Here is a 114,211-nt window from a genome sequence, read left to right as displayed (position 1 = left end):
TTGCGGCCACGCAGTGCTGCGACGAAATCGAAGATCTCCAGATTATTTCGTGCCTCGAAGACGGGTTCGCGGAACTTGCGGACCTTCTGGACGCGCCCCTCATTGTTGGTGAATGTGCCCGGCTCCTCGCCGTATCCCGCCGCGGGCAAAACGACCTCGGCCAGTGCGGCTGTCTCTGTCAGGAAACTGTCCTGCACGATCAGGAGATCGCAGGCGCCAAGGGCTTCGGCCACGAACTCCCGGTCCGGATAAGCGATCAACGGGTCGCTTCCGATGAGGTAAAGCGCGCCCATCTTTCCAGAGACGCAAAGATCCAGCATCTCGTCGAGGTCAGCGCCGGGCTCATTTGGGATTTCAGTAGCCCAGTCTCGGCCAAAGGCGTTGCGCACAGCACCGTCACTGATGACCCGCATCCCAGGCAAAGCTCCCGCCAGAACGCCCATATCCCAGCTACCCAATTGATTGGCGCGGTCAAAAAGGACCTGGAACGACGCATCCTTGCCAAGGATCTCAAGTAACTGCAGGAGGTTGCTCAGTTGCTGGAATGTCGCGCGCGCTTCGGGCAACCGCAGCAGGTCGACGCTGACAAAGAGCGAAATCGTCTTTCGATCCTTGAGCGCAGCAACCAGGCGATCGACGTCTTCGTCGGCCACCACGCTGCCGATTGTCGGCCCCAGCGCCGCGCGTGTCTCGCTATCGAGGTTTTTCTCGGCCACTGCGGCAAGGCCGGCAACAATTGCGTGAAGTTTCATTGCTTCCGCACCGGGCGCAACGCGAACCACCGCTTCCGCATCGTCGTCGAGACGGGACGGCCGGGTTGTAAGCATGAAAAGCCCGGTCTTGCGTCGCCTTGCGGCATCACGCAGCAGATATTCTGTGACCGGGTTCTCCTCTGTCACGTTGCCGCCGATGACAAGCACACATTCTTTGCCAAGCACCTCATTAAGAGGGGCGCGGGTATAGCGCGCCAAGATGGGGGCAAGCGCATCGAAACGCGTGGACCAGCGCGACGAGCAGTCAATGTTGTTGGTGAGGAAGACGGTCCGCAGCAGCTTCTGGAATTGGTAGAGCACTTCGTTGGGCAAGCGTGCCGATATAACTCCACCGACCGCCTTGCCGTGGACCTCCTCCAGCCGCCGGCGCAGATGACTTCCTGCCTCGTCCCAGGAGACTGGAACAAGGACGCCATCGCGGCGGATCATCGGCCGCTTGACCCGATCATGCCCTTCGATGAAGTCAAGGCCAAAGCGGCCGCGCGCACAGAGGGTTTCTCGGTTGACGCCGTGCTCCTCCTTGGAGCGGACCCGCATAAACTCCCCTTTGCGTGCCCCAACAGTCACCTGACAACCCGTACCGCAATGCGGGCAGACAGTGTCGGTTTCGGCAAGATCCCAGGGCCGTGCCTTGTATCGATAGGGAAAGCTCATCAACGCACCGACCGGGCAGACCTCGATGCAGTTACCGCATTGGTCGCAACTGGCAAGGCTCCCCTCAAACCCGGTTACAGCCGTATCCATGCCTTTTTCAACCGTTCCGAGCGCAACGGCGCCGACGACCTCCTCGCACATCCGCACGCAGCGCTGACACTGGATACAGCGATTGACGTTCATGATGACGACTGGGCTCAAGCGAATGTCACGCGAATGGAACACGCGTTTGGGATCGCGAAACCGGCTTTTGTCGGGACCGTAGGCCATTACCATGTCCTGAAGCTCGCACTCGCCGCCCTTATCGCAGATCGGACAGTCGAGAGGATGATTGGCGAGCAGCATGTCGAGCATGGAAGAACGCGTTTCGTCGATCAAAGAGGTGTCCGTACGGACGACCATGCCGTCGGTGACAGCCGTGGCGCAGGACGGCTGCAAACGGCGCAGCCCCTCGATCTCCACGAGACACATGCGGCAAGAGGCAAGCGGCGGCAGGCGCTTCAGGTAGCAAAAGGTTGGAATATCGATGCCCAATCGGCGGGCGACCTGCAAAATGGTTGAGCCGGGCTCGACCTCAACTGTTTGTCCATTGATCGTAACGCTAACCATGACCTACACGCCCTTTTGGCTAGGGTGCTCTCAGTGGAACGGACAGCGCCGTTCTTCGATATGGGCGACGAACTCATCCCGGAAGTTCGCAAGCGAGGCGCGCAAGCCCATCGCCGCTCCGTCCCCCAGGGCACAAAAGGTATTGCCGAAAATGCCTTTGCAAAGCATGTCCAGTTGCTCCATGTCGCCGGGCGCACCCTCACCGGCTTCGATCCGGCGCAGCACTTTCACCGCCCAGTTCAACCCTTCGCGGCAAGGGGTGCACTTGCCGCAGGATTCGTGGTGGAAGAACTCCACGATCCGGGTCGCGACCTTGACCATGCATGTGGTGTCGTCGACGACGATGACGCCTGCCGAGCCAAGCATCGAACCGACGGCTGCGAGCGAGTCGAAATCCATCCCGACATCCAGGCCGTGTTCCGGGATCACCGGTGCTGAAACGCCGCCGGGGATGACCGCCTTGATCTTGCGTCCGGCAGGCACCCCGCCGGCATGATCCTCGACCAGTTCGCGAAGCGGAATTCCCATCGGAAGCTCATAGAGCCCCGGTTTGCGCACCTGCCCGCTGACGCAGTAGAGTTTCGGGCCCGGGCTCTTTGCCGGGCCGATCGAGCGAAACCAATCGGCGCCGCGCGCAACGATATGTGGCACGCACACCAGGGTCTCGACATTATTGATGACGGTCGGGCTGGCATAGAGCCCCGCGACTGCCGGGAATGGCGGCTTCAGGCGCGGCTGCGCCCTTTTGCCTTCGAGTGAATCAAGCATCGCCGTCTCTTCGCCGCAGATATAGGCACCCGCGCCGCAATGGACATGCACGATGAAATTGAAGTCCGAACCCAGGATCCGCGACCCCAGGTAACCTTTGGCCTTGGCCTCGGCGATCGCCCGTTCAAGTCGCCGCATCGCAAGCACATATTCCCCGCGGATATAGACATAGGCCACTTCTGCCCCGATCGCGTAGGCGGCGATCGCCATGCCCTCGATCAGCTGGTGCGGGTCACGCTCCATGATAATGCGGTCCTTGAAGGTGCCTGGCTCGCCTTCATCGGCATTGCAGCAGAGATATTTCTGTCTGTTCCCCTTCGGCACGAAACTCCACTTCATGCCCGTCGGAAATCCGGCACCGCCGCGACCGCGCAGGTTCGATGTCTTGACGAGGTTGATGATCTCTTCAGGGGTATGTTCCTTGAGCGCCTTGTTGAGGGCCCGGTAACCCCCGCCGGCTTCATAGGTCGCCAGGAGATGGGCGTCTGCAACATCGAGGTTTTTCAGAAGGACCGGCTCGTACATGGCGCTATCCCGGTTGCGTTTCGGTCAGATCGGCGCCCATCGTGCGCAACCTGTCCAAGAGCCCGTCGATGCCCGCGACGTCGAGGTTTCCGTGATAGTCGTCACCGACCTGCATGACCGGAGCCATCTCGCAGGCGCCGAGGCATTCGACGGTCGAAAGCGTGAACATGCCATCCGGGGTCGTCCCGCCCCGTTCGATCCCCAGCACTTGCTCCAGATGCCGCAACAGGTCCTCGCAGTGGCACAGCATGCAGGAGACGTTGTTGCAGAGCTGCAGATGGAACCTGCCAATGGGCTCGGTTTGGAAGAGCGTGTAGAACGTCGCCAGCTCGTAGACCCAGATCCGCTCGACACCCAGGATTTCGGCGACCTCTTCCAGCACTACGCCCGGCAGATAGCCATGTTCGCGCTGGGCAATGAGAAGCGCGGGCATGATCGCCGAGCGCTGGTCGGGATACCGCGTTGCAGCCTCTTTTATCTTTTCGCGCATCGTCATTGCAGCCCAATTCCTGGTTACTTGTCCACCTCCGCCATCACCGGATCGAGGCTACCAAGCACTGCGATCATATCTGCGAGGTAACGGGCGTTCGTGACCCCGAAGATCCCCTGGAGATTGACGAACGAAGGCGCCCGGACCTTCATCCGGAACGGTTTCGGCGACCCGTCGCTGATGATGTAGAACCCGAGTTCCCCCTTGGGTGCCTCGATCGCGGAATAGACTTCGCCTGCCGGCACGTCAAAGCCGTAGGCAGAGAGGTCGAAATGCTGGATCAGGGCCTCCATCGAGCAATGCACCCTTTGCTTGTCGACCGGGAAGGCGATCGTCGGGACGTCGATCTGGAATGGCCCCTCGGGCATCTGTTCGATGCATTGTTCGATGATCCGAAGGCTTTCGCGCATCTCGTCGACGCGGCAACGCCAGCGCGCATAACAATCGCCCTCAGTTCGGGTGATGACGTCGAACTTGAGCCGATCATAAATCTCGTAGGGTTCGTCGCGACGGATGTCCCAGTCGACACCGGATGCGCGAAGGTTCGGGCCGCTCAAGCCGAGGTCGATTGCATCTTCTGCGGCGATGACGCCGATGCCCCGCGTACGGTTCAGGAATACCCGGTTGTCTTCAAGCAGGCGCTCATAGTCCCGGATCCGGCTTGGGAAGATGTCGCAGAATTCCCGGATCTTGGGGAAAAAGCCTTCAGGCAGGTCCTCGCGCACCCCTCCGACGCGGCAAAAGGACGTGTGCATGCGTGCGCCGGTGATCATTTCAAGAAGATCCATGATCATTTCACGCTCCCGCATGACGTAAAGCAGAGCGGTCATCGCACCGAGATCCATTGGCAGCGCGCCGGTGATCAGGAGGTGGCCGGAGATCCGTGCGAGTTCCGCCATCATGACGCGGATATATTGCGCCCGGATCGGGGCCTGAATGCCAAGAAGCTTCTCGACGGCCAGCGCGAAGCCCAAGTTATTCGATGGCGGGCAGAGATAGTCGAGCCGATCCGTCAGCGGAAAGATCTGGGTATAGGTGAAGCTTTCCGCCAGCTTCTCGGTACCGCGGTGGAGATAGCCGATATGAGGGTCCACCCGCTCGACAATCTCGCCATCGAGTTTAAGGACCAGCCGAAGAACCCCATGGGTGCTGGGGTGCTGTGGACCGAGGTTGAGAAGCACTTCCTTGCTGTTGAGCGCTTCGCCCTCTAGCCTCGTGAGCTCGGTGACTTCGGTCATCTCAACTCTCCGGCGTTAAACGGCCTCCTTGGGTTACAATGTCTCTGGGTCGCGCCGACCTGAGCTTTGTATGATCAGTTGCTCTTCCCGCTCTGTGGAATGTCCCGGGTGGTCAAATCAGGCTGTGTCGGCGGCGGACCTTCGGCACCAAACGGATTGAGCTTGTCCTTGTAGCCCTTGAGCGGAAAGTCCTTGCGCTGGGGGAACCCCTCGAAGCCTTCCCACATGTAGATCCGCCTGAGGTCGGGATGCCCTTCGAACCGGATGCCATACATGTCCCAGGCCTCGCGTTCGTGCCAGTTGGCCGTTCGCCAGACGCCGGTTACCGTGGGGACCTGTGGCGGATCGCCAAGAAAGCACTTGATGCGAACACGCCACCGGTTGGGCAACGAATAGAGGTGGTACACCGTCTCGAAGCGAGGGGCTTGTGGGTAGTGATCGACCCCGCAGATATCCGAGAGGAAATTGAATTGCAGCCCCGGGTCCTCCTTCAGGAACCGGCAGAATTCGATGAGCCTATCTGGCAGAACGGTAAAGACATCGACGCCATGCGCCGTCCCCAGGTCTTCGATAGTCGTTCCGAAGCGGGCGAGGATCAAAGCATGATTGAGAGACGGCTCGACGCTCATGACGCTTCAGCCCGATCAAGCCTGGTCCCGGCCAGCGCACGGGACTTCTTGATCTTTTCTTGAAGCAGAAGGAAACCATGCATCAGCGCTTCGGGCCTTGGCGGGCAGCCGGGCACATGCACGTCGACGGGCACGAAGGTTTCCGACCCTTGCACAACCGCATAGGTGTTATAGACCCCTCCCGATATCGCGCAGGTGCCCATCGCGATCACCCAGCGCGGCTCCGGCATCTGGTCGTAAAGCCTTCGCACGACGGGGGCGAACTTCCGTGTAACGGTGCCGGCGATAATCATGACGTCGGATTGCCGCGGCGAAGGGCGAAACACCACTCCGAACCGGTCGAGATCATAGCGCGCGCACCCGGCTGAGATCATCTCGATGGCGCAGCAGGCGATGCCGAAGGTCTCTGGCCAAAGGGCTGAGCTTCGGCTCCAGTTGATGACGCTTTCGGCCGAGGTGAAAAGGACACTGTCCTGGATCGCGTTTCCTATTCCTCCCATTCCAGCGCTCCCTTCAGCCAGGCGTAGGCGAAGCCCACGAGAAGCAGCACCATGAAGACAAACATCTCAAGATAGCCGACGATCCCGATTTCTTTGAGGACGACGGCCCAAGGAAAGAGGAACATCGCTTCGACATCAAAGATGACGAGCAGGATCGCAAGGATGAAGAACTGGACCCTGAACCGGCCACCGGCGGCTTCGCCAGCCGGATCCACGCCGCACTCATAGGGCATGTTCTTTTCTCGGTAGGGATTGGAGGGGCGCAGCAGCGAGGAGATAAAAAGCGTCGCACCTGCCACCAGAACAATTCCGGCGATCATGAAAAGAACCGGCAGGAATTCCGTTGCAGTCATCTCGCATTGCCCGGTCACCCGTCGGGGCAGTGCTCAAGCCGCGATCAAGGCCTTTTTGGGCCGGTAGCGCGGTCGCCCCGGGAAGCGATTTTGGGCATTCCTTTCTTGAACTTCTAGTTTATTCCGTCGTTTAGACCATTGCAAACACGATCGATCAGCCGCCAAACACCGATTGTTGAGCAAGCCTTAGAAACCATGCCGGAAACAGGCCAATGCCGATTGTGCCGACGGCGGTGAGCGCGAGCGTGGCGCCGACCATGGGCGTCAGCGCCGGCTCGAACGTTCTTGCGGGCTCGCGCATGAAGATGACCATGACGATGCGGATGTAGAAATAGGCGGCAACCGCGCTCAAGAGCACGGCTATCACCGCCAAAATGACGAAGCCTCGCTCGACAAGAGCAACGAGCACGTAGAACTTGGCGAAGAACCCGGCCGTCGGCGGAATGCCGGCAAGCGAAAAAAGATAGATCAGCATCAATAGAGCCAGGCCCGGATGCAGCTTGGCGAAACCTGAATAGTCTTCGATGACTTCGCCCGAAGAGTTGCCATTGCGCATCATGATGACGGCGCCGAAGATGCCGAGATTCATAAAGGTGTAGATCAAAAGGTAGAGCATGACGCTGGCGGTCCCGTCCGTACCGCCAGCCACAATGCCGAAAATTGCAAATCCCGCATGCGCGATGCTGGAATAGGCAAGTAGGCGTTTGAAATTGTCCTGCACCAGCGCCACGAAACTGCCGAGCGCCATCGTCACCACAGCAATGATGGCCACGATGATCCAGACATTGGAGGCAGCAACCAGCGGATTGAGGAACACTCTCAGGATCACGGCAAAACCGGCCGCCTTCGGGCCCACCGACATGAAGGCGGTGATCGGCGTCGGCGCGCCTTCGTAGACATCGGGCACCCACATATGGAACGGCACGGCGCCAACCTTGAAGACCAGCCCCGCGACGACGAACACCACCGCGAGCAGCAATCCCGGGTCGAGCGGCTCGCCGGTTATCGAAGCTGCCATTTTATCCAGTTGCGTGGTGCCGGTGAGGCCATAGACGAGCGAGACCCCGTAGAGGAATATTCCGGTCGAGACAGCGCCCAGGATCACATATTTCAGCGCCGCCTCATTCGAGCGTTGCTCGCGCCTGAGGAAGCCGGTTAGCACATAGGTGCTCAGAACCATCAATTCGAGGCCGACATAGATCGACAGGAGGTCGGTCGCCGAAGCCATGATCATCATGCCGGAAAGCGCAAAGAGCAGCAGCACGTAATATTCGCTGCTGCCGATGTCTTCGATATCGGCATATTTTCGCGAGAGCAGGAATGTGAATACCGTCGCCAGGTAAAACACGAACTTGAAGAAGGCGGCGAAGCGGTCAGCAATGAACATGCCCGCATAGGCCGGCCGCGCCTCGCCCGCCAGCATGAATGTCGCAAGTGCCGCCATGATAACAACCGCGACGGAAGCCCAGACGAGGACGTGTCCCTGGTCCTTGCGCACGAGTTGCCCCACGATCAAGAGGATGCAGGCCCCTGTGACCACCAGGATTTCCGGCAGGCTCGCGACAATCCACGAAAGGAGTGTTGCCGCCGTCATGGGCTTCCCCCCTTGCTGCGCACTTCTTCCAGGAGATGCGTGGCGGAACTGTCGATGACGTTGAGAAACGGCTTGGGATAGAGCCCGACCCAAAGCACGAAAACGGCAAGCGGCAGGATCGCTGTCAGTTCGCGCGCATTGACGTCACGAATCTTGAACCGGTCGACGACATTTACCGGGCCGAGCGCCACCTTTCCGTACATTCCAAGCAGATAGGCCGCGCCCAGCAAGGCACCGAGAACGGCCGCCGCACCGGTGGCGAGGTTGGCTGCAAAGCCGCCGGAGAGCACGAGCAATTCACCGACGAATGAATTGGTGCCTGGCAACGCCATCGACGACAGCACGAACAGGGCGAGGAACCCGGTATAGACGGGCGCCACCTTCATCAGGCCGCCATAATTGGCGATGCTGCGGGTGTGGGTCCGCTCGTAGATCAGGCCGACGAAGAGGAACAAGGCGCCGGTCGTCACGCCATGATTGAACATCTGCAGGATGCTGCCTTCGAGGCCGTGCCGGTTGAGGGCGAATATCCCAAGCGTCACGAAACCCATGTGGCTAATGCTGGAATAGGCCACCAGTTTCTTGAAGTCGTCCTGCGCCAACGCGAGAAAGCCGCCATAAACGATGGCCAAGGCCGACAACGCCATCATCAGCGTCGAATAGTGAACCGATGCTTCCGGCAACATCGGCAAGGAGAAGCGCAGGAAACCGTATGCCCCCATCTTCAATAAAACGCCGGCAAGGATGATGCTGCCGGCGGTCGGCGCCTGGACGTGAGCATCCGGCAACCAGGTATGGAGCGGGACCATCGGTACCTTGACCGCGAAAGCGACGAGGAAGGCAAAGAATAGCCAGGACTGCGTCGTAAAGGGCAGGTCCGTACCCATGAGCGCGAGAATGTCGAATGTCCGGCCGCCCTGAAGATAGAGCACAATCGCGCCGACGAGAAAGAGCAAGCTGCCTGTCAGCGTATAGAGGAAGAACTTGAAGGCGGCATAGACCCGCCCCTCGCCGCCCCAGATACCGATGATCAGGTACATCGGTATGAGCATCGCCTCCCAGCAGACATAGAAGAGGAAGAGGTCGAGAGCCGAAAACACGCCAAGCATAAGGGCTTGCATGGCAAGCAGGCTGATCATGAATTCCTTGACCTTGCGGTCGATGGCGACCCAGGAGGCAAGCACGCAGATCCAGCCCAGGAGTGTGGTCAGGAATACAAAGAGCGCGCTGATGCCGTCGATGCCAAGCGCATAGGTGATGCCGAGTGCGGGCACCCAGGGACGCCTCTCGACGAACTGCATCTCGTGGGTCGTCGGATCGAAGCCTAAGAGCATGAAGAGCGCAAGCGCGCAATCGAGCACGGTGAATGCGAGTGCCGTCCATCTGACCGCATCATCGCTGCGAAGCAGCAACAAAACCACGGCACCTGCGGCGGGCAAAAGGACGATGAGGCTGAGCAGTGGAAAGGTCATGGCACCCCCCCTACTGCCAGACGACGGCAAATATGGCGGTCGCCGCAATCACGCCGGCGATCATTGCCAATGCGTAGTGGGTAACGACGCCGGTCTGCAGCCGCCGCAGCGTCCCGCCTCCGTCCAGGATGGCTCGGGCAAGGCCGTTCACGGCAGCATCCACGCCGCGAAGGTCGATGCGGAGCCCGGCGCGCGCCGCACCATGCAGGAACGGCAGCACGGTGGTCTCGCTGACCTCGCTTGCCGCCTTTTCATACCGGGCGACCGGTTTTTCGGCGAACCACAGGAACGCTCGCGCGCCTCGACGATAGAACCAATCGGTGTCGAGGCTGACGGTGTTTTCCGGATCGAGCGCCCTTAAGAACAAGACGAAGGCCAGAGCCGTGAACATCAGCACGCCGAGGCTCTCGGTGATGTGGGACCCGGTATAGGGTTCAAAGACGACCGGATAGGGAAGAAGTGCGTAGAGCGGCCCCGGGAACACGCCGATCGCGATGCAGAGCACCGCAGCCATCGCCATCGCAACCAGCATGTTGCCCGGCGGTTCGTGAGCCTCGATCTTCCGATCTGTCCCGAAGAACATGAAATACGGGAGCTTGAGACCAGTGTGCAGGAACGTGCCCGACGAGGCCATCGTCAGTGCCAGCATCACCCACGCGCGGTGATCTTCGCCGGCGGCGGCCACTACCATCGACTTGGTGACGAAGCCTGAGAAGAAGGGAAAGGCCGAGATCGCCAAGGCGCCGATCATGTAGAGTGTAACTGTCAGCGGCATCGTCTTGTAGAGCCCGCCAAGCTCGGTGAGCTTGCGGCGCCCGGTGACGTGGATCACCGCCCCTGCCCCCATGAAAAGCAACGCCTTATAGAGGATATGGGCGAAGGCATGGCTGGTGGCGCCGTTTACGGCCAACTCCGTACCGATGCCGATGCCAGCCACCATGTAGCCCACCTGGCTGACGATGTGATAGGCAAGCAACCGCCGACAATCGTTCTCGAGCACTGCGTAGATAACGCCATAGAGCGCCATTACGGTGCCAAGCCAGACGAGAAGTTCCGTTCCCGGGAAGGCGCGTGCGAGCACATAGACGGCCGTCTTTGTCGTAAAAGCACTCATGAACACCGCCCCGGTCACGGTTGCTTCCGGATACGCGTCGGTCAGCCAGGCATTGAGCGGCGGCACTGCGGCATTCAGCAGAAAGCCGACAAGGATCAGATAGGCGCCGGTGTCCATTGAACCCGCAATTGGGCCGAAGAGGAAGGAGCCTGCCGATAGCCCATGGTGCACGATGCCGCCGAGTAGCAAGACGCCGCCGGTAACGTGGACCATGAGATAGCGAAACGCTGCGCGGGTCGACCGTTCGCTTTGCGCGGCAAAGACCAGATAGGCAGATGCAAACGCCATGCCCTCCCAGAAGAGGTAAAGGGTCAGGTAGTCGCCGGCAAAGACCACTCCAAGCGCGCAGCCGACATAGACGAAGGCGGCCACATGCTGACCAGCGCTCTTCAGATGCAGGGCATAGACCGTGCCGATCAGCGCCATGATCGAAAAGACGGTCGCGAAGACGACGCTGAGCTTGTCGACCTTGGCAACCAAAATGTCCTGGCCGACGAAGCGGGCCGCGCCATAGCTGCCAGGTTCGATCGTCAGCACCGAGACGATGGCGAGAACCGGGACCAGAACCAGATAGACCTTGCGGATCGCCCCCTTCAGGACCGGGATCGCTACCGCGCCAAGAATGAACAGCAAGGCGGGGTGGACGAAGTCAGTCATAATAGTCCTCGCGCCGCATGAGCCCAACTTGATGGCCGAGGAACTTTGAAACGAAGATCAAAAGCACGCATGAGCCGAAACCATAGAAGGCTGACCAGCCCGGCAAGCGCTCCCAGAGGTATTCGGAGTGCTCGCGCGGGACCAGGAAGTCGGCAACGACGATGAGCACCAGGACCAGATAGAACAGCCTGCGGCGCGGCACTGCGTATCGGGCGTCCCCGAAGAAGTCGACGAGACGCTTGATCATCGGATCACTCCTTCTGCAAGCGTGACAAAATAGCCGGGGAATATACCCATGAGCACAGACAGGGCGGCCGTCGCGACCAGCGGAATTGTCACCATGGGAATTTCGCGGATGGTGTTTTGACCCTCCGACGCCTCTGTCCTCCCGAAAAAGGCGACGTAGCTGACCGGCAGGAAATAAGCGGCATTGAGGACGGAACTTGCCAGGAGCACCGCGAGGAACGCCATCTCGCCTGCCTCGACCGATCCGAGCGTCAGATACCACTTGCTGATAAAGCCGGCAGTCGGCGGTACGCCAATCATGCTGAGCGAAGCGACGAAAAATGCCCCCATTGTCCATGGCAGCCTGCGCCCGATGCCGGCCATGTCGCTGATGTTGCGTTTGCCTGACGCGCAATAGATCGACCCGGCGCAAAAGAAGAGCGTGATCTTGGAGAATGCGTGCACGGCGATGTGAAGGATGCCGCCGACCATCGCGACCGGCGAAAGCAGAGCCGCTCCAAGCACGACATAGGAGAGTTGGCTGACCGTCGAGTAAGCGAGCCGCGCCTTAAGGTCGTCGCGCGTCAGCGCGTATATGGACGCCATCAATATTGTGAAGGAGACGAGATAGGCTGTCACAATGCCGAGCCCCAGGTTGCCCATCAGGCCCACGCCGAAAATATGGAACACCACTCTGAGCACACAGAAGACGCCCATCTTGACCACGGCAACGGCATGCAGCAGCGCGCTGACCGGTGTCGGCGCCACCATCGCCGCGGGCAACCAGGCATGCATCGGCATCACCGCGGACTTGGCGAAACCGAAGAGATAACAGAAATAGACCACCGTCAGCAGCGACGCCGGAGCATCGACCCTCGCCAACAAGCCGCCGGGCACGAAGTCGAGCGATCCCGCCATCTGGTAGGTCAGCGCGAGTGCTGCCAGAAGCACGCTTTTCGAGGCGCCCATCAGATAGACAAGGTATTTGTGACTGCCCGCCCAGGCCTCGTCGTCCTCGTGGTGGTAGACCAGCGGATAGGTCACGAGGCTTAGCACCTCGTAGAAGATCACCAGCGTAAACAGATTGGCGGAAAAGGCGCCGCCGACGGCGGCCGCCAGACTTGTCGCAAAGCACGCGAAGAAGCGGGTCTGTGCGTGCTCGTGAAGGTGCTTCATATAGCCGATCGAATAGACCGCCGCTGCGATCCACAGGAGCGACGAAACGGTCGCAAACACCATGCCGAGTGCATCGACCCGGAACGCGAAATCAATTCCTGGGAGGATCTCGAACAGGCGCAGTTCGACCGTGCCGCCTGCCAAGACCGTCGGTGCCATCGAGATGACAATCGAAAACATGGCGACCGCCGCCAACGGCGAGACGACGTCGCGGAGTTTCTCATGCTTGTTGAGCAGGAGAATGGAAAGAGCCGCCAACCCTGCAACGGCGACGGCAAGCAGCGGCCGGACTGATATCACCGGTTCCAAGCCGCTATCCTTTCATCAAGGTCACGTCGTCAATCTTGAGGGTGGCGCGGTTCCTCACGAGGGCGACCAAAATGCCAAGGGCGACGGCAACCTCCGCCGCGGTAATGGCGATGACGAAGATCGCGAAGATCTGCCCGCGAAGGTCACCGTAGTAGTGTCCAAAGGCGATGAAATTGATGTTCACCGAGTTCAACAAGAGCTCGAGCGACATCAGCACGATCAGGATGTTGCGCCTGAGCAGCACACCTGCGGCCCCAATCACGAACAGGACGACTGAAAGCAGGACGTACCAGCCAAGTGGAACCATCATCGCCACTCCTTCCGGGCCAGGACTATGGCCCCGACGAGGGCTGCCAGAAGGATCACCGAGGCAACCTCGAATGGCAGCAGGTAGTCAGTGAAAAGAGTGGTGCCGAGTTGCCTGATTTTATCGCCTTCTGGCGCGGCGGCGGGCTCTCCCACCGAAAGGCGGTTGCTCCAGAGCACCAGCACAGCCATCTCGATCCCCAAAAGGACGAGCAGGACCAGGGCCGGAAGATTGCCGCCGGGCAAGAAGCGCTGCAGCACCGCTTCGCGCACGTCGATCATCATGATCACGAACAGGAAGAGGACCATGATCGCGCCGACATAGACGAAGATCTGGACGACCGCGAGCAGCGGCGCCTCAAGCAGGACGAAGATGGCCGAGATTTGCAGGAAACAGGCCATCAGCGCCAATGCGCTATGGACTGGATTGCGCGCCATGACCACTGTCAGGGCTGTGATGACAGCCCCTGCCGCGAACAGAAGGAAGAACCCCTGGCCCATCGACGCAGACCCTCCCGCGCGCACTATCGTTCAGCGCGAGGCGGCCTGAAAAAGATAGTGCCACACTTCAGATGCGTTCTAAAATTGTGCGCCTCTATCGGATTTTTCACAAGATGATTGTCGTCAATACAAATTGTTGTTAACCCTTGAAGCCTGCATCCCCTGGATTAGCCGCGCCAACCCTTGGTATAAAGCATGTCGAGGAAGACCGGGCGCTATACTAACCTTGCACACCTAGTATAACCGGGGACAGTCATGCGCCGGGCTACATGCCCAAAGAGGATACGGCTGCTACGGCCGCCCGTGAAATTTGGCATCAATTTCGAAGTCAAAAAGGATGCGAGAGCGGAATAGCAACGTGTGATCAGGCTCACAGTAGCCGTCTTCTCGGTGAGGAACAGCAGAACACAACGCCACTGTACAAAGAAGCCGGTGATCAGTCGCTTCAATTCGGCGACATCCTGAAAGCGTATGAACTGCGGTCTGACCGCGTCTTGCGTAACCCGAATTGATTAGTCAGAAACCCTAGAAATTCGTTGCGTTCGACCGCCGCAACTGCGACAATATACTTGTAGTTGCGCATCCAAAAAGCACAGGTCAGAGATGAACTTGTGCTGGTTTGCATTGCCGCGCAATTCCTCCATTTCAAAAGTCGTAGCTTGGGCCTCCGTCCCTGCGGAGGCTCAAGCATTTGTGCTCATGGCCTCATGACGAAAGCGGCTTCTACAGGCGTCCTGCTAGCGCCTATTGCCGGGACGTCGTGAAACAGCCAGGAGACGCGTGGGCGCCGCCAAAAATCACGAGCAAAAGGGCAAGTTCCAAGATCCGTCCGCAACGCCACAAGCGGTTGATCCGACCGGATGCAGGCGCTTGCGCCTACCAACGCACCGTCAAACGGGCGCCGATCACCCCGAGCAGGGCCAGGCCGAGGATTGCAATCGTATACCAGGTCGCGACAAAGAGCGGTGAATCGTCCGGGCAGTGCGCCGCATAGAAAGTCGCGGCGATGCCGCCGGCGGCAAGGCCCGCAAGCGCGCCCGAGAGTTCCGGGCGGGATGGCGCCCCGTGACGCAATGCCAACAGGAAGAGTGCCAGCGGCGCCAGGCCGATCAGCGGAATAAAGGTCAGGCAAAGCACACTGTTGGTGCCGATCAACCTTGCACCCCAAGCCTCGGGCGGCACGGAAGCAAGCTCCAGCACAACGCCGACGACCACGAGCAAGGGCGCGATCGACAGATAGCGCAGCAGCCTGCGCGGCTCGGCCTCCGGCCAGCCGGCAAGACGCATGGCTGCAAAGGCCGTCGTCGCCAGCGCAACGGTAACGACGAACTTGAACAGGAAGCGCAGCGTCTCGACAGCGGTAGCGACATCCGGCCGCGGCCCGAGCAACAGGAAGAAGACGACCCCGGCAAGCACGATCGCTCCAGCTGCAGCAGCCCGCCAGACGGTGTTCATGGACAAGCCCGGTCGCCGGTTGTCTGCCGCGAGGGCCTTGATGAGGTCATTTGTATCCATGTCAGTTCCGTCCAAACCGGCGGGCGATCGCAGCCAAGCCGCGATGAAGCGCCACGCGAACCGCCGTCTCGTTCATATCCAGTCTCTTGGCCGCCTCGGCAACCGAACAGCCGTCGATCGAAATCGCGTTGACGACCGAGCGTTGACCCGGTGCGAGGCCCTCCAGCGCCCGGCCGATCTCCCAGTCGCGAAGCTTCTCGGTTTCCGCGCTCGCAAGCGTTTCCTCGATTTCGTCGATACCAACAGTCGGGCGGCGAGCCTGCCGCCGGACGGCGTCGACGAATTTGTGCCGGGTGATTGCATGGAGCCAGGGAACGACCGGCGCATCGTCTCGCCAGGTGTGGCGCTTGACGTGAACCGCCAGAAGCGCCTCCTGGACGATGTCTTCGGCATCGACGCCACCACCGGCCGTCCACCGCCGCGCCCAGCCGCGAATGACCAGGGCTGCTTCGCGCAGGAAATCGCCATAGGCCTTCTCGTCACCAGCCACGGCCTGGCGCAGAAGTCTTGCGAGATGTTCGTCGTCCGCGCCGCTCACCCGCGTCCATCCTCTTCATTCGCCGGTTCCAGGCTTTTGTTACATTGCGATCAAGGAAATCGCATGGGCAATCTCGTCCCGCCCACTGACATCCTCGTGACAGCTCGCGTCGGCATCACGAAAGCGTGTTGCCGACTTTATGTAACGCCACCAGCCTCCGCGACGAAGAACCAGACGTGCGCCTCAGACAGGACGCACGGGAACAGTTCAACACGGAGATACAATGATGTCCATGAAGTCCACGATCAGCAGCGCAATGCTGGCAAGCGCTGTGGCTGCCGCCCTCTCGTCGCTCGCGACCGCGGCACCGCTCACCGAAGCGCAGGTCAAGAGCGCGATGGATGCCGGCAAGGAGAAATGCTTCGGCGTCGCCCTGAAAGGCCACAACGATTGCGCCGCCGGACCGGGAACGACGTGCCAGGCAACCTCCACCGTCGACTATCAGGGCAACGCCTGGAAATTTGTCGATGGCGGTACCTGCACGACGATGAAACTGCCCGACGGCCGCATGGGCTCACCCGAGCCTCTCTCCCGCGACATGCCATCCTGATCCAACGCGCAGCGGAACGGAGCGGTAAACGCGCCCCGTTCCGCATCGGAATTGCGAGATTGGCGGGCCAGGGACGCTCCCTCCCGCCATCACGCATCACACCAATGAAACGGGATTGGCAATGAGCACTTCAACGAAAGATAGCGGACTTGCCCTGGTGAGCCCACGCCTGCCGAAACATAAGATTGCCGGGCTGGCCGGAACGAGCTTCAAGCCCCAGCACCTTCAGGCGATCCTTGCCGATGATGCGCCTGGCGGCTTCTTCGAGGTTCACGCCGAAAACTACATGGGCGCCGGTGGCCCCCCGCACGCCGCACTTGCCCGGATCCGCGAGGAATTCCCGGTCTCGCTACACGGCGTCTGCATGTCGATCGGCGGCCCCCAACCCTTGGACAGAGCGCATCTCAAGCGCTTCAAGGACCTGGTCGAGCGCTACGAACCGGCGCTTGTCTCCGAGCATCTCGCCTGGTCGACCCATGAGACAATCTACTACAATGACCTCTTGCCGCTTCCCTACACAAAGGCGACTGTTGCTCGCGTTGCCGAGCATATCGATGAGGTCCAGGAGACAATCGGCCGCCGGCTTCTGCTTGAGAACCCCTCCACCTATGTCACTTTCCCAGATTCGACGATGAGCGAAACGGCATTCGTCCGAGAGCTGGTGAACCGCACCGGTTGCGGGCTGCTGCTCGACATCAACAACGTCTTCGTCTCGGCCACCAACCAGGGCTACTCTGCGCTCGCATATCTCGCCGATTTTCCGCTGGATCATGTCGGCGAAATCCATCTTGCCGGGCATGCGGAGCAGGAAGACGACGAGGGTGAACTCCTCTTGATCGACAGCCACGATGGACCGGTAGCCGATGCGGTCTGGAGACTCTATGAGCTGGTCATCAACCGCAGCGGTCCCGTGCCGACGCTGATCGAATGGGACAGCGCCATTCCAGACTGGCCGGTGCTCAAGCGCGAAGCGACCGCCGCACAGGCGATCCTTGACCGCCGTGCGCAGGCGCAGCCACGGGAGAAGATCCGTGCAGGCGTCTGACAAAATTGCGATCGCGCTCAACGATACTGGCGGCGGTTACGCGACCGGCTTCGTGCCACCACTTCTCGATCCCGAGTGCCCGACGCCGGCGCTTGTATCGGGTCCGAACGGCAAGGCGGCGGTCATGCGCTTCAACGTCTACCGCAACAATGTCACCGTCAGCCTGATCGAGGCGCTCGCAGCAACCTTCCCGGTGACGAGGCGCATAACGGGCGAGATGTTCTTTCGTGCCATGGCGCGCTTTCATGTGCGGGAAACGCCGCCGACCTCGCCGCTTCTTTTCGAATATGGCCGGGACTTTCCGGGCTTCATAGATCGCTACGAACACGCGCAGTCGATGCCCTGGCTTGCCGACGTGGCGCAGATCGAACGCGCCTGGCTCGACGCATATCACGCGGCCGACGCGGCGGCCCTAAGGCCCGAGTGCCTCACAGCCGTTCCGCCCGGGCGACTTGGGGAAGTGGTCTTCGAGCCGCACCCGGCAACCAGGCTTGTTCGGTCTGACTATCCAGCCGCAACGATCTTTGCCGCCAACCGGGCAAGCGGACCTGTTGGCCGGATCAAGACATCGGCGCCGGAGAGCGCGCTGATTGCCCGGCCCCAGCTGGAAGTCATTGTGCGCCAGCTTTCGCCGGGAGCCGGCATTTTGCTGTTGCGGCTGCTTGAAGGCGTGCCCCTGGCGGCAGCCGCGACAGAAGCAGCAGGCCATGATCCGGTGCTCGACCTTGCCGCCGTCATTGCGACGGCGCTCGAGATCGGCGCTTTTTCAGCCATTCGTCACGGAGGATGAAAACATGATGTCCGCATCCAGCTCCCAAAATGGCGCCGACGCCACGGACCACACCCAATGGATTCGCCGCGCAAGCCTGGCCGTGGGCGCACTCGCCCCTGTCTGGCTCGCCCAGCTTGTCCTGCGGTTTGCGCTCGCCGTTCCGTTTTTCCGTTCGGGCATGAGCAAGTGGGACGGATTCCTGCAACTGAATGATGTTGCAGTCCTCCTGTTCAGCTCGGAGTTCCAGCTGCACCTGCCCGGCGGCCCCTACTCCTATCCGGCGCCGGCCGCTATGGCCTTTGCCGCCGGTTCTGCTGAGATCCTTCTGCCCATCCTGCTGGTTCTCGGCCTGGCAACACGCTTTGGTGCCCTCGGACTGCTGGTGATGACCATAGTCGTCCAGCTGACCGTGCCGGACGGTTGGCCCATCCACATTACCTGGGCGGCGATGGCGCTCGGCATCATGGCCTCCGGCCCCGGCAAACTGTCGCTCGACCACATGCTGTGCGCCTGGAGCGGCGGATCCCGTAAGCACTGAAACCGCCTACGGCGTCTGCCGCCGGGGCGGGCACCACTGCCCTGCGAGCGGTTGGCGAACATCGTCCAGCATTGTCCGCCCGCGTTTCTAGGGATCGGCCCCGGTGTCGCCCCTGTCCAGCGGATTTTGATCCTGATGGGCGGAACGACAATCGCCTCGCAACCTGCGAGTACTGAGGCGCCCTTGCCGGAAGGGATCTGTGCTCGAAAGAGGATCACCGGGGATACCGAGTGTTCGCGACTTGACGTTGCAGCGCAGGCTCATTTAGTCATTGCTGACACAACCGTCGGTGATGCCGTGAGAGTGTTGATAGTCGAAGGCGATGAAGCATTGGGAGAGGAGCTTCGCGATCACGTCGCAGCTGCCGGACATGCCATCGACTGGTTTAAAAGACTTGCCGATGCGGGGGCAGCTACCGAAACGACTGGCTACGACATCGTACTTCTTGAGCTGCTGCTGCCGGATGGTGACGGGCTCACTCTGCTACAAGCGCTGCGAGCCCGGCATACGGGCACTCCGGTCATCATCCTGACCCCACACGATCGGGTGTCAGATCGGATTGACAGCCTGAACGCCGGAGCAGACGATTGCCTCTGCAAGCCGTTCGATCTGGGCGAATTGACAGCGCGTATGTTGGCGGTGACCCGGCGCTATGCGGGCAATTCGCGTTCCCTGGTCCAGTTGCCGGGCATCGTAATCGACCAGACTGTCAGGAGGCTGGTTGTCGACGGTCGGTGCCTGATGCTGAGCGCGCGGGAATGGGCCGTTCTGGACAAGCTGGTCGTCCGACCCGGTTGCCTCGTGTCGAAAGGCCAGATTCTTGACGCGCTTTATGCTTTCGGCTCAGAAATCGAGAGCAACACCGTAGAGGTGTATATCAGCCGCCTGCGCAAGAAGATCGGTCATGACCGGATAGAAACAGTTCGAGGGGTCGGCTACTTCATCAAGTGAGGTTCACCGTTCAATTCCGACGGTTCCATCCGCGTCGTCCCTGACATCGCTCATCCGGTTGAGATCGCCTTCACTTCCACCCATACGGTTCAACGCAGCCTCGGTTTTCTTTGGCGTTCTCGTCCAGGCGCACCTCTTTGCCCAGCGGTTTTCAGCCGCTGTACGTTCGGTCCTCGAACCCCACTTTCTTGCACTGACTTACCGATCTGTATTGTTCGAGCGATCCGCCGGTAAATTGGCTGTCCTACCATTGAGGTGTCGCTTCACATGAAGGGTGGCATCGATGGAAAACACCTCCCCCTGGTCCCGGACCATTCTCGCGGCTGCTCTTGTCTCGGTTGCCAGCCTTGGCCCCATTTTCACATTTGCAGGCGGTTCGGCGGCCGCAGAAAAGGCCGTTCCAGCAGAAAAGAACCCTCCCGGCGACATACCGGATACGCAGGTCTTCATCGACTATGCGTCTCCGGACGGCTTCAGGATAAAAGTTCCTGAGGGCTGGGCGCGTTCCGACCGCCCCGATGGTGCAAGTTTTGTCGACAAACTGGACGGCGTGACCGTCTTGATCTCAAAGGCCGCCTCGGCGCCGACCATCGAAAGCGTCAAGTCGAACGAGGTACCGGCCCTCAAGGCAGCCGAGCGGTCGGTGACCGTCACGACTGTTGAGGCAGTAAAGCTGCCTGCGGGGTCGGCGATCCGCATTGTCTATACCTCGAACTCCGCGCCGAATGCGGTGACCAACAAGCAGGTTCGGCTTGAAAATGAGCGCTACCTCTATTTCAGGCAGGGCAAACTGGCCACGCTCGAACTGTACGCTCCGAAAGGTGCCGACAATGTCGACCAGTGGCAATTGATGTCCAGGTCGTTCCATTGGAACTAGGATGGTCACGCTCATCGCGCACGAACTCTACCGATTTTTCCACACAGGCGAGGACGAGACATTCGCCCTTCGTGGGGTGAGCCTATCTCTGCGGCCCGGTGAGTTCGTTGCCCTGGTCGGACCTTCCGGCAGCGGGAAATCCACGCTGCTATCCTGTCTGACGGGGCTGGACGAGCCGGATGGCGGACATGTCATGATCGACGGCAACCGGCTGACCCGGCGGCCCGAGGCGGCACGGGCACGGATCCGCGCCGCGAATTTCGGTATCCTTCTCCAGTCGGGCAATCTTTTCCCGCATCTCGACGTTGCGCAAAACATCCGCTTTCAGATGCGGCTGGCCGGGAAACCCGACGGCGCGCGCGTTGAGCAGCTTGTCGAAATGGTGGGGTTGCAGCATCGCGCCCATGCCTTCGTCTGGCAACTTTCAGGCGGTGAAACGGCGCGCGCCGGTCTTGCGGTGGCTCTTGCCGCAAACCCACCGATCCTCGTCGCCGACGAGCCCACCGCCGAGGTCGACGCCGATACGGAAGGCGGACTGATCGACTATTTTGCAATCCGGCGCAGCGCCGGCCTCACCACCTTGCTCGCAACGCATAGCACGGCCCTGACCCGAAAAGCCGACAGGATCATCTGGCTGCACGATGGGAAAGTCGAAGATGACTGAAATCCTGGCCGTCTGCAGGCACATCGACCGAGATTTTCCAAGCGGAAGCGACGGTCGCTTTGCAGTGCTGAACGATGTGGGTTGCGAGATCCGTGCACGTGACCGCATCGCCTTGTCCGGTCCGTCCGGATCTGGAAAAACAACCTTGCTGCATATCCTTGGTGGATTGGACCGTCCGACGAACGGAAAGATCGAGTGGCCTTCGCTTGGCAGCATCGAGCAGCTTCGCCCGCGTCGGATCGGCTTTGTGTTTCAGTCCCCGAGCTTGTTTCCGGCTTTGACCGCAGCACAGAATGTCGGTCTACCAGCCGTTCTGGCAGGTGAAGATCCGTCCTTCGACGGCAAAGAAGCGCACACCCTCCTGACCCGTTTCGGTCTCGGCGAACTTGCAGACAAGCTGCCCGAGGAATTGTCGGGCGGCCAGGCGCAAAGGGTTGCGATGGTGCGAGCCCTGGCTCTTCGACCACCGCTTATCCTAGCTGACGAACCGACAGGGCAGTTGGACGCTACAACAGCCCAGCGCCTGATGGACACGGTGCTGCAACACATTGAAGGAACGCCTGCCGCTCTCGTCATTGCGACGCATGACCGGGCGGTCGCAGCCCGAATGTCAACCCACTGGACGATCGAGCATGGCCGGTTGGCCACGCCACGATAGAAGGGGGGCCTGATGCTGGTTCTATGGATCCGCGGCGTTCTTACTCACCGGCTCGTTCGTGTCGCGGGGTCGGCACTAGGCATCGGCCTCACGACCACACTTCTTGCCGTCATCGCACTGTTTTTGGCGGGCGCGGCGGCTTCCATGACCTCCCGCGCGATTTCCGCCGTCCCGATCGACTGGCAGATACAACTCACTTCGGGCGCAGATCCGGACGCGATAAGGAAGATGCTGGATCAAACGACGATTGTCCAATCGGTTCATCAGGTGCGCTATGCGGAGGCTGCCGGCTTCGAGGCGATCACCGGCGGCACGGTGCAGACGACCGGACCTGGAGAGGTGGTCGCGTTCGACGGCGGCTACTTGCGCGATTTTCCGATGGAAATCCGATATCTTGCCGGCGACCGCGACGGCGTCCTGATCGCGCAGCAAACCGCGGCGAACCTGCATGTCGGGCCGGGCGACGAGGTGACGATCAAGCGGATCGACCTGCCGCCTCTGACGGTGAAGGTCGCGGGCGTCGTTGACCTCCCCGACGCCGATGCCATGTTTCAGGCGGTTGGGCTGGCGCCACAGGCGGCCCCGCAGGCCCCCCCGGACAATGTGCTTATCCTTCCGCCGGCAGATTGGATGCTGGCTTTTGATGCACAGGCAAAATCGCGTCCCGACACGGCAAAACTACAATTGCATCTCAGGCTCGTTCACGGTGCCCTGCCTCCAGACCCTGTATCGGCACTTGGTTTTGTCGCAGGCGCCGCGCGAAACCTGGAAGCCAAGTTCTCAGGACAGGCACTGATCGCAGACAACCTGGGCTCTCGCCTCGATGCAGTGCGCGAGGACGCGCTATATGCATCCGTGTTGTTCCTGTTCCTCGGGGTGCCAGGCGTCGTTCTGGCAATCGTTCTCACCTTCGCGGTAACGTCCTCCGGTGCCGCCCGCCGTCGTGTCGAGCAGGCCTTGCTGCGGGTGCGCGGCGCGTCCAACCGGACAATCCTAACCCTGTTTGCTGGCGAAGCGGCGGTCGCTGCTGTCAGCGGTACTGCCCTTGGAATTGCAGCGGCGTGGCGGCTGGGGCCTTTGGTCCCGGGGATGCGCCTTGTTCAGGCAACGGCCGCTCCAATTCTCGGCGTCGTGGCGATTGTCGGACTTACCACTGGCTTTGCAGCTTATCTCCAGCCTGCGTGGCGCGACATGCACCTGACGACCGTTAGCGCGGCGCGGCGTGTGGTCGGTGAGGCTCGTCCGCCACCATGGCAACGTTTGTGGCTGGACGTTCTGGTCCTTGCCGCGGCGGGCTTGTTTTTCTGGCAATCTGCAAGCACGGGCTATCAGATCGTACTGGCGCCGGAGGGCGTCGGGGCAACAACCGTGGACTACAAGGCATTCATCGCGCCGGCCCTGCTCTGGATCGGGCTGGCCCTGCTGGGCTTGCGCTTGTCCAACAGCATCATTGCAGGCAACGGCAGGCTTCTGCGCGCCCTGATAAGGCCGGCCTGCGGCGTCCTTGCGCCGATTGTCGCTGCTGCATTATCCCGGCAGGCCCGGCGGATCACGGCCGGTATTGCGATGACGGCACTGGCCATCTCTTTCGCCGTCTCGATTGCGATTTTCAATGCGACCTACAGCGCACAGGCGCGCGTTGATGCAGAACTTACCAACGGGGCTGACGTCAGTGTCTTCGGTACCTCCGCAAATCCAGCCGATGCACATATGCAAGCGCTCGCAGCATTGCAGGAAACTGCGGCAGCCGAACCGATGCAGCATCGCTTCGCCTATGTCGGCTCCGACCTTCAGGATCTTTATGGCATCGATCCTCAACGCATTGGGCGTGCAACGAGCCTTTCGGACGCCTATTTCAGCAACGGCAGCGCGAAGGCGATGCTCGCCGCGCTTGCCGCAACGCCAGACGGCCTGCTGGTGTCACAGGAAACCGTCCAGGACTTCCAACTTGCGCCAGGCGACACGATCAACTTGCGACTGATGAGCGCTCAAGACCATCAATATCATCCAGTGCCGTTTAAGTTCATCGGCGTCGTGCGCGAGTTCCCAACCGCGCCGAAGGACTCCTTTCTCGTTGCCAATGCCTCCTACATTGCCGAAAAGACCGACTTTGCAGCTTCGGAATATTTGCTGTTACGAGCCAAGCGCGACCCAGCGCTTTTGAAGGCACAAGCTTCCAATCTTCTTTTGTCCGACCCGTCGATGAAGGTCACTGACATAGGCGAGGTTGCTCACCTCATCGGTTCGAGCCTGACGGCGGTTAACCTGGCTGGTTTGACGGCCATAGAGTTGGTCTTCGCCGTGATGATGGCTGCGGCGGCAGGTGGATTGATGCTGGCACTTGGCATGATCGAGCGGCGCAGGAACTTCGCTATTTTGAGCGCCATTGGCGCGACGCGCCGGCAACTGTCTGCCTTTCTCTGGAGTGAGGGGCTTCTCGTTGTGGTCGGCGGCGTTTCCTATGGTCTTATCTCGGGGACAACGACGGCATGGATGCTGGTGAAGCTACTGACCGGCGTCTTCGATCCTCCGCCCGAAACACTGTCTGTCCCTTGGGTCTATCTCGGTATCGTATTGTTGCTGGTGCTGGCGGCGGTCATCGTGGCGGTTGTGGTCGCGCGGCCACAGCGAGCACGCGATACGGAGTATCTGAGGGAGTTCTGAGCGCTCCGTTGAACATGCCCGACGCTACTGCAGCAAGCGCACCTTACTGATCCGTATGGTTCGGGAAACGCCCCCGCAAACATCGGGCTTCAAGCTGGGTTCAGTCCCCCAGATACGGCCGCATGCCTGAAGGCCCGGTATCGAAAGGCAACCCAAATAGGAGTGAGTGACATGAAAAATCCCATCATCGCAATTGGGCTGATATTGGCCGCGACGACGGCGACTGCTGTCGCTGCGGAAATGACCGACACAGTCAAGGCGATCGACAAGAAACACGATTCGATCACGTTGTCGGACGGCAAGACGCTCGCACTACCGGAAGGCATCGAAGCCGAAACGCTTAAAGTGGGCGAGAAAATCGCGGTCGTCTATTCAAGCAAGGGTGGCAAACTATTTGCCACAAGCATTCACGCGGTAAAGTAAACATCATTTTGCGGGCCATAATCGCGCCGGCAACCCGCTTGTCGGCCGCGATGCGGCGTTCGATCAGTTGCCAGTCGAAGTGCGAAATCTTCGCGCCAAGCCGTCATGGTCCGTGGCAAGCACGTAAAAGTGCCGATTGTCACGGCGGGAACGGACGTCGCCGTCGCCATGAAATCGCCGCTAGCACCAACAATCTCCCTGTCGCTCTGATCGGGAAACCATGATCCTGGAAACGGGTCGAACCCCCGAGAAAGCGCAAGGCGACGATGCGGCCGCCGTCAAGCTCCCCTCAAACGCAATCGCGAGTGCGTGGTGCACTTTTCTAAGGACCACCGAATTTTCCGAGCGTGCGCAGCTGAGAGGTTGGTAGCCTCCATTGTCGGAAGTGCGCGCCTAGATAGCGCTGGCCTTAATCAGCAAGACGCCGTCCGGTATCGGCGTCGAAGAGATGCATGCTGCGGGGAGCAAAGCTCAATCCGACCCTGTCGCCTGCTCTTGCCTCCGATCGGCCATTGAAGACCACGGAAAGTTCGGGCGTCGTTGCCATTGTCAGGAAGCATGTCGCCCCCGTCGATTCGACGAGCGCCACCGGTGCCGAGAGAACACCCTTATCCGCCGCCGCAAGTTCGATATGCTCGGGCCGCAATCCGACGCTTAGGGCACGCCCCGGCTGTACGGTCCGGTCAAGCGCGATCGTTTTTTTGACCCCAAGGTCCAGAATGATCGACCGTCCATCCTGACCGCCGACCGCGGGCAGGAAATTCATGGCGGGGGAGCCGATGAAACCAGCGACGAACTTGTTGGCCGGCCGGTCATAAAGCTCAAGTGGGCTACCCTGTTGCTCGATGACGCCGTCACGCATGATGACCACATGGTCGGCCATCGTCATTGCTTCCACCTGATCGTGGGTGACATAGACCGACGTTGCGCCCAGCCGGTCGTGCAGCGCGCGGATCTCCTTACGCATATGAACGCGAAGTGCCGCATCGAGATTGGAGAGCGGCTCGTCGAACAGAAACGCCTTTGGGTGCCGGATAATCGCCCGGCTCATCGCCACGCGCTGCCGCTGGCCGCCGGAAAGCTCACGCGGGTAGCGCCCGAGCAGATGCGTAAGTCCGGTCACAGAGGCAACCTCGTTGGCCGCCTTCTTGCGCTCGGCCTTGGCAACGCCCTTGATGCGCAAGCTGTAGGTCAGGTTTTCCTCGACCGTCATGTGCGGATAGAGCGCGTATGACTGGAACACCATCGCCACATCGCGCTTGCGCGGCGGCACTGCGTTCATCACCTCGCCAGCGATCTTGAGCGTACCTGATGATATGCCCTCAAGGCCGGCCAACGACCGCAGCAGGGTCGACTTCCCGCAACCGGAAGGACCGACGAGAGCGGTAAAGCTGCCCTTGCGGATCGACAGCTCGATGTCCTTCAGCGCGTGATAGGCGCCGTAATACTTGTTGACGTTCGTCAGTTCGATCTGGGCGGTCATTTGAGCGCTCCCGAGGTAAGGCCAGAGACGATGCGGCGTTGCAGGAGGACGAAGATGGCGAGGATCGGCGTCACGTAGATCGCCGCATAGGCCATGATGTTGTTCCATTCATTGGTGTTCGGCCCCATGAAGGAGTTCAGACCCACGCTTGCCGGTTGCAGTTCGACGGCCTGGATCATCGACTTCGAATAGACGAACTCACCGAACGCCTGCATGAAGATCAGGATGGCGCTGACGAGGATGCCGTTTCGTGCCAGAGGCAGGACGATATTGAAGAAAGCGCCGACCCGGGAGTTACCGTCGACGAGCGCTGCTTCCTCCAATTCCTGTGGCACGCTCATGAAGGTCGCGCGGACCAGGACGACGAAGAACGGCATGCTCTTGGCCGCAATCGCAAGGATGACCGCAAGCCGCGGATAGTTGAGCAGCCCAACTTGCGAAAAGCCCACGAAGATCGGCGTGATCATCAGCGACGCCGGAAGGACCTGCAACATGAGAATGAGGAACAGCCCGATATCGATCCAGATGTTGCGGTAGCGCGCCAGCACGTAAGCGCAGCCGACACCGAGCACCGTGATGACACTGACTGCTCCGCAGGCGATAACCAGGGAATTCCAGATATATCGGCCCATGTTCCGGCTCTGCCAGACATTGCCGAAGATTTGCCACTGGGGATCGCTCGGCCAGAAAGTCGGCGGGGTCGCAAACATCTCTGACCCCGATTTGATCGTGGTGATGTACATCCAGTAGAGCGGGAAGAGATAGATGCCGGCGAGGATGATCGCGACGGCGAGAAGCAGGCGATCCCGGGATACATTGCTCATCCGCGCACCTCATGCCGTGTCGAACGCACGTAGACGACCGAAGCGATCATCACGAAGACGATCATGATCACCGAGATCGTCGCGCCCTTGGCGAAATCGTACTGCCGGAAGGACAAATCCCAGGCCCAGTATTGCGTGACGTTGGAGGCATTGTTCGGCCCTCCCGAGGTGATCGAGGCGAAAAGATCGAATTGCTGCAGCGTGAAAATGAGCCCCAGAGCGACAATCGCCCCGATGGACGAACGCATCATCGGCAGGGTGATCGTCCAGAAGCGTTGCCAGACATTGGCGCCATCCAATTCGGACGCCTCATAAAGATCCCGCGGAATGGCCGACAGACCAACGGACAGCAGGATCATGTTGAAGGAGGTACCGAGCCAAATGTTTGCGATTATGACGGCCCAGAGGGAGTAACCGGGGTCCGAGCGCCAGAAGATGTTGCTGTCGATGAGGCCCGTTTCTCGCAGCATGAAGTTGAGCACGCCAAAATCGCCCGACAGGATCCAGTTCCAGATCGCGCCTACCACAAGGCCGGGCATCACCCAGGAAACCAGAAACAGACCCCGCACCCAGGATGCGCCTGGAAAATTCGTCCAAAAGAACAGTGCCAGGCCAAAGCCGACAAGGAACTGACCGGTGATCGAGGCTGTGACGAAGGTCGCGGTATTGACCAGGATCGGCCACGTCTCAGGCTGAGCGAACAGATCCCTATAATTCTTGAGGCCGACGAAGGGGCGCCAGAAGCTGCCGAGGCTGAACATGTCGACCTCCTGAAAGCTCATGGCGATGTTGTAGAGCAACGGCAGGCCGGACAAGGTGATGAGGAATGCGAGCGGCAGGCTGACAAGGCCGACATCGAAGCCGCGGCCGTCAATCAGGCTGGATAGAAGGCGTTTCATGTGTTCCTCCGCCGCCGAGGCGCCAGCACACACGGGCTGGTACTGGTGGCCTGCAAACGAGAACGACCAAGGGCATGCCGACACAGCCAGCATGGGTTACACGTTTTTAGCTCCTGCGCCTAATGGCGATCGAGCAAGCTGAATGGAAGGCGGCTGTCCACTCCGGTTCACATGCCGAAGCGTGCAGGCCGCCTTGCCAAAAGCTTTAGCCAAGGACTGCCTTTATCTTTTCAGCAGCCTGGTCGAGCGCATCCTTTGGCGTCATCTGCCCGGTCAACGCTGCCTGGATCGCATCCTGGATCGCCTTGGAGATCTTCGGCCATTCCGGATGGGGTCCGCGCGGCTTTGCGTATTTGAGCTGCTCATTGAAAACCTTGAGGGCCGCGTCCTTGAGCGGCACGCCAGTCTCCGGAATAGCGATGTCGGAACGGGCGGGAAGCTGGCCAAAGTCCTTGAACATGCGATTGTCCTGCGAGGCGAAGTACTCGAGCACCTTGAACGCTTCGGCAGGGTGTTGCGTATTGGAAAAGATCGCCCAGTTGAAATCGCCCATCGCCGACGAACGCTCCGCACCAAGCTCGGGCACTGGCAACAGCGCGACGCCCCAGTCGAACTTCGCCTCCTTCACCATCCGGTCGAGTTCCCACGGACCTGAAATGGCCATGGCGGCGTTGCCGGAGTTGAAGGTGCCGGTCGAATCCCACTGGCCGCGGGTCAGCGTGTCGGGCGAAGCCAGTTTCTCCGTAATGATGGTTTTCCAGATGTCGAGCGCCTTGACGGCGCCATCCGAATTGATGTGCTCGTAGCCACCGCCGGCCATCTGGGCCCAGGGGAGAAACTGGAAGGTCCCCTCCTCATTCGCCTTGGCCGAGAATGCGATCCCGTAAACATTGGCCGCGGGGTCCGTCAGCTTGCGGGCCGCTTCGACCAGTTCGTCCCATGTCTGCGGCGGCTTGTCAGGATCAAGGCCCTTCGCCTTGAACATGTCCTTGTTGTAGTAGAGCGCAATCGTATTCGTCGCCTTGGGAAGCCCGTAGTTCTTGCCATCCCACATCGTGGAGGCGAGAGGTCCGGGAAAATAGTTCGACGTCTTGACCACCGTCGACTTGGCGATCATGTCGGTGAGATCGAGGAACGCGCCGCGCGACGAAAAAAGTGCATGCTCCGGATTGTCTATGGCGATGATGTCGGGTGCCTGCCCGGTCGAATAGGCACGCATCGCCTCGCTGACGACATCGTCGAACTGGATCTGGCGATACTCGACCTTGATGCCGGTGTTCAACTTGTTGAAGTCCGAAATCAGGTTCGGTGCGGGTTGAATATCGCGATCGAGCGACCAGACGCTGATCGTGACATCTTCCGCCTTGGCAGACAGACCGAATAGAGAGACACCTGCAAGGGCGAACGCGCCCAGGATTGCGGATCCGCGGATAGCCATTTTCTCCTCCTTTGATTATCCCCGTGCCGGCATCCTCCATGCCGGCTGAGCATGCACGTCTCAGACCGGGTCGGCGACGAAGTCGCCGCCCCGGCACGTCTTGAGGTAATTCAGGCCATGGACCTGGCCGGTCATTTCCAGTTCGTCGCGATAGACCGGATCATGCCAGCCTTCGATGTCGATCGAGCCGGACCAGCCAGCCAGCCGAAGTTCGGAAATCACATCGGTCCAGTTGGTGTCGCCAAAGCCGGGTGTACGCATGAAGACGAACTTCTCCTTGCCGAAGATCCCGTGCTCGCGGATGACATCCCAGCGGATGGTCGCGTCCTTGCCGTGCACGTGGAAGATCTTGGCTGCCCATTTGCGGATCTGCGGCAGCGGATCGATCAGATAGACCATCTGATGGCATGGCTCCCATTCGAGCCCGATGTGATCGTCCGGCGTCTCGTTGAAGATCAACTCCCAGGCATCCGGATTATGCGCGATGTTCCAGTCGCCGGTATGCCAGTTGCCGTCCATGGCGCAATTCTCGAATGCGATCCTCACGCCCTTATCGGCTGCACGCTTCGACAGTTCGGACCAGATTTTCCTGTACCGCGGCAGGCTGTCGGTCAAAGGCTTGCCGCGAAGGCGGCCGGTGAAACCGGCAACGCAAGTAGCGCCGAAGTGGTGGGCATTGTCGATGCAGTCTCGCCAACCCTGCAAGGTCTCTTCGTCGATCGCGGTCGTCTCCAACGGATTGCCGAACATGCCAAGCGTTGAGATGGTGATGTCGCGATCACCTATTGCGGCCACGCAACGCTTGCCAAGCTCGGCGAGGTCCTGGCCATTGGTCGTTTGCCAGAAGAAGGGCTCGAAGCTCTCGAAGCCCATGTCGGCGATCTGGCCGATGCGCCTGTCGGCGCCACCCTTCGTGGCGGAGATCATCGTGCCAATTCGGATGGATTTGCTGGGGTTGGTCAAAACAGGCTCCCTAGGCTGCTATGGTGACGCGTTTGCCGTCCCGCGCGCTGTCGATTGCGCCGAAGACCATGGCAAGGCTCTTGATGTTGTCGCTGCCGTCTGTTTCCGGCACAGTTCCCGCATCGATCGCGCGGATGAAACGCTCGAGCACGCTTGCATGTCCGTGCGTGTCGGCGAGGTCTTCGGCATCGGGCACCGCAATCGGCTCGATGGTGCGCAGGAAACCTTCCTGACCCGTGACGACATTTGCATCGAAGCGATCGCCGCCATCCCAAAGCAAAGTGCCCTTCGAGCCGGTGATGCGCCACGCGCTTTCCCAACTGGTGCTGGCTCCCTCCGCGCACCAGGAACCGCGGTAGGTAAACGCGACATTGTCGGAGAACTCGAAGATCGCATTGGCCGCGGCGCCATGGCGATACCAGGAGCCCTCGGGATTATATTCGTGGCAGTAGACCGCGAGCGGATCCTTGCCCGACATGAAGCGCGCGGCATCGAAGGTGTGAATGGCCATGTCGAGCAACAGGACATTGTCCATCTGCTCGCGAAATCCTCCGAAATGCGGACCAAGGAAGAAGTCGCAATGCAACGCCGTCAGCTCACCGAGAGCGCCGGATTGAATGAGGCGGCGTATGCGCCGAACGCCGCTGATGAAGCGACGGTTTTGAATGATCGCATGTGTCCGCGATGCCTCAGCGGCAAGCCGACGCAGTTCGCGCGCCTCTTCGAGCGTGGCAGCCATCGGTTTTTCGCTCAAGACGTGGCAACCGTTCGCAAGGCCGGCAGCCACCACTGCGCGGCGCGCGGCCGGAACGACGATATCGAACAGAAGATCGGCCCGGCTCTCGCGAAGAACCGCCGGCAGGTCCGTTCCGATTATGATGCCACGAAGGCTGAACTCGGCAGCAAGCGCCTCAGCGGTCGCCTGATCGAGATCGACGAGGCCGACAATCTCCACTTTCTCGCGAAGAACATCGCTCTCCGTCAGCGCCCTCAGCCAGCCCTTGGCCATAGCTCCGCACCCGCACAAAACGGCTCTGTATCGCACGTGATTTCCTCCAAGAAACGGAAGCAGCAACTCCTCAATTGGCTTCCGTAAACGTTTACGATACTATGCGGCAAAGGGTTTTTATGTCAAGAGGTGTGAAAATGACCAGTCGCGGGTCTGGGGAGGAACGCGGAAAAATGAAGGGGATTCGCGAGCTTGCCGAACACCTCGATATTTCGATTGGCACGGTTTCCCGAGCGCTGAACGGTAAGCCCGACGTCAACGAAGAGACCAGAAAAAGGGTGCTCGAAGCAGCGGAATCGCTTGGCTACGTCGCCAACCAATCTGGCCGCGCGCTCCGAAAAGGGGCGACCGGCGTCATCGGCTTCATGATGCAGACCGGGTCCGAAATTACCGGCCAGGGCGACACCTTCTTCATGAGCGTCTTCGACGGCGTCCAGACCGTCTTTGCCCGTCACAAGCTCGATCTCGTTGCCCTGCTCTGCTCGTCCGAGGAGGACCCGAACGACTATTTGAAGCGTGTCGTTGCGCGTGGTTTTGCCGACGGCATCATCCTTTCGGCAACCCGGCGCAACGATGCCCGCTTCGAGTTATTGTCCAAGCGCAAGATCCCGTTCATCACACTGGGACGAAGCCTGACCGATGTCGGTCAACCCTGGCTCGATCTGGATTTCGAAGGCATGGCCGAGGCGTCCATCGATCGGCTCGTCGCCCGCGGCCACAAGCACATCGCGATTACACGACCGCATGACGACATGAACCTGGGCTATGTGTTTGAAGATCAGTGCCGGGCGACCCTTGCCCGACATGGGCTGCATCTCGACGAGCGCCACATTTTCCGGTCAACCCCGAACGAGGCAGGCGGATACCAGATCGCCCGAGAATTGAGCGCACTCGAGACACGCCCGACCGCAATCGTGCTGATCAACGAAGCGATCACCGTCGGCCTTTATCGTGGGCTGGTGGAAGCTGGTATCAGACCTGGGCGAGACATGGCGATCATCGGCCGTCAAAGTCCGCATTCGCAATTCCTGTCGCCCCGATTGACGGCTTTCAGTCTGTCGCTGCGCGATCTTGGCATAGCACTTGCCGAATCCCTGCTTGGTACGATGCCTGCTTTTGCAGACATTTACCCGGCGAGATCTGCGCGGCTCCTCTGGCCCATGACGCTCGTCCCGGGCGAGAGCGATTGACCAAGCCTCGATTGCCGCATTGGCGGCGACAGTCGGACCGCGTTCGGCCTCTCCCCCGCAGAGGCGCCGAAACGTCCATGAAGGGAGTTGAACTGTTGGACGCTTGATCTGGCTTGATCGCAGGAGCCAGCGCGCATCATTCGCCCACCCATAAAACATTAAGAAGGATGCCACTATTATTTATCCAGCTGGCGGATTGACCCGAGCCTGCATCTGTTCTCCGTTCGACGGTGCACTCGCCAGTGTCCTCAACATGCCTGTAATTCTGCAAGGAGAAGGGCCATTCAGCGGCTGACAGCTCCATCACGAGCCAGTTCGACAGACAGCCACTGACCGTCGAACGGTCGGTCGAAACATTCGCGCATAAACCGCCGCCAAAATCGCCCTCTACTAAGACCCTGCAGGATCATCCATTTGCATTCGACCATTTAAAGGCCTATCTTTTGGTCTAAGTGGAGACGACGGTTATGAAGCTTTCGCAGCAAGTGAAACCCATCAGCTACCTAAAGGCCCACGCGCCTGAAATCGTCCGGACGCTTGCCGAAAATCGCGAACCGGTGGTGCTCACGGTCCACGGCGAAGCGAAAGCCGTGCTGCAGGATGTTACGGTTTACGAGGAAACGCAGGAGACGATCGCCCTGCTGAAAGTACTTGCGCTTACCAACAAGCAGGTCGAAGCGGGCAACTTGCGTCCGGCAGCCGAGACGTTCAAGCGGATCAGGCAACGCGTATCCAAATCCTGATGGCTTACAGAGTTCTATTCTCCGAAGACGCCGAACAGGATATCGAAGATCTCTATAGCTTCATTGCGGAACGCGATGGTGTCGAGACAGCCGTGCGAATGCTAGGTGAGCTCGAAGCTGCGGCATCGAGCCTTGAAGATATGCCCGCTCGCGGGAATATCCCCAAAGAGCTCGCTCCTGTCGGTATCACCGAATATCGCGAACTACACCACAAGCCTTGGCGGATGATCTACCGCATCTTAGGTACAGATGTGGTCGTCTACTGCGTGTCCGATGGGCGACGTGACATGCAGACATTCTTGGAAAAGCGCCTATTCCGCACGAAACAATCGTGACCTTGCCCGTAAGGAGGCTCGGGCCGCCTCCTCTTCGGCGTTTTCTTCCATGCGCGTCACCTCAATTCCTGCGCGAACCTCGTCGTTCGGCCGCGCTCGTCGCGACGAAGCGCTCGTCCGCCGTCACCTCAAATTCCCGGTCGCGCCAGCGACAAAGACGGCAACCAATTGCCGCGTTACTCCCGCCAATGTGAGGCCCAAGTTCCCGCGGCCGAAGGCGTGGACCCCCCGATTTCAACGCGCTGGAACTGAATTCCCGCCGGCTTGAGCACCAACGGCCTGCCTCGATCGGTGCGTTTGGCGATATCGCACGGCATCTCCAGCTTTACAAAAGTCGTAGTTCAATTATCAAAAGTAAAATTGCATGATTGACATTTGTCGATCTCAATGTGATTTTTGTCGAAATTGACGACGCGTGGAGGAAACCATGCAGCCATTGCTGAAAGTTGAGGGATTGAAGAAGTCGTTCGGAGGCGTCGCCGCCTTGCGCGACGGCCGCCTGGAGCTTCAGGCCGGCTCCGTTCACGCGCTTTGCGGTGGCAACGGCGCCGGCAAGTCCACTTTCCTTTCGATCCTGATGGGCATTCAGCAACGCGACGGCGGCACGATCTGGCGGCGCGGCAAGGAAGTCCGCTACGGCAATCCGGCCGAAGCACTTGCCTCCGGCATCGCCATCATCGAGCAGGAACTGAGCCCCGTCCCGCACATGACGGTGGCCGAAAACATCTATCTCGGCCGCGAACCCTCAGGGCGCTTCGGCGGCATCGATTTCAAGAAGATGAACCGGGATGCCCAGCAATTGCTGGATCGGCTGGAATTCGGCATCCGCGCCACCCAGACGATGATGACCCTTTCGGTCGCGCAGATGCAGCTCGTCGAAATCGCCAAGGCTTTCAGCCACGAAGCCGAGGTGATTTTCATGGACGAACCGACATCAGCGATTGGCGAGAAGGAAGCCCAGCACCTGTTTGCCGCGGTCGCTCGCCTCAAGGCCGAGGGCAAGGGCGTCGTCTACGTCTCGCATCGGCTTTCGGAGATCTTCCAGATCGCCGACAGCTACACGGTCTTTCGCGACGGCGGCTATGTCGGCAGCGGCCTGCTTGCCGATATCGATCGCCCCGGCCTGATCAAGATGATCGTCGGGCGCGAACTCGGCGAGGAATATATCAAGACCAACGCTCCGACCGACAAGATCGGCCTCGAGGTCTCTGGGCTGACATTGCCGGGCAAGATCGAGGATATCTCGTTTTCCGTGCGCAAGGGCGAGATCTTCGGCATCTACGGGCTGATGGGTTCGGGCCGCACGGAGATCTTCAACTGCCTGTTCGGCCTCGACCGTCCGGCACGGGGCGACGTGAGGCTCGAGGGCGAGCAGATCAGTGTCAACAAGCCGGCCGACGCAATGGCGAGCGGTATCGCGCTTGTCACCGAAGACAGGAAAGTCAGCGGCCTCAATCTTGCCGATAGCGTTCGCGGCAACATCTGCCTGGCCAGCCTTCCCGAGATGAGCCCAAGTTTCGTCATGAAGGCGCGGGACGAGGCGGCAGCCAGTGCCGAGATGATCGCTCGCTTCGGCATCAAAGCCGCACGCGACACGATGCCGGTCTCGGGCCTATCGGGCGGCAACCAGCAGAAGGTGGTGTTGGGCAAATGGTTCCTGCGCCAACCGCGACTGCTCCTGCTTGATGAGCCCACCCGCGGCGTCGACGTGGGCGCGAAACGCGAAATCTACCGCATCATCTGTGACTTCACCGCAGCCGGCGGCACCGTCGTCATGATTTCCTCCGAGATCGACGAAGTGCTCGGCATGTCCGACCGTATCCTGGTCATGCGGCAGGGAAAATCGGCCGGCATCTACGACCGCCGGGCGACCGACGCCCAAACCCTCGTCCATCTGTCGACCTGAACCACCCGCGAGATCGACGCCAAAAGCGCTTGTCCGACATCAAAGGGGCCTGAGAACCGTGTCCAACATCGAAAACAACCCGTCCAGAAGCTGGTTCAGCGCCGAACAGCGCGGCACGCTGATCCAGGAATACGGCATCTTTCTCGCCTTCCTGCTGCTGGCAGTCATCCTCTCGTTCTCCAACGAGTACTTCCTGACGCCCGGCAACATCTCGAACGTGCTTTTGCAGACGTCGATCAACGGCGTACTTGCGATCGGCATGACCTTCGTCATCCTGACACGCGGCATAGACCTGTCCGTAGGCTCGGTCGTGGCCCTTGCCGGAATGGTCAGCGCCAGCTTCGCGACCACTTCGGCCACTGCCGGTGTCGCCGGCGCGCCCTACCCCTTCTTTGTGGCACTGGCGATCGGCATTCTCGTCGGCGTCGCCTGCGGCATCATTGTCGGCTTCATCGTTTCGCGCTTCTCGGTCCCGGCCTTCGTCGCCACGCTCGGCATGTTGTCTGCTGCCCGCGGCATGACGCTGATCTATGGCGGCGGCAAGCCCGTGCCGGCGCTGACGCCTGAGTTCCGCTGGATCGGAACGGGCAACATCCTTGGCATCCCGATGCCGGTCATCCTGCTTGCGACCGTCTTTCTCGCATCCTGGTGGATCCTGACCCGCACGCGCTTCGGCCGCTACATCTACGCCGTTGGCGGTAATCCGCATGCTGCCAAGACTTCGGGCATCAACGTCACCCGCATCCGCTTCCTCGTCTACGTCATCTCCGGCGGTCTTTCGGGCCTTGCAGGCATGATGCTCTCGGCTCGCACCGGCTCGGCCCTGCCGCAGGCAGGCATCGCCTATGAACTCGACGCTATCGCCGCGGTCGTCATCGGCGGCACTAGCCTTTCGGGTGGCGTCGGCCGCGTCACGGGAACGCTGATCGGGGCGCTGATCATCGGCGTGATGAACAACGGCCTCGATCTGATGGGCATCCAGTCCTACTACCAGCAAGTCCTCAAGGGCGCGCTGATCGTTGGCGCCGTGATGCTCGACCAGAAACGCAATCAGGGTCTCTGACCCTCAAGACAACGGCCGCTTGACGGCGGCTGTCAACCAATCCGTGCGCCATGAAGGCGGCGGAAACCACAATATGGAGGAGTAGCATGAAGAAACTCGTGATCGCCCTGGCTTCCGCCACGGCCCTCTTGGCGTCGTCAGCCGTCGCGCAGGAAAAGATCAAGATCGGCGCAGCGCCCTACGGCCTCAACGCCGAATTTATGCAGATCTGGTCGGCGGCCCTCGAAGATCATCCCGCCGTCAAGAGCGGTGAAGTCGAACTGACCGTGTTTGACGGCCGCTACGACGCGCTGGTCCAGCAGGAACAGTTCAACACGATGATCACGCAGAAATTCAACGCGATCATCTTCGTGCCAATCGATATCGAGGCTGGCGCAACCGCCGTTCAAGCCGCACACGACGCCGGGATCCCGGTCGTCGGCTCCAACACGCGCGTCAACTCGGATCTCTTGACCGCCTATGTCGGATCGGATGACACGGTCTCGGGCTACATGGAAGCCAAGACCGTGCTCGACAAGATCGGGTGCAAGGGCAACGTCGTGATCATCGAGGGCCCGATCGGCCAGTCGGCGCAGATCTCCCGTCTCGAAGGCAACAAGAAGGCGCTCGCCGAGTGCCCCGACGTCAAGGTCCTGGAACAGCAGACCGCCAACTGGTCGCGTGCCGAAGCCCAGACGCTGATGGAAAACTGGCTCACGGCTCACAAGGGCCAGATCAACGGCGTCATCGGCCAGAACGACGAGATGGCGCTCGGCGCGATCGAGGCGATCAAGTCGGCCGGCCTCAAGGTCGACGACTTCGCCATTGCCGGCATCGACGGCGTGACGGATGCGCTGACGGCCGTCAAGGAAGGCACGATGACTTCGATCCTGCAGGATGCCCGCGCCCAGGCGCAGGGCGCGCTCGACATCGCGATCTTCCAGGCAAAGAAGGGTGACTACAAGCCGCAGTCCGACATCTGGGCGCAGTATCCCGACATGCCGTTCAACGACGGCAAGGACAAGGAATACAACGTTCCGTGGACCCCGGTCACGACCGAGAACGTCGACAAGCTGCTCGAAGCCCGCAAGTAACGCCAATGCTGGCGGGGCGGCTTGCCGGCCCCGCTATCCAACCGCCGAGGGACAACGACATGACCGAGACCACCCCCCAGATCGACCTAAACTTCCCGCTGACCGGCAAGGTCGCCCTCGTCACCGGCGGCGCCTCCGGCATCGGTGCGGCCATCGCCAGCGCCTTTGCCGCCAAGGGCGCCAAAGTGGCCGTGCTCGACATCAATGAGGATGTTGCGCGCGCAAAAGCCGAAGCGCTCGGCGGTGGCGCGAGGCCCTTCGTCTGCGACGTTTCGGATGCAGCCTCGGTCAATGCGGCCGTCTCGAGCGTGGTCGCCGCGTTCGGTGGCATCGACGTCGCCGTCAACAGCGCCGGCGTCGTCTACCTGGCGCCGGCCGAAGATCTGTCGCTCGACCATTGGGACAAGACCATCGCCATCAATCTGAAGGGCAGCTTCCTCGTCACCCAGGCGGTCGGTCGGGCGATGATCGCAGCCGGAAAGGGCGGCAAGATCGTCAATCTCGCCTCCCAGGCCGGCACCGTGGCGATCGAAGACCACGTTGCCTATTGCGCATCGAAGTTCGGCGTCATCGGCATGTCGAAGACCTTTGCGGCCGAATGGGGCAAGCACGGCATCACCGTCAACACGATCTCGCCGACCATCGTTCTGACCGAACTCGGCAAGAAGGCCTGGAGCGGTGAGAAGGGGGAAGCAGCCAAGAAGCGTATCCCGGCGGGCCGTTTCGCCTATCCCGAAGAGATCGCGGCGGCCGCCGTGTTCCTGGCGTCGGCAGGAGCCGACATGATCAACGGCGCCGATCTCCTGATCGACGGCGGCTACACCATTCTCTGACGAAGCACGACCCCATTACAGGAGACACCATGCAAAGGTTCATCAACAATCCCGACGAGGTGGTCGAGGACACCGTCAAGGGCTTCGTCAAGGCTCACTCCGACATCGTTCGCCTGGCTGACAACCCGCGCGTGGTCGTCGCCAAGGGCGCGCCGGTTGCCGGCAAGGTCGGCGTCGTCACCGGCGGCGGCTCCGGCCACGAGCCGGCCTTCATCGGCTACACCGGCCGCAACATGCTGGATGCCGTTGCCGTCGGCGAGCTTTTCTCCTCACCGACCGCCAAGAGCTTCCACGATGCCATCCGCGAAGCCAATGGCGGCAAGGGCGTCGTCTGCCTTTACGGCAACTATGCCGGCGACAACATGAACGTGAAGATGGCGACGAAGCTCGCCGCCAAGGATGGCATCGAGGTGCTGACCGTCGTTGCCAATGACGACGTCTGCTCGGCACCGCCGGAAGAGCGCGAGAAGCGCCGCGGCGTGGCCGGCGAGATCTTCATGTGGAAGATCGGCGGCGCCAAGGCGGCCGAAGGCGCAAGTCTCAAAGAGGTGCGCGCGACCGCGCAGAAGGCGATCGACAACTGCCGCTCGATCGGCGTCGGCCTTGGTCCCTGCACGCTTCCCGCCGTCGGCCATCCGAACTTCCAGATCGAGCCCGGTACGATGGAAGTCGGCATCGGCCATCATGGCGAACCGGGCGTACGGGTCGAAGCGCTGAAGACCGCCGACGAAGTCGCCAAGGACATGTGCCAGATCGTGCTCGACGATCACAACCTGGCGTCAGGAACGGAGGTTGCGGTGCTGGTTTCTGGCCTCGGGGCCACGCCGCTCAACGAGCTCTACATCCTGAACGACACGATCGAGAAGGAAATCACCGCCCGCGGCCTCAGCATCTACCGCACCTATATCGGCAACTACTTCACATCGCTGGAGATGGTCGGCGCGACGCTGACCGTGCTGGCACTCGACGACGAACTCAAGGCGCTCCTCGACGTCGAGGTCCGCTGCACCACCATCCTGTGAGGAAGGAAGCGCATCATGCAGACGTTTAGCAACGCCAATGCCGGCGCGATCGTGCAGTCGCTCGCAGAACGCATTATCGAGAACCGCGCCTATCTGAGCGAGATCGACGGCAAGATCGGCGACGGCGACCACGGCGTCAACATGGCCAAGGGCTTCGGCATGGCAGCCGACCGGCTGAAGGACAGGGAAACCACCCTGTCGGAGGCGCTGGACACGCTCGGCACCGTGCTGATGACCGAGATCGGTGGCTCGATGGGCCCGCTCTATGGGGTGATGTTCACCGAGTTTGCCGAAAAGCTCGACGGCGTGCCGGCCATCGACACGGCAGCCTACAGCCGTATGCTGCACGCGGGGCTCGAGGGCATTCAGTCGATCGGCTCCGCCAAGGTTGGCGACAAGACACTGATCGACACGCTCGTTCCGGCCATTGAGGCCTTCGACGAGTCTGTCTCGTCCGGCAAGAGCTTCTCCGAAGCCCTCGACGCCCTGATTGTCGCGGCCGAAGCCGGCCGCGACTCGACGCGCGACCTCGTTGCCAAGATCGGCCGCGCCAGCCGGCTCGGCGAGCGCTCCCTAGGGGTGCTCGATGCAGGCGCGACATCCTGCGCAATCATCCTCAAGGAACTTTCGCTTGGCGCCCAGGCGCGCCTCGCCTGACACCTGCGCGCCGCGGCGACAAGCTTGTCGCGGCCGATGACCTTCTCCCAGGGCCTGCGCGATCCCGGTGAATAGACTGGGGTCGCGCCCCGCTCCATGCGGTTATGAGGTTGCAAAAGCACGACGTTGCTTCCATCCTCCCGAGCCAAAACAGGGGAAGAAAAAGACCAGATGACGACCAAGACACCCTCTCCACGCAAGGGCGGCGCCAACCGCGGCGGTGCGAGCGATACGTCGGACGCAATCCCGCTGCGCTACGGCGATGACCCCTATGTGTGGGCTTGCTGGCTCTACTACGAAGACGGCATGACCCAAGGCGAGATCGCCGACGCCATGGGGGTCTCACGCGCGACGGTCAACAGCTATCTGGCGGACGCGCGCGAAAAAGGCATCGTCCACATCTCCCTGGAGCCGGCGCGGCTGGCTTCCTTGACGATCGCCCAGGAATTGAAGCGGCATTTCGGGCTGATGGACTGCCTTGTGGTCCCAAGCGATGACAACGCGCGACCGCTCATCGACCGGCTTGGCGTAGCCGCCGCACAGGCGCTTCCGAAGCTCCTGAAGTCCGGGGACACGCTCGCCGTCGCCTGGGGGCGCACCGTGCTTTCCGTCGGCGAACATGCGGATATTGCAGCGCTCCAGGACATGACCGTCGTCCAGGCGACTGGCGGCACCACCGCGACCTTTGCCTACACGCCCGAGCTCTGTGCGGCCGCAATCGCTCAGTCGGTCTCGGCGCGATGCGTCAACATCACCGCCCCGGCCATCGTCAAATCGCCGGCAATGCGCACCATGCTGCTGGACGAACCGCTGCTGCAGGAACAATTCCAAACGCTCGGGCGCGCCAATCGAATGCTCTTTGGCATTTCCTCGCTGCGACCAAACTCGACGATCCATACCAGCGGCTTCTTCGAATCCGTTTCGCTGCAGCACTACCTGGCGGCCGGGGCCGTCGGCGTCGTTGCCGGACGCTTTATCGACGAGCGAGGCCGACCGGTCGCAGGCCCGCTCGACGACCGCACCGTCGGTATCTCGCTCGACATGCTGCGCAAGATCGACACGCGCATTCTCGTTGCAGGCGGCTTCGACAAGGTTCCGGCCCTCCTTGCGGCACTGCGCGGCGGCTACGCCAACGTGCTGATCACCGATGCGGCAACGGGACACGGCATCCTTCGGGCAGACGGCGTTACGAGTCTCGATGCACGGCTATCCCAGAAGCCAAAGGTCGCGCAGGCGCCAAGCTCTTATCGAACCCACGTCAAGAAGTTCCTGAACAACCCGAACCAAGTGGTCGAGGAGATGCTCGACGGCGTCGTTCGCGCACATACCGATTATCTGCAGCAAATCAACGGCTCCAATCGCGCGCTGGTCGCGCGCAACGGCCCAAGGTCTGGGAAAGTCGGACTGGTGATTGGCGGCGGCACGGGCCACGAGCCATGCTTTCTCGGCTATGTCGGCAAGGGGCTCGCCGATGCCGTTGCCGTCGGCAATATCTTCTCCTCGCCGCCACCCGACCCGATCGTACAATGCGCAGCCGCTGCCTCGGGCGGCGAGGGCGTGCTTTTCGTCTACGGCAATTATGCGGGCGACGTGATGAACTTCGAGATGGCCGCGGAGATCGCCGAGGAGAAAGGCATCAAAGTCCGCACGGTGCTCACCACCGATGACATCGCATCGTCGCCGGTCGAAGACCGCGAGGGACGCCGTGGCGTTGCCGGAAACTTCTTCATCTTCAAGATCGCCGGTGCTGCCTGTGATCGCGGCCTGACGCTTGAAGCCTGCGAGGCGGTCACGCGAAAGGCAAACCTGCGCACCTACACCGTCGGCGTGGCGCTCGAGCCCTGCGCGATGCCGCAGACCCGAAGGCACAATTTCGAGATTGGGCCCGATGACATGGAGATCGGGATGGGCATCCATGGCGAACCGGGGGTCACGCGCGAGCGGATCAAATCCGCAGACGAAATCACCGACAGCATCATGGACAACATCTTCAAGGAGATGAAGGCCGCCCCCGGCGACCGCGTTGCCGTGCTCGTCAACTCCTTCGGCGGCACACCGATGATGGAACTCTACATCCTATTCCGGAGAGTCGCCCAAAGACTGGAAGCCAAGAATATTCGGATTGAAGCGAACTGGATTGGGCACTATTGCACCTCACTCGACATGGTTGGAGCTTCCATCTCCATTCTGCATCTCGACCAGGAACTGACCGAACTGTTGCGCCATCCTTGCGAAACGGCTTTCCTGCGTATCAATTGATATTCCGTCACGGGGTGCGGGCTACGAAACGCCACCCCCCGCGACGTTCTGGGAGGATAATCATGTCGGAAAATGCGGTGCGCCGCCTCATCGCTATGTTCGAGGCGATTTCTGCCGCCGTGGAGACCGAGAAGGATCATCTTTCCGAACTGGACGGCGCGATTGGCGACGCCGACCATGGCACAACGATGTCGTTGGGTTTCCTTGCGGTGAAAGCCGAACTCGCAAAGATCGACGTCCACAGTGCGCAGCCCTCCGATGTGATGGCGACGGCGGCTGGTGCCTTCCTCAACGCCGTTGGCGCATCGACGGGTCCGCTTTATGCGACCGCCTTTCGTCGCGCCGCACAGGCGCTTGCGGGCGCCAGTGAACTGAACCTTGCCACCGCAGCGGCCATGATCGACGCCATCGGCTCAGGCATCTGCGAGCGTGGCAAGGGCCAGCGCGGCGACAAGACCATGCTGGATGCCTGGCTGCCAGCAGCCGACGCCGCAGCAGCAGCACTCGCAGACAAGAAGACTAGAGCTGAGTTCTGGAGCGATGTCGTTGCCGCCGCCGACGCCGGAGCCAACGCGACCCGATCGATGGTGGCGGCCAAGGGTCGGGCAGCCCGTGTGCGCGAACGTTCGCTTGGCCATGTCGACCCAGGTGCTGCTTCCGCCGTTGTTGTTATCCGCGCCATGGCGGCAACCCTCGGCAGTTGAGCAACAACAGAGCGGACGCTACGGGGTCTACAAGGCGTGCACCGGTCGCGACGCCATCAAGGGGTGCTTCCTGGCATCGAACGATTGGGTGTCGAAAAGTAGCAAAGACCTTCGCGCAAGCTGCGGCAGACGGGCGAAGGCCACGTTCGCAAGTGCCCCGGCCAATGCAATGGGGGCACGGCTTCAGCTTGCAGTCATTGAATCGGCCAGGGGCGCGCTCCAGCTTTTGAGGAAGTATTCAACCCCGGGATCTATGAGCCTGCTGAGCGCAGCGCTTGAAGTCCGGTCGGTCCGAGCACATCATCACTACGCGTGGAGCGGCGAAAGTTGTCGAAGTAGAGCGTCCATTCGCCCTGGGATGCCGAGCGGTAGGGGCCGAACTTGAAATACTGCCGAGCGCCCAGCCCTTGTTCGTCATGGCCGATATGCCCTCGGACCGTCACGATCCAACGATCGTTGGCGAAGAGTTCGATATGCCCCGTACCATCCGGACCAGGACGGGTCATCACCGCAAAGTCAATCCAGCCACTATGCGGCGTCGGCAGTTCATTTCCTCTGGGGATGACAGTGATACGATCCGTGTAGGCGGTAAACAGGTGCCCGTCTGCTGGCGTCCAACCCGGGTCGGCGGCTACCAGTGCACGCATCTGCCGCTTTCCCGGACGTAGCCAAACCGGCGTGAGAACCGGTGCGCCGGTTGGCAAAAACCGGCCAGGGATCACGGGATAAGTGGTTTCAACGGTCGCAAAGAGCCGACCGCGAACCAAACGAAGTGCCAGGAAGGGACTATAGTCACCCCTGGCGTCCGGACCGATCTCGCGCTTCCATTGAGCGATCAGATGGCGGTGGTCCTGTTGCGGGATTGGGTCGGCAAACTTCACGGAAAAGCCGTACCAGACGGCCGTGTCATAGGGTACGCGCAGGGCCGTGCGTTCCCACACCTCCGCCCGCTCGCTTCGATGGTCTTCGCCGTTAAAGAGCGGTCGGACGCTTAGCTTCAACGCGCCGGCACTGCCAAACGTGACGTCGCGCTGAAACTCGAGTGAGCCTGCCCGTTGCTCGACATTGTCGCGATAGTAGAGCCCACCCATGGGCGAGAAGCGGTCACCTTCGAAACCGTCGACAAGATTGGCCTCCCAAGAGAGTGGAGCCGCGGCCTTGCCGTTCCCATGAGGTGCGCTACCAGCGCTATCCAATACCTTTGCCACATCCTCGACACTTGCAGGAACCGTCGTGAACCTGCGGTCAGAGATGTGATCGTTGCACCGGGTGAGGTATGTGCCGTTGATGGACTTCAATCGTCCGGTGCCACCGCACACGTCACAAGTGTGGTACGACCGGCCCGCTATATCGTGATAGATGCCGCCAAGCGCAGCGGTTGCTTCTGCCGACAGGCGAAAGTCATTCGTCGGCCTGAGGTAGCAGCGTAAACCACCCCATTTCTCCTCTATTTGTCGAATGTAGACCTTGGAAAGCAGCCCGCCTTTGCTGAGGTACATTTCGACGCGCCGTAGATACTCCTCGACCAAGCCGTTCCAGCCCGTGTTGACAGTCAGGAAAAGAGACCACGTCTCCTCGCTCGTGTCTGGATCAAAAAGTCGAGCATAGGTTTGACGAATGTGCGCGACGAACTCTGCATGCTTCATGCAGAGACCCTTTCCCATGAATCCGAGCTGGCTTGGATGTGGTTGCCCTCCCCGATTATTCCCTTCCCGCTGCCAACCCGTCTCAACTTGGCCGTTTCAAACTTCCGAGCCAGGCCGAACTGTGACGGCGTGTAGCTACGGGGCGCCCATTTGCGGCAAGGACAGAGCTGAGCGTGACGGTGCTCGGTGAGGCCTAGCCTACTCAGTGCCGAATTGATCACACGCTGAGGGTAATGAATGGGCGGCGTGAAGCCGCCCATTGCCAGCTTGCAATCAGCTTACATTTCTCACCGGCGGGATCGTCCACGTGCCGTCGATGATGGAGGGATTGGCCTCGTTCGGCCAATACAGGCGCATCATGAGGATGAATTTCCCCTTGGGCGCCGGCAGCCAGTTTGATTCCTTATCCGCTCCCGGAGATTCGTGCTGGATCAACAGGTCGATAGAGCCGTCCGGGTTGGCCTTGAGCGGCTCCCTTGCACTGATCGAATAACGGTTGAGCGGGTTGTCGACAAAGAAATACTCCGCGTCGTACATGGTCAGCGACCAGAAGCCCCCAACCGGCGGTGTCAGACCTTTCTTGAACGTCAGCACATACTTGTCGGACCCATTGTAGGCCCGCTTGATCAGGCTGCCTCCGGACTTCATCGACGTTGGGTAGATCGCATCCTGCGGCCGGTTTGCCCCAAGACCGATCGCGGTGATCAAGGCCCGCTGGACATAGTTGGTGCCGTAGATGCCGGTCTTCATTGTGAAGCCCCAGCCGTCGATGTCCTGAACGTCACCGTCGCTGAATTTGAAATGCAGCATGATGCGGGCAAAACCCAGCTCAGGGACGCGCTTTGCAAATGCGGGGTCGAACTTGGTCTTGTCGAAGTCCTTGCCGGGAACGATGCCCAGCTCGGCGAGCTTGGCGACGATCGGTGCATCGGCTTCGCTCGGCGGATTTCTTTTCAGGAGCTCGGCGAACAGGGTGAAGTATTCGACGGCATCCATCTTGTTGACTTGCGCGCGAACCGCGGTCTTCATGTCGACCGACGGATCGACCTTGCCCTTGGGTGGTGTCCAGTCCTTGCCCCATGCACTCAAGGGATAAAGCTTCACTTCATCCTGCAGCTTGTGAACCTCCGCGTAGTCCTCCGGAGAGCCCGTGCAATAGATGCGCCCAAGCAACCAGACGATGCTTGTCGGCGACTTGTATTCCTTCAGCCCTTCCGGCAGCGTCCCTTCCCAACCGGGGCCGGTCACAACGAAGGTCTGCGCCCCTGTACCGGTCGTCCGCTTTCCGGGAACGTCGAACACCGTCGTCCAGCCGTCCAGCATCGGAAACAGAGCATAACGATCCTTGAGGTCGGGCAGGCTGATCACCCAGGGTTCATCACCCACATCGAAAAATGCGGTCGTATAGAGCGTGTCGGCATTCGGCGCCGTCACGTCGCGGAATTTGGCATCCGGGTACTGGCGCAGCTTGATGACATGCCCCATCGGACCTCGGGTTCCCTTAACCTCGGCGACGTTGGTGATCACGCGCCGGCTGATCTCCATTGTCACAAGCGGATAGGCGTAGATGTAGGCCTCGACGGCCAATGCGAATTCGTCAAGACCTTCCGGCAAATTTGCCACCAGTCCGTCTTCGGCGTTCGCCGCCGACCCCATGGAACCGGCGGCCATCAGCCCAAGACCGGCCACCGTTAACTCACGACGCGTGATATTCATTACTATCCTCCAAAAACATCCTGTAACGAAACGCGGCTAGGGGAAAATCTGCGACCCGCCGCTTTTCCGCCGACGTCGGGTTGGTTGCATCGAGCGGCCACTCCTCACTGCATTATCCAGCATCGACATGCTCAATACGGCGGCCAAAAGGAAAGTAGCTTACAGTATCCAACGCCCCTGTTACGGTCGCGGTGTCGTACTCGCAGGCCGGAGACGACACGATGGCGAGCGCTGCCGACATCTTGTCTTTTGGGGGCTGTTCCACGTTTCCAGCTAAGGTTCGTTGCGCGCGGGGGAAGCCAAGAGTTTTTACATTGATTGCCGGAACATGGGTCGGCGGGACGAAGCTCATGTCACAAATCGCGGAACTCTCATCACGCGGAAAGATGAAACAATCGGCCCCTCATACCTCAGACGTTACATCGCACGAAGGGCCTCACAACCGTTGCCTTACAGAGAACCTACGAGTTGTTACAGGCGCTCGAGGAGGTACGGGCGTAGGCTCGGCGGGTCCCAATCATAGGAGCGACATATGAAGCATATCTTCGCCATGGCTGCCGCACTCACGCTGGCTTCAGGCAACGCCTTCGCAGAAGACCCGATCATCGGTAACTGGAAAACCGAACTGGGCGACACTGCGGCGATTTCCTCTTGCGGTGGAGGTTACTGCATCACGTTGAAATCCGGAAAGCATGCAGGCAAGCAGATCGGTACTTTCCATGGCAAGGACGGCAGCTACTCAGGAAAGATAACAGATCCGGACGCGAACAAGACCTATGACGGTTCCCTTACCGTTTCGGGTAACGCCCTGAAGATGAAGGGATGTGTGCTGAAGGTTGTGTGCGAATCTCAGACCTGGCCACGAATGTGAAAATAGAGGTTTTCCTCCCGCGCTAAACAAGCGGATAGAGCGTCTCCGACCTCTACGTTTGCAGCTGCTGCCTCCCCATCAGAGCTGCAAACGTCTCCATTGCCAGTGTCCACGCCCCCCGCCTGGCCTTGAGCCAACGTCGTTGCCGATCAGGGCTATCCGCGCGGCAGCCGCCTTCCCAAACACGATCGCAAACGGCACGCTCCGTCGGTCGGCGCTCACTGCAACTCGGCGCTTATTACGGCCCAAATTCGGTCTTAGGGTTCACCAGCCGCGACGGGACCCCCGCGCGATCGTTGTCCTCATCGCACGCACTCCCCGCAATCTCTCGCCATTCACTGTGTCGACGGCGAAAGTCCTTCAGGAATTGCCTGCGAACCGGCGTGAAGAATCCAGGCCTCCCTATTTCCGCGCGCGACGTAAAGTGCAGCGGCCACGGGGCTAGACGGTCATTCCTGCTTCAGGACCATCCCCCCACAACGATCACGATGCCATTTAATGCAACAACAAATCTCTGTTGTGGTCCGATGCGGTTTCTGGACGAGCAGAACTTGGCAGCGTAGGTTACATCAAGGAACGCAAACTAAATCTGTGATTGTCGCAGTTGTGTGCGTCGTAGGAGCGATTGATGGACACATTTGTGGCACACGGATCAGCCGGCATGGGGGAACCGCCAGGATCTGTACCAACCGCCGCAGATATTCGTGACCAACTTGCGCGCATCATTTCGAGTGCGGAGTTTCCAAAGGGAGGTCGCGGTCCGGCCTTTCTCAGCTTCGTCGTCGAGGAGTCTCTTGCGGGACGAGGGCAGCGTCTAAAGGGCTACACCATCGCGGTCGAGGTATTCAAGCGCGGCGAAGACTTCACCCAGGACGATCCGGTCGTCCGCATCGAGGCCGGGCGGCTGAGACGTGCGCTCGAGCGCTACTACCTCGTGGCCGGACAGGACGATCCCGTCAGGATAGATATCCCAAAGGGACGTTATGCGCCCTCGTTCGCCTGGAACTGTCCGATATCCCCTGGCTCCGTTTCTACCCCGGTCGACACGGGAAGCAAGCAGGTCGGTCAAGCTTGGCAGCGTCGCGGGTGGCTGATGTTGGGGCTTGTTGGCGTCATCAGTCTTGCCGCGCTGACATACTGGGGGAGCGAGCGAATAGTTGAGGCCGCGAAACGTGCCGGAGCCGCAAGGTCACCAGACGAGCCAAAGCTGGTGATCGCACCCTTTGCCAATCTTGGCGACGGCCCCAAGGCCCAACTGTACACAGCAGGGCTGACCGAAGAATTGCTCACCGCCCTGCCGCGGTTCAAGGAGATCAAGGTTTTCGGCCGCGAGACATCAAAGTCTCTCTCTCCACAGGTTGAGCCTTCCGAGGTTCGAGGCGGGCTCGGTGCCCGCTATCTGCTTGCAGGCGGCGTCAGGGTGGCAGGTTCTAAGGTCCGGGTGACGGCGCGCTTGCTGGACACATCCGACGGCGCAATTCTCTGGTCGCAGACCTATGACGATGACCTGACGAGCCGGGAACTGTTCGTCATCCAATCCGACGTCGCGAGCAAGGTTGCGTCCGCCATAGCTCAGCCTTACGGCGCTATCGCGCAGGCTGCGACAACAAACCCTCCCCCTGACGACCTTGGGGTCTACGACTGTACACTTCGTTTCTATGCGTATCGTTCAGAATTGAGCCCGGAGACCCATCTGAGCGCCAGAGAGTGCCTGGAAAGCGTCATTGCGCGCTACCCAGGCTATGCGACCGCGTGGGCAATGTCTTCCATCTTGTACCTCGATGAGGATCGCTTTCGCTTCAACCCCAGAAGCAGTCAACCGACGCCGCTTGAGCGCGCTTTGCGCTCGGCCCGACGGGCCATTGAACTGGAACCGGGTAACACCCGGGCGCTTCAATCCTTGATGATCGCATTGTTTTTCAACCAACAACTCGCAGAAGCGCTTCAGGTTGGCGAGGAAGCCTTGGCACTAAACCCGAACGACACGGAGCTGTTGGGTGAGTTCGGGACGCGGCTCGCAATCTGTGGCGAATGGCAGCGTGGCGCGGATCTCCTCGACAGAGCACTTGCGCTTAATCCCGGTGGCGCAAGCTTCTATCACGGAGCACGAGCGCTCGCGGCCTATATGCTGAACGATCAAGACAAGGCGGTGAGCCTCATCCGCAAGACGAACCTGCAACAGTTCCCGATGTTTCACCTGGTCGCGACCGCCATCTACGCCGACGCTGGATTGTTGGATGACGCAAGGCGCGAGGGAGAGATCTTCATGAAGATGCGTCCAGACTACGTCCCGAACATCATTGAGGAGCACAGGAAACGCAACATCCAGCCGATGGACAATCTGCGGATGATCGCATCGCTCCGGAAGGCGGGGCTTCCTGTGCCGAACGAAGAGGACGTCGCGGCGGAGATGTTGGCCGCCGCTGCAGCAAAACGCCCCTAGGGCTGTAGGCAGATCCTACAGTCTCCTCGTTCAGAACCTACCAGACGTTACGGGCGTTCATTCGCGGCTGTGTCTACAGTTTGCCGATATTAGCCGCCGGCCGGCGACTGATGCATGCCAGGCACCGAGAGGCAAAGGCCGATGATCCGCTGGAGTAAGAAAACCGCCCCAACCGCTGCACTCGCCTTACTATTAGGGCTGATTGCGCAACAAGGAGCCATGGCGGCAGAAGTCGAGGCAAAAAGCCTCCTCAAGGCGATGTCAGACTGTCTCGCTTCGCAAAAGGCGATTTCGTTCGCCTACGATTCAAACCTGGAATTCGTCACCAGCGACCATCAGAAATTGCTGCTGGCGAGTTCCGGCAAGATCGAACTAGGGCGACCGGACAAAGTGCGCGCCACGCGAACTGGCGGCTTCGCCAATGTTGAAGTGGTTTTCGACGGCAAGACGGTGACGTTGGTCGGAAAGGATATGAACCGCTACACCCAGGTGGAACTCCCCGGCACACTCGAGCATCTGGTCGATGCAATGCGGGATAAGCTCGGCAAACCCGTGCCCGGCGGGGACCTGCTCCTGCCCGATGCCTATGACAAGCTGATGGAGGGCGTAACCAACGTAAAGGACCTCGGCAGCGGCGTGATCGGGGGTGTCGAATGCGATCATCTCGCTTTCCGGGCGAAAGACGTCGACTGGCAGATTTGGATTGCGCAGGGAGAAACGCCTTATCCCTGCCGCTACGTGATTACCGCCAGTCAGATCGAGCAAGGTCCGCAATACAGCATCCAGATTTCGGACTGGAAGACGGGCGTCGATGTCGTGGCGGAAGACTATAGTTTCGTCAACAAGACCGACGCGAGGAAGGTGGAATTGAAGAATCTTGCCGACATCGACGAACTACCAGATCACCTGTCCATTGGAGGCAACAAATGACCGTGCTCGGGAGACTGAAGACCGTTCTGGTTATTGCCGCGCTGTTGCTTCCCGCGATCGATGTCGCTGAGCAAGCGCCAATCCTTGGGCTCTACGGTTTTGCCAAGCACGCCGAGGCTCGTGTCGGTCGCCCCTTGACGCCTGTCAGCGTCGCGGGCGTGGCTCGGCGAACCGTGAGACGCTGTGCCGTCGGCGTCTATTATTGCTAGAGCCAAGATTTCAGGAATCGGAAGCGTTTTGATCAAATCTGAAACCAGCGATGCACGCGTCGCTTCATTCTCAAGTCGCCTGCGCCGGATGATCCTTTGCTTGACGCTCATCACGGTTTCGGGATGCGGCGGCCACCCGAAGGGTGTTTTGACGCCCGTCGCCGAGACGTCAGCCGATGCAAGCCGGGTGGAGATGTTGATCACGACGACGCGTGACCGCTCAAAAGTGCCTGGAGAAATGTTCTCGGGCGAGAGGGCACGTGCGTCAACGTTTGCGGACATTACCGTATCCATCCCCCCTCTACGGAAGGTGGGTGACGTGGCGTGGCCAAAGAAGCTGCCCGCCAACCCGGCGACAGACTTTGCAACCTTGAAGGCGGATGAACTGTCGAAGGACGAGGCTAAGGCCTGGCTGAGTACTTCCGTCAGGAAAAGTCCCGACCGGAGCGTGCTCGTGTTCATCCACGGGTTCAACAATCGCTTCGAAGACTCCGTCTATCGTTTTGCCCAGATTGTCCATGATTCCGGCGTCAAAAGCGCGCCCGTTCTGGTGACCTGGCCATCGCGGGGCAGCCTGTTGGCCTATGGCTATGACCGTGAAAGCACCAACTATACCCGCAATGCGCTGGAATCACTGTTCCAGTATTTGGCTGCGGATAAGGAGGTGAAAGACGTCTCGATCCTTGCTCATTCGATGGGCAACTGGCTGACGCTGGAAGCGCTCCGGCAGATGGCCATCCGCAACGGACGCCTACCGGCAAAGTTCAAAAACGTGATGCTCGCGGCCCCCGACGTCGACGTCGATGTGTTTCGCTCGCAGATCGAGGACATGGGCGACCAGCACCCGCGGTTCACCCTTTTCGTATCGCAGGACGACCGGGCGCTCGCTTTCTCGCGCAGGGTCTGGGGTGATATCCCCCGGCTGGGATCGATCGATCCGGAGCAAGCCCCTTATAGGCAAGAGTTGGCGAACCACGATATCACCGTCATTGATCTGACCAAGGTGAAGGCCGGAGACAGTATGCACCATGGCAAGTTCGCGGAATCACCGCAGGTGGTCCAGCTGATCGGCGCCCGGATTTCTGACGGCCAAACCCTGACGGACAGCAAGATGGGCCTTGGAGATCATCTTATCGCTGGAACGGCCGGAGTTGCGGCAGCAGCAGGCAGTGCTGCGGGCCTGGTCCTCGCTGCCCCGGTCGCCGTTGTCGATCAAGCGACACGCGAAAACTACGTTCACCATTTGAACGGGTTAGCGGGCCCGTCGGGCAGCAAACCGGCGAACGCCTCCAAGGACTGTGTTTCAAATCAGAGCTTAGAACGCGCTCCCACGTGTCGCTCGCACCAAGACTGAGGATCAGCCCATGAATAGCTAGATCAATCTCGGCCTGGCGGCAGCGATCCTGGCATTGGTTGGCGGCAATGCGCTTGCCGCCGACATTTCCCCTCTTCTCACGAAAGATCAGCAGACCGTCGAAGGCCCGAGCGGATAGTCGTTTTCCGTTGCGCCATATGTTTGGATCGCAGGACTATCGGGAGAAACAAAGCAATTCGGACTAACCTTCGGACTGGTCAATTCTGTTCCAGGGCATGGTGGTTCTCGCAGAAGCAGCCACGAGGGACATAGACTCATTTGGAAAGGAGGGAGATTCGGATAGGATAGCATCAAGTGAGCTTGGGAGCATCTCGATGACTGGCCTGCGTACAGACGTGATGAGAATGGCACGGCGCAACAAACTGGTTGGCATTTGGGCCGCGGAAAAACTGGCTCTTACCGGTGACAGCGCGATCGCCTATTCGAACGAGCTTGCGATGAGGGCGCTCGACTTCGAACGCAATGATCTTCTTGCCATTATTCGAAGAGATTTCGAAGTTGCCGGCGTCGTTCAATCCGACGAGCAGATTCTGAACGTAATGAACCAGTCTTGGCTGGAAGCTGGAAAACAAACTCAGCGCGCGGATGCAAGCGACGTCGCACTCGTGCAGATCGCCCGCAATCTCTCGCAGTAACGTGTCTTGAGGCGAAGGCCGCTATCGCGGCCAGAACCCGTTGCTGGAATGGCCTGGGCTGCGATTAAGCACCCGTGCGGTCGGTTACGGCTTCACTCCTTTTTAACCATGAATCGTAAAAATGCGCCCATCCGGAGGCATGATGCCGACGTCGTTTGGGGTAAAAAAATGCATGCGTAAACCGCAAGATCAGAAGCTGCCCTCCGGCGCGACCATTTCGGAAGCCGGCTACGTCGTATCCCGCCGCACCCTGCTTTCAAACTTCGGTGTCATGACCCTGCTTGGTGCCTCCGGCTGCTCGCAGGCCCTCGAACTCCCATCGCTCGAACCGTCCGGTCGCATGTCGCCTTTGGGCGTTGACTACATGTCGACCGGGGCAATCCCACCAATCAGCGTCGACGGCAACATCACCGACAACAGTACGATGTATGCCTCGCTGACCGACAATGGCTTCGTCATCCCGGCAATCCCGTTCCAAAAGGTTAAGCCGGAATTCCGTCGTCAGATCGTTCGCGATCCGACTGGTGAAGCGCCGGGCACGATCGTGGTGCGGCTCAATGAGCGGCATCTCTATTGGGTGCAGGAAGGCGGCGAAGCGGTCCGCTACGGTGTCGGCATTGGCAAGGCGGGCTTCGAATGGAACGGCCGCGCGGAGATCCAGTATACAAAGCAATGGCCGACCTGGACGCCGCCCAAAGAAATGATCGCGCGCAAGCCGGAGCTGGTGAAATGGACGGGCGGCCAGCCGGGTGGCCTCGACAACCCGCTCGGCGCCCGCGCGCACTATATATACAAGGACGGCCGCGATACCGGCTATCGCGTGCACGGCTCACCGGAGTGGTGGACCATCGGCACACAGGCCTCTTCCGGTTGCGTGCGCATGATCAACCAGGACGTTGTCGATCTGTACAACCGGGTCAAGGCGTCGCCGACCAAAGTCCCGATTGTGGTTGCCTAATAGGTGCTGCGCCGAGTGAGCAGGGACCCGAAGAACCACGACGGTCCTTGGCAAAAAGTCAGCCGCTTGATCCTACCGCGGCTGATCGGCAGAGACCGGATGGTGGAATTGGGCCGATATGGACCTGGCCGGATAACTCGAGTCTCCCTCGAAAACTCAGCAGTGCTGCGAATGCAGCAAACAGCGCAGCAGGTCGCCGGCATAGTGGGAGCAATTGGCGCAGCCGACATCGAACCGTTCCACGCCACTACCGGGCATGCGACCCTTGGCGTAGCTCATCACTTGATCGACCGAGGGTCATCGCACTGCACCCGCCCAAACGAACCATCGACCAGCAAATCCGTGTATGTGAAGTTGCTGATTGCACCACCTTTCACAAGGCGACAGGTATACTTTTGTGGCATTGCGGGAGAGTTTCTCCTAATCGAAAGTCCAAACTCGTCAGGCAGTCGCCTGCGAGATCGCCGTTTGCTGATCTGCGGTTATCCTGTGGAGCATTAGAGGAAATCTCCGATCCAATCTTCGTGCCCGTGGCGGACGCGAATCACGAAAATGCTTCCGTCATCGTTGATCCGATAGACTACCAGATGGGCCTTGAAGGGATGGATCCTGACAGACGGAGAAATCTCATGGCGTTCACGTGCCATTCGAGGGTTCGCGGCAATAAGCTCGAGCAGAACAAAAAGCTCTTCGTGATATTGTTCGGCGACCGAAGACCCGAAGGTGCGCACGCCTTGTTCGGCGATTGAGACGATATCCTCTTCCGCTTCGACAGAGAGGCTGAATTGCATTAATCGCGTCCGCGGATGATCTCGGCTCGCGCGATGGCTGCGGCGAACAACTCGTCCTTCGAACGGGTTCCAACGCCACTTTTAATTCCGTCATCGACGAAACGTTGCATCTCGGTAATTTTATCAGTGCGGGCCTGATCTCTGCGGATAAGGTCCCTAACGTAATCACTCGCGTTCGAGTATCGACCGGTCTTGGCTTGCGCTTCAACCCAGTCTTTCATCAAGTCCGGCAGGGACACATTCATCGTCGCCATTCCAGTCTCCTTGGCACTTCAAAATACCCCGTGATGGCAAAGTTTGTCAAACCGAGGAAACGGTGCAGGAAGCTCTAGAACGGAACCGACGATCCAGGCGCTTCGAAAAAGAATGCCTATCCTTCGCCACTTTGAACCGGGCAGATACGCAACCGACGCGCGGTTAAGACAAATTCGTCTGCGGCTCTTCAGAGGGCGGCGAGGATGTGGGACACGGCGCGAAGAGCCTTTTCCTTGATCGCCTTGGGATCGTCGTCGACGAACCGTTGATGTCGTCCGAAGGGGCCAGTCAAGTTCAATCCACAGCGCACCAGTCGACGATGTGCGATATGGCGAACCTCATTTGAAGTCCGCGGTGCTCCACGATCAGCGTGTCTGCTTCCCGCCGCATAAATTTAGCTACGTAGTTGCGCACTGCCCCAGCTTGGTCGACCACTTCGAATACGTATGTCATTGAAACCCCCACGATTTCAGGGGGTTTGCCTGCTTCTGCTTGAGTGAGACTTACGCGCATCCGGCGGCCGCCGTTTCTCGCGGAGTGATTGAAACGGCCGCAACATCTGTTCGCTCCCAGAGCCAGCCAACGTTCCTTTGCATCGGCGAGCGAATGAACCCTTACGATTTGCGGTCTCATGTCATATTGAGGCAATCATGCTGGCTGGTGTTGAGAAATCCACGATTTCGTTGGCTTCTCAGCGACATAGAGAAATCTTGATAGTTTCCCCGCTCCGGCCAATTCCGCGGACGTCTTGAGAAATACCTGCCTGCTTTCGAACCAGCCCGCGCCCTCCTCTTCCAACAGCGCGCCACGGCGCGATTCGCGAGCGTGATAGAGACGCAACGCCAGATTCGAGACGGCTTCCGTCGTATCTCTGCAGACCTTTAGCTCGAAGCCGGCTCTCTCAAGCATGAGCTCATTGAACGTCGCAGGGACGATATGAAACGTTCCCTGTGACGCCCGGATGTCCAATTCTTCCTTCGAGACAACCCCGGTTAGGACGCACGCATCAGTCAGAATGAGCCGACCGCCCGGCCGGAGTAGCCTGAACCAGTCTGCGAACACCTCGCGGCGGGACGCCAGGTGTATGATTGCGTCGATGCAGGAGATGACGTCGAACTCTCCCTGATCGAATGGCAGTTGCTGGCTGCAATCGGCGACAATAAACGTTGCACCGAGCGGCAGGTGCGCGGTCGCAGCCAATGCCTTTGCGTGCTCAATAGCGGCCTCTTCAATATCGACGCCCGTCAGTCTACATCCCGTGGCGGCGGCAATCGCAATCGATGGACCGCCAGACCCGCAAGCGACATCGAGCAGTTTGGCCTGAGGACTCTTTTGAACAAGTCCGATTATTTCGACTTGTTCGCCAAGCGACCGCCATCCTTGCTGGCCGAGGTCCTCGCCATAGGCCTCGAGTCTGACCTCGGCTGCGAGTCGACTGCCGAAGCGCGCATACTGAGCACTATAGAAGGTAAAATTGTCCGCGTTGGTCGACTGTTGCTTCTTGACGGTCATGGTCGAAGCCCTCCCCTAGAAATTATACGCCGTTTCTGGGGGTGGCAAATATCGGGGTAACGACGTAGGCGCCTCTCGATCGCCTTGAAGTCGGATCGAACCTGCGACCTGCAAGAGCTGCGCGAGCTTTGCCGATCGTCAGAGGTTCCATGGAACAAAGTACGGACATGGCCAAGCGCAGGGTGAAGGAGCTCGCGGAAGCCGACCGACGATCTCAAATGCGAGTACATCCCAAGGCTGGAGCGTTCGTTGCGCCTGCTTCAAGCGGGAACCAACGCCTTGGCTGGGTCAGGTTCTTGGTTCGCTATTGCCTCGATCATCTCGTCGTACTGACGCTCAAGGATTGATCCATCGCGAGGCCACCAGTCCGCCGAGATCGCCATATTCGAAAACGGCGCGACGGTTGTCGGCGCGCCGTAGCTCGAACCAGTCCAGGGTATCGGCGCGGAAGCTTATAACGCCGAAGAACGCCTTCCCATCAGCGTCTCCCCTCGCTGCGCCGGGAACCGATCCACCGTTACCAGGCTCATCTCCCGGCGGGCCCCCGGCATAGGTGTTTTTCGTCCAGGCGGAAAGCTCACTCCATGCCCTCTCGGCGAGATCGCTGCCAGGGGAATGAAGTCGGATGGTCCCGGCAAGGCGGAGTTGAACTCGCGTCGATGCGCAAAAGCCGAGAACGGTGGCGAAGGGATTTCGAGATAGTTCGAGCCATTTCGGGCTACGTGTATCGGTATGAATTTCGAGAAGACGAGCCGCCCTGTCGACCCGCCGGAGCACGACTATGCGCGCCTGCGGGCGGCCTGCCGCATCAACAGAACACAGGTTGACGAATCTCAATCCCGACTGCGGATCTTTCGCCGCGGTTTCGAGGCTCGACCACGCGGAAACATCCACTTCTTCAAGGTTCATTGCACCACCTCTTGCTCAAATCCTTTGACAAGCCGCAATTTGCCGCACGCCCGATCCTCTATCCCGTTCGCTTGCGAACAATCGTGCGCAAGCGCGACAGAGACTCTCGCAGATCGCTCATTTCCCCCGAAGAAACCTCTGCCACGCCTTGCTTCTGCGTAAAGGCGACAACGAATTCACCGGTCATGACGACATCGCGCCAACGCGGGTTTTGCGGCAAGGTTTCGAGCAGCAGATACTTGTCGAAGGTGCGCACCTGGAGCGAGGAGCGATCGAGATTGACCCGCCAGATCCCGCTTTGCTCCGCCAGGTCGAACTTGTTTTTGGACGTCGCCTGTCGCCAGACCGACAGTGACAGCGTCATCACATTCACCAGTGCTTCGCGGTAGTGCCGATCGCTGTCGACGTCAGCGGTCTTGGCCAATCGTTCTCCCGCATCTTCGACGAGAATGTCGGCACCGTTGCTTGCCTGCAGCGACTGCCTAAAATCGTCGACCAGTTGCACGCTCTGGCGCATATTACTGCCGACGAGGATAACGACGATGCCGCCTCCGGCCACCGCGTCCAACTCCATCGCATGGAGGGTGACCGCACGTCGTTCGGCCGACAGGATGAGGTCGGGAAGCATAGCCGCACCGTTAAGCTCGATCTGTCGCTCCAACTCGGCGGCAGCGTCGGCGTGGAACAACGCCGAACGCGACAAGGTCACCTGGTTCATCGCGCTTCATTCATGAATCCACAGTATAGGTTCATGCGTGACTTAGCATCTAATCGAATTGCTCCTCCAGCTCTAGATTCAAGCCACGGCGAGTTGATCCCCCCGCGCCCTCTTGGCGAGAGCGCCGGCCGATCCAGGGGCCGCAAGCCCTGCACGCTCGTCGCTATCACGAACGGAGCAAAGACATGAAGAAGCGCATTCTCGGCAGAACGGGCCTGGAAGTCTCGGCACTCGGCTTCGGCTGCATGGGACTGGATTTCGGTTATGCCAGCAAGGTCAGCAAGCAGGATGGCGTCACGCTGATCCGCCAGGCGGTCGAGCGCGGCGTGACCTTCTTCGACACGGCGGAGGTCTACGGGCCCTTCACCAACGAGGAGATGGTCGGCGAAGCCCTGAAGCCTGTGCGCGACCGCGTGGTCATCGCCACCAAGTTCGGCTTCAACATCATCGACGGCAAGCAGTCAGGCTTAAACAGTCGCCCGGAACACATCCGTAAGGTCTGCGAGGCTTCGCTGAAGCGCCTTGGCGTCGATGTCATCGACCTCTTCTATCAGCATCGCGTCGATCCGAACGTGCCGATCGAGGACGTGGCGGGCGCCGTGAAGGATCTGATTGCTGCAGGCAAGGTCAGGCATTTCGGCCTGTCTGAGCCCGGGGCTCAAACCGTGCGGCGGGCGCACGCTGTCCAGCCGGTCACGACGCTTCAAAACGAGTACTCGCTCTGGACGCGGGGTCCGGAGACGAACGGCATCCTTGAAACCTGCGACGAGCTCGGCATTGGCCTCGTGCCTTACAGCCCGCTCGGAAAGGGCTTTCTCACCGGCGCGATGAGCAAGGATACCACGCTCGGCGAAGGCGACTTCCGCAAGATTCTGCCGCGCTTTACGCCGGAGGCCATGGAAAAGAACCAGGCGCTCGTCGATCTCTTGAAGAAGATCGCCAACGACAAGGGCGGCACTCCCGCGCAGATCGCACTCGCCTGGCTGCTGGCGCAGAAGCCATGGATCGTCACGATCCCCGGCACGACCAAGCTTCATCGCCTGGAAGAGAACCTAGCCTCGGCCGATGTCGAACTGACGGCTGCCGACCTGGCCGAAATCGAAACGGCGGCCGCGGCAATCAAGATCGAGGGCGAGCGCTATCCCGAACAGTTGCTGAAGACGACAGGCCTCTAAGGTCACGTCAGACATCCCATAACAATCAGACGGGCGGGAGCGTGATTGCTCCTGCCCACCCACGAAGGCTTTGTCCGCATGCCATCCCAAACCGAGACTGCAGCCCTTAGACCCACAGCAGGCGAAGTGGCGACCACTGCCGCTGCCGGGTGGCGTGTTCTGGCGATCCTCAGCGCACTAATGGGCTTTGCCTCCATCTCCACCGATTTCTACCTGCCGGCAATGCCCGAGATGGCGAGAGACCTTGGCGCCAACACCGGCACTGTCGAATACACCGTGTCCGGCTTCGTTGTCGGCTTCGGCGTTGGACAGCTGATCTGGGGCGCGCTCAGCGACCGTTACGGTCGCCGCCTGCCCGTTGCCGCCGGTCTCGTTCTTTTCATCATCGGTTCCATCGGTTGTGCAATGTCGCAGAGCGTCGGCGCGATCATCGCCTGGCGGATCTTGCAGGCGCTCGGGGCGTGTGCCGGCGTCGTGCTTGCCCGGGCCATGGTGCGAGACCTCTATCAAGGCCCGCGCGCGGCGCAAATGCTCTCGACCCTGATTGCCATCATGGCGATCGCACCCCTGCTGGCCCCCATCATCGGTGGCCAGATCGATGCGGTTGCCGGCTGGCGCGCGATCTTCTGGACGCTTGTCGTCGTAGGACTGGCGACACTTCTCGCCCTGTTCACCCTGCCCGAGACATTGCCGGAGGAAAAGCGCAGCCGGGCGCCGCTGAGCGAGGCATTCCGGCGATATTGGGAGCTGGCGAGACAAAGGCAGATCCTCGGCTATGCCGGCGCCGGCGCGTTTTTCTATTCCGGAGTCTATGCCTACATCGCAGGGACGCCATCGGCCTACATCACCTATCATCACGTGCCGGCGGCCTACTACGGCCTGCTTTTCGGCTCCGGGATCATCGGCATCGTCATCGCCAACATGATCAATGCACGCCTGGTCCATAAATTCAGCGTGAATGGCCTGCTTTTCGCCGGTTCCGTGATCGCGATGCTGGCAGGTGTAGTGGCTTCAATCGCCGCCTACTTCGATTTCGGAGCCATCTGGGGACTGCACCTGCCACTGGTCGTCTTCGTCTCGATGTCGGGCTTCATCATCGCCAACTCGATCGCCGGCGCGCTTTCCGATTTTCCGTCCGAAGCCGGATCCGTATCTGCACTGGTCGGCGCCATCCAATATGGAAGCGGCGTCATTGGTTCAGGGCTCGTCGGGTTTTTTGCAGACGGCACGCCCCGGCCACTCGGCTGGGTGATCGGCGTCATGGGTGTAGGTTGCACGCTGTGTGCCTCCTACGTGATTTTCACCGCCCGCCGGCAAACGCCCCGCGTCAATCAAGGACGAAGCCGAGGCGCCTGAGATGCCGAATGAGATAGCAAGGCGATATCTGTTAAAATCGCTACCGCTGACCGCCGCCAGCCTGGCGCTGACGACTGGCAGGTCGTCAGCACAGCAAGAACCTGCCGGCCCCAACAAGACGCTCGTCGCGTACTTCTCGCGCACAGGAAACACGGCCCTCATCGCGCGGCAGATCAGACGGGCGCGCAGTGCCGCTCTCATTGAGATCACAGCAGCCGTGCCTTATCCTGAGGACTATGAAGAGACTGTCGCTCAGGCGAGCCAGGAGACGAAGTCCGGTTATCTGCCACCGCTTGCAAAGTCCGCGGCTAATATTGCTCAACACGAGACAGTGTACCTCGGGTTTCCCATCTGGAGCATGACTGCTCCGCCAGCGGTTCGCTCGTTCCTGTCGGCTCATGACCTTTCCGGCAAGGTCCTCGTGCCGTTCATCACCCATGGCGGATATGGGTTGGGAAACAGCATCGAAATTCTGCACTCGCTGGCCCCCGGCAGTGACCTCAAAGCTCCATTCTCGATGGAGGCGGATCAGGAGCGGCGAACGCTGGAACAGGTGTCCGGCTGGCTGGTCAACCACTGAGCCTTGCGTCATCGAAAACCAACGCTACCTGTCTTCCTCGGACAATTCGGAACCGTGACATGAAACCCTACATCGTTTGCCTGATGCTGACCTCGCCCGACGGCAGCCTTCATCCGAGCCGTTGGACGAAAAGCCCGGATGGGACCCGCTCGGACTGGTCGAAGCTCTACGAACAGATCCACGCAGGGCACAAGGGCGATGCCTGGATGGTCGGACGCGTGACGATGGCCGAGATTTCAAAGGCCGGGCCGCATGCTCCCCCAGCTCCCCACCATGTCACCCTCCCCCATCATTTCGCGAGGAAGGACGCTTCGACCTACGCAATCGCCATCGATAGGCAAGGCAAGCTGCATTTCAACGCAAGTGACCTCTACGGCGACCATGTCATCGTACTGCTCGGTGGTGACGTGCCGGACAGTCATCTCGCCGAGCTGGCGGCCGACGGCGTCTCGTACCTTGTCTCACCGACCAGCGAGATCGACGTGCGCGCCATGCTGGAAATCTTGAACACGGAGTTCGGGATCGAGCGAATTCTGCTCGAGGGCGGTGCGGCGATCAATGGATCGTTTCTCGCCAACGGCCTGGTTGACGAACTGAGCTTCCTCGTCGCCCCCGCGCTCGAAGCGCGACGGGGAAGCGACCGCGTGGTGGAATTTGGCGAAGAGGGCCTGGCGGGAAAGTCCGAGCTTTCGCTGATCGGCGCCGAGCCGTTGAGCCATGGCGCCGTTCATTTAAGATACAAGGTCGTTCTGCCGGACTGATTGCGGGTCATGGTTCGAACACCAGATGGATCATGCAGCAAAATGTCGTCATCAATCACGATCAGAGCCGCCCGGAAGGAAGACATGCCAGTCCTCGGCACGTTCGGCACGCAGCTGACGGCGCTCCATCACCAATGGGACCCCGAGCGCTTCATCGCGACGGGAGCCGGCACGAAGGCTTCCTATGCTCGATGGCTGCAAAGTCAGCTGGAGGCGCCCGATGTCGTGGTCCTCGCAGCCGAACAGGCAGAAGCGATCGTCGGATATGCCTATGCCTCTCTCGAGGGATATGACTATATGGCGCTTCGAGGACCAGCGGGGGTCATTCACGATCTCTTTGTGGATCCCGAACATCGCAACCAAGGCGTCGGTCGCATGCTGGTGGACGCGGTGATCGCAGAGCTTCGAAGGCGAGGTGCCGACCTGCTCGTACTCTCGACGGCCCACAGGAACGAGCCAGCCCAGCGACTGTTCGCAACGGCAGGCTTTCGTCCGACAATGGTCGAGATGGCGTTGGGCGGGATTGATCCAGCAACGCCCCGGTGACCTGCTGACTGCCGTAGGGCTGGAACAGGTCAGGGCAGACACAGCCTCACGCTGTGTAGCCGACCCGTGCGTGCGCAATGTCGGCAACGACGGAGACAGCGAGAGAGGACGAATCTCTTGCCTTGTCGAAGATCCCGATCGGCGCGTTGATGCGTGCAATGTCGTCGTCGCCATAACCGCAACGGCGAAGAGCCTCGCAACGCTTCGCGTGAGTCCTGCGGCTGCCGAGGGCACCGACGTAAAATGCTTTTGAGGCGAGCGCGGCGTTCAGCACCGGCAGTTCCCGATCGATATCATGGAAGAGCAGCGCGACGGCAGTGTCGGCGTCCAACTGATCCGCTGAGGGCTGCTCACTGCGCGCCAGAACAACAACCTCGTATCCGCAGGAAGCCGCAACCTGCGACACCACCTGGGCCTCCAACGGTGTGCCGGCGATCAGCAGCCGCGGTTTCGGTCGATACGCCCGTAAAAACCACGGGCCATCCCATCCGCTTGGTCCCTCGCCAGGCTCGAAGGAAAGGGTTCGTTTGCCGGGATGATAGCGTAGGCGCATCGGCGTGCGGCGATCAAGGGCCGTCAAGGCGAGGCGCAAGACGGTTGCATCGCGCAGAACATGGATGGTGAGCGTAATTCCGCCGCCGCACGGAAGAACGATGTCGAAGAAGGGAGAGCCTTCACCGAGACGAAGGTTGCGATCCATGTCCTTCCCGATTGCCGTCATGGCCTCAGCCGCCACGGCCGCCTCCGTGCAACCGCCAGACACGAACCCGCAATAAAAACCATCCTCGCGCACGGCCATTTGCGCGCCAAGAGCCCGCGCTGCGCCACCCCGGATTTCGACAAGGGTGACAAGGGCCGCCTTATGGCCGCCTTCCAGACACTCGGCAGCGAAAGCGAGAATGTCGGCGGCATCGTCCGACAAGAATGCGGCACGGGGTTCGGGCGCAAATCCATCCGGATATGTGGCGATGCTCCCTGCCATGTCATTCCTCTCCTCTCGTTCCCTGCCACCGTCGCACGACGCCCGCATCAAGTTCGAAGAGATCGAGCACGCGGCCGACCGTGTGGTCGACCATGTCCTCGATGCTTCGTGGCTTTGCATAAAAGGCCGGCACGGGCGGATAGATGATGCCGCCCATCTCGGTCACTTGCGCCATATTGCGAATGTGGCCGAGATGGAGCGGTGTCTCGCGCAGCATGAGGACGAGGCGGCGACGCTCCTTGAGCACGACGTCGGCGGCACGCGATAGCAGATTGTCCGTTGTGCCCGTTGCAATCTCGGCAAGCGTCTTTACCGAACAGGGAGCGACGATCATGCCAAGCGTCTTGTAGGAGCCGGATGAGCAGGCCGCGCCGATGTCCTTGTTGGAATGTGTGGTTGTCGCCAGTGCTTCGAGATCCTGTTTCGAGAACTCCGCCTCGGCCGCAAGTGTGATGCAGGCAGCGCGTGACATGATCAGGTGTGTCTCGATGTCGAGGTCGCGCAGCACTTCGAGGAGGCGTTTTCCATAGACAACGCCGGATGCCCCCGAAATGCCGACGATCATGCGTCTTGGATGCGCCATGGCCTATCCCACGCTTTTCAGGAGAAATGCGGCACGAGCAGAAGCCTCGTCGCTGATGCGGGCGCGCACGCCGTGAAAATTCGGCCCGCGGGTCGCATCGAGCCCCATGCGCGAGGTCGTGCCAATGCCGCTGGCGGAGGGATCGAGCGCATTGCCCGGAAGGCCCTCGATGATGACGACGTCCTTGTGCGGCTGGAAATGGGTTGCGAGCGCCCAGAGCACTTCACTGTCACGGGCGATGTCGACATCCGCGTCCACCACGACGACGGTTTTCAGATACTGGTCCCAGCCAAGAAGGCCGAGCATCACCTGCCGCGCTTCTCCCTCGCGGGTCTGGTTCATGGCGATATAAGCGTGAAAATGCGTGCCCGACGAGGGGTAGTGCACGGCAGTGATCGAAGGAAAACGCGCCTTCAGTTTTTCCACCACCTCCGCCTCGCGCGGCACGCGACCGAGATTGAGGTGTTCCGCCGAGTTACCGCCAGCCACGCTGACGAGGATGGCATCGCGCCGGCGCATTACGGTTTCGACGGTGAAGAGATTGTTGGTCGAACGATCGGAGGAATAACCGGTGAACTCGCCGAAAGGCCCCTCCTCCACATGGGCCTCGGGATCCAGCACGCCTTCCAGCACGATTTCGGCATGAGCGGGGACGCGGATGCCAAATTTTGGCGTGCGCACGACCTCAAGCGGTTCTCCCATCAAGCCACCGGCGACATCACGCTCGTCTTCACCGAAGGCAAGACGGGCGGAGGCCGCGACCATGAAGAGCGGATGGCCGCCGATGACCATGGCGACGGGCATCGGTTTTCCCTTCTCCTTGGCCATGTTCATCAACCGCCAGAGATGGCCGCGCGAGTGAAGCGAGGTTGCGAGCGAGTTTTTCGAATGGATCATCGCGCGGTGATAGCTGAGATTGCCGGCACCGGTTTGCGGATGCTCCCCGATGATGATGCCGCTGGTGATGTATTTCGCACGATCCGTGTCGAAATGCTTGAGCATCGGCAGATCGTGCAGGTCGACGGCATCGCCGGAGATGATCTCCTCGCTTATCGGGCCGGATTCCAGGAGTTCCGGCGTGAACGGCCGATTGGAGCGCGCCTGGTAGGCCTCGTGCAGATTTTCGGCCGTCGAGCCGAGAAGGCGGGCGATCCGCTCGCGGGAGGCAAAGATGTTGCAAAGAACTTCAGAACCGATGCCGCCAACACTCTTAAGATGCAGCATCGGATGCTGGCCCTTGTCGGCAAGGTTCCAGATCAGCGCTGTCGCGTCCTGATCATCCGACACCGCACGGTCGATGGTGATCACGTCTTCGGGGTGCTCTTGCCTGTAATCCGTCAGGAAGCGTCGGACGTCTTGCTTGTGGTATTGGGTCATTTCTCAGCCTCGGCGCATCTGGAGAGTGACGGCGCCCGGAACGGGCGCCGTCGTCTTCAATCAAGCAAATTCCAGGTGACGGCCCGTCGCGCGGTCGACGCCGGCGTAGGAGTCCTTAAGGCGTGCTTGTGCGTCCCTGAGGTCGCGCGGCGGCGGCGACGGGTCGATGCCGACGAGCTTGGCAATGTTGTTGCCGAGATAGCCCTCCAGATCATCCTCAGAGAGGTTGATGCCATGCGGCGGATCCTTGCACAGCACTTCCAGTTCGCGCAGCCACATGCCCGGATCGTTCGGCGGGCTGTCTGTGCCGAAGACGATCTTGTTCTTCGGCAGTTGCTGGGCGAACTCGACAATGCGCGACTGGAAGCACCAGCCGGACTCGCAGTAGACGTTCGGCGTATCCATCGCCATCCAGAATGACTCGAATGAGTAGTTGCCACCCGTCTGAATGCCGAAATGGCCGATGATGAAGTTGACCATGGGGAATTCACGGATGATCGGGTAGAACATCGTCGGGATGGTGTAAGGGCCGTCGCCTGTGTGGATGAGAACCACCACGCCGAGTTCTGCGCATTTCTTCATCGCAGGACGCAGCCAGTCGAGCGCGCGGTCGGGGCGATAGCCGTGCATGTTGGCGTGCAGCTTCAGCATTTTGAAGCCGTATTCCTTGACGTGGAATTCCAGCTCCGCCGCGCCGTTTTCAGGTCCCCAGCGCGGATTGTAGTTGAAGTTGCCGATAAAGCGGTCCGGGTACTTCTGGCAAAGCTCGGCGCAATAGGCCATGTAGTCGCGAATGCCCTCGCGGCCCTTGCGGTTACCGTCGCGGTAGCCGGTGTTGCCCGGCGGCGGCTGAATGAAGCCCATGTCGATCCGGCGCGGCTTGCCGTTGATCATGTAGGGGCCGTCCATCAGTTTGAGCATGCGCTCGCCGGTGAAGGGCTCGCCGGTGTGGCGCCACGCCTCGTCGACGAGATTGGTCGGGTGAAGATGGGTATCGATGATCATTGTTCACTCCGTTCAAATTTACGCGGCGAGCGCTACGCCGTGCTGGCGCAGATACGCCTCGGCTTCCTCGACCGTGGCCGGGGGCTTGGTTGCCTCAAGGCCGATCATGCGGGCGACGTTGTTGCCGAGGTAATCCTCCAGCGTATCTTCATCGAGGTTCAGTCCCTGCGGCGGCTCATGGCAGAGGACTTCCAGAAGGTTTATCCACATGCCCGGCTCGTTCGGCGGGGTATCGGAACCAAAGAGGATCTTGTGCTTGGGCAGGACCTTTGCGAATTCGACGATGCGCGACTGCAGGCACCAGCCTGATTCCACGTAGACGCTCGGCGTATCGAGCGCCATCTGCATCGGTTCGAACACGTAGACGCCGCCGGTCTGCACGCCGAAGTGCGCCAGGATGAAGTTTACTTCGGGGAACTCGCGGATGATCGGGTAGAACTCCGTCGGGATCGAGTACGGCCCGTCGCCGGTGTGTACTTTCACCATCAGGCCGAGATCGGCGCATTTCTTTAGAGCCGGACGCAGCCAGTCGAGTGCGCGGTCGGGACGATAGGCGTGCATGTTTGCCTGCAGCTGCACCATCTTGAAATCGAACTCCTTGGCGTAGCGTTCGATCTCTTCGGCGCCGTTCTGGGTGCCGTAGCGCGGGTTGTAGACGAAGCAGCCGAGGAACCGGTCGGGATGCTCGGTCACCATCTTTTCGGTGTAGGCCATGTACTGGCGGATGGCCGCCTTGCCTTCGAGATCCATCACCTCGTGGGTGTAGATGGTGTTGCCTTGCGGCGGCTGGATGAAGGCCTTGTCGATCCGGCGCGGCTTGCCGTTCACGTAGTAGGGGCCATCCATCATCTTCAGCAGCTTGTCGCCGGTGAACGGCGGTCCGTCGTGTCGCCAAGCCAGGTCCACCAGGTCGGTGGGATAGCAGCTCAGGTCAATAATCATAGGTTTCTCCTGTCGTAGAGGGTCCGGTCGATGCGGGGCCGCGCGATGAACGCCATGCCGGCCGAAGCCGGGCGTGGATCCGCGATCTAAGGAAATGCCGAAGACGGAGAGAACGGGCCGGCGCATAAGCTCCCTGGGCGGGGCAACCGGGTGTTCCTTGTGTGATCAGCATCGACATCGCAGCCTCATCTTCCAACAGACGGTGAGCAATTGTCGGTGCTTCTACTCGGCTTCAAGCTAACCTCGACGGAAGCGCCGTGTCAACAGATTATTTTTACTAAGCTATTGTTTTTATTTTATATTTTACGCTGAAGCGGCAGCAACCGCCCGCGCTGGAGGTGCGCGGGCGGCTCAGACAGAAAGACTTACGAAGGCACCGTCCGGCGTGGAGAATCGCTGCTATGGCACCAGGCATGCACGCAAGTTTCTGTCGATACCGATACGGTCGAGATTGCGGCCAATGAAAACGAATTTCGATTTCCGCCTGTCTTCGCCCCATGCGTGGTCAGGGCGGAAATCGACGAGCTTGTGCACCGCCTGAAGCACGAAGAAGCGATCGTCATTGGCGACCGAAACGATGCCCTTGGTGCGGAAAATGTCGTTGCCGTGTTTGTCCAGGTAACCTTCAAGGAAGGCGGCGAGTTTCTCAGCGTCGAAAGCCTCCGGGTAGACGAAGGAATGCGACGTTACGGTCGCGTCATGCCGGTGCGGTTTGAGAGCTGACGCGTGGCGATGGCCATGATCATGGGCATGACGGGCGTGATCGTGATCCGGATGTTCGCACGCCGCATCATGGCATTCGTGATGGTGATGACCATGCGCATCGCGATCGTCATCCAGGTCGATATCGAGGATTTCTGCCCGCTCGCGCACATAGGACGGCCGGAAGCCGTTCACGCCGAGAATGTTGGAAAGGTCGACCTTGCCATAGCTGGATCTGAGGATCGGCGCTGTCTGGTTGAGCTTGCGCAACGAACCCTCCAGCGACCCCAGCGCCTCGTCTTCTGCCAGGTCGATCTTGTTGACGATGATACGGTCAGCCGCGACGATCTGGTTGACCGCCTGGTTGTCGCTGCCATCGAGGACGGGATCGTAAAGATGCTGGTCGATATGCTTGGCATCGACCAGCGTGACCACCGCATCGAGCTCCACTTCTTCCGCCACGTTGCGGTCGACGAAGAAGGCCGTGGCCACGGGCGTCGGATCGGCGAGACCGGACGTCTCGACGATGATGTGATCGAACTTGTCCTTGTGGCTCAAGAGCTTCTTCATCACGTCGATCAGATCATTGCGCACGTCGACGAAACAGCAGATGCAGCCGTTCTGCATCTGGAAGATTTCCTCGTCGGAGGCGAGCACCAGATCGCTGTCGACGTCGACCTCGCCGTACTCGTTTTCAATGACGGCGATGCGATGACCGTGGCGTTCAGTCAGGATGTAATTGAGCAGCGTCGTCTTTCCCGACCCAAGGAACCCCGTGAGGATCGTGATCGGGAGCTTCTGCCGGCTCGCAGGTTCGATATGGATGTTCATTCGCCCTTCTCCCTCAAGGCTTTCAGAATATCTTCCGGAGTAATCGGATAGTGGTGGAAGCGCACGCCGACGGCGTCATGGATCGCGTTGGCGATCGAGGGGCCGATGGCGATGATCGGATCCTCACCGACGCCCTTGGCGCCCCAGGGACCACCTGGATCGGGCGCGGCTTCCAGAATGATCGTTTCGATATCCGGCATGTCCATCGAGAGCGGCATCTTGTAGTCGACCAGGCCGGCATTCAGCGACCGGCCGGTCTTCTTGCAGATGACGTAGTCTTCGGTAAGCGTGTGGCCGATGCCCTGCTGGATACCACCCTCAATCTGGCCTTGCGCAGCGATCGGGTGGATGACCCGACCGACATCGTGCACCGGCACGACACGCTTGACCTCGACGATCCCGGTTTCGATGTCGACGTCCACCTCGGTGAAATGTGTGGCGAAGGAGTAGGATTTCGTCGGCTCATAGGTGCCGTTGGCAACGATGTTGGCGGCGGGAATTCCTCGAGAAGGCCCCATTGCCTCGGCAACCGTCATGACGCGATCGGGCTCGGTGAGGACGAAAACCCGACCTTCCGAGAGATCAAGGTCAGAAGGTGCAAGCTGCAGCTTCATCGCAGCGCGCTCGAGCACGGCGGCGCGGACCTTGCCTGCAGCCATCTTCGCCGCGGTGCCGACCAGGTAAGTGGTGTGGCTTGCGAAGGCTCCGATATCCCACGGAACGACATCGGTATCGCCATGAATGACGCCGACGTCTTCGAACCGCACGCCGAGTTCTTCAGCGACGATCTGTGCGAGCGCCGTATGCGCGCCCGTGCCGAGACCCGCCGCGCCGGTGAGCAATGTCACCGTGCCGTCCTCGTTGATCTTAACCGTGGCGTTTCCCTGCTCCTTGATGCCCGGATAGGCCGACGAGCCGTGCATTTCGCAACCGACCCCCCATCCCGTTCGGATGTGCGGACGCTTCGGATCCGGCGTGCGATCGCGGTTGCGCAACGCCTTCCAGTCGAGCACGTCAATGCCGTGCTTCAAGCAGATCTCGAGCCCGTGGCCGATGATGGGGTGGCCGGAGGGCGCGATGTCGCCCTCGCGCACCACGTTCTTCAGCTTGAGCTCGGCGGGGTCCATGCCGAGCCGTTCGGCCGCCTCGTCCATCTGGATGTCGAGGGCATAGTAGCTCTGCACCACGCCATAGCCGCGGAAAGCGCCGTTGATCGGCGTGTTGGTGTAGACACAGCGCCCCTCCAGCCGCACGTTGTCGCAGCGATAGAGCGAGGTCGCCGCCGTCGTGCCGACGATTGTGACGCCTGGACCATGCGAGCCGTAGGCGCCGGAATCGTAGACGAGCTTCATGTCGCGGGCCACCAGCGTGCCGTCGTTCTTGAAACCCTGCTTCAGCCAGATCTTGCAGGGATGGCGCGAGCGCCCGGCGACGAAGGTCTCGCGACGGGTGAATTCCATCTTGACCGGCCGGCGCGTCTCCTTGGCAAGCAAGGCGCAAAGGAACTCGTGCTGGAAGAGATCCTGCTTGGCGCCGAAACCGCCGCCCATGTGGTCGACGAGCACGCGGACCTTCGTGAGCGGCAGGCCGAGCACTTCGGCAAGGATGCCTCGCACCATGAAGGAGGTCTGCGTTGACGTCCAGAAGGTGAGCTTGTTCGAGCCGTCCCAGTCGGCAATGCAGACATTCGGCTCCATATAGGCCGGGTGCGGACGTCCACCGGCAAAGGTGCCCTCGAGCACGAAATCCGCCGCGGCAAAGCCAGCATCGACATCGCCGCGGTTGACGCGTACCGGATCGAGAACCAGGTTGCCGCCGGGACCGACTTCATGGATCAGGGGCGCATCTGGCCGGGTGGCATCCTCAGGTTCGAAGACGGCCGGCAGCGGCTCGTATTCGACCTCGATCAGATCGAGTGCCTCGTCGGCGATCTCCTCGCTGACCGCCGCGACTGCGGCGACGCCCTCGCCCCAGAAACGCACGTGATCATCGAGGATGTACTGGTCCTTGGTGCAGGAAGCCGAACGCGGATGCGGCGAGCCGTAATGCAAGACGCGCGGCACGTTTTCGTGCGTCAGCACCGCTTTGACACCGGGATAGGCGAGCGCCTTGCTGACGTCGATGCTCTTGATGCGGGCATGGGCCAAGGCCGCGCGCTTGATCTTGCCGTGAAGCATGCCGGGCCGCTTGATATCACCGGTATATTGCGCCTCGCCCGTCACCTTTTCGAGCACGTCGTCGCGCTTGACGCTCTTACCGACGATCTTGAAATCGCGTTGTTCGATAGGGGTCGTCATGTTCATGATCTTGCAGCCTCCATCTCGCGCGCGGCGGATTTGATCGCGTCGAAAATCTTGGTGTAGCCGGTGCAGCGGCAGATATTGCCGGAAAGACCGAAGCGGATGTCCTCGTCGGTCGGGCGCGGATTGTCGTCGATCAGCTTCTTGGCCATCATCAAGATGCCCGGTGTGCAGAAGCCGCATTGCGAGGCGCCATGACGCATGAAGGCATCCTGCAGCGGGTGCAGCGTATCGACGCCTGGCTGGAGCCCTTCGACGGTCTCCACCGAACGGCCCTCCACTTCGACCGCGAGTATCAGACAGGCGTTGACGGGCTCGCCATCGACCAGCACCGTGCACGCCCCGCAATCGCCGACATCGCAGCCCTTCTTCGTGCCGGTGAGGCCGACGTCGTCGCGCAGCGCATCGAGCAGCGAGCGGCAGGTCTCGACCGCCATCTCCCGTTCCTCGCCGTTGACGGTGAATTCGACTATCCGTTTCATGCCAAAGCCTCCAATGCCTGGTTGATGGCGCGCCCCGTCAGGACGCCGACCATATCGAGCCGGTAGTCGGCGCTGGCGCGGACGTTGCTGATCGGCGTGCATTCCTCCATCGCCTTTCGGGCAGCGGACCTGATCGTGGCAGCGTCGAGTGTCGATCCAAGCAGAATGCGTTCTGCCTCAGGCGCGCGCAGCACGGTCGCGCCGACAGCACCGAGCGCTATGCGGATGTTGCTGCACACGCTGCCTTCCATGGCGAGGCTGACGGCAACGCCGACGGTGGAAAGCTCCATTGCCTTGCGGCGGCCGTGCTTGAGATAGGCTTTTCCTGCGTTGTCGCTGGCCGGCGGAACCGTAATGCCCGTGACGATTTCGCCTCGCTCGAGCACAGTCCTGCCGGCACCGGTGAAGAATTCCGAAAGCGGCACGACCCGCATGTTGGTACGGCTGTAAATGTGTATGAAAGCGCCATCGGCGATCAGCGGCGGAATGGTATCGGCCGACGGCGAGGCCCGACAGACGTTGCCAACAACGGTCGCACGGTTGCGCACCTGGATGGAGCCGAGCGAAGCGAGCGCAGAGCGAAGGTTCGGATAACGCTCGCGCACAAGAGGCAGGCGCTCAAGGCGGCCGACGCTTACCAGCGCGCCGAAGGTCAACCCGCGCGTCTCGTCATAGGTGATATCGGACAGGCCGGGGATCTGCTTGATGTCGACGACGTTGCGCACACGCCGCAGCCGCTCGCGAATTTCGACCAGCAGATCCGTACCGCCGTTAAACAGAAAGGTGTCGTCGCCAAGTTCGGTAAGAAGACGGGAGGCGTGCTCCAGCGTTTCCGCCCGATGATAGTCGAAGCGTCTCATGGTATTCCTCGCGGGGTTCGGGGCACCGGCGGCACATTGGCCGCCGGACTGGACTGGTGGCTCTCAGGCCGGGTCAGGCGCCGGCGCGCTGTTTTCGACCTCGACCTCGTCCGGGTCTTTCGCCGGCACGCCGTTGAACAGGATGTTAAGCAGGGCTGCCGCAAAGGTTCCGACGAGCACGCCGCTGTGCAGGAACTTTTCCAGCGCTGCGGGAAGCTGGACGAAGATGTTTTCGGCGACAACAGGCACCATGGCGAGGCCGACGCTGACGGCGACGATGTAGAGATTGCGGCGGTTGGCGGCGAAGTCCACCTTGGACAGGATCTTCACGCCGGTCGCTGAAACCATGCCGAACATGACGATCGCAGCACCCCCGACGACATAGCTCGGGATCGACGCACTGACGAAGGCAACCTTCGGCAGCGAACCGAGCAGGATCAGGATGAAACCACCCGCCGCCACCACCCATCGACTGAGCACGCCGGTGATCTGCAGCAGGCCGACATTCTGCGCATAGGTCGTGTAGGTGAAGGTGTTGAGCAGCCCACCGATAATGTTGCCGACACCGTCGGTTCTTAGGCCGCGGGTGAGTTCGGCCTGGGTGATCTTGCGCCCGGCCATATCGCCGACTGCGAGGAACTGGCCGGTCGATTCAATCATCATGACCGTCATGACCGCACAGAGCGAGAAGATTGACCAGAACTCGAAGATCGGCCATCCGAAGGCGAGCGGATGGATAATGCGAACCCAGTCCGCATCCGCGACGCCATGAAAATCCACCTTGCCGGCGGCAATGGCGACGGCGAAACCGATGCCGATGCCGATCAGCACCGCAAGGTTGGACAGGAAGCCCTTGAGAACGCGCGTAAGGAGCAGGATCGACAGAAGCACGATGGCGGCGACGGCAAGCGCGAACGGCGCGCCATAGGCCGGGTTCGGGATCATTCCCTCCGGCCCCTTGATCATCGGCTGGCCACCTGCCGCCCAGTTCACGCCGACCCGCATCAGTGACAGGCCGATCACCAGCATGACCGTGCCGGTGACGACGGGCGGGAAGAAGCGTACCCAGCGCCCGAAGAACGGAGCGGCCAGGATGGTAAACACACCGGAGCCGATGACGGCACCAATGACGCCGGGCATGCCGAGGTCGGGATTGGTACCCGTTGCGATGATGGACGGCACGGCGGTGAACGAAATGCCCATCATGATCGGCAGGCGAATGCCGACATTCCACAGGCCGAGCGACTGTATGATGGTGACGATGCCACAACAGAACAGGTCCGCGCTGACGAGCATCGCAATTTGTTCCTTGGGCAGTTGAAGCGCGCTGCCGACGATCAGCGGCACGGCCACCGCTCCGGCATACATGACGAGTACGTGTTGCAGGCCCAGAGCCATCAGGCTCGGGATCGGGTACATCTTTTCGACAGGATCCGTCGTATCGGGATTAGACATTCGCTTTCCTCCCAGCGAACAGCTTCCGGCGCGGTGGGGGGCATCTTGGCCTCATGGTGTTATCACCGCACGCCGTACATCGCGGATCATGCGGCTGGCCAAATCAGTTAACAATCGGCACAATTATATTTATTCATATAGTAATTGAATGAATGAGCTCCCATGGACATCACGTTAAAGCAGCTTCGGGCCTTCGTTACCGTAGCCAATCTCGGCCAGTTCACGCTTGCAGCCGACAAGCTCGGTTCGTCGCAATCGGCCGTTAGTACGTTGGTCCGCCAACTGGAGCAGAACCTCAATCTGCGTCTCTTCGACCGGCATACCCGGCTGCTGCGCCTCACCCAGGCGGGCATGGACATCCTGCCGGTCGCGGCACGCGCGGTGGCAGACATCGAAGGGATGGTGGAGAGCTCGCGCGAACTGAACGCGCTGCGGCGCGGCAAGGTATCGATCGCGGCTGGAACGGTGCAGGCGGCCCTGATGCTGCCGCAGCTCGTCAATGGCTTCAACAAGCTCTACCCGGAGATTACTGTCGCACTGCACGATGTCGCCGAAAAAGCCGTCCTGGAACAGGTGGCCAACGGCTCGGTCGACATCGGCATCGGGACGGCGCCGGAAGACGATACCGAACTCATGGGCACGCGGATCACCACCGATGAATTCCTCGTGGTCCTGCACCCGGATGATCCGCTGTTGAGACTGGCGGAAATCCGCTGGACGGATCTCGCCGACCGCAAGCTGATCGGTCCACAGCGCGGCAACCCGATCCGCGATCGCCTGGAAAACGAACTGGCGCGCAATGGCATCGTGTTGCCATTCGAAAAGGCAATGCAGGAGGTCGCATTGCCGCTGACGATCATCGGCATGGTCGAAGGCGGTCTCGGGGTCGCGATCATGACGTCGGCCGTCACCCGCCTTGCGACGTCCATGGGCCTTGTGGTGCGCACACCGACCGAGCCGCATATCAAGCGCGAAGTCAGCCTGATCCAGAAGCGCGCACGCTCGCTGTCGCCTGCCGCCCGACGGTTTCGCGACTTTCTTGTAAAATCGGTTCATTGAGGCTTTCAGGCCGATATGGGTTCAGAACTCAGGTCCGGCATCGGCCAGTCGCTCCGATTGACCGCGCTCAAATTCCAGCGTTATCTGGTGGCGCTGCTGGACCGCGCAACCGCGGGCAGGCAGGGCGCAGCGGCTTGACCCTGTGCGCGGATGCCGGCGTCCAAGACGCCTTTGGCCAACCGCCGCCCCCATCCACGCCAGTCCAGGAGCAATAACGATGGCGCACTCCCTGAAAGGCCGTGCCGACGCCGCGCGGACGAACTATCCCGACCTTTCCAGCGATGCCATCCGCACCGCGAAGGAAGACCTCGCCGCCTGTTTCCGCATGGCGGCACGCAACGGTTTCGAGGAAGGGATCTGCAATCACTTCTCCGCGGTCGTCCCCGGCCATGACACGCTCTTCATCGTCAATCCCTATGGCTATGCCTTTCGCGAACTAACGGCTTCAAAGCTGCTCGTGTGCGATTTGAACGGCACCGTTGTCGATGGCGAGGGCGAACCGGAGGCAACGGCCTTCTATATCCACGCCGAGATCCACCGGCTGCTGCCGCGCGCGAAGGTCGCCTTCCACACGCACATGCCCTATGCAACGGCGCTTTCGATGACGGACGGCCCGCCGCTGATCTGGGCAGGCCAGACCGCACTCAAATTCTACGGCCGCACGGCCGTCGACGAACATTACAACGGGCTGGCACTTGATCACCGCGAGGGTGCACGCATTGCCGAGGCGGCAGGCGATGCGGACGTCGTTTTCTTGAAGCACCATGGCGTCTTGGTGCTGGCGCCCACGATCGCCGAGGCGTGGGACGATCTCTACTACCTCGAAAGAGCAGCCGAGGTGCAGGTTCTCGCCATGTCGACGGGCAGGAAAGTTTCGCCGGTCGACCAGGCAATTGCCGAGGCCGCGTACCGGCAGATGCGCGAAGGCGATCCCCAGTCTGCTAAAGCCCATCTTGCCGCCATCCGCCGGCAACTGGATGCCGAAGAGCCTCAATACAGGCACTGACCTCCTGCGGCGTACCATAGCGCGGCGGCGATGCGCACCGACTCTAGTCGACGTATAATCCATTGATTATACTCGCTTTTTACAGCGACGATACATGCCGCAAAGAAAGACAATCGCCGGCAATTATTATGAATAATTTATCAAACAATTGAAATAATGAATTTGTTTGAATTAATCGCCCATGCTTAGTTTCTCGCCATAACAAAGAAGGTGGGGACGAATGGTACGTGACAATCCAGCGGCGTCGCTCAAAAGCCTGACGGCCGGCCAGCCCTTTGCTCTTACCGGCGGAACCGTCGTTCATGACGACGGTTCGCAGTCGCCAAGCGACATTATCGTAGGCGCCGATGGGCGCATCACCATCGCCGAGCCCTTTCTCGACACCAGTTCCTCAAGCGTCCGCGTGGACATCACGGGCATGCTCGTTTCACCGGGCTTCGTCGATGCGCATCAGCATCTCGACAAGACAGGCGTGCTTCGCTTCACGCCCAATCCGTCGGGCACGCTCCAGGGCGCTCGCGAAGCATTCGCGAAATATGCTCGCACCGCCGGCCCTGACGACATTCACAGGCGCGCGACCCGCACGATCGAGCGCTGTCTTTCACGCGGCACGACCGCGGTCCGCAGCCATATCAATGTCGATAAGGATGCAGGCTTCCACGGTATCGAGACCCTGGCGGGCATCCGTAGCGCAAATAGAGACCGCATCACCCTGCAGCTCGTCGCGTTCATGACGCCGCATCCCGGTCAGGATTTCGATTGGCTTGAGAAGAATATAGGCGGCGCCGTGGCGCTCGCCGACGCGGTCGGTGGAACACCCGCCGTCTCGGAGGACCCGCCGCGTTATCTCGACATCTTGTTTTCCGCCGCAGTGGAGGCCGGAAAGCCGGTCGACCTGCACCTTGACGAACACCTCAATGCCGGTGTCCAGCTTCTGGACGCCGCCCTTGAACGGGTCGAGCGCTTCGGCATGCAGGGCCGCACGGTCTTCAGCCATGTTTCGGTGCTGAGCGCCCTGCCCCGTCGTGAATTCCAGCGCATCGCCGAACGGCTGCTCGCCCTTGATGTGGGCGTCGTGACGCTGCCGGCGGCAAATCTCTACCTGCAGGGCCGCGACTACGAAATGCTGCCCCCGCGCGGACTGACGCGCGTGGCCGAATTGCATCGCGCCGGCGTTACCATCGCCACCGCCTCGGACAACATCCAGGACCCGTTCGTTCCGACCGGTTCGGGGGACATGCTGGAAATCGCGCGTTGGACGCTGCTTGCCGGACATCTGCGTGGCGACGAACTCGCCGCCGCGCACAAGATGATCACAACCGCGCCAGCCCGCCTGATGGGCCTTGGCCGGGACTACGGACTCAAGGCCGGTGCCCGCGCCGATTTCGTCATCAGCGACTGCGTCGATACCGACACGCTGGTTGCCGGCGGACCCGACCGTGCCTTCGTCTTTTCGAACGGGCGGCTGGTTTCGCAGAGCATCACAGAAAACATCCGCCTGAAGGAGAACGCATAAAAGGGAACGGCTGCTCCGGGGGGATTGGAACTTCAATCTAATGGGAGGAATGAAATGAACACCGCAATTTCACGTCGTTCGCTGCTTGCATCAACTCTCGGGCTGGCTCTTGCCGGATCGCTCTGCCAGGACTTTGCACGCGCTGAAGATTTCAAGATGGGTCTTCTGGTCCCCGGCAGCGTTTCGGAAGAGGGATGGAACCGGATCGGCTACAATGCGCTGAAAGGCGTCGAGGAACAGCTCGGCGCCAAGGTCAGCTATGTCGAGTTGCAGCAGAACCCGGCATCGTTTGAGAAGGCGTTTCGCGACTATGCGAGCCAGGGCTACAAGGTCATCCTCGGACATGGCTTCGAATTCCAGGATGCAGCACTCGACGTGGCCGAGGACTATCCGGACACCTACTTCCTAATCTCTTCCAGCGCCATCCACGAAGGCAACGTCATCGGCCTCAACACCGATACCAGCCAGCCCTTCTACCTGATGGGCGTCATTGCCGCCAAAATGGGCGGCAAGGCCGGTCTTGTCGGCGGCATGGAGATCCCTCCAATCCAGCAGGCGTTCGCAGGCTTCAAGAATGGTGCAAGAAGCATCAACCCGGATTTCCCGATCAGCGAAGCCTATATCGGCAACTTCACCGACACGACCGCTGCCAAGGAAGCGGCCTTGAGCATGATCGCCCAAGGTGCTGACTTCGTGGTTCCGAACGCCTCGGGTGCGACGGTCGGCGGCTATCAGGCGATCGCAGAATCGGGTCCCAACGTGCGCTCCTTCTCGATCTTCAGCGACTTCACCGAGGTTGCGCCCAACAACATCCTCGGCCTCTACGTCGCCGACTATGCGCAAGGCGTGGTCGAGGTGGTGCGCTCGATCAAGGACGGCAATCCGCCGAAGGAAAACGTGGTCTTCGGCCTGAAGGACCCCAAGGTCATCTCTTTCACCTTCCGAGAGGATGGTCCGGTCTCGGTACCGGCAGATATCCAAGCCGAGGTGACGGCAATCAGCGCCAAGATCGCCGCCGGGCAAATCAAGACCGGCGGGCAATAGCCGATTGCGGTTGCGGCCGGCTTACCGGCCGCAACACATCCTTCCGCATCACAACAACATCCGGACCCCACCCATGGCACAGGTAAACCAGGGAGTGCGTGAGACCGTGAATTCTCAAGCAACCCAAGCATTCTACCGCTCGCTCTCGCAGGCTGCGATCAGCACCGTGACACCTCTGGCAGCGGTCCTCGTCGCGCTTGCCTGCGGCGCTGCCCTGCTCTGGCTGAACGGCTTCAACGGCAGCGATGTCGTCACCGTCATGATCTTCGGCTCCTTCCAGGACATGCGATCGGTCGGAGAGATTCTTCTGAAGGCGACGCCGCTGATCCTGATCGGCGCAGGTCTTTGCGTCGCCTTCCGCTGTTCGATCTGGAATATCGGCGCCGAAGGTCAACTCTATGTCGGAGCGATCGCCGCCACCTTCGTCGGCACCAGCATCGACGGTCTGTCTGTCTGGGTGCACGCGCCGCTCGTGATGCTGGCGGGCGCCCTTGCAGGCGCCGCCTGGGCCGGCATCGCGGGCTATCTCAAGGTGCGCTTTCAGGCGAGCGAGATCGTTACCACGATCATGCTCAACTACATTGCCCTCATCATGACGAGCTACCTCGTCACCGGTCCGATGCGCGATGCAAGTGCCGCCTACCCCCAATCCGCAAAGCTCGTTCGTGAGGCCTGGACGCCCCGCATCGTCACGGACATGCGGCTTCACATCGGCATCCTCGTTGCCGTGGCCCTGGCGATCGCACTATCCATCTTCCTCAAAAGGAGCAGCCGGGGATTTGCGTTGCGCGTCGTCGGCGTCAATCCGCATGCTGCCCGCTATGCCGGCATGAATGTCGCGCGAAACGTCATGATCGCGATTTGCATCAGCGGTGCGCTCGCCGGCCTTGCCGGGGCCTTCGAGGTGGCGGGCGTCACGCGTCGGCTCTATCAGAATATCTCCCCCGGCTATGGTTTCGAAGGCATCGCGGTGGCGCTGCTGGCCAATAACAATCCACTGGCTGCGATCCTGTCGGGGGGTCTCTTCGCGACGCTTCGCTCGGGTTCGGAAATCCTCCAGATCAACTCTCAGGTCCCGCAGATCCTCGTCTTGATCATTCAGGGCATCGTCATTCTATCGGTCGTCGCTTTCGCCAAGTTGCGCGACTTCTTCAGGATAGTGGCTTGAAAGCATGGAAACTCCCCAAGCGTCGCGAACGCTTCGGGACAACAAAACTTTAGCGACATTCCGGAAGGGTCTCATATGGACGACATGATGTTTGGCACATTTCTCGCGACGCTTGTCGGCGCCGCCTGGAGGCTTGCGACACCGCTCATATTCGCCTCGATCGGAGAGGTCTTTTCCGAACGGGCAGGCGTGCTCAATATCGGCCTCGAGGGTACGATGCTGATGGGTGCGTTTTGCGGCTTCGCCGCTGCGTCCGCGACCGGCAACATTCCCCTTGGGCTCTCAGCAGGTATCGCCGGCGGCATGCTGTTCGGGCTGATCTTCGCCTTCCTGACGATCACCATCAAGGCGGATCAGATCGTCGTGGGTGCGGCTTTGAACCTGCTTGGCATGGGCCTTACCGGCTTCCTCTTTCGCACCTACTACGTCTCGACCGGCAAAGGCATCGAAATCGCACAACCCGTCCGCATCCCCTTCCTCAGCGATCTGCCTTTCCTCGGGGAAGCGTTCTTTCGGCAAAACCTCATCGTCTATTCGACGATCCTCGTCACAGTCCTTGCCGCGCTGGTGCTTTACCGCACCTCCTTCGGCCTTACCCTTCGAGCGGTCGGCGAACATCCCAAGGCCGTGGACGTCGCCGGCAGAAGTGTAACTGGCTACCGCTATGCGGCGGTGATGGTCGGCACCGGCCTTGCCGGACTTGGAGGCGCGTTCCTGACGCTTGGCCACTCCAATCAATTTGTCGAAGGCATAACCTCCGGCCGCGGCTTCATCGCGCTTGCAGTGGTCGTTTTCGCGCGCTGGTCGCCGACCGGGGCCTTCTTCGTCTCCCTGCTCTTCGGCCTCTTTTATGCGCTGCAGCTCATGCTCCAGGCGCAGGCATCGATCGTCGTGCCGTACCAGGTGCTGCAGGCACTTCCATACGTCATGACGATCATCACGCTCGTCGTCGTCCGCGGCAGGGGCTCCGCACCGAGCAAACTCGGCCAGCCCTACGAGATGAGGTAACGGATATGTCCAAGCTTCCTTTCCTGCGCATCGATAATATCCGCAAGCGCTTCGGTTCCATTGTGGCGAGCGACGGCGTGTCACTGGAAATTACAGAGGGCGAGATCCATTCGCTGCTCGGCGAAAACGGCGCGGGCAAGAGCGTGCTGATGAGCATGATCTGCGGCATGGTACGCCCCGATGAGGGCGAGATCGTCTACAAGGGTCAATCCGTGCGCTTCAACAGCCCTCGGGAAGCGATCCGCCAGCGCATCGGCATGGTGCATCAGCACTTCATGCTGGTGCACAACCTGACGGTGGCGGAAAACTACATCCTCGGCCAGGGCTCGGCGCTTGGCGTCATCAACGACATGAACAAGGTGCACGAGACAATCCGCGCCCTTTCAGACCGCTATGCGCTCGACGTGCGCCCCGAGGCGCGCATTGAGGATCTTTCGGTCGGCGAGCAGCAGCGCGTCGAAATCCTCAAGGCCCTGTTCCACGGTGTCGATCTGCTGATCCTCGATGAACCGACCGCCGTTCTTACGCCGCAGGAGACCGACCGACTGCTGTGCCTCATGGGTGACCTCGTGAAGGACGGCAAGACCGTCGTCTTTATCTCGCACAAGCTCGACGAGGTGATGCGCGTCAGCAATCGCATCAGCGTCATGCGCGACGGCCGCGTCGTGCACACGATCGATGCGCGCGAGACCAATGCGCGTGACCTTGCCCGCATGATGGTCGGCCGCGACGTCCGCATGGAACTGCCGCGAAGCCCCTCGTCTCCCGGTCGCATCGTGCTTTCGGTTGAAAATCTCGTCTGCCGCGGCGAGGCTGGCCTGCCCGCCGTGCGCGGCGTCAGTCTCAATGTGCGCGCTGGCGAAATCGTCGGGATCGCAGGTGTGTCCGGCAATGGTCAGACGGAGCTTTCGCTCGGGCTTTCCGGTCTTTTGCCGATCGAATCCGGCCGCGTGATGCTCAATGGCGAAGACATCACAGGCCTCGACCCCGCCCGCATCAATGCCAGGCGCTTCTCCCACATTCCCGAGGACCGGCACAAACATGGGATCGTGATGCCGCTATCGCTCAGCGAGAACACCATTCTCCAGCGCTATGACCAGAAACCCTTCGCGACCCGCGGCATGCTGAACCGACGGGCAATCGGCGAACAGACCCGCGATCTCATCAAGCGTTTCCGCGTGAAATGTCGAGACGAAGACCAGCCGATCGGTGCCCTGTCGGGCGGCAACCAGCAAAAGCTGGTGGTCGCGCGCGAACTGGCGCGCAATCCGGATTTCATCCTCGTCAACCAGCTTGCCCGCGGTATTGACATCGGCGCGATGGAGTTCGTGATGGAGGAGATGTTGAAGCAACGCGACAACGGCCGGGCCATCCTCTTGATTTCCACCGAACTTGAGGAGCTCTTTGCGATCTGCGATCGCATACTCGTGATGTTTCACGGCGAAATTCTTGGCGAATTGCCGCCGGACCGCAGCCGCCTGGACGAACTCGGCCTGCTGATGGCCGGCAACAAAGAGCAACCAGCACTTGCGGGGTAGACAAGAGTAGACGCGGCAGGCTTTGATGAAAGTTCGACAACAGGAGGCCGCGCATCGATGAACATAACCCTGCGGCAACTCAGGGCCTTCATAGCGGTCGCCGAGCTCGGCCAGTTCAATCTGGCCGCACGCAACCTCCATCTTACCCAGTCTGCGGTCAGTATTCTTATCCGCGACCTGGAATCGGAGATCGGGGTGCGCCTCTTCGACAGACACACGCGCATGGTCTCCCTTACCCTCGTCGGGGAGGAGTTTCTGCCGCAGGCACGAAAGATCCTCAAGGACCTGGAGCTTGCGGTCGGGGACGTGCGTGACAACGCTTCCTTGAAGCGCGGCCAGGTGACGATCGCTGCGGCGATCGTTCTTGCCGCCACCATCGTGCCGCCGATCATCGCGCGGTTCTTACGCATGTACCCGGAGATCTCCGTCAACATCCGCGACATGCCGGAGGAACAGATCACCCCCGCGCTCAAGCGCAACGAGGTCGACATTGCCGTCGGGACGCTGTCACAGGAGGATCCGGAGATCACCGCAACCCCGTTGCTGCGCGACAAGCTGATGCTGGTCTGCCGGGAGGATCACCGCTTTGCCAAGCGCAAATCGGTGCGCTGGGCGGAACTGCAGGGGGAAACCCTCATCACGCTGGCCGCCGCCAACCCTCTGCGCAACATCGTCGAGCACAACCTGATCCGTGTCGTTCCAAACTTCCGGCCAAAATACGAAGTGCGTTTCTCAACGACCGCAATCAGCATGATCGCCGCGGGCATGGGGGTCGCGGTATTGCCGGAAAACTCCAGCCAGCTCGCCTCCGCCGTGCGTGTCACGACCGTCGACCTGGTCGAGCCCCTCGTCATGCGCGACGTTTCCCTGTTGCAGCGCCGTCAACACAGCCTTTCGCCTGCCGCTGAACGCCTGAAGGCGGTGTTCGTTGCGAGCGCAGCCGAACGAACGGACTTTTTGCAAGGCGTCACCGACTAGAGAGGCGAGGGTCGGGCCTGACGAACGCAGCTTGCGAGTGAGTTCTCCGCATTTTTTTCGGCGAATAGTGACCGTATTCACCGCAAGGACGCGCGCGAACAGATGGGAAGGGCGGGGATCGAATGTTGGCCTCCACGCAAGGCGCCGCGATCTGTGGCAGGCGAGATCGAACCATTCGAAATCGAGCTCGCTCCTTTGGCCGACCCGGGGTGGATCGACCCAGTTTTTAAGACGCGTACCCTATTCGCCTCACCAGCGAGCAACGCGTGAAGGCTTCGGGCTCTCATCACCGCTCTGCGAGGAGGCACACGAAAGATCGCCACAGACATACTTACCCATACAGATCGCCCGGAAGCTGATTATCGGGGCCAGAGCTTTATCCGATCTCGGAAAGTACATCCTTCAATGTAGTAAGGAAGACGTTGGCGTTCTCTCTGGAGAATGGCAGAGGCGGCCTGATTTTAAGGATATTGCCATGTTTTCCTGTCGCGCTGATTAGCACGCGGCGATCTCTCAGGCCGTTGACGACCTTGAGTGACAATTGGGCATCTGGCTCGCGGCTTGCACGATCCGTCACGAACTCCATACCGAGAAACAAACCGCATCCCCGGACATCGCCGATCGAGGCGAAGTCGTCCTGGAGACGCTGCATGCCGGCAAGCAAGTGCGCACCGGAATCCTCAGCATTGCGCATGAGTTCTTCACCCTCGATGACGTCGAGTACCGCCGAAGCAGCAGCGATCGAGACGTTATTGGCGCCGAAGGTGTTGAAGTAGCGAATGTCCTGCCCGAAGCGAGCCTGGATCTTGGACTTCATGACGGCGGCAGCGATCGGCATCCCGTTGCCCATCGGCTTACCCATGACGACAACGTCAGGAACAATGCCATGGCGCATAAACCCCCACATATGAGAGCCCATGCGTCCGAAACCAGGCTGCACTTCGTCCGCGATGTAAAGGGCGCCCGCCGCATTGAGGACGTCGACGACTGGCTTCAGGAAACCGGGAGGATCGGAGAAGATACCGTCCGTTGAAAAGATGCCGTCAGCGATGAAGGCGGCAGGCGCAATGCCGCGGCGTCTCATGAAGGCAATTGCTTTGGATACATCTTCGGCTAGCGCGCTGCCAACATTGCGTCCATCGGTACGGCGAGCATCGGGTGCGGGCACCGTAAAGACATGTTGCCCGAGCGGCATGTTCGGCCCGAGAGACGGGGAAATTTCCGCAGCGGCCGTCGTGACACCATGATAGGCATTTTCCGTGATGATTACACCGGTCCCTCCGGTGTAATACCGCGCAAGACGCAGCGCCAAATCCACTGCCTCGCTACCGGTACAGGTATACATCACGCGATCGAGCTCGCTCGGAAACGTTGCAAGCAGCCGCTCGGAATAGTCGAGAATTTGCTCGCTGAGATAGCGGGTGTGCGTATTGAGTTGGGCGGCCTGCCGGGCGATGGCATCGACCACATGCGGATGGCAGTGCCCAACCGACGGCACGTTGTTATAGGCATCGAGATACGCCTCACCGTCGGGGCCATAAAGCCAGACCCCTTCAGCCCGGACGATATGGACCGGCGTGTCGTAGAACAACCGATAGGACGGTCCAAGCAGTGTCTGGCGTCGTTCGACTAGATTTCGCTCACGCGCCGGAAGGCTGTCCAGTCGGGAGGCATCAAAGCCGTTGACCATGGAGGCAGCAGGCCCGCAGGTAAGGGACTTGTTCATGTTCTTGATCCTTGTCGATTGGCCGCACACAGTCGTTCGATTGCGCTTTCCTTCGGAATGGCATCAAGGCGCGCAAGCTGCGCCCAAACGCTGGCACTACGGATGGTGAAGCGCGCAGCATGCTCGGGAAACAGCCGCGCCCGCCACTGAGGGATCGCGAGCCGCATCACCAGTCGCATCACCGCCGCAGTGTAGACGAGTGCGATTTCCGCTTCAGAAAGTACACATTCGTCGCAATATCCCCCGACCAGGTCGCACATCGCCTGCACCGGGTCATTCTCGGCGCCAATCTGGTAGGCGGCTGCGACGCCCACGTCGAAGAGAATGGGAGCATGGACCATGTCGCCGAAGTCGATGATGCCGGTTATGTCCTGTGGTCGCGCCGGGTCGACCAGGATGTTCTCCATGTTGAAATCGTTGTGGATGACCTGCGCCGGCAGTGAGTGCATCACGGGGATGATCTGCGCCTCGAATTCGTCGATCGCCCTTTCGAGCCTCGCCCTCTCGAATGGATCCGCGAATGCCGGCATCAGGTCGCGCATGCCGCCGGCATGTTTCATATCCCAGGTTATCCTGTGCGATGCGGCCGCGTGTGTAAAACTCTTCAGCGCCTTCTGCATCCGCCCGAGCAAAGCGCCGACCTTCCTGCGCTGCAGCGCAGAATTCAGCGCGGTGCGCTGCGCGATCCCCGGGACGAAAGTGACCATTCGCACACCACGGGTGCCACCATCATCGGCGTCAAAACGGAAATCGGCGGCCCCGTCACGGGTTCGGATGATACGCTGGACGGGAATGCCCGGGTCCATTGCTTGAACATGCAAGAGTGCCTCGCTGTGCATGCTGGTGACGAGAGGATCCTCCGCCGGATTGAGGACTTTGAGGAGATAGGCGGTCCCGTCCTCAAGCGTCAGGCGATAATTGCTGTCCTTTTCTCCCCACAGCCATTCGGCCTTGCCACGGAGCCCGTAATGATCACGGGCGATGCGCTCTGCCTGATCGGGAGGCACCGCAATCGCGCTTGTCTCCAGTTCGGCACCAAGCATGCGCACAGCAGCATTCGTCGTCTTTGCCGACATCGCGTTTCACTTTTCTTGCCTGTCGCGCGCATCCGGCACTGGCGCACGAAGTCGCTAGTGAATGGGCAGGGCGCAAGGGTCGCATTAAGGGTGGCAACATATTGGCGCCTGCGCACCGGAAATGCGGGCGATGCACGGGCGTTGTCCAACCGGTCGATTTGCTGCAATCAGACGTGCTGACCGCCGTTGATGTGAATCTCCGCACCGTTGATGTAAGACGAAGCTTGGGTGCACAGGAAGTAAATCGTTTGCGCCACTTCGCGTGTCGTGCCCAGTCGGTTCAACGGCACTTGAGACTTTACGAGGTCCTCGGTTCCGGGTGACAGGATGGCGGTGTCGATCTCTCCCGGCGCGATCGCGTTGGCACGGATGCCGAGCGGCCCGAATTCGTGGGCGAGTTCGCGCGTCAGCGCCGCCAGTGCCGCTTTCGACGCGGCATACGCCACGCCTGCGAATGGATGGACGCGCGAGCCGACGATCGACGTGACGTTCACAATCGAACCCTGCGCCGCTTTCAGCTCCGGCAGCAACGCACGCGCCAGCAACGCCGTCGAGACAACGTTTACGTTGAGGACGCGCGACCAGGTGGAAGCATCAGTGTCAACGACGCCAAGACGCGATCCTCCGGGCCCCTTCGGCGAGATGCCGGCGTTGTTGACGAGCGCAGCCAACTTGCCGTCTGGCAGACGCTCGCGCACCGCCGCAGCCAGACTGTCAATGCCTTCCAGATTCTCAAGATCCGCCTGAATGTGGCTATCACGCGCGGAGGGCCAGCGGCATTCTTCAGAAAATGGCTGGCGCGATACCGTCAATATCCTCCAGCCATTCTCCTGGAAAAGCTTCACAGTTGCATGACCAATGCCGCGGCTGGCACCTGTAAGAAGCATATAGTTGATGGTCATAAGACACTCCGAATGCGGCAATCAACACTGATGTCCTCATGCTATCGGGCCACATCGTCTACTCAACAATTTTCTTGGAGCTGCTCCGAACAGATGCACGTCAAAGGGGCGCATGGATGACATCGCACGCGCATTGCGTGTCTATCAACCCGCCCCGAATGCGGGTCAATTGGGGAATTATTTTCTGCAAAAACCAAAATTGCCAGCCAAAGGCAGAATGAGATGACATGATCGTACTTATTCTGAGTACAAATCAATCGAAGGCAACTATGTCGGCCTTAAAAAGAATTCTTGAACAATCGATAGAATTTAGTCGTTGGACCCCTTTTGGAGGGCTGCATATCGTCTGCTCAACAACAAGCAAAGCCTAAAGGCGAAAGGGGAATACCGATATGAAACGCAATTCCATGAAAGTCCTTTCCGCTACGCTTTTCGCAGCGACTATGCTGTCGGGAGCTTACGCAAGCGCCGCGGAAATCACCGTTATGGGCTACCGCGGCCCGTTTGAAGAAAACTACCTGAAGGCGGTCGTGCAACCCTTCATGAAGATCCATCCCGATATCAAAGTGAACTACTATGGTGTCCAGAACGCAGCCACCTCTCTCGGCAACATGCGTGCACAACGCGACGCGCCACAAGTCAATGCGGTCATCTATGACCTGTCTGTCGCCAAGATCGCCAAGGAGGAAGGTCTTGTCGCCGAACTCGACACGGCAAAGATCCCGAATTACGCCGACGTCTACGATCTCGGCAAGGATCTTGGGGGATCTGCCATTCCCCTCACCTACGATACGCTGACGCTGATCTACAACAGCAAGGCATTTCCAGCGGCGCCAACCAGCTGGGAAACTCTCTGGGATGAAAAGCAGGACGGGAAGGTCGTTTTGCCGGCACAGGGCGGCGGCGATATCCAGGCGATCCTTCTGACGATCATCGCCAATCGCCTTGCAGGCCAGGAAGACTATAAGGATACCATCGACCCCGGTGTCGACAAACTCGTCGAACTCGCACCGCGTGTACAAACGTGGGAACCGAAGCCCGACGCCTATACGCTCGTGGCCAACGGTACCGCGACAGTTTCGATCGGCTGGAATGCCCGTTCCCAGTTCTATTTCGACCAGACCGAAGGTCGTGTGAACTCGGTCGGCCCGACCGAAGGTACTGCCTCGCAGATCAACGTCATCAGCGCAATCGAAAAGGCGTCCGAAACTGAAGCGACGCAGACCTTCATAAACTACGCCATCGGTCCGGAGGCACAGGCAGCCTTTGCCAAAGCCATGTTCTACGCGCCGACCAACAGCAAAGCCGAAGTGGATGAAGCCACCGCCAAGCGCATTCCGATGTTGGATCCGGCTCAACGCGGAAAACTCATCGCCGTCGACTGGATGACGATCGGCGAAATGCGCGACGACATCCTGCAGCCGTGGCGCCGCAAGATAATCCCCGCCGGCCGCTAAGCGCTGGCATCCGGGTCGGACCAGCCCGGAACCAAGCGATCTCATAGGACAGGTCACCCCCTGCAGCATGCGTCATTGACGCGTGGCAGCGAACGCGCGCCGTCGTGACGGGAACGGATTTCCGTCACGCAGGCCGACCTCAATTCGCACATGGTGAAGATATGCACATTCAAGAACTGCGCCACGATGCACAGGCCAATGATCCCGTTACTGGTTCAGCCGGCGACCAGACATTTCTCAAGCTCAAAGGCGTCACCAAACGCTACGGCGTCGACTACATGGCTGTCGACGACCTCGACATCGAGGTGCCGAAGGGCAAGCTACTCGGCCTGCTCGGCCCGTCCGGTTGCGGCAAGTCCACAACGCTGCGCATGATCGCCGGCCTGCTTGACATAACCAAGGGCAACATCGCGGTCGACGGCGACGACATTTCTCACGAACCGCCACACAAGCGCGATATCGGTCTCGTTTTCCAGAACTACGCACTCTTTCCGCATATGACCGTGGCGCAAAACGTCGCCTTTGGGCTGGATATGCGTGGCGTTTCGCGCCGCGAGGCGCGCCACCGCGTTGAGGAAGCGCTGGAAATGGTGAGGCTACCCGGCTTTGGCGACCGCAAGCCGAAGGAAATGTCTGGCGGGCAACAGCAGCGCGTGGCGCTTGCCCGCGCCCTGGTAATCCGACCGCGCCTCCTGCTTCTGGACGAGCCGCTTTCCAACCTCGATGCCAAGCTGCGCGACGACATGCGCATCGAGATCCGTGAAATCCAGCAGCGTTTGCAGATCACCACCGTATTCGTTACCCACGACCAGGTGGAAGCGCTGACCATGTGCGATCTCGTCGGCGTCATGCATCGCGGCAAGCTCGCCCAGCTCGGGACGCCAGAAGATATCTATGAGCGTCCTGCCGACCTTTTCGTCGCCGATTTCGTCGGTCGTACCAACGTTCTTGACTGCGAGATCGAAGCCCTCGACCGCGTCCGCATCGGCGCTTCCGTCTATCCTTGCAACACGCGCAATCTGACGTCTGGCAAAGCGAAGGCTGCCATCCGCCCTCATCGGATCAGCCTGACACCCAGCCGCGACCGCAGCCTGATCAGCATCGCCACCAATTCCACCCACGGCAGGGTCGTGCGCGTCACCTACATCGGTGACGTCGTACAATACGACATCGACATCGGCGGCAATGTGCTGACCACGGAAGTGCACACCGCAAGCGCCGGCCACAGCTTTCAGAGCGGGGAAAAGCTTCTGTGCGAGTGGAAGCCGCAGGACATGCAGGTTTTCGGGAGCTGAACCATGGCAGCTATCACCTCACCCATAGCAATTGCCCATGCACCTTCTCGCCGGAAGAAGTCTTGCTTCCTCTTGATCGCGCTGCTTCTGCCGATGGCGGTCATCAACTTCATTGCCTTCATCCTGCCCGTGATCAGGCTGGGCATGATCTCTTTCATCGAAAGCCGAAGCGGCGGCGTGCTGACCAACAACTACACGCTCGAAAACTACGCCAATTTCTTCACCGACAGTTTCAGCATCGAACTGGTCTCCAACTCGCTTTTGCTCGGCTTTGGAGTGACGCTGGTCACGCTGTGCTGCGCTTATCCGATCGCGTTGTTCCTGCATCGCGTTTCACCAAAGTGGCGCAACATGCTGTTCGTCATCACCGTGTCTCCTCTGCTCGTCAGCAGCGTGGTGCGCACTTACGGCTGGATGGTCATTCTCGGCGACCAGGGTGTCGTTAACGGCATACTGATGTCGTCTGGGATCATCGACAGCCCCTTGCGTTTGACCAACAACACGCTTGGGGTCTTCATCGGCATGGTCGAAGTCCTCATTCCCTACATGGCACTATCGTTGATCGCCGGTTTCGGCCGTCTCGAGAATGTCTACGAGGAAGCTGCGGCCTCACTCGGCGCCAATAGCTGGACGCGATTCCGTCGGGTGATCCTGCCGCTGACGGCGCCCGGCATCGCACTTGGCTGCCTGCTCTGCTTCGTCCTTTCGATCAGCTCGTTCATCACCCCGAAGCTGCTGGGGGGCGGGCGGGTCTTCCTGCTTGCGACAGAGATCTACGACCAAGCCGTCATCCAGCTCGAATGGCCGACCGCCGCTGCAATCTCCGTCATCGTGCTCATCATCTTTGGCATTGCGCTTGCGGTCTATTCCCGCGTCGTCAAGCGCTTCGATTAAGGAGTAACACTGACATGATCGGCCAAATGAGCACAGCCTTCCGGCTCCTCGTCGCCTCAATCTATCTCTTCCTGCTTGCTCCTATCCTGATTGTGCTGCCGCTGTCCTTCAGCAATGACAGCTACATCACTTTCCCGCCGGAGAGTTGGGGGTTTCGCTGGTATGGGGCCATGTTCTCCCATAGCGGCTTCATCAATGCACTGTGGATCAGTCTTACGATCGCAGTCACGGTCACCGTGCTTAGCCTTGCGGCCGGCGTGCCTGCCGCATTTGCCATTCGCCGCCGGCGTTTCGCCGGCCGCGAATTGCTCTTGAACCTGTTCACGGCACCGCTGCTCTTACCCTCGATCGTGCTTGGCCTCGCCATTCTTCTGGTCTTCGTCCAGGCACGTCTGCTTGGTACTTACACTGGGCTCATCATAGCCCACTTGATCATCACCACGCCTTACGTGATCCGGATCATGCTGACGGCGTTTTCGACCCTTCCCCCATCGGTCGAGGATGCGGCCACCATGCTGGGTGCAGCACCGTTCACCGTCGTGCGCCGCATCACTTTGCCTCTAATGATGCCCGGCTTCATCGCAAGTGCCGCTCTCTCCTTTCTGCTGTCCTTCGACGAGGTTGTCATCTCCCTGTTCATCACCGGGCCACGTCTGCGGACCCTGCCGGTGGAGATATTCGACTATGTCGAAAGCCAGACCGACCCCATGACAGCCGCCGTGTCCGTCGTTCTCGTCGCAGCCACCCTTCTCATCATTTTCGTCATCGAACGCACGCTTGGCCTTTCCAGGACCATCGGCAAGTAACGACTTTTGAAATGGAGACTACTGAAATGGATAATATCGCGCTCTGGATGTCACAGCCGCATTTCGGCTTCCTGGAAATCGCAAAGACATGCGGCGTCAGCCAGCTTGTCATCGAACTTGAGCACGGCACCTTCGATCTCGCAACGCTCGACCAGTTTCTGGCCTTTTCCAAATCACTTGGCATCCCGGCTCTGACCAAGGTGATTGCACCGACCACCGAAGCCATCCAGCAGGCGCTGGATTTCGGCTCGGACGGCGTGATCCTCCCACACATCTTGGGTGTTGAGCACGCCCGTGAGGTCACCAAGGCGGCGAAGTATCCGCTGCTCGGCATCCGATCCTATGCCGGTGGCCGGGTGTTCGGCTACGCCCGCCCGTCGTCGGATGCCTTCGAAAGAGAAAACAGGCGCACCAGGTGTTACGCCATGATCGAGACGGCAGAGAGCCTTGCCGACGTCGAGAAGATCATAGCGCTCGACACCGTCGACGGCCTCTTCCCAGGCCCGTCTGACCTGGCGCTTGCCCGTGGCCGCGGCGCCTACGCCTTCAACGACGAGGATCGCAAGGATCTCTCCCGGATCGCCAAAGCGGCCCGGGAGGCCGGCAAGACCTGGATCATGCCCGCCTGGACGCCGGCAGAACGGACCTTTGCGCTTGAGGAAGATGCCGAATTGCTGGTCGTCGCCACCCAAAACATGGCGCTGCGCGCCGGCATCATGTCCACCATCAACGCACTGAAGCAGGAAAAGATCGTCGCCTGATCGCGACCGACATTCGGAGAAAAAGCCATGAAAATCAGCCTTATCCAAACCAACCCGCAAAATGACCGGGACGCCAATCTGAAGATCGCCCAAGATCTGATGGCCGAAGCGATGAAGACGGACCAGCCAGACCTCATCGTGCTACCGGAATATTTCGAAGTCTACGGCACGACGACCGAAGAGAAGCTTGCGCTGGCAGAACCTGCCGGCGGCGCCGCGTACACGATGGCACAGGATTTCGCCCGCAAGAACAAGGTCTTTGTCCATGCCGGTACGATCATGGAAAAAGTTGAGGGCGAGAACCGCATCTACAACACCTCTTTTGTGTTCGACCGCGAAGGCAAGGAAGTCGCCGCTTACCGCAAGATCCATATGTTCGACATCGTTGCGCCGGATGGCACCGCCTACAAGGAATCGGCCACCGTCAAGCCGGGCGAAGACATCGTCACCTACGAGATTGACGGCATGAAAATCGGTTGCGCCATCTGCTACGACATCCGTTTCTTCGAACTCTTCCTGCAGCTTGAAAAGGCCGGCTGCGATATCATCGTGCTACCCGCCGCCTTTACGCTGCAGACAGGAAAGGACCACTGGGAGGTTCTGGCCCGCGCCCGCGCCATCGAAACCCAGACCTATTTCGTTGCTTGCGGCCAGACCGGCAGCGTGACGGTCAACGGTGAGAAGCGCGCCTGCTATGGGCACTCGCTGGTCTGCGATCCCTGGGGGCACACGATTGCCCGCGCGTCGGATCCGGTCGGCTTTGTCACTGCACGCATCGACGCCAAAGAGATCAAGCGCGTGCGCAACCTCATCCCTATGACACAGCACCGCCGCCTCGCCTGCGCCTAAGGAGATATCACCATGTACGTCATCAAAGACATGCCGGAACAGATACCCCAGGACGATCTCGACGTCCTCAGTGGCGTTGAGACGGCAACCGTCGGCCACTGGCGCCTGCTCGGTTTCATGGACCGGCAGATCCAGCCGCTTCTTCCTGGCCGCCGCGTGGTCGGAACGGCCGTGACGCTCGCCATAGCCGGGCCGGACTCCACCCTTCTTCACCATGCCACCGGCCAGTTGCGTCCAGGCGACATCCTGGTTGTCGATCGTTTGGGCGATGACAAATATGCGTGCTGGGGCGGTGGGGTCACTGTTGCCGCCAAGGCGGCGGGTGCAGTTGCAGGTATCGTTGACGGGCCTTGCACCGACCTCACTGAAATTCAGGAATCTGATTTTCCGATGTGGTCGCGCGGCCTCTCGCCAATCACCACACGCCTCTACGATCTCGGGGGCGGCTTCAACATTCCGATCAGTTGCGGTGGCGCCGTGGTTATGCCGGGCGATGCCATCCTTGCGGATGAAAGTGGCGTGCTGGTCATCCCGCGGGATGAGGTCCGGGCTGTGTCAGAGGAGGCACTGAAACGACAAGAATCGGGCAAGAAACGTGAAGCCAGCGTTCGCGACAAGGTTCAGAAACTCGGCGAAATGACCGGAGCGAGCGCCAAGGTCCTGGCCAAGCTCGCCTGACACGATCAAGACACCAAGGTCCGGGCGTTTTCCGTCCGGACTTTTTCCAATGCGTGTGAAATCCTTGCCGCCCCGGCGTTGTCATATCGCCTTCACGGTGTAACGTGGCATCCGGGAATATAGTCTGTATAAAACAACAGCTTACGACAATTTATGCGTGAAATACGCGAGAGCGGTCGTAATAATGGTGAGGCGCCTTCACGCGATGAATATTCGGTTCCTGGAAACGGTTGTGTGGTTGGCGGAATTGCGCAGTTTCCGTGCCACTGCAGACCGTATGAACATCACGCCTGCGGCTATTTCAAACCGTATTTCGGCCATGGAACAGGAACTCGGCATCCGGCTTTTTGAACGTGATACGCGTGACGTGCACCTGACTCGAGAGGGACGTTCCTTCGTCTCGGGCGCGCGGGACATCATCGCACGCTACAATCGCTTGGTCAGCGATGTGGCGCCGCCCGAGACGGTAGAGGGAACCGTACGCATCGGGCTCGTGCCCGCGATGGCCCTGGCCATACTGCCCGGCATCATGGGCACGCTCCGGCAGCGCTTTCCGCGTGTCCGTGTCGCGGTGACCACCGATGCATCGCAGACGATCCTTTCAAAGCTGGAAAAGAGAGAACTCGACATCATTCTCGGTTTCCACGGTTCGCAGGTCGAGAAATACCGGATCGTTGACCTGTGTACATTCGGTATGTTCTGGATCGCCAACGGCGCATTCCCGAGTGATGACGAGGCGATCAGCCGGGCAGAACTGATGCTGAACCCAATCATCTCTTATGAAGTTGGAACGCAAGCCCACAGGCGCATGGTGGAATACCTTCCGGCCAATTCCTTCGGTCAGGGCGTGGTTCATTACTCCAACTCTCTTGCCACGACGATCAGCATGATCGCCGCCGGTATCGGCATCTCGGTCCTGCCACCAATCGTTATCCAGAACGAACTGCGCCTTGGCACCCTAAAAGTGCTCAATGTACGTCACCCGTTTCCAGCGACCGACTATTTCGCAGTGTATCTCGACACACCCTCGTCGCGACTGTCCCCGCTGATCGCGTCGATCGCGTCTGACGTCGCCGCAGAATTCTGTTCCCTCTACGACAATGCGCTCGCCGTTCACCGGTAAGGGTGAATTCGGTAAAGCTTTTACGCTTCGTTGCCGTCATCGCGGGCCGCGTCCCGCCGGGCGGTGATGTGCGAAATTCGTCGCAATTGTGCGGGTAGCCGCGCATCAATCCACACACCGGCCAAGCCACACACCCGATCTCTCGTGAACCTCCAGCTCGATCACCTGTGGTCGCGCAATGAGGCGATACCTGCACGGGTTCGTCGGTTGCGCTCGGGGGGGTGTCGCGCTCCGTTGGCGTTCTCTGCTATCTCTGCGGGAGATCTCGAGAGGGGCATGCACTATCGGTCTCCGATCCGTTTGGGTCCAAGAAGATACCGACAACCGAGCTCCACCTTGTGTTGGGAGTGGTTGTAGTCGTGCTGAATCGACCAACCAACCAGCCTAGTAGCAAGGCGGGTACGGATAGTAGCCGCATTGTGACGGGTAGTAATATGGATTGTCTGCGGCAGCACCGACGGCGGCACCAGTCACCACTCCCGCGGCAACCGCGCCACCGCGATACCAGGCCCCATTGTAGACGGGGGCGTGCCAATAGTTGCCTCCGACATGAGTGACGTTGACGTCGTTGACACGTGCGGAGCTTGCGTGGAACCCACCTGCGCCCAGGTCCCCACCGCGGAAGCCGCCGCCGCCAAAGTCCCCGCCGCGGAAACCGCCCCCTCCAAAACCACCTCCGCCAAAGCCACCGCCGAAATGATCAATGAAAACAGCAGCGGGTCCGGTCGCGCCACTCAGGCTTCCTTCCAGAACGGCAATGTCGAATGTGAGAGTAGTGCCTTCGAGTTTTGGCGATTTCAGAGTGACCACGGCGTCACTGACGTCCGATCCGTCGCCTCCCAGCACCGACACCGTTGCGTTTGGAGGGTCGATGGCAAAGTTGTCCTTGCCTTCATCCCACTGCATGATGAACTGTGCCGTGGTTACATGTCCGGCGGCCCGCACCGGCCGGTCGGCAAAGACGATCGAATTTGTCGACACTCCGGTCAGAATCAACTTTTCACCGTCGATCTTGGCGCCATCCGAGTTGATGACTGCAAGCGATGGCACCGGACCGGTGGGCGCGACCCTTCCGATCGCCTTGCTCAGCGGCACATGCGGCTTCTTCGTAGAATCCTGGGCGAGTGCAGCAGTTGCTGCCAGTGCCAGGCCTCCAACAACGGCTATCAAGCCGGTGACATGATTGATTTTCATCGTGGATGTCCTTCGAGTTTGGGATAAGCGGCGCGATCAAGACACGAGACGCAATCCTACTTCCCCGGAAAAATCTGTTTCCAATCGGCCTTCATGTCGACGACCGTCCACTCGTTGACGGCGGCGGCGTCGAGCGCCTTGTCGAGGCGGCCGAACTCGGTGTCGCGGTCGTATGCGTATTCGCGTTGCGCGTCCGTGTGGTGAATGAGCATGCCGAAACGGACGCTTCCACCTGTCATCGTCGTCCACTGCAGCATCTCCAGGTCGCCATCGGAATTGCCGAAGGCGGCAATCGGGCGGCGGCCGATATGCTCGTTGATGCCGACCGGCTTGCCGGCCTTGTCATCGATGAAGTTGACTTGCGGCAGACGAAACAGGGTCGGTACGCCGTCACGCATCTCGAACTGCGTCTTGATCGACGAGCCGACGACCTGCTCGGGCGGCGCGCCGTAAACCTGTTCGACCCAGGGGCGCATAAACTCGATGCCGCCACCCGACACGATGAAGGTTTTGAAGCCGCTGGCGCGAAGATAGGCGAGCAGTTCGAGCATCGGCTGGTAGACGAGAGCGGTATAGGGGCGCTTGAAGCGCGGGTCCCGTGCGGTGGCGAGCCACTTGGAAACGACCTTCTGGAACTCGTCGCTTGTCATGTCCGCATGGGTTTCCATGATGAGCGCCACCAGACCCTTTTCGCCCGCTGCCGCAAGCGCCTTCATGTCCCCTTCCAGAACCGCCTTGAACGGTTGTGTGTCCTTCCATTCCGGATGGGCTGCGACTTCCGCCTTCACGCGGTCGATCGCGAAAGCGAGCTGGACGTACATTGGATGTTCGACCCACAACGTGCCGTCATTGTCGAAGACGGCGATGCGCTCTGGTTCCGGAACGAAGTTGGGCGACCCCTTGGTCGTCACCTTCTCGACGAAGGCGACGATAGCCGCCTTCGGGGCGGTATCATTCCATGAAGGCAGCGGATCGGTCTGTGCCTGCCCCGAAGCCACAACAAACAAGGTTGCCAGGCCAAGCACGATACCGCCGACCAGCCTGATGAAGTTACGTGCCACAGACATGACGCGCCCCATGGGTTAGGTGTCCCGGTTCCCCGATCGTCCCTTGAGACATGCGCAGGACTATGCCTTGGAACCAGAACGGACGGCCCAGGAAAGCCGCCCGTCGTGTTGAGCCGGCCGTCTAGTTACCCGGCTTGTTCTTAATTGCGGCATCGATCTGCCTCTTGACAGCATCAAGATTGAACGACGCCGGGTCTTGCATCGGCGGATAGTCAACCGCCGTGAGCGCCAGTTTCGCGACCTCCTGCTGCACGCTGACGAACCGCCAGAATTCGCGAGCGAAGAAGTCATTCATGTAGCCCCCGCCGAGGTCATTGAGGCTTTGCTGACCAATCGAGGGTGTCCGTTCGAATGGGTCCTGGCGGATATTGACCATAGTGGGCATGTCAGTTGTTACCTTCCCACCGGGCCAGCCCTGCGGCTGCTGGAAGAACTGGAACTTGAAGTTGTCGATGCGAACCGCCCCCAGCGAAGGGCCGCCGAAGTAGAAAAATTCATGCCGTGCTGATGGGGATTTGCCCACCAGCAGGTCCAACTGATTGTAGCCATCAAGGTGATTCTTGTAGGTCCTGTCGCCCAGCTTCACACCCTTGAGCAACTGCTCAGTGATTTCGCTGTTGCCGGCTGCCGCCGCCAGGGTGGGGAACCAATCCAGGGCCGAAAATATACCGTTCTCGACCGTACCCTGCTTGACCTTGCCGGGCCAGCGGATGATGGCAGGCGCGCGGAAACCGCCTTCCATTACGGTACCTTTGGTGCCCTTGAACGGGGTCATGCCACCGTCGGGCCAGGTAAACACCTCCGCCCCATTGTCGGTTGTGAAAATGACGATGGTGTTGTCGGCCTCACCCGCATCTTCCACGCATTTGACAAGAGCGCCAACGCTGTCATCAAGCTGTGCCACTCCAGCTTCTTCAAGGCCATAGTTGGTCTCGCTGTTCATGAGGGCCTGGTATTTAGGCGACAGAAAAGTCCAGACGTGCATGCGCGTCGTGTTGTGCCAGACGAAAAACGGCTTGCCGTCGGTCTTGGCTTTGTCCATGAAGTCGCACGAAGCCTTGACCAGCACTTCGTCGAATGTGCCCATGTCGTACTTGGCCTTGGGCATTATGTCATGCATGTTCGGCACGTTGGTCATGTCGGGATACGGTGCCAGTGGACCCTCGTCCACGATCCTCTGCTTACCGATCTTGCCCCAACGCGGCTGCTCGGTTGTGTCATCCGTGTCCGTTGCAAAGCTGTGGACCAAATTGCGCGGCCCCACTTTGTCCCGGTACGATTGGTCATTCGGGAACGAATACCAGTAGGGGTCTGACATCGCATCGAGGTGATAGAGATAGCCGAAAAACTCATCGAAGCCATGCAGCGTCGGCAGGAACTTGTTCATATCGCCAAGATGGTTCTTGCCGAATTGGCCGGTGGTGTATCCCTGGGCCTTGAGGACGGTGGCAAGCGTTGCCGCCTTGTCCGGCATGCCGACGTCTGCGCCCGCTTGACCGACGGTCGTCAAGCCGGTGCGCAACGGGATTTCACCGGTTATGAAGCTTGCTCGACCCGCGGTGCAGCTTGCTTCCGCGTAGTAGTCGGTAAATAACATGCCCTCGGCGGCAAGCTTATCAAGGTTTGGCGTCTTCCCGGACATGATGCCCCGGTGATAGGCGCCAAGGTTGAACCAGCCAACATCATCGCCCATGATGACGAGAATGTTGGGCTTTTGCTGATCTTGCGCGGCTGCCGGCATCGTTGTTGCTGACGCAACAAAAGTGGAAGCCAGCAGACCAAACCAGATGCTTTTCATCTTGCTCATGGTCAGGATACCTCCCTGGCTGCCCGAAATGGGCCGGCAGCCTGCGCCAACGCACCTATACTACAATCAATGATTGCACGCCTCATTGTAGACACTCCCGCGAAACATGTTATGACGCGTGTTCCCAGCCGGAAGATGGCTAACGGTGGCAGCACAAGGTGCCCACCTTGATGGATGGATGGCCCAAGCACGCCACACGTCTGAGCCGTCGGTACCGGAACTACGCCGAGTTCACGCAATTGCTACTTACGCGAAAGCCACTCATCGCATCCCAGCCTAGTCAGGAAAGCGTCTCGGCGATATTGTCCTTTGGGGCAGCGCGCACGAGTTGGCGCGGTATCGATCGGTCAGCAATCGCATAAGTGTGGAAGCCGTACGCAGGGCAGCAGGGTTTTGGCGTGGGGGCCGGACTAAATTTTGAAATAGTTGAACGCCGACGGGCAATCGCCCCGGCTGCATCGTCATCTCCAGACGCATCGACGGAGACTGGCGCAAAGGACGTTCAATATGGTTCGTGCATCAACGAAACCATCGAGCGCGTTCACTCGGACCGCATCCGCATTTCTTTGCCTTCTGCTGCTCGTGATCTTGATGACGGCCGGGGCCTCGTCGGCGGAGATTGTGGACCAGGTGCCACGCATCCTCATCCTCTATCCCTATGACGAGAAGCTTCCGGCAACGGCCGTTGCCGGCGAGACCCTCAGACATCGACTGCAGCAAGCGACAACGGGAAAGGTCGATCTGTTCTCGGAATTTCTCGACCTTTCCAGGTTCCCCGAGAAGGCTCACATCGACCGGATGGCACGATATCTCAGTGAGAAATACGCCGACCGGCGTCCGGATGTAGTGATTGCGCTTGGTGAGGAGGCAACGGGCTTCATCGTCAAGTACCGGCGTGCGGTCGCACCGGATGCGAAAATCGTATTCTGCGGCTTCAGCGGCGCGGACGCCGCGAGGTTGAACCTGCCGAACGACGCCGTCGGAGCGTTCAGCGAATATGACATTGCAAAAACCCTTCTCATGGCGCGCGGTCTCCAGCCGGATGCCCGCGATCTTGTCATCATCGGCGGGTCCTCGGATTTCGACCGTTCCTGGCTTGCAACGGCGCGCGCGGATCTCGCCGGCCCCGCAACCGGTCTTAAAACAACCTACGTCGAGGATCTGACCATCGATGAATTCGCCGACCGTGCCTCGCGTGTGCCGGAAGGGAGCATCATTCTGGTCCTGACCGTCTTTACCGATCGAAGCGGCCGGAACTTCATTCCGCGCAACGCTCTCGAACGGATTGCCGCCAAGGCGAGTGCTCCGGTCTACGGTCCTTATTCGACGTATATCGGTCACGGCGCCGTCGGCGGCAATACCGTCACCTTCGAGTCGGTCGGAACAGCGGTCGCCGAACTCGCTCTCGGCGCGATCGCGGGGAAACCGATCGCCAACGTCAACGTACCGAAGACCTTTGTCGCCGATGCGAGAGAGTTGACCCGCTGGGGTTTGCCGGAGAGCGGGCTGCCTGCCGGAACCGTCCTGAGCTTCAAGGAGAAGAGCCTCTGGGAAGAATACCGGGCAGCGATCATCGGCGTCGTTGCGGCCCTTGCGCTTCAGGCAGCGATCATCGCGGTGCTTCTGCTCGAGCGACATCGGCGACGAACTGCAGAGCAGGAAGCGCGGCTTCGTCTGCTTGAGCTCGTGCATCTCAACCAGTCGGCCACGGCGGGGGCCCTCTCGGCATCGATCGCCCACGAACTCAACCAGCCGCTCGGGGCAATTCGCAGCAATGTCGATGCCATCGAGGTCCTGCTTAGAAAAGAGCAGCCGGATCTCGACCTTATAAGGCAGATTCTCGTAGACATCGGCGAGGACGACCAGCGCGCCAGCGACATAATTGTTCGACTGAGGGGACTGCTGAAGAAGCGAAGCGAGATCGACTGGCAAGAATTCGACCTGAACGAGGTGGTCAACAGCGCGATCTGTATCCTCCACGCCGAGGCGGGACAAAAAAGCATCGTCGTCAGTTCCAGCGAACCGGCCCGTGCGCTGCCAGTGCGGGCCGATAAGGTCCATCTCCAGCAGGTCATTCTCAACCTCGCCACCAATGCGATGGACGCCATGGTCGACGCCGCAGCGACTGAACGGAGGCTGGTCTTTCGGACGGCGCTGATCGAGAATTCCAAGGTCGAGCTGTCGATCTCCGATACCGGCCGCGGCATCCCGAGCGACCAGCTCGACGACGTGTTCCATGCGTTCTACACGACCAAGCCGGCAGGCACCGGTCTGGGTCTCTCAATCGCCCGCGCGATCATCGAAACCTATGGCGGCAAGATATGGGCGGATAATCGCGCCGAAGGCGGCGCCGTGTTTCGTTTTATCCTGCCGCTTGCTCAGCCCGGATGACCCAATTGGAACGCGTCATTCATATCGTCGACGACGACAAGTCCTATCGCACCGCGCTGGCACGGTTGATGGAGGCATCCGGCTTTCGCGTCGTCACCTATAGCTCGGGCGAAGAGCTTTTGGCCCATCTGCCGGGCTCTGACCCCGGATGCATCCTCCTCGACCTGCAGATGCCGGGTCTGACCGGGCTAGAGCTGCAGGACCATCTTGCCGAGAAAGCGCCGCTGCTGCCGGTCGTGTTTCTGACAGGACGAGGCGACATCACGGCGAGCGTCCGGGCGATGAAGGCCGGCGCCGAAGACTTCCTGGAGAAGCCGGCCTCGAGGGAGGCGTTGCTGTTGGCCGTTGAGCGTGCACTGCTTCGCTTAGAGATACGGCGCGCCGAACTCGATCGCGTCCATGCACTCCAGGCGCGTCTGGAGACCCTGACGCCACGCGAGTTGGAAGTTTTCGGCCTGATCGTCCGCGGCAAACTCAATAAGCAGATCGCTTACGATCTCGGCACCTCCGAGCGAACCGTCAAGGCGCATCGGCACAACGTCATGGAAAAGCTTGGCGTCCATTCGCTGGCCGAGGCCGTTTCGATCGCAGAGAGACTGGGACTTCTCGACGCGACGGCAAAACCGCCTGAAGATGCGCACGATGCTGCGCGCCGCGCTTCCCCATAGGACAATATCCAGCCTTCAACGTTGGTCATACGATCGTGATGATCGGGGCTGGACATGCCCTTCCGCATGGGCCTCAGAAAGGCATCCACTTGGAAAGCCAACCACGCAAAGTGGCCGTCGTGGAAGACGATCCGAGCATGCGCAAGAGCGTCATACGGCTCTTGAACGCGCATGGTTTCGCGACGGAAGGATACATCTCGGCCGAGGCCTTTCTTAGCCGCGCGATGTCGAACGAGATCAGCTGCATCGTGCTCGATGTCCATCTCGGCGGCATCTCCGGCATCGAACTCTGGAACCGACTGAAGGCCGCCGGCTCAAAGATCAAGGTCATCTTCATCACCGCCGTCGACGATCAGGCGCTCGAGTCGGAGGCGATCCAAGGGGGCTGCATCGCCTATCTGCATAAGCCGTTCCCGGCCAATAAGTTGGTCGGCGCGGTCAACAGGGCATTGGCGGTTTCGCCAGACGATTGAAAGCACTCGAGCCCGCCTCCCCAAAGGACAATAGGCAGCGATCCTATTTTTGTTCACAAACTGATCAAGTCGTGGACGTTCCCTCGCCCCCCTGGAACATCGAACGCCGCGCTTCGAGTACCTTCAGCTTTGGTGTCCAAGTGGAGACGCGGCATGACATGGCTCAATCTGTGGCGGCAAACGCGCGATGCACTGGCGATCGGTGCATCCCTCATTGCTCCTTCATTGCTTATCGAAACCGCATTTGCGCAGCAATCGGCGCCAAACATCCTGTTCATTCTGGCTGATAACGTCGGCTACGGCGACATCGGCGTTTACGGCGGCGGGGAACTGCGCGGGTCGCCGACGCCGCGCATCGACCAACTTGCCGCCGAGGGGCTGCGGCTGACGCAGTTCCTGGTCGAGCCGTCCTGCACGCCATCACGAGCCGCGTTGATGACAGGACGCTATTCCATCCGCTCGGGGCTCTCGCTGGTTGCGGTCGCAGGCACCCCGTTCTCGCTGCCGGAAAGCGAAATCACTATGGCGGAAATGCTGCACGACGCCGGCTACGCCACCGCGATCTTCGGCAAGTGGCACCTTGGTGCCCAAGTCTACAGCCAGCCGCAGAACCAAGGCTTCGACGAATTCTACGGAATACCGCCCGGTGACACCTGGGACGCCTTTGGCATGATCCGCCAGGGGCGCCAGACCAGGTCCGCAGACATTCCGCTCGACAAGGGGCCGCATATTGTCGAGGCCAAACGGGGAGAGCCGCTAAAACTGGTAAAACCGTATACCGAGGAAGTGCGCCGCGGGATCGACTGGGAACTGGTGGATCGCAGCGTCGGCTTCATCAGGCGACAGAAGGCGGCAGGCAAGCCGTTCTTCGTTTATTTGCCAATCTCCCGGACGCACTTTCCGAATCTACCCTCGAGCCGATTTGAAGGCGCATCCCGCATCGGCCAGTTCGGCGATTCTCTGATGGAGGGCGATGCGATCGTCGGCACGATGCTTGACGAATTGAAGGCGCTTGGCCTGGAGAAAGACACTATCGTCGTCTTCGCTTCCGACAATGGACCGGACGGCCCTGGAGCTAGCCGGTTCGGCACCGACATGCCGGACATGGGAACGGCCGGCCCCTATCGTGGCGCGTTGGGCGACGTCAGCGAAGGCTCGATCCGCACTGTCGCCGTGATCCGCTGGCCCCAACGGATCAGGCCGCGATCCTCGAATGCAATGTTCTCGATCATGGATTTCTTCCCGACCCTTGCGCGCCTTGCGGGCGGCAAGGTGCCAGACGATCGACCGATCGACGGGATCGACCAGAGCGAACTGTTGTTGGGACAGGACGATAGCGGACGTCGCGAGCATTTGCTGACCTTCGTCGGTTCCGATCTGGTCGCCGTCCGCTGGAAGCAATTCCGGGCCTATTTCGCCGACGTGGCGCCCGGCCGCAGCGGCCCTGACGGGGCAATCCTGATGGGCGGTATCGGATCAAGCGCTGCGCCGATGAATGGCTACCCAAAGGTGTTCAATATCGAGGCCGACCCGCAGGAGGAGCACAATATCGGCGAGATGTATAACTGGGTCCTCGGGCCGTTGTTGAAGACGGTGGAGGAATACAAGGCGAGCCTCGCGCGGTCACCCAATCCACCCGCCGCGAACATGACGAAGTTCTGAACGTCTATACGTTGTGAAGGCGGGCCTTTTGGTTTGAACGCGATCATATTGCCACCGACGGCGTCACGCCGATGCAGGTCGAGGGCCGACCAAGGACCATAGGTCGGCTCAGCCGCTCTACGATACCAGTGGATCGGATTGGAGAAGAGCCGCCACCTGAGAAATCATAGCACCGCGCCAGGGACGATAAGTATGTTGACGGACGCCAGATCGAAAGAATCGCGTGATAAAGGGAGACGCAAGGACTCCCGGCTCGAAAAATTGCTCTTCCGCCTGGAGGCCCAGCGCATCTGCCTCGAATGGGCCTTCAGAGAGATAGCCGGCCGTCCGGGCATTGTGTTCGAGATGGGTCTGGGTCACGGTCGCACCTACGACCATTTGCGCATCCATCTCCCGGAGCGCGAGATCTATGTGCTGGATCGCGAGACCGACTGTTTCGCCGACTGCATGCCGCCACAGAATTATTTGCTGCTCGGCGACATCGAGGACACGCTTGCTGCCGCAGCCACCCGCTTTGGCGGACAGGTCATCCTGGCACATGCGGATATGGGTTCATATGTCGAAGCGAACAATATTGCGACAATCGCCAAACTGAGCCGATGCCTCCCGGCGGTCCTTTCGCCGCATGCCATCGTCCTGTCCGATTTGCCGCTCGAGCTTGCGGGGACCCGTTCGCTACCGCATCCGCCGGGCGCGCCCCAAGACACGTATTTTCTCTACGTCAACGGGTCCCAGTGATCCGCTGGCCGCAACGGATCAAGCCGTGATCCAGCCGACAGGTTGAGACGACTTCCCCTAAGGACAATATCGCTCGGTGGAGTTTCGCGTAATCTCAATCGGGACGAGTTGTTTGAGCAGCCGCGCTTGGTTGCCGCCCGGTCACAAGCGCAAAACCTAGGAAGGAGCATGACAATGAACCGAATTGCGACATTTTCTATGATTGCCTGCCTCTCCGCCCTGAGCTTCACTGGGGTCGTGTACGGTCAGGGTGCCGCAATGGACTGGCCCAAGGAGATCGAGCAAACTGTGCGCAGCTACAGCGGCGACAAGATCAATGTCGTCGATATAAGCACACTTGCGGAACAGAACCAAACGCGCATGTGGGTCGAGCATGCCACGCCGGAACAACGCGCAGCGCTGCTCGAGGCGGTCAAATCGAACAAGTCATTGGCCGAAAAGCTGAAGGCGCAGAACGTCGAGATGGACAACATTGGCGGCGCTGAACAGGCAACCGACGGCGGGTTGACGATCTACGTTCGCTAACCCTCCCGGGGTCAGTGAAGCGGGGATTGCGCCGCCCCGCCCAAGCTGCAGCGGCCAATCTGTACCAATTACAACTATAGGACGCCCACGGCATCTGGGCGTCCGGGGTCCTTCCACTTCTAAGGGGCCCGAGCGTCTTGAACTGTTCGGCGATCATCGCGACTGACGGTCGTCGTGTTCACCTTGCGACAGCCGGATATCCTGCAGGAATCGGAAGAGCGACCCCGCCAAGAAGCAGAGTGCCGCAACGAATAGTACGGCGGCGCCCGGTTCGTGACGATATCCCAAAAAGGCTACGACGAAGCCGAAGAGGAGCAGAAGCGTCACACCACCTCCGGCTAGCACCGCCAGGTACAATGCGCTGATTAAGACGCGTTCACGCCGCCTCAGTTCCCCAATTTCCTTCTTCAGCGGGGCTCGGGCGACGTCACCGTCGTCGATCTCGCGGAGGTTTCTGATCCGCTCGGTTACCCCGGAAATCCGATTGACCAGGACCGCTACCATCGCCGCGACGCCATTCAGCATGAACGCCGGCGCGACCGCGTGATTGATCATCGTTGAAAGCTGATCGGCTTCGACTGACATAGGGGCACCTTCGATCGGTACGGCACGAATGGACGACCGCGGCGCCGTGGTGGCGCTACGGGATGACATTGACTGCACGCGCAGCCACGAGCACGAGTGTCAGCAGTGAAATAGCACTTTCGAGCATCATCAGCCCCTTCGCACGTCGGGTGAGTGGCAGCACGTCGGTAGGACTGAAAGCGGTCGCCGTAGTGAACGCCAACGACAGGTAATCGACGTAGAGCGGCCGCCAGTCCGGCGGCGCTAGTTCGGGAGCCGACGCCTGGGGAAACAGCCAGTCGGGTCTTCCCGCTATCCCACGCGCGATGCGCGACGGGCCCCCCGCGTCAATCTGCCAGTAGAGTAGCGAGAAGGTGAGAACGTTGGTGACCCAAATGGTAAATGACGACGTCAGGAGCGACACGGAGCGCGTCTCGGGAGGGTGCACGGTGATGATCCCCACCATATCTCCGAGTTCCGCCGCCGTATTCCCCGCGTAGACGCTGGCAAGCAGCATGACGGCGACGTGCTCGATCCGTCGCCAGACAGTGTTGTCGGTCGATAGCGTTACTAGGACCATTGGAATGATAGCTGCTGCCAGAACCACGTACGATATCCATCGCGGCATGGCATAGACGTGATGCGGCAGCACCTCCAAGAAGGCAAATACCGCAAGGATCGCCACCACCGGAGGCCAGCGTGGTTCGTCACGGCCTGCTTGGATAACATCGCTCATCGCTGCGCCGTCTGCGACCCTTGGGACATGCTGTCGTCATCCATGAGGATGTTGGGTTTCCGGGTCTCCTGCGTGTGCATTGTAGCGGCACTCGCCAGCAGGCTGCCGGCGACGGCAGCCGCCTTTGCTTTTCGTCTCATTTCTGATGCCTCCCTCAAGGGCCTCCGCGTGGAGGGCCACGTTGGTTGGAAGACGTGTCAAAGCAAAAAGAGAGACAATTCGGAGAATTCCAAGTTGTGACGCAGCAAAATGGACAGAACATGGCGTTTCGTGGCCCGCATATTGCCTCTCGACTGCCGAAAGAGGGCATCTCCCATTCTTCCATACGTATTCTACACTGTACTATCGGGTGCAGATATTGCCCTTTAGGGAATCCAGCAGGGAAGCAATTGTCCTAGCGCGGCTGCTCACGACGCACTAACTGCGGTACTGAGATTGGAGTGCACTTCAGGATGCTGCCCAGATTTTGTCGATGCGAACAAAATGACCGAAGCCAACCACGAAGGATTCGAACTCGTACGGCACAATCGGCAACATCAAACCGATCATGCCTGCACTGTCTTCGACGCCCTTGATCGTCTCGCGTCGTGAGGATCAATCGTCCAGCGGTGCACCAGATACCTCACACACCGAGAGAAATCGCCATTCCTTCCGGGGCGGCATACATCGCCATGTTCTTGCGCGACAGATCGAGGTGTGCGCGGATCAACGCCTCCGCCCGGTCAGGATCGTGGTTCGCTATTGCATCGATGATTTCGTCGTGTTGCCGCGACGCCTCGTGCAACTCCTCCAACATGCGCGCGTTGCTCGGTCTGTAGAAAATCTTGCCGATACGCGCATGATCGATCAGCAGCCGGCGAAGGCTCGGAAGTACGTATGCATTGTTCGCGATCTCGCCGACCCGAAGGTGAAATTTGTCATTGTAGAAGACGCGCCCATCGACGTCATTGCTGTGGACCGCGTCGCGAAAGCTGTCCTGTATCTCGCGCAGGCCCGCGATATCTGCCTTCGACGCATGTTCGGCGGCCAGCCGCGTGGCCGCGACATAGATCATCGGCGCGATCAAAAAGAAATCCCGAAGGGATTGGTAGCTCATCGAGGTCACACGGGCCGGCCGGTTCGCCTCAAGTTCGATGAACCCTTCCCCCGCAAGCTGCCGCATCGCTTCGCGCACCGGAGGGCGGGACAGTCCAAATTCTTCGCTCAACGCGACTTCATCCAGCACCGATCCCGGCGCTATCTGCATGGTCAGGATGCGCTGACGCAAGGTGCTGTTCAGGGCAGCCTTTCGATCCGGGCCGACGCCTGGTTCAAGTGAGCTTTGATTGTTCGCCATGGCAAACTCCTTCTGAGCAGATATTGTCTACAAAAAGTAGACTGGTCAACGCGTTTCCAATTTGCGTCCGCGATCTGATGGCTGCGCCACTTCTTTTGCCTGCTCATCAGGTGATCTGCAAGCCCTCGTGATCCCTTTGTGATTAGCCTTCCAGGAACCAATGTCTATCGCAGATCTAGACTCTCCTTCCGCGTCAGAGCATGTGCTGCGGCCCTGTCTTCCAGCCATCTACTTCGTGTCCATTGACAGTAGACACTGTGTCTATCTATTGTATTATCGCCATGGAGCAAGAGCGATCCACGCCAGCCGCTCACCTGGGCGGAACGTGGGAGAGATGGATTTCGGAGGATGTGAGGAGAAAATGACGGAACTTCTGACCAAGGCGCAGTACGAGCAAGTCGCGTCGAGACTACCCCTTCCCTCAAAGGCCGTCATCGACGGTCGTTCTGTCGACGCGAGATCCGGACGCACCTTCGCAACGACAAACCCCGCGACTGGTGAGAAGCTCACGGATCTGCCCGCCTGCGGTCCTGAAGACGTCGATGCGGCGGTCGCGAGCTCGCGGCAGGCATTTGTCGACGGTCGCTGGTCGAAACAGCATCCCGCCGCCCGCAAACAGGCCCTTCTTCGCCTAGCAGAGCTCATCGAGGACAACCTGGTCGAGCTCTCGGTCATGGAGAGCCTGGATAGCGGTAAGACGATCCTCGACTGCCAGACGGTCGACGTGCCCGAGACGATCAACTGCCTGCGCTGGCATGCCGAAGCGATCGACAAGATCTATGACCAGGTCTCGCCGGCCTCAAACGACCACATCGCGCTTGTCGTTCGCGAGCCGGTGGGTGTTGTCGGGCTGGTCCTGCCGTGGAACTTCCCGCTCCTCATGCTCGCCTGGAAAATCGGCCCGGCGCTTGCCGCCGGCTGCAGCCTGGTGGTCAAGCCGGCGGCCGAGACGTCGCTGACGGCGCTTCGGGTCGCCGAACTGGCGCTCGAGGCAGGCATCCCGGCCGGCGTCTTCAACGTGGTGACTGGCTCGGGTTCACAGGTCGGCGAGCCGATCGGTCGGCACATGGATGTCGATGCCGTGTCGTTCACGGGCTCGACCGAGACCGGGCGCCGCTTCCTCAAATATTCCTCCGAGTCCAACCTCAAGGAAGTCGTCCTTGAAATGGGGGGCAAGAACCCCTCGATCGTCATGGACGATGCCGACGACCTGGACGCTGTCGCCGCGCATATCGTCAACGGTGCCTATTGGAACATGGGCGAAAATTGCTCGGCCATTTCTCGACTGATCGTCCACTCTGCCATCAAGGGGAAGCTGCTCGACAAGATCGTCTCCGAGGTCAAAAACTGGCATGTGGGCAATCCGCTCGACCCGGAAAACCGCGTCGGCCCCCTGGTCTCCGAGGCGCACTACAGGAAAGTTGCAAGCTATCTCGACGGCGAGGTCAAAGTTCTCCATGGCGGCAAAACCAGCGAGGGTCGCTTCGTTCACCCCACAATCGTCGAGGTCAAAAACAACGCCGCCCGTCATGCCAAGGAAGAGATCTTCGGGCCGATCCTGACGGTCATCACCGTCGACAGCCTGAAGGACGCGGTCGCGATCGCCAACGAGACGGACTACGGCTTGACGGCCTCCGTCTTCACTGGAAACGGCAAGCGAGCCATCAGGGCTGCCCGCGCGCTTCGAGCAGGCACCGTCACCGTCAATTCCTTCGGGGAGGGCGACATCACCACACCGTTCGGCGGCTACAAGCAGTCCGGTTTCGGCGGACGCGACAACTCCGTTCATGCCCACGACCAATACACCCAGCTCAAGACCATCTGGCTCGACCTCAACGACGACGAAACCGCGGACCTGTAGCCATGACCAACTTTCCATTTCCCGGACTGAACCTCGCAATTGCAACGCCTTTCGACACCGACGGCCGCATCGATTATGCGAAGCTCGAGCAGAATATCGAGCGCTACCTGGCGCTCGGCGTGCCAGGGTTCGTATTGAGTTCGGGCACCGGCATGCATGTGTACCTGACGAGAGAAGAATCAAAGGAGCTCGTGCGGCGCGGATCGAGGATCATCAACGGCCGGGCAAAGGTGATCGCACAAACTTCGGCGCTGCTGACAGCCGACGTGGTGGAGCGGACGAAGTTTGCAGCCGATTGCGGCGCTGACGGCGTCATGGTGCTGCCGCCCTTCTTCGAAGGCCCGACGGACGACCAGGGCATTGTCGAGTTCTATACGGAGGTGGCGGCCGCCGGCCTTCCGGTCATCGGCTACAACGTTCCGCATGCTGTCGGCGTGACGGTGACGCCGGAGCTTCTCAGGGAACTTTGCGCGATCCCGAACTTCTGTGCCGTCAAGGACAGCAGCGGCGATCTCGGCAAGCAGGCATCGCTCATCCGCACCGGCCTTTCGGTGATGAACGGCGCCGATCACCTCGTCCCCTTCGCTCTGTGGTCCGGGGCGCGCGGCCTGATCTGGGGCGGCGCCAACTTTGCGCCGCGCACTGCACTTGCGCTGGTGGCGGCAGCGACCGCCGGTGAGTGGGGCAAGGCGCGAGACATCTGGACACTGCTCGAACCGGCCATGTCCTTCATCTGGGAGGGCGATTACGTCCAGTCGGTCTATGCGGCCGCCGAACTCACCGGCTATCGCGCCGGCGCGCCACGCAAGCCGCTCCGTTCGCTTCCCGCGGACCGGATCGCAACCATCCGCGCGGCCCTCGGCAACCTGATAGAGCAGGAGGCTTGAAGCTGTGAACGCGCCCTCGAAGAAGGTATTTGCTGCAACGAGGCTCCCGAAGAACACGGGCGTTTCTGGATGGGTGGCGATGCTTCCGCCCCGCCAGGCAAAACCCCGGCTCGAGGGACAGACCACAGCCGACGTCGTCATCATCGGCGGTGGCTTCGCGGGTCTTTCCGCAGCGCGCAGGATCATGGAACTTGAGCCAACACTCCATGTCGCGGTCCTTGAGGCCGGCATCATCGGCGAAGCTGCGGCAGGTCGAAACTCCGGCTTCATCATCGACCTGCCGCATGAAGTCTCCTCCGAAGATTACGGCGGAGATTCGGCAGTAAAGAGCCGCGAGGCCATCGAGATCAGCCGGACCGCCATCGCGCTTGCCGACACGGTTGCACGGGAACAGGGCTGGGGCCCCGAAATCTTCGATCGGTGTGGACGCTACAGCGTCGCCATCAGCGACGAGGGAGACCAGCATCTGTTGGACTACGCCAAGGGCCTGGTGAAACTCGACGAAAAATATCGGCTGCTCGATGCGCACGAAGTCGCCGAAGTGACAGGCACGAAAACCTATACGTCGGCGCTCTTTACCCCTGGAACCATCATGGTGCAGCCGGCGGCCTATATTCGCGGTTTCGCAGATAGCCTGCGCGAACCAGTCAGGGTCTATGAAAACACCCCGGCAGTGCAGTTGGAAAACATCGGTCGCGGGTGGCTCGTCAAGACGCCCCAAGGCTCGATCAGTACAGGCCGGATCGTCCTTGCCAACAATGGCCATGCGGAGAGCTTCGGCTTTTTCAAGAGCCAGCTTCTCCACGTATTCACCTTTGCCTCGATGACCCGAGCGTTCGACCCAAGCCGGTTGCCAGGTCAGCGCAAGTGGGCCGCGACGCCAGCGCTTCCGATGGGCACGACCGTCCGGCGCATTCAGGGCCAGGATGGCGACCGTATTCTTGTTCGCTCCCGCTACACCTATCACCACGACATTGAGGCAGGCGGAGGAACGCTGAGGCGCGCGGGCGCGAAGCATGACCAAAAGTACCACGCCCGCTTTCCCAAGCTGACAGATATTCCGATGGAGTTTCGATGGGGCGGGGCAATGGCACTGACATGGAACTCGGTGCCCGCTTTCGGCGAGATCGAACCCGGCATGTTCGCGGCGTGCGGATGCAACGGCGTCGGCGCAACGAAAGCCACGGCAAACGGCATCGCCGCAGCCGAACTGATGCTTGGCGTCAAATCACGGGTGAGCGAAATCTTCGCGCGCTTTGACGCGCCGAAAGCGCTGCCGCGTCAACCTTTTCGGACAATCGGAGCCAAAGCCAATCTCGCATTTCGCGAGTGGCGCGCCGGCGGCGAATAGAGCGTTTTGCGCTGCATATCAGGGCTTGGCAAAGCCCTTGGATAACTGAAGTCGGTGGTCGCGGCACTCCGACTTCGATGGAACATGCCGCCAAAAAAGGGAACGGAAGAAATGAAAAAGCTGCTTGCATCGACCTGCTTGACGTTTGGTCTCCTTGGCGCGGCGTCAGTTTCGCATGCCGCCGAGTGCGGAGGCGTGACCATCGCCAGCATGAACTGGCAGAGCGCCGAGGTGCTGTCGAACCTCGACAAGTTCATCCTCAATGAGGGTTACGGCTGCAGTGCCGAGATCACCATCGGCGACACCGTGCCGACGATCACCTCCATGGCTGAAAAAGGACAGCCGGACATTGCGCCGGAAGCCTGGATCGACCTGCTTCCGGATGTCGTGAAGAGAGGCACGGATGAAGGTCGGATCATCAAGGTCGGCTCGCCACTTCCCGATGGCGGCGTACAAGGCTGGTGGATCCCGAAGTACTTCGCCGACGCCCATCCGGACATCAAGACCATTCCGGATCTCCTAAAGCACCCGGACCTCTTCCCCGATCCCGAAGACCCGAGCAAGGGCGCCATCTTTAACGGCCCGCAGGGCTGGGGCGGCACCGTGGTGACGGCGCAATTCTACAAGGGGTTTGAAGCGCAGAAGGCCGGCTGGGACCTGATCGACACGGGCTCGGCCGCCGGCCTCGACGGCTCGATCGCGAAGGCCTACGAGCGCAAGGAAGGCTGGGTCGGCTATTACTGGGCGCCGACCGCACTGCTTGGCAAGTACGACATGGTGAAGCTCGATTACGGCGTGCCGCACGATGCCGCTGAATGGAAGCGTTGCAACACGGTGGCGGAATGCCCGGACCCCAAGCCGAATGCCTGGCCCATCGATACCATCGTTACACTGGTTGCCAAGCCTTTCTCCGAGAAAGTCGGCCCTGACGTCATGGGCTACCTGCAAAAGCGCTCCTGGAGCAACGAAACCGTCAACAAGCTGATGGCCTGGATGACCGACAATCAGGCAAGCGGTGAGGAAGGCGCCAAGCACTTCCTCGAAGAAAACGAAGCCATCTGGTCGAAGTGGGTCTCGCCGGAAGCGGCCGAAAAGATCAAGTCGGCGCTCTGATCGGTCTGTGGGCGGCGCATTTCGGCGCGCCGCCCCCTGCCATCTAAGAGACGGGAATGGCTGTTGGAGGAGGAGAGCGCAATGGAATGGCTCTACAAATTTCCGCATATGGACGATGATGCCCTTCGCGGGTTGAAAAAAGCGATCGATGAAGGATTCCGCGCGTTCACGCGCGCCTATGGCGACGCGATCGAAGGTTTCTTTTCGCCCCTTCAGAGCTTTCTGATCGCCGCCGAACGCTTCATGACGCAGACGCCCTGGCCGATCATCCTCATCATCATCCTGGCAATCGCCTGGGGGGCGAGCCGAAACCTCAAGGTCGTGCTCGGCTGTCTCGTGACCTTGCTCGCAATCGGCTATTTCGACATGTGGGACGATACGATGAAGACGGTCTCGATGATCTTCGTCTGTACTGTCCTGTCGATTGCCATCGGCATTCCGATCGGCATCGTCATGTCCCGTTCGGATCGCTTCCAGAATATCGTCAATCCGATCCTCGACGTGATGCAGACCATGCCGAGTTTCGTCTATCTGATCCCGGTCGTCATGCTGCTTGGCAT

General features: G+C 60.2%; 110 protein-coding genes and 1 pseudogene (1 of these 111 cut by a window edge). 60 read left to right on the top strand and 51 right to left on the bottom strand.

Annotated features, from left to right (window positions below):
- The 16 genes from nuoG to AB4Z53_RS23000 form a co-directional block, all read right to left on the bottom strand.
- Positions 1-2,036 carry the 5' portion of an NADH-quinone oxidoreductase subunit NuoG gene (nuoG, locus tag AB4Z53_RS23075; RefSeq protein ID WP_441597836.1) on the bottom strand. The gene continues 532 nt to the left of window position 1, outside the view, so the window shows 2,036 of its 2,568 coding nt (coding positions 1-2,036); its start codon is at positions 2,034-2,036; its stop codon lies beyond the left edge, outside the window.
- A gap of 30 nt (positions 2,037-2,066) precedes the next feature.
- Positions 2,067-3,329, bottom strand: a complete 1,263-nt coding sequence (gene nuoF / locus AB4Z53_RS23070) for an NADH-quinone oxidoreductase subunit NuoF (protein ID WP_441597835.1) — start codon at positions 3,327-3,329, stop codon at positions 2,067-2,069.
- A 4-nt stretch (positions 3,330-3,333) separates the two neighbouring features.
- On the bottom strand, positions 3,334-3,825 hold the full coding sequence (nuoE, locus tag AB4Z53_RS23065) for an NADH-quinone oxidoreductase subunit NuoE (RefSeq protein ID WP_291164723.1): 492 nt from the start codon (positions 3,823-3,825) through the stop codon (positions 3,334-3,336).
- A 17-nt stretch (positions 3,826-3,842) separates the two neighbouring features.
- On the bottom strand, positions 3,843-5,057 hold the full coding sequence (gene nuoD, locus AB4Z53_RS23060) for an NADH dehydrogenase (quinone) subunit D (RefSeq protein ID WP_441597834.1): 1,215 nt from the start codon (positions 5,055-5,057) through the stop codon (positions 3,843-3,845).
- Positions 5,058-5,131: 74 nt separating this feature from the next.
- Positions 5,132-5,686 (bottom strand): NADH-quinone oxidoreductase subunit C, encoded by a 555-nt coding sequence (locus tag AB4Z53_RS23055; protein WP_441597833.1) that lies wholly within the window; start codon positions 5,684-5,686, stop codon positions 5,132-5,134.
- Positions 5,683-6,186 carry a NuoB/complex I 20 kDa subunit family protein gene (locus AB4Z53_RS23050; RefSeq protein WP_113540276.1) on the bottom strand — a complete coding sequence of 168 codons (504 nt, stop codon included), beginning with the start codon at positions 6,184-6,186 and terminating at the stop codon, positions 5,683-5,685. Before AB4Z53_RS23050 ends, AB4Z53_RS23055 begins: the two co-directional genes overlap by 4 nt.
- Complete coding sequence (locus AB4Z53_RS23045; protein WP_113540277.1) at positions 6,174-6,539, bottom strand: NADH-quinone oxidoreductase subunit A; 366 nt, start codon at positions 6,537-6,539, stop codon at positions 6,174-6,176. Before AB4Z53_RS23045 ends, AB4Z53_RS23050 begins: the two co-directional genes overlap by 13 nt.
- Before the next feature lie 154 nt (positions 6,540-6,693).
- Positions 6,694-8,133 (bottom strand): NADH-quinone oxidoreductase subunit N, encoded by a 1,440-nt coding sequence (locus AB4Z53_RS23040; protein ID WP_441597832.1) that lies wholly within the window; start codon positions 8,131-8,133, stop codon positions 6,694-6,696.
- A complete protein-coding gene (locus AB4Z53_RS23035; protein ID WP_441597831.1) occupies positions 8,130-9,605 on the bottom strand; it encodes an NADH-quinone oxidoreductase subunit M in 1,476 nt (491 codons plus the stop codon). Before AB4Z53_RS23035 ends, AB4Z53_RS23040 begins: the two co-directional genes overlap by 4 nt.
- Before the next feature lie 10 nt (positions 9,606-9,615).
- On the bottom strand, positions 9,616-11,376 hold the full coding sequence (locus AB4Z53_RS23030) for a Na(+)/H(+) antiporter subunit D (protein ID WP_441597830.1): 1,761 nt from the start codon (positions 11,374-11,376) through the stop codon (positions 9,616-9,618).
- Positions 11,369-11,623, bottom strand: a complete 255-nt coding sequence (locus tag AB4Z53_RS23025; protein WP_113540281.1) for a hypothetical protein — start codon at positions 11,621-11,623, stop codon at positions 11,369-11,371. Before AB4Z53_RS23025 ends, AB4Z53_RS23030 begins: the two co-directional genes overlap by 8 nt.
- Positions 11,620-13,086, bottom strand: coding sequence for a monovalent cation/H+ antiporter subunit D family protein (locus tag AB4Z53_RS23020; RefSeq protein WP_441597829.1), 1,467 nt, complete (start codon positions 13,084-13,086; stop codon positions 11,620-11,622). Before AB4Z53_RS23020 ends, AB4Z53_RS23025 begins: the two co-directional genes overlap by 4 nt.
- Before the next feature lie 4 nt (positions 13,087-13,090).
- Positions 13,091-13,393 (bottom strand): NADH-quinone oxidoreductase subunit NuoK, encoded by a 303-nt coding sequence (gene nuoK / locus AB4Z53_RS23015; RefSeq protein WP_113540320.1) that lies wholly within the window; start codon positions 13,391-13,393, stop codon positions 13,091-13,093.
- Complete coding sequence (locus AB4Z53_RS23010; protein WP_113540283.1) at positions 13,393-13,893, bottom strand: NADH-quinone oxidoreductase subunit J; 501 nt, start codon at positions 13,891-13,893, stop codon at positions 13,393-13,395. Before AB4Z53_RS23010 ends, nuoK begins: the two co-directional genes overlap by 1 nt.
- Before the next feature lie 876 nt (positions 13,894-14,769).
- Entirely contained in the window at positions 14,770-15,408 is a 639-nt protein-coding gene (locus tag AB4Z53_RS23005) for an NrsF family protein (protein WP_113540284.1), read from the bottom strand.
- 1 nt (position 15,409) lies between these two features.
- Positions 15,410-15,946 (bottom strand): sigma-70 family RNA polymerase sigma factor, encoded by a 537-nt coding sequence (locus AB4Z53_RS23000; RefSeq protein ID WP_113540285.1) that lies wholly within the window; start codon positions 15,944-15,946, stop codon positions 15,410-15,412.
- Positions 15,947-16,172: 226 nt separating this feature from the next.
- Between AB4Z53_RS23000 and AB4Z53_RS22995 the strand changes: the two genes are divergently transcribed.
- The 10 genes from AB4Z53_RS22995 to AB4Z53_RS22950 all read left to right on the top strand — a co-directional run bounded on the left by AB4Z53_RS22995 (position 16,173) and on the right by AB4Z53_RS22950 (position 25,088).
- Entirely contained in the window at positions 16,173-16,496 is a 324-nt protein-coding gene (locus AB4Z53_RS22995) for a BufA1 family periplasmic bufferin-type metallophore (RefSeq protein ID WP_162768917.1), read from the top strand.
- 121 nt (positions 16,497-16,617) lie between these two features.
- Positions 16,618-17,541 carry an MNIO family bufferin maturase gene (gene bufB, locus AB4Z53_RS22990; RefSeq protein WP_441597828.1) on the top strand — a complete coding sequence of 308 codons (924 nt, stop codon included), beginning with the start codon at positions 16,618-16,620 and terminating at the stop codon, positions 17,539-17,541.
- On the top strand, positions 17,528-18,331 hold the full coding sequence (locus AB4Z53_RS22985) for an HvfC/BufC family peptide modification chaperone (RefSeq protein WP_441597827.1): 804 nt from the start codon (positions 17,528-17,530) through the stop codon (positions 18,329-18,331). Before bufB ends, AB4Z53_RS22985 begins: the two co-directional genes overlap by 14 nt.
- 7 nt (positions 18,332-18,338) lie before the next feature.
- Positions 18,339-18,851, top strand: coding sequence for a DoxX family protein (locus AB4Z53_RS22980; RefSeq protein ID WP_441597900.1), 513 nt, complete (start codon positions 18,339-18,341; stop codon positions 18,849-18,851).
- A 297-nt stretch (positions 18,852-19,148) separates the two neighbouring features.
- Complete coding sequence (locus AB4Z53_RS22975) at positions 19,149-19,802, top strand: response regulator (RefSeq protein ID WP_441597899.1); 654 nt, start codon at positions 19,149-19,151, stop codon at positions 19,800-19,802.
- Positions 19,803-20,085: 283 nt separating this feature from the next.
- Complete coding sequence (locus tag AB4Z53_RS22970) at positions 20,086-20,679, top strand: hypothetical protein (protein ID WP_441597898.1); 594 nt, start codon at positions 20,086-20,088, stop codon at positions 20,677-20,679.
- Position 20,680: 1 nt separating this feature from the next.
- On the top strand, positions 20,681-21,343 hold the full coding sequence (locus AB4Z53_RS22965; protein ID WP_113540289.1) for an ABC transporter ATP-binding protein: 663 nt from the start codon (positions 20,681-20,683) through the stop codon (positions 21,341-21,343).
- The gene (locus AB4Z53_RS22960; RefSeq protein WP_441597826.1) at positions 21,336-22,001 is read left to right on the top strand and encodes an ABC transporter ATP-binding protein; all 666 of its coding nucleotides are present in this window, start codon (positions 21,336-21,338) and stop codon (positions 21,999-22,001) included. The genes AB4Z53_RS22965 and AB4Z53_RS22960 overlap by 8 nt, the downstream gene beginning before the upstream one ends.
- Before the next feature lie 12 nt (positions 22,002-22,013).
- Positions 22,014-24,665 carry an FtsX-like permease family protein gene (locus tag AB4Z53_RS22955; protein ID WP_441597825.1) on the top strand — a complete coding sequence of 884 codons (2,652 nt, stop codon included), beginning with the start codon at positions 22,014-22,016 and terminating at the stop codon, positions 24,663-24,665.
- 171 nt (positions 24,666-24,836) lie between these two features.
- A complete protein-coding gene (locus AB4Z53_RS22950; RefSeq protein ID WP_441597824.1) occupies positions 24,837-25,088 on the top strand; it encodes a DUF1344 domain-containing protein in 252 nt (83 codons plus the stop codon).
- A gap of 409 nt (positions 25,089-25,497) precedes the next feature.
- On the opposite strand, the gene AB4Z53_RS22945 is transcribed toward AB4Z53_RS22950, so the two are convergent.
- From AB4Z53_RS22945 to AB4Z53_RS22920, 6 genes are all read right to left on the bottom strand, one after another.
- Positions 25,498-26,571 carry an ABC transporter ATP-binding protein gene (locus AB4Z53_RS22945; RefSeq protein WP_441597823.1) on the bottom strand — a complete coding sequence of 358 codons (1,074 nt, stop codon included), beginning with the start codon at positions 26,569-26,571 and terminating at the stop codon, positions 25,498-25,500.
- Positions 26,568-27,395: a carbohydrate ABC transporter permease gene (locus AB4Z53_RS22940; protein WP_291154863.1), complete on the bottom strand. Its 828-nt coding sequence runs from the start codon at positions 27,393-27,395 to the stop codon at positions 26,568-26,570. The genes AB4Z53_RS22945 and AB4Z53_RS22940 overlap by 4 nt, the downstream gene beginning before the upstream one ends.
- Positions 27,392-28,294 carry a carbohydrate ABC transporter permease gene (locus AB4Z53_RS22935; RefSeq protein ID WP_441597822.1) on the bottom strand — a complete coding sequence of 301 codons (903 nt, stop codon included), beginning with the start codon at positions 28,292-28,294 and terminating at the stop codon, positions 27,392-27,394. The genes AB4Z53_RS22940 and AB4Z53_RS22935 overlap by 4 nt, the downstream gene beginning before the upstream one ends.
- Before the next feature lie 205 nt (positions 28,295-28,499).
- A complete protein-coding gene (locus AB4Z53_RS22930) occupies positions 28,500-29,732 on the bottom strand; it encodes an ABC transporter substrate-binding protein (protein WP_291154865.1) in 1,233 nt (410 codons plus the stop codon).
- A gap of 60 nt (positions 29,733-29,792) precedes the next feature.
- Positions 29,793-30,695 (bottom strand): sugar phosphate isomerase/epimerase family protein, encoded by a 903-nt coding sequence (locus AB4Z53_RS22925; protein ID WP_441597821.1) that lies wholly within the window; start codon positions 30,693-30,695, stop codon positions 29,793-29,795.
- Between the two features lie 10 nt (positions 30,696-30,705).
- The gene (locus AB4Z53_RS22920; protein ID WP_441597820.1) at positions 30,706-31,740 is read right to left on the bottom strand and encodes a Gfo/Idh/MocA family protein; all 1,035 of its coding nucleotides are present in this window, start codon (positions 31,738-31,740) and stop codon (positions 30,706-30,708) included.
- A gap of 137 nt (positions 31,741-31,877) precedes the next feature.
- Here AB4Z53_RS22920 and AB4Z53_RS22915 point away from each other — a divergent pair, with 137 nt between their 5' ends.
- The 11 genes from AB4Z53_RS22915 (at position 31,878) to dhaL (AB4Z53_RS22865) (ending at position 43,489) form a co-directional block, all read left to right on the top strand.
- Positions 31,878-32,894, top strand: a complete 1,017-nt coding sequence (locus AB4Z53_RS22915) for a LacI family DNA-binding transcriptional regulator (RefSeq protein ID WP_441597819.1) — start codon at positions 31,878-31,880, stop codon at positions 32,892-32,894.
- 467 nt (positions 32,895-33,361) lie between these two features.
- Positions 33,362-33,637 (top strand): type II toxin-antitoxin system Phd/YefM family antitoxin, encoded by a 276-nt coding sequence (locus AB4Z53_RS22910; RefSeq protein WP_113540294.1) that lies wholly within the window; start codon positions 33,362-33,364, stop codon positions 33,635-33,637.
- The gene (locus tag AB4Z53_RS22905; protein WP_113540295.1) at positions 33,637-33,972 is read left to right on the top strand and encodes a type II toxin-antitoxin system RelE/ParE family toxin; all 336 of its coding nucleotides are present in this window, start codon (positions 33,637-33,639) and stop codon (positions 33,970-33,972) included. The genes AB4Z53_RS22910 and AB4Z53_RS22905 overlap by 1 nt, the downstream gene beginning before the upstream one ends.
- Before the next feature lie 427 nt (positions 33,973-34,399).
- Complete coding sequence (locus tag AB4Z53_RS22900) at positions 34,400-35,878, top strand: sugar ABC transporter ATP-binding protein (RefSeq protein ID WP_441597818.1); 1,479 nt, start codon at positions 34,400-34,402, stop codon at positions 35,876-35,878.
- Between the two features lie 58 nt (positions 35,879-35,936).
- Entirely contained in the window at positions 35,937-36,941 is a 1,005-nt protein-coding gene (locus tag AB4Z53_RS22895) for an ABC transporter permease (protein WP_113540297.1), read from the top strand.
- Positions 36,942-37,027: 86 nt separating this feature from the next.
- Entirely contained in the window at positions 37,028-38,014 is a 987-nt protein-coding gene (locus AB4Z53_RS22890) for a substrate-binding domain-containing protein (RefSeq protein WP_223730490.1), read from the top strand.
- Between the two features lie 59 nt (positions 38,015-38,073).
- The gene (locus AB4Z53_RS22885; protein ID WP_113540299.1) at positions 38,074-38,847 is read left to right on the top strand and encodes an SDR family oxidoreductase; all 774 of its coding nucleotides are present in this window, start codon (positions 38,074-38,076) and stop codon (positions 38,845-38,847) included.
- 29 nt (positions 38,848-38,876) lie between these two features.
- Positions 38,877-39,869, top strand: coding sequence for a dihydroxyacetone kinase subunit DhaK (locus tag AB4Z53_RS22880; protein WP_223730488.1), 993 nt, complete (start codon positions 38,877-38,879; stop codon positions 39,867-39,869).
- Positions 39,870-39,884: 15 nt separating this feature from the next.
- The gene (gene dhaL, locus AB4Z53_RS22875; protein ID WP_441597817.1) at positions 39,885-40,526 is read left to right on the top strand and encodes a dihydroxyacetone kinase subunit DhaL; all 642 of its coding nucleotides are present in this window, start codon (positions 39,885-39,887) and stop codon (positions 40,524-40,526) included.
- 171 nt (positions 40,527-40,697) lie between these two features.
- Entirely contained in the window at positions 40,698-42,785 is a 2,088-nt protein-coding gene (locus AB4Z53_RS22870) for a bifunctional sugar-binding transcriptional regulator/dihydroxyacetone kinase subunit DhaK (RefSeq protein WP_441597816.1), read from the top strand.
- 62 nt (positions 42,786-42,847) lie between these two features.
- Entirely contained in the window at positions 42,848-43,489 is a 642-nt protein-coding gene (dhaL, locus tag AB4Z53_RS22865) for a dihydroxyacetone kinase subunit DhaL (protein ID WP_441597815.1), read from the top strand.
- 251 nt (positions 43,490-43,740) lie between these two features.
- Here dhaL (AB4Z53_RS22865) and AB4Z53_RS22860 read toward each other — a convergent pair whose 3' ends face one another.
- The 3 genes from AB4Z53_RS22860 to AB4Z53_RS22850 all read right to left on the bottom strand — a co-directional run bounded on the left by AB4Z53_RS22860 (position 43,741) and on the right by AB4Z53_RS22850 (position 47,203).
- Positions 43,741-44,580 (bottom strand): polysaccharide lyase, encoded by an 840-nt coding sequence (locus tag AB4Z53_RS22860; protein WP_441597897.1) that lies wholly within the window; start codon positions 44,578-44,580, stop codon positions 43,741-43,743.
- Between the two features lie 828 nt (positions 44,581-45,408).
- Positions 45,409-46,851, bottom strand: coding sequence for a DUF1254 domain-containing protein (locus AB4Z53_RS22855; RefSeq protein WP_441597814.1), 1,443 nt, complete (start codon positions 46,849-46,851; stop codon positions 45,409-45,411).
- Between the two features lie 112 nt (positions 46,852-46,963).
- Entirely contained in the window at positions 46,964-47,203 is a 240-nt protein-coding gene (locus AB4Z53_RS22850; RefSeq protein ID WP_441597813.1) for a hypothetical protein, read from the bottom strand.
- A gap of 180 nt (positions 47,204-47,383) precedes the next feature.
- Here AB4Z53_RS22850 and AB4Z53_RS22845 point away from each other — a divergent pair, with 180 nt between their 5' ends.
- From AB4Z53_RS22845 to AB4Z53_RS22815, 7 genes are all read left to right on the top strand, one after another.
- Entirely contained in the window at positions 47,384-47,722 is a 339-nt protein-coding gene (locus AB4Z53_RS22845; RefSeq protein ID WP_113540307.1) for a DUF2147 domain-containing protein, read from the top strand.
- Positions 47,723-48,350: 628 nt separating this feature from the next.
- Entirely contained in the window at positions 48,351-50,165 is a 1,815-nt protein-coding gene (locus AB4Z53_RS22840; protein WP_441597812.1) for an adenylate cyclase, read from the top strand.
- Positions 50,166-50,306: 141 nt separating this feature from the next.
- Positions 50,307-51,095: a DUF2092 domain-containing protein gene (locus AB4Z53_RS22835; protein WP_441597811.1), complete on the top strand. Its 789-nt coding sequence runs from the start codon at positions 50,307-50,309 to the stop codon at positions 51,093-51,095.
- A complete protein-coding gene (locus tag AB4Z53_RS22830; RefSeq protein ID WP_113540311.1) occupies positions 51,092-51,304 on the top strand; it encodes a hypothetical protein in 213 nt (70 codons plus the stop codon). Before AB4Z53_RS22835 ends, AB4Z53_RS22830 begins: the two co-directional genes overlap by 4 nt.
- Before the next feature lie 88 nt (positions 51,305-51,392).
- A complete protein-coding gene (locus AB4Z53_RS22825; protein WP_441597896.1) occupies positions 51,393-52,658 on the top strand; it encodes an alpha/beta hydrolase in 1,266 nt (421 codons plus the stop codon).
- Between the two features lie 335 nt (positions 52,659-52,993).
- Complete coding sequence (locus tag AB4Z53_RS22820; RefSeq protein WP_113540313.1) at positions 52,994-53,314, top strand: ATPase inhibitor subunit zeta; 321 nt, start codon at positions 52,994-52,996, stop codon at positions 53,312-53,314.
- 139 nt (positions 53,315-53,453) lie between these two features.
- On the top strand, positions 53,454-54,272 hold the full coding sequence (locus AB4Z53_RS22815) for a L,D-transpeptidase (RefSeq protein ID WP_441597810.1): 819 nt from the start codon (positions 53,454-53,456) through the stop codon (positions 54,270-54,272).
- Positions 54,273-54,428: 156 nt separating this feature from the next.
- Here AB4Z53_RS22815 and AB4Z53_RS22810 read toward each other — a convergent pair whose 3' ends face one another.
- From AB4Z53_RS22810 to AB4Z53_RS22785, 6 genes are all read right to left on the bottom strand, one after another.
- Positions 54,429-54,551, bottom strand: a complete 123-nt coding sequence (locus tag AB4Z53_RS22810; protein ID WP_441597809.1) for a hypothetical protein — start codon at positions 54,549-54,551, stop codon at positions 54,429-54,431.
- A 218-nt stretch (positions 54,552-54,769) separates the two neighbouring features.
- Positions 54,770-55,063: a type II toxin-antitoxin system RelE/ParE family toxin gene (locus AB4Z53_RS22805; RefSeq protein ID WP_113540315.1), complete on the bottom strand. Its 294-nt coding sequence runs from the start codon at positions 55,061-55,063 to the stop codon at positions 54,770-54,772.
- Entirely contained in the window at positions 55,063-55,317 is a 255-nt protein-coding gene (locus tag AB4Z53_RS22800; RefSeq protein WP_113540316.1) for a type II toxin-antitoxin system ParD family antitoxin, read from the bottom strand. The genes AB4Z53_RS22805 and AB4Z53_RS22800 overlap by 1 nt, the downstream gene beginning before the upstream one ends.
- Positions 55,318-55,966: 649 nt before the next feature.
- Positions 55,967-56,830: a class I SAM-dependent methyltransferase gene (locus tag AB4Z53_RS22795; protein WP_441597808.1), complete on the bottom strand. Its 864-nt coding sequence runs from the start codon at positions 56,828-56,830 to the stop codon at positions 55,967-55,969.
- A 336-nt stretch (positions 56,831-57,166) separates the two neighbouring features.
- Positions 57,167-57,739 carry a pyridoxamine 5'-phosphate oxidase family protein gene (locus AB4Z53_RS22790; RefSeq protein ID WP_441597807.1) on the bottom strand — a complete coding sequence of 191 codons (573 nt, stop codon included), beginning with the start codon at positions 57,737-57,739 and terminating at the stop codon, positions 57,167-57,169.
- Between the two features lie 58 nt (positions 57,740-57,797).
- Entirely contained in the window at positions 57,798-58,457 is a 660-nt protein-coding gene (locus tag AB4Z53_RS22785) for a hypothetical protein (RefSeq protein ID WP_441597806.1), read from the bottom strand.
- A gap of 185 nt (positions 58,458-58,642) precedes the next feature.
- Here AB4Z53_RS22785 and AB4Z53_RS22780 point away from each other — a divergent pair, with 185 nt between their 5' ends.
- The 5 genes from AB4Z53_RS22780 to AB4Z53_RS22760 all read left to right on the top strand — a co-directional run bounded on the left by AB4Z53_RS22780 (position 58,643) and on the right by AB4Z53_RS22760 (position 62,875).
- Positions 58,643-59,632, top strand: coding sequence for an aldo/keto reductase (locus AB4Z53_RS22780; protein WP_441597805.1), 990 nt, complete (start codon positions 58,643-58,645; stop codon positions 59,630-59,632).
- Positions 59,633-59,710: 78 nt separating this feature from the next.
- Positions 59,711-60,988, top strand: coding sequence for a multidrug effflux MFS transporter (locus AB4Z53_RS22775; protein ID WP_441597804.1), 1,278 nt, complete (start codon positions 59,711-59,713; stop codon positions 60,986-60,988).
- A 1-nt stretch (position 60,989) separates the two neighbouring features.
- Positions 60,990-61,568, top strand: coding sequence for a flavodoxin (locus AB4Z53_RS22770; protein ID WP_441597803.1), 579 nt, complete (start codon positions 60,990-60,992; stop codon positions 61,566-61,568).
- Between the two features lie 59 nt (positions 61,569-61,627).
- Positions 61,628-62,329: a RibD family protein gene (locus tag AB4Z53_RS22765; RefSeq protein WP_441597802.1), complete on the top strand. Its 702-nt coding sequence runs from the start codon at positions 61,628-61,630 to the stop codon at positions 62,327-62,329.
- 9 nt (positions 62,330-62,338) lie between these two features.
- Positions 62,339-62,875, top strand: a complete 537-nt coding sequence (locus AB4Z53_RS22760) for a GNAT family N-acetyltransferase (protein ID WP_441597895.1) — start codon at positions 62,339-62,341, stop codon at positions 62,873-62,875.
- Positions 62,876-62,921: 46 nt separating this feature from the next.
- On the opposite strand, the gene AB4Z53_RS22755 is transcribed toward AB4Z53_RS22760, so the two are convergent.
- From AB4Z53_RS22755 to AB4Z53_RS22710, 10 genes are all read right to left on the bottom strand, one after another.
- Complete coding sequence (locus AB4Z53_RS22755; RefSeq protein ID WP_441597894.1) at positions 62,922-63,857, bottom strand: XdhC family protein; 936 nt, start codon at positions 63,855-63,857, stop codon at positions 62,922-62,924.
- Between the two features lies 1 nt (position 63,858).
- Positions 63,859-64,440, bottom strand: a complete 582-nt coding sequence (locus AB4Z53_RS22750; RefSeq protein ID WP_223730474.1) for a UbiX family flavin prenyltransferase — start codon at positions 64,438-64,440, stop codon at positions 63,859-63,861.
- 3 nt (positions 64,441-64,443) lie between these two features.
- The gene (locus tag AB4Z53_RS22745; RefSeq protein WP_441597801.1) at positions 64,444-65,817 is read right to left on the bottom strand and encodes a UbiD family decarboxylase; all 1,374 of its coding nucleotides are present in this window, start codon (positions 65,815-65,817) and stop codon (positions 64,444-64,446) included.
- Positions 65,818-65,877: 60 nt separating this feature from the next.
- Positions 65,878-66,822 (bottom strand): amidohydrolase family protein, encoded by a 945-nt coding sequence (locus AB4Z53_RS22740; RefSeq protein WP_441597800.1) that lies wholly within the window; start codon positions 66,820-66,822, stop codon positions 65,878-65,880.
- 18 nt (positions 66,823-66,840) lie between these two features.
- Positions 66,841-67,764, bottom strand: a complete 924-nt coding sequence (locus AB4Z53_RS22735; protein WP_034791747.1) for an amidohydrolase family protein — start codon at positions 67,762-67,764, stop codon at positions 66,841-66,843.
- 399 nt (positions 67,765-68,163) lie between these two features.
- Positions 68,164-69,297, bottom strand: coding sequence for a CobW family GTP-binding protein (locus tag AB4Z53_RS22730; protein ID WP_441597799.1), 1,134 nt, complete (start codon positions 69,295-69,297; stop codon positions 68,164-68,166).
- Positions 69,294-71,600, bottom strand: a complete 2,307-nt coding sequence (locus tag AB4Z53_RS22725) for a xanthine dehydrogenase family protein molybdopterin-binding subunit (protein ID WP_441597798.1) — start codon at positions 71,598-71,600, stop codon at positions 69,294-69,296. Before AB4Z53_RS22725 ends, AB4Z53_RS22730 begins: the two co-directional genes overlap by 4 nt.
- On the bottom strand, positions 71,597-72,079 hold the full coding sequence (locus tag AB4Z53_RS22720) for a (2Fe-2S)-binding protein (RefSeq protein WP_441597797.1): 483 nt from the start codon (positions 72,077-72,079) through the stop codon (positions 71,597-71,599). Before AB4Z53_RS22720 ends, AB4Z53_RS22725 begins: the two co-directional genes overlap by 4 nt.
- Positions 72,076-72,939 (bottom strand): FAD binding domain-containing protein, encoded by an 864-nt coding sequence (locus AB4Z53_RS22715; RefSeq protein ID WP_441597796.1) that lies wholly within the window; start codon positions 72,937-72,939, stop codon positions 72,076-72,078. Before AB4Z53_RS22715 ends, AB4Z53_RS22720 begins: the two co-directional genes overlap by 4 nt.
- Before the next feature lie 63 nt (positions 72,940-73,002).
- Positions 73,003-74,394 carry a nucleobase:cation symporter-2 family protein gene (locus tag AB4Z53_RS22710; RefSeq protein ID WP_441597795.1) on the bottom strand — a complete coding sequence of 464 codons (1,392 nt, stop codon included), beginning with the start codon at positions 74,392-74,394 and terminating at the stop codon, positions 73,003-73,005.
- A 162-nt stretch (positions 74,395-74,556) separates the two neighbouring features.
- Between AB4Z53_RS22710 and AB4Z53_RS22705 the strand changes: the two genes are divergently transcribed.
- The 8 genes from AB4Z53_RS22705 to AB4Z53_RS22670 all read left to right on the top strand — a co-directional run bounded on the left by AB4Z53_RS22705 (position 74,557) and on the right by AB4Z53_RS22670 (position 83,711).
- Positions 74,557-75,453 carry a LysR family transcriptional regulator gene (locus tag AB4Z53_RS22705; RefSeq protein WP_441597794.1) on the top strand — a complete coding sequence of 299 codons (897 nt, stop codon included), beginning with the start codon at positions 74,557-74,559 and terminating at the stop codon, positions 75,451-75,453.
- A 217-nt stretch (positions 75,454-75,670) separates the two neighbouring features.
- Positions 75,671-76,459 carry an aldolase gene (locus tag AB4Z53_RS22700; protein ID WP_441597793.1) on the top strand — a complete coding sequence of 263 codons (789 nt, stop codon included), beginning with the start codon at positions 75,671-75,673 and terminating at the stop codon, positions 76,457-76,459.
- 220 nt (positions 76,460-76,679) lie between these two features.
- Positions 76,680-77,975 (top strand): amidohydrolase family protein, encoded by a 1,296-nt coding sequence (locus AB4Z53_RS22695; protein ID WP_441597792.1) that lies wholly within the window; start codon positions 76,680-76,682, stop codon positions 77,973-77,975.
- A gap of 54 nt (positions 77,976-78,029) precedes the next feature.
- The gene (locus AB4Z53_RS22690) at positions 78,030-79,019 is read left to right on the top strand and encodes a BMP family protein (protein ID WP_441597791.1); all 990 of its coding nucleotides are present in this window, start codon (positions 78,030-78,032) and stop codon (positions 79,017-79,019) included.
- 106 nt (positions 79,020-79,125) lie between these two features.
- On the top strand, positions 79,126-80,187 hold the full coding sequence (locus AB4Z53_RS22685; RefSeq protein ID WP_441597790.1) for an ABC transporter permease: 1,062 nt from the start codon (positions 79,126-79,128) through the stop codon (positions 80,185-80,187).
- Between the two features lie 75 nt (positions 80,188-80,262).
- A complete protein-coding gene (locus AB4Z53_RS22680; RefSeq protein WP_441597789.1) occupies positions 80,263-81,195 on the top strand; it encodes an ABC transporter permease in 933 nt (310 codons plus the stop codon).
- A gap of 5 nt (positions 81,196-81,200) precedes the next feature.
- Positions 81,201-82,733, top strand: a complete 1,533-nt coding sequence (locus AB4Z53_RS22675; RefSeq protein WP_441597788.1) for an ABC transporter ATP-binding protein — start codon at positions 81,201-81,203, stop codon at positions 82,731-82,733.
- 57 nt (positions 82,734-82,790) lie between these two features.
- The gene (locus AB4Z53_RS22670) at positions 82,791-83,711 is read left to right on the top strand and encodes a LysR family transcriptional regulator (protein WP_441597787.1); all 921 of its coding nucleotides are present in this window, start codon (positions 82,791-82,793) and stop codon (positions 83,709-83,711) included.
- Positions 83,712-84,087: 376 nt separating this feature from the next.
- Here the strand turns inward: AB4Z53_RS22670 and AB4Z53_RS22665 are convergent, their stop codons facing one another.
- The 3 genes from AB4Z53_RS22665 to AB4Z53_RS22655 all read right to left on the bottom strand — a co-directional run bounded on the left by AB4Z53_RS22665 (position 84,088) and on the right by AB4Z53_RS22655 (position 87,415).
- On the bottom strand, positions 84,088-85,401 hold the full coding sequence (locus tag AB4Z53_RS22665) for an aspartate aminotransferase family protein (RefSeq protein ID WP_441597893.1): 1,314 nt from the start codon (positions 85,399-85,401) through the stop codon (positions 84,088-84,090).
- 32 nt (positions 85,402-85,433) lie between these two features.
- A complete protein-coding gene (locus AB4Z53_RS22660) occupies positions 85,434-86,513 on the bottom strand; it encodes a phosphotransferase (RefSeq protein WP_441597786.1) in 1,080 nt (359 codons plus the stop codon).
- Between the two features lie 167 nt (positions 86,514-86,680).
- Complete coding sequence (locus tag AB4Z53_RS22655; protein ID WP_441597785.1) at positions 86,681-87,415, bottom strand: SDR family NAD(P)-dependent oxidoreductase; 735 nt, start codon at positions 87,413-87,415, stop codon at positions 86,681-86,683.
- Between the two features lie 392 nt (positions 87,416-87,807).
- On the opposite strand from AB4Z53_RS22655, the gene AB4Z53_RS22650 reads away from it, so the two are divergent.
- From AB4Z53_RS22650 to AB4Z53_RS22615, 8 genes are all read left to right on the top strand, one after another.
- The gene (locus tag AB4Z53_RS22650) at positions 87,808-88,872 is read left to right on the top strand and encodes an extracellular solute-binding protein (protein WP_441597784.1); all 1,065 of its coding nucleotides are present in this window, start codon (positions 87,808-87,810) and stop codon (positions 88,870-88,872) included.
- Between the two features lie 161 nt (positions 88,873-89,033).
- Positions 89,034-90,167, top strand: a complete 1,134-nt coding sequence (locus AB4Z53_RS22645; RefSeq protein WP_441597783.1) for an ABC transporter ATP-binding protein — start codon at positions 89,034-89,036, stop codon at positions 90,165-90,167.
- 3 nt (positions 90,168-90,170) lie between these two features.
- On the top strand, positions 90,171-91,061 hold the full coding sequence (locus tag AB4Z53_RS22640; protein WP_441597782.1) for an ABC transporter permease: 891 nt from the start codon (positions 90,171-90,173) through the stop codon (positions 91,059-91,061).
- Between the two features lie 14 nt (positions 91,062-91,075).
- A complete protein-coding gene (locus AB4Z53_RS22635) occupies positions 91,076-91,867 on the top strand; it encodes an ABC transporter permease (protein ID WP_441597781.1) in 792 nt (263 codons plus the stop codon).
- Between the two features lie 26 nt (positions 91,868-91,893).
- Complete coding sequence (locus AB4Z53_RS22630) at positions 91,894-92,628, top strand: HpcH/HpaI aldolase family protein (RefSeq protein ID WP_441597780.1); 735 nt, start codon at positions 91,894-91,896, stop codon at positions 92,626-92,628.
- Positions 92,629-92,655: 27 nt separating this feature from the next.
- A complete protein-coding gene (locus AB4Z53_RS22625) occupies positions 92,656-93,477 on the top strand; it encodes a carbon-nitrogen hydrolase family protein (RefSeq protein ID WP_441597779.1) in 822 nt (273 codons plus the stop codon).
- Between the two features lie 12 nt (positions 93,478-93,489).
- Positions 93,490-94,155, top strand: a complete 666-nt coding sequence (locus AB4Z53_RS22620) for an RraA family protein (RefSeq protein WP_275026023.1) — start codon at positions 93,490-93,492, stop codon at positions 94,153-94,155.
- 205 nt (positions 94,156-94,360) lie between these two features.
- Positions 94,361-95,278 (top strand): LysR family transcriptional regulator, encoded by a 918-nt coding sequence (locus tag AB4Z53_RS22615; protein ID WP_441597778.1) that lies wholly within the window; start codon positions 94,361-94,363, stop codon positions 95,276-95,278.
- A 384-nt stretch (positions 95,279-95,662) separates the two neighbouring features.
- Here AB4Z53_RS22615 and AB4Z53_RS22610 read toward each other — a convergent pair whose 3' ends face one another.
- The 3 genes from AB4Z53_RS22610 to AB4Z53_RS22600 form a co-directional block, all read right to left on the bottom strand.
- Positions 95,663-96,472, bottom strand: a complete 810-nt coding sequence (locus AB4Z53_RS22610) for a hypothetical protein (protein WP_441597777.1) — start codon at positions 96,470-96,472, stop codon at positions 95,663-95,665.
- A gap of 56 nt (positions 96,473-96,528) precedes the next feature.
- Entirely contained in the window at positions 96,529-97,539 is a 1,011-nt protein-coding gene (locus AB4Z53_RS22605) for an HAD family hydrolase (protein ID WP_113536285.1), read from the bottom strand.
- 121 nt (positions 97,540-97,660) lie between these two features.
- The gene (locus tag AB4Z53_RS22600; RefSeq protein ID WP_113536193.1) at positions 97,661-99,346 is read right to left on the bottom strand and encodes an arylsulfatase; all 1,686 of its coding nucleotides are present in this window, start codon (positions 99,344-99,346) and stop codon (positions 97,661-97,663) included.
- Positions 99,347-99,853: 507 nt separating this feature from the next.
- On the opposite strand from AB4Z53_RS22600, the gene AB4Z53_RS22595 reads away from it, so the two are divergent.
- The 6 genes from AB4Z53_RS22595 (at position 99,854) to AB4Z53_RS22570 (ending at position 105,803) form a co-directional block, all read left to right on the top strand.
- Positions 99,854-101,737 (top strand): sensor histidine kinase, encoded by a 1,884-nt coding sequence (locus AB4Z53_RS22595; protein WP_441597776.1) that lies wholly within the window; start codon positions 99,854-99,856, stop codon positions 101,735-101,737.
- Positions 101,734-102,405, top strand: a complete 672-nt coding sequence (locus AB4Z53_RS22590) for a response regulator transcription factor (protein ID WP_441597775.1) — start codon at positions 101,734-101,736, stop codon at positions 102,403-102,405. The genes AB4Z53_RS22595 and AB4Z53_RS22590 overlap by 4 nt, the downstream gene beginning before the upstream one ends.
- A gap of 38 nt (positions 102,406-102,443) precedes the next feature.
- Positions 102,444-102,878: a response regulator transcription factor gene (locus AB4Z53_RS22585; RefSeq protein WP_441597892.1), complete on the top strand. Its 435-nt coding sequence runs from the start codon at positions 102,444-102,446 to the stop codon at positions 102,876-102,878.
- A gap of 153 nt (positions 102,879-103,031) precedes the next feature.
- Positions 103,032-104,540, top strand: a complete 1,509-nt coding sequence (locus AB4Z53_RS22580; RefSeq protein ID WP_441597774.1) for an arylsulfatase — start codon at positions 103,032-103,034, stop codon at positions 104,538-104,540.
- Positions 104,541-104,732: 192 nt separating this feature from the next.
- On the top strand, positions 104,733-105,278 hold the full coding sequence (locus tag AB4Z53_RS22575) for a class I SAM-dependent methyltransferase (RefSeq protein ID WP_441597773.1): 546 nt from the start codon (positions 104,733-104,735) through the stop codon (positions 105,276-105,278).
- A 258-nt stretch (positions 105,279-105,536) separates the two neighbouring features.
- A complete protein-coding gene (locus AB4Z53_RS22570) occupies positions 105,537-105,803 on the top strand; it encodes a hypothetical protein (protein ID WP_441597772.1) in 267 nt (88 codons plus the stop codon).
- Between the two features lie 153 nt (positions 105,804-105,956).
- On the opposite strand, the gene AB4Z53_RS22565 is transcribed toward AB4Z53_RS22570, so the two are convergent.
- The 4 genes from AB4Z53_RS22565 to AB4Z53_RS22550 form a co-directional block, all read right to left on the bottom strand.
- Positions 105,957-106,388 (bottom strand): DUF2721 domain-containing protein, encoded by a 432-nt coding sequence (locus AB4Z53_RS22565; RefSeq protein WP_441597771.1) that lies wholly within the window; start codon positions 106,386-106,388, stop codon positions 105,957-105,959.
- A 55-nt stretch (positions 106,389-106,443) separates the two neighbouring features.
- On the bottom strand, positions 106,444-107,103 hold the full coding sequence (locus tag AB4Z53_RS22560; RefSeq protein ID WP_441597770.1) for a hypothetical protein: 660 nt from the start codon (positions 107,101-107,103) through the stop codon (positions 106,444-106,446).
- Complete coding sequence (locus AB4Z53_RS22555; RefSeq protein WP_441597769.1) at positions 107,100-107,243, bottom strand: hypothetical protein; 144 nt, start codon at positions 107,241-107,243, stop codon at positions 107,100-107,102. The genes AB4Z53_RS22560 and AB4Z53_RS22555 overlap by 4 nt, the downstream gene beginning before the upstream one ends.
- A 482-nt stretch (positions 107,244-107,725) precedes the next feature.
- Positions 107,726-108,439: a GntR family transcriptional regulator gene (locus AB4Z53_RS22550; RefSeq protein ID WP_441597768.1), complete on the bottom strand. Its 714-nt coding sequence runs from the start codon at positions 108,437-108,439 to the stop codon at positions 107,726-107,728.
- Positions 108,440-108,800: 361 nt separating this feature from the next.
- Here AB4Z53_RS22550 and AB4Z53_RS22545 point away from each other — a divergent pair, with 361 nt between their 5' ends.
- From AB4Z53_RS22545 to AB4Z53_RS22525, 5 genes and pseudogenes are all read left to right on the top strand, one after another.
- Positions 108,801-110,300: an aldehyde dehydrogenase gene (locus AB4Z53_RS22545; protein WP_441597767.1), complete on the top strand. Its 1,500-nt coding sequence runs from the start codon at positions 108,801-108,803 to the stop codon at positions 110,298-110,300.
- A gap of 2 nt (positions 110,301-110,302) precedes the next feature.
- Positions 110,303-111,187 (top strand): dihydrodipicolinate synthase family protein, encoded by an 885-nt coding sequence (locus AB4Z53_RS22540; RefSeq protein ID WP_441597766.1) that lies wholly within the window; start codon positions 110,303-110,305, stop codon positions 111,185-111,187.
- A 4-nt stretch (positions 111,188-111,191) separates the two neighbouring features.
- Entirely contained in the window at positions 111,192-112,538 is a 1,347-nt protein-coding gene (locus AB4Z53_RS22535; RefSeq protein ID WP_441597765.1) for an NAD(P)/FAD-dependent oxidoreductase, read from the top strand.
- Positions 112,539-112,649: 111 nt separating this feature from the next.
- Positions 112,650-113,651 carry an ABC transporter substrate-binding protein gene (locus AB4Z53_RS22530; protein WP_441597764.1) on the top strand — a complete coding sequence of 334 codons (1,002 nt, stop codon included), beginning with the start codon at positions 112,650-112,652 and terminating at the stop codon, positions 113,649-113,651.
- Positions 113,652-113,732: 81 nt separating this feature from the next.
- Positions 113,733-114,211: pseudogene (locus tag AB4Z53_RS22525) on the top strand (proline/glycine betaine ABC transporter permease); the annotation flags it as partial.

It is taken from the genome of Ensifer sp. 2TAB8, assembly GCF_052115125.1.
Classification (GTDB): Bacteria; Pseudomonadota; Alphaproteobacteria; order Rhizobiales; family Rhizobiaceae; genus Ensifer.
Note: the sequence above shows the minus strand (reverse complement) of the source record. Positions and strands in the feature narration are given on the sequence as shown.

Coding starts and splice junctions, on each gene's coding strand:
- nuoF (WP_441597835.1), bottom strand. CDS start 3,329: ATGTACGAGCCGGTCCTTCTGAAAAACCTCGATGTTGCAGACGCCCAT.
- nuoE (WP_291164723.1), bottom strand. CDS start 3,825: ATGACGATGCGCGAAAAGATAAAAGAGGCTGCAACGCGGTATCCCGAC.
- nuoD (WP_441597834.1), bottom strand. CDS start 5,057: ATGACCGAAGTCACCGAGCTCACGAGGCTAGAGGGCGAAGCGCTCAAC.
- AB4Z53_RS23055 (WP_441597833.1), bottom strand. CDS start 5,686: ATGAGCGTCGAGCCGTCTCTCAATCATGCTTTGATCCTCGCCCGCTTC.
- AB4Z53_RS23050 (WP_113540276.1), bottom strand. CDS start 6,186: ATGGGAGGAATAGGAAACGCGATCCAGGACAGTGTCCTTTTCACCTCG.
- AB4Z53_RS23045 (WP_113540277.1), bottom strand. CDS start 6,539: ATGACTGCAACGGAATTCCTGCCGGTTCTTTTCATGATCGCCGGAATT.
- AB4Z53_RS23040 (WP_441597832.1), bottom strand. CDS start 8,133: ATGACGGCGGCAACACTCCTTTCGTGGATTGTCGCGAGCCTGCCGGAA.
- AB4Z53_RS23035 (WP_441597831.1), bottom strand. CDS start 9,605: ATGACCTTTCCACTGCTCAGCCTCATCGTCCTTTTGCCCGCCGCAGGT.
- AB4Z53_RS23030 (WP_441597830.1), bottom strand. CDS start 11,376: ATGACTGACTTCGTCCACCCCGCCTTGCTGTTCATTCTTGGCGCGGTA.
- AB4Z53_RS23025 (WP_113540281.1), bottom strand. CDS start 11,623: ATGATCAAGCGTCTCGTCGACTTCTTCGGGGACGCCCGATACGCAGTG.
- nuoK (WP_113540320.1), bottom strand. CDS start 13,393: ATGGTTCCACTTGGCTGGTACGTCCTGCTTTCAGTCGTCCTGTTCGTG.
- AB4Z53_RS23010 (WP_113540283.1), bottom strand. CDS start 13,893: ATGGGCCAGGGGTTCTTCCTTCTGTTCGCGGCAGGGGCTGTCATCACA.
- AB4Z53_RS23005 (WP_113540284.1), bottom strand. CDS start 15,408: ATGGATACAAATGACCTCATCAAGGCCCTCGCGGCAGACAACCGGCGA.
- AB4Z53_RS22995 (WP_162768917.1), top strand. CDS start 16,173: ATGTCCATGAAGTCCACGATCAGCAGCGCAATGCTGGCAAGCGCTGTG.
- bufB (WP_441597828.1), top strand. CDS start 16,618: ATGAGCACTTCAACGAAAGATAGCGGACTTGCCCTGGTGAGCCCACGC.
- AB4Z53_RS22980 (WP_441597900.1), top strand. CDS start 18,339: ATGTCCGCATCCAGCTCCCAAAATGGCGCCGACGCCACGGACCACACC.
- AB4Z53_RS22970 (WP_441597898.1), top strand. CDS start 20,086: ATGGAAAACACCTCCCCCTGGTCCCGGACCATTCTCGCGGCTGCTCTT.
- AB4Z53_RS22965 (WP_113540289.1), top strand. CDS start 20,681: ATGGTCACGCTCATCGCGCACGAACTCTACCGATTTTTCCACACAGGC.
- AB4Z53_RS22960 (WP_441597826.1), top strand. CDS start 21,336: ATGACTGAAATCCTGGCCGTCTGCAGGCACATCGACCGAGATTTTCCA.
- AB4Z53_RS22955 (WP_441597825.1), top strand. CDS start 22,014: ATGCTGGTTCTATGGATCCGCGGCGTTCTTACTCACCGGCTCGTTCGT.
- AB4Z53_RS22950 (WP_441597824.1), top strand. CDS start 24,837: ATGAAAAATCCCATCATCGCAATTGGGCTGATATTGGCCGCGACGACG.
- AB4Z53_RS22945 (WP_441597823.1), bottom strand. CDS start 26,571: ATGACCGCCCAGATCGAACTGACGAACGTCAACAAGTATTACGGCGCC.
- AB4Z53_RS22940 (WP_291154863.1), bottom strand. CDS start 27,395: ATGAGCAATGTATCCCGGGATCGCCTGCTTCTCGCCGTCGCGATCATC.
- AB4Z53_RS22935 (WP_441597822.1), bottom strand. CDS start 28,294: ATGAAACGCCTTCTATCCAGCCTGATTGACGGCCGCGGCTTCGATGTC.
- AB4Z53_RS22930 (WP_291154865.1), bottom strand. CDS start 29,732: ATGGCTATCCGCGGATCCGCAATCCTGGGCGCGTTCGCCCTTGCAGGT.
- AB4Z53_RS22915 (WP_441597819.1), top strand. CDS start 31,878: ATGAAGGGGATTCGCGAGCTTGCCGAACACCTCGATATTTCGATTGGC.
- AB4Z53_RS22910 (WP_113540294.1), top strand. CDS start 33,362: ATGAAGCTTTCGCAGCAAGTGAAACCCATCAGCTACCTAAAGGCCCAC.
- AB4Z53_RS22905 (WP_113540295.1), top strand. CDS start 33,637: ATGGCTTACAGAGTTCTATTCTCCGAAGACGCCGAACAGGATATCGAA.
- AB4Z53_RS22900 (WP_441597818.1), top strand. CDS start 34,400: ATGCAGCCATTGCTGAAAGTTGAGGGATTGAAGAAGTCGTTCGGAGGC.
- AB4Z53_RS22890 (WP_223730490.1), top strand. CDS start 37,028: ATGAAGAAACTCGTGATCGCCCTGGCTTCCGCCACGGCCCTCTTGGCG.
- AB4Z53_RS22885 (WP_113540299.1), top strand. CDS start 38,074: ATGACCGAGACCACCCCCCAGATCGACCTAAACTTCCCGCTGACCGGC.
- AB4Z53_RS22880 (WP_223730488.1), top strand. CDS start 38,877: ATGCAAAGGTTCATCAACAATCCCGACGAGGTGGTCGAGGACACCGTC.
- dhaL (WP_441597817.1), top strand. CDS start 39,885: ATGCAGACGTTTAGCAACGCCAATGCCGGCGCGATCGTGCAGTCGCTC.
- AB4Z53_RS22870 (WP_441597816.1), top strand. CDS start 40,698: ATGACGACCAAGACACCCTCTCCACGCAAGGGCGGCGCCAACCGCGGC.
- dhaL (WP_441597815.1), top strand. CDS start 42,848: ATGTCGGAAAATGCGGTGCGCCGCCTCATCGCTATGTTCGAGGCGATT.
- AB4Z53_RS22860 (WP_441597897.1), bottom strand. CDS start 44,580: ATGGGTGGGCTCTACTATCGCGACAATGTCGAGCAACGGGCAGGCTCA.
- AB4Z53_RS22855 (WP_441597814.1), bottom strand. CDS start 46,851: ATGAATATCACGCGTCGTGAGTTAACGGTGGCCGGTCTTGGGCTGATG.
- AB4Z53_RS22850 (WP_441597813.1), bottom strand. CDS start 47,203: ATGAGCTTCGTCCCGCCGACCCATGTTCCGGCAATCAATGTAAAAACT.
- AB4Z53_RS22845 (WP_113540307.1), top strand. CDS start 47,384: ATGAAGCATATCTTCGCCATGGCTGCCGCACTCACGCTGGCTTCAGGC.
- AB4Z53_RS22840 (WP_441597812.1), top strand. CDS start 48,351: ATGGACACATTTGTGGCACACGGATCAGCCGGCATGGGGGAACCGCCA.
- AB4Z53_RS22835 (WP_441597811.1), top strand. CDS start 50,307: ATGATCCGCTGGAGTAAGAAAACCGCCCCAACCGCTGCACTCGCCTTA.
- AB4Z53_RS22830 (WP_113540311.1), top strand. CDS start 51,092: ATGACCGTGCTCGGGAGACTGAAGACCGTTCTGGTTATTGCCGCGCTG.
- AB4Z53_RS22825 (WP_441597896.1), top strand. CDS start 51,393: ATGATCCTTTGCTTGACGCTCATCACGGTTTCGGGATGCGGCGGCCAC.
- AB4Z53_RS22820 (WP_113540313.1), top strand. CDS start 52,994: ATGACTGGCCTGCGTACAGACGTGATGAGAATGGCACGGCGCAACAAA.
- AB4Z53_RS22815 (WP_441597810.1), top strand. CDS start 53,454: ATGATGCCGACGTCGTTTGGGGTAAAAAAATGCATGCGTAAACCGCAA.
- AB4Z53_RS22810 (WP_441597809.1), bottom strand. CDS start 54,551: ATGAGCTACGCCAAGGGTCGCATGCCCGGTAGTGGCGTGGAACGGTTC.
- AB4Z53_RS22805 (WP_113540315.1), bottom strand. CDS start 55,063: ATGCAATTCAGCCTCTCTGTCGAAGCGGAAGAGGATATCGTCTCAATC.
- AB4Z53_RS22800 (WP_113540316.1), bottom strand. CDS start 55,317: ATGGCGACGATGAATGTGTCCCTGCCGGACTTGATGAAAGACTGGGTT.
- AB4Z53_RS22795 (WP_441597808.1), bottom strand. CDS start 56,830: ATGACCGTCAAGAAGCAACAGTCGACCAACGCGGACAATTTTACCTTC.
- AB4Z53_RS22790 (WP_441597807.1), bottom strand. CDS start 57,739: ATGAACCTTGAAGAAGTGGATGTTTCCGCGTGGTCGAGCCTCGAAACC.
- AB4Z53_RS22785 (WP_441597806.1), bottom strand. CDS start 58,457: ATGAACCAGGTGACCTTGTCGCGTTCGGCGTTGTTCCACGCCGACGCT.
- AB4Z53_RS22780 (WP_441597805.1), top strand. CDS start 58,643: ATGAAGAAGCGCATTCTCGGCAGAACGGGCCTGGAAGTCTCGGCACTC.
- AB4Z53_RS22775 (WP_441597804.1), top strand. CDS start 59,711: ATGCCATCCCAAACCGAGACTGCAGCCCTTAGACCCACAGCAGGCGAA.
- AB4Z53_RS22770 (WP_441597803.1), top strand. CDS start 60,990: ATGCCGAATGAGATAGCAAGGCGATATCTGTTAAAATCGCTACCGCTG.
- AB4Z53_RS22765 (WP_441597802.1), top strand. CDS start 61,628: ATGAAACCCTACATCGTTTGCCTGATGCTGACCTCGCCCGACGGCAGC.
- AB4Z53_RS22760 (WP_441597895.1), top strand. CDS start 62,339: ATGGTTCGAACACCAGATGGATCATGCAGCAAAATGTCGTCATCAATC.
- AB4Z53_RS22755 (WP_441597894.1), bottom strand. CDS start 63,857: ATGGCAGGGAGCATCGCCACATATCCGGATGGATTTGCGCCCGAACCC.
- AB4Z53_RS22750 (WP_223730474.1), bottom strand. CDS start 64,440: ATGGCGCATCCAAGACGCATGATCGTCGGCATTTCGGGGGCATCCGGC.
- AB4Z53_RS22745 (WP_441597801.1), bottom strand. CDS start 65,817: ATGACCCAATACCACAAGCAAGACGTCCGACGCTTCCTGACGGATTAC.
- AB4Z53_RS22740 (WP_441597800.1), bottom strand. CDS start 66,822: ATGATCATCGATACCCATCTTCACCCGACCAATCTCGTCGACGAGGCG.
- AB4Z53_RS22735 (WP_034791747.1), bottom strand. CDS start 67,764: ATGATTATTGACCTGAGCTGCTATCCCACCGACCTGGTGGACCTGGCT.
- AB4Z53_RS22730 (WP_441597799.1), bottom strand. CDS start 69,297: ATGAACATCCATATCGAACCTGCGAGCCGGCAGAAGCTCCCGATCACG.
- AB4Z53_RS22725 (WP_441597798.1), bottom strand. CDS start 71,600: ATGAACATGACGACCCCTATCGAACAACGCGATTTCAAGATCGTCGGT.
- AB4Z53_RS22720 (WP_441597797.1), bottom strand. CDS start 72,079: ATGAAACGGATAGTCGAATTCACCGTCAACGGCGAGGAACGGGAGATG.
- AB4Z53_RS22715 (WP_441597796.1), bottom strand. CDS start 72,939: ATGAGACGCTTCGACTATCATCGGGCGGAAACGCTGGAGCACGCCTCC.
- AB4Z53_RS22710 (WP_441597795.1), bottom strand. CDS start 74,394: ATGTCTAATCCCGATACGACGGATCCTGTCGAAAAGATGTACCCGATC.
- AB4Z53_RS22705 (WP_441597794.1), top strand. CDS start 74,557: ATGGACATCACGTTAAAGCAGCTTCGGGCCTTCGTTACCGTAGCCAAT.
- AB4Z53_RS22700 (WP_441597793.1), top strand. CDS start 75,671: ATGGCGCACTCCCTGAAAGGCCGTGCCGACGCCGCGCGGACGAACTAT.
- AB4Z53_RS22695 (WP_441597792.1), top strand. CDS start 76,680: ATGGTACGTGACAATCCAGCGGCGTCGCTCAAAAGCCTGACGGCCGGC.
- AB4Z53_RS22690 (WP_441597791.1), top strand. CDS start 78,030: ATGAACACCGCAATTTCACGTCGTTCGCTGCTTGCATCAACTCTCGGG.
- AB4Z53_RS22680 (WP_441597789.1), top strand. CDS start 80,263: ATGGACGACATGATGTTTGGCACATTTCTCGCGACGCTTGTCGGCGCC.
- AB4Z53_RS22675 (WP_441597788.1), top strand. CDS start 81,201: ATGTCCAAGCTTCCTTTCCTGCGCATCGATAATATCCGCAAGCGCTTC.
- AB4Z53_RS22670 (WP_441597787.1), top strand. CDS start 82,791: ATGAACATAACCCTGCGGCAACTCAGGGCCTTCATAGCGGTCGCCGAG.
- AB4Z53_RS22665 (WP_441597893.1), bottom strand. CDS start 85,401: ATGGTCAACGGCTTTGATGCCTCCCGACTGGACAGCCTTCCGGCGCGT.
- AB4Z53_RS22660 (WP_441597786.1), bottom strand. CDS start 86,513: ATGTCGGCAAAGACGACGAATGCTGCTGTGCGCATGCTTGGTGCCGAA.
- AB4Z53_RS22655 (WP_441597785.1), bottom strand. CDS start 87,415: ATGACCATCAACTATATGCTTCTTACAGGTGCCAGCCGCGGCATTGGT.
- AB4Z53_RS22650 (WP_441597784.1), top strand. CDS start 87,808: ATGAAACGCAATTCCATGAAAGTCCTTTCCGCTACGCTTTTCGCAGCG.
- AB4Z53_RS22645 (WP_441597783.1), top strand. CDS start 89,034: ATGCACATTCAAGAACTGCGCCACGATGCACAGGCCAATGATCCCGTT.
- AB4Z53_RS22640 (WP_441597782.1), top strand. CDS start 90,171: ATGGCAGCTATCACCTCACCCATAGCAATTGCCCATGCACCTTCTCGC.
- AB4Z53_RS22635 (WP_441597781.1), top strand. CDS start 91,076: ATGATCGGCCAAATGAGCACAGCCTTCCGGCTCCTCGTCGCCTCAATC.
- AB4Z53_RS22630 (WP_441597780.1), top strand. CDS start 91,894: ATGGATAATATCGCGCTCTGGATGTCACAGCCGCATTTCGGCTTCCTG.
- AB4Z53_RS22625 (WP_441597779.1), top strand. CDS start 92,656: ATGAAAATCAGCCTTATCCAAACCAACCCGCAAAATGACCGGGACGCC.
- AB4Z53_RS22620 (WP_275026023.1), top strand. CDS start 93,490: ATGTACGTCATCAAAGACATGCCGGAACAGATACCCCAGGACGATCTC.
- AB4Z53_RS22615 (WP_441597778.1), top strand. CDS start 94,361: ATGAATATTCGGTTCCTGGAAACGGTTGTGTGGTTGGCGGAATTGCGC.
- AB4Z53_RS22610 (WP_441597777.1), bottom strand. CDS start 96,472: ATGAAAATCAATCATGTCACCGGCTTGATAGCCGTTGTTGGAGGCCTG.
- AB4Z53_RS22605 (WP_113536285.1), bottom strand. CDS start 97,539: ATGTCTGTGGCACGTAACTTCATCAGGCTGGTCGGCGGTATCGTGCTT.
- AB4Z53_RS22600 (WP_113536193.1), bottom strand. CDS start 99,346: ATGAGCAAGATGAAAAGCATCTGGTTTGGTCTGCTGGCTTCCACTTTT.
- AB4Z53_RS22595 (WP_441597776.1), top strand. CDS start 99,854: ATGGTTCGTGCATCAACGAAACCATCGAGCGCGTTCACTCGGACCGCA.
- AB4Z53_RS22590 (WP_441597775.1), top strand. CDS start 101,734: ATGACCCAATTGGAACGCGTCATTCATATCGTCGACGACGACAAGTCC.
- AB4Z53_RS22585 (WP_441597892.1), top strand. CDS start 102,444: ATGATCGGGGCTGGACATGCCCTTCCGCATGGGCCTCAGAAAGGCATC.
- AB4Z53_RS22580 (WP_441597774.1), top strand. CDS start 103,032: ATGACATGGCTCAATCTGTGGCGGCAAACGCGCGATGCACTGGCGATC.
- AB4Z53_RS22575 (WP_441597773.1), top strand. CDS start 104,733: ATGTTGACGGACGCCAGATCGAAAGAATCGCGTGATAAAGGGAGACGC.
- AB4Z53_RS22570 (WP_441597772.1), top strand. CDS start 105,537: ATGGACTGGCCCAAGGAGATCGAGCAAACTGTGCGCAGCTACAGCGGC.
- AB4Z53_RS22565 (WP_441597771.1), bottom strand. CDS start 106,388: ATGTCAGTCGAAGCCGATCAGCTTTCAACGATGATCAATCACGCGGTC.
- AB4Z53_RS22560 (WP_441597770.1), bottom strand. CDS start 107,103: ATGAGCGATGTTATCCAAGCAGGCCGTGACGAACCACGCTGGCCTCCG.
- AB4Z53_RS22555 (WP_441597769.1), bottom strand. CDS start 107,243: ATGAGACGAAAAGCAAAGGCGGCTGCCGTCGCCGGCAGCCTGCTGGCG.
- AB4Z53_RS22550 (WP_441597768.1), bottom strand. CDS start 108,439: ATGGCGAACAATCAAAGCTCACTTGAACCAGGCGTCGGCCCGGATCGA.
- AB4Z53_RS22545 (WP_441597767.1), top strand. CDS start 108,801: ATGACGGAACTTCTGACCAAGGCGCAGTACGAGCAAGTCGCGTCGAGA.
- AB4Z53_RS22540 (WP_441597766.1), top strand. CDS start 110,303: ATGACCAACTTTCCATTTCCCGGACTGAACCTCGCAATTGCAACGCCT.
- AB4Z53_RS22530 (WP_441597764.1), top strand. CDS start 112,650: ATGAAAAAGCTGCTTGCATCGACCTGCTTGACGTTTGGTCTCCTTGGC.